Raw genomic sequence first — 107,639 nt, forward strand, 5'->3', positions numbered from 1 at the left:
AACGTTTGTACAGCTTCATGCACAGGAATTTGATCGCTGTTTTGTGTCATTTTTGCGGGCGTTTTCACAGCTTCGGCTTCTGGAAGCGGGAATGGCTGTCTTTCTTCAAAAAAGCGCTGCTCCTTTTCAATTTCCTCTGTGAAAAGCGTCACGCGCTGTTCTTTTTGTTTATTGCTTGTTTTGTTTTTCTGCAAATCATTTGGCTTGACCCTTTTTTGTTCGTGGAAGCCGTAAACTGGCGAAGGAATGACAGACGGTTTAAACGGCCTTTTTGCCGGTTTTTCGGTTTCCTTTCTTGAAAAATCGGAAGGACGCTGCCGTACTGAAGGATTGCTGTAGGATTGGCGGTTCCTTTGCTGGCGTTCCCTGCTGTTTTCCCTTTGCTGCACCTTTTGATCAGGAATCACCGGAAAGCGGAATTTTCCCTTTGGATATTCATAAACGACTTTTGCGTCTGATATTTGCGGCATTTCTTCATTTTCTTCAAAAGACGACCCATATTGCGGCTCTTCTGACATGTTTTTCGTTTTCTTTTCGTTATGTTCATCATCGCCTAAAAACAGGCCGAACATTTTATTAATCCAGCTCATGAATCATCACTCTCTAACTCCCTTAAATTTTTCGGGGACGGTTTTTAGTATACCACTGCTTCATCCGCCAGAAAAGGACAAGGTCCATCCCGTCCGCCGAATAAAAGAGCCGCCAAGTTTTTGACCCAGCGGCTTCTTTCACATGTATTCGAAAGTTTGGTTCATTTTATGCCGTTCTAAAATGTAAAGGCTTCTCCTGCTTCACGGCTGTCGTCAAGGACGAGGATCCCTTTTTCTTTAGGGGCGTCCGGCAGGTTCAATTCTTTTGCCGAGCAGATCATGCCGCTTGACGCCACTCCGCGAAGCTCGGCGTCTTTGATGATCATGCCGCTTGGCATCACGGCTCCGACCTTGGCAACGACGACTTTTTGCCCTGCATCAACATTAGGGGCTCCGCAGACGATTTGCAATGTTTCGTCACCGACATTGACTTTGCAGACGCTCAATTTGTCGGCATTCGGGTGCTTTTCTTTTTCTTCGATATAACCGACGACAAATTTCGGAGAAAGATCAACGGTCAGCTGATCTTTCAATCCGTTGCGGACGAGAATTTCATTAACATCCTGGACAAAGCTTTCAGAAAGCGCGATCGGTCCGTTTTCCGTCACGTTCAAATAAGATGAAGCATGAAAAATATTATAGCCTGATGTTTCCTTTGTTTCTTTATCGAAAATTTTCACGACATCGCCGAAACGTTCAAAATCAATATTCTCGCGCGGGACATCGTTGAGAGAGATGAGAAGCGTATCGCCTACTCCTTCTAAATTATAAAATGCGTTCATCAAAAAATTCCTTTCTGTCATTTCTTTTTTGGGCGGTTTTGAGCCAGAATAAAAATCGGCTCAAGCTTTCCTTCCTCATACAAAAAAGAAAGCGCCGTGATCGGTACCGTTCCGTTTGCAAAAAAGCTCATCGACATTTGCCCAAGAATATCATATCCTGCCTGGTTGCGAATGTCAGCAATGATCAGCACATCCTGATGGGGGATAGAAACCGCGAGGGCTCCTTGGGCTTTTTTTTCATACTCCGTAAGGATCGATTCGTTTAACACACGGCTGGCATCATAACCGTCGTTTGCCCGGAAAAAATAAAACCGGTTATCAGCCACAACGTCTTCCTTGACAACGGTCCGGAGCGAACGGAGATTGAAGGAGGACGTTTCCCTGATCCGTTCCTTCGTCCACCCTTCTTTCTCAAGCATGTTCTCGTCGATCAGCCGGTAGGATTTGCCGAGATCCAGAGCATAATAAATTCTCGTCTCGGCTGTATGCTCGTCGAAAATCAGGGGAATTCCCGCACTGGACTTTTCAGGAAATGACGTCGAACGGATAACGGGATAAATCATGCTTTCCCGCCCTTCCATTTCTTGAGACTGCCCCTTCATTGCCTTTAGCGCTTCTTCAGTATAATAGACGACCTCGTCAATAGCCTCGTCTTTTTTTTGCTCCCATTTGGCGATGATTCCGGGAAGCTCGAGGGTAATGCCTTTTTCAGTGGCCTTGTCTTCAATCCTCAAGGTATCTTTTTCTCTGTCAAAATAAAAGGTCCAGCTTTCATTTTGCAAACGTTTTTTCAGGATATCGGAAAGTTTCCTTGACGTCATTTTCATTGAGGGAACTTCCTTTCTGCTACTTTTTCAAAGAATCGGTCAAAAATTGTTCAATTTCCTCTTTCGTTTTCCGGTCTTTGCTGACAAAACGGCTGATTTCTTTTCCGCTTTTAAATACGAGAAAACTTGGAATCCCGAAAATATCCCACTCAGCACATGTATCGATAAATTTGTCGCGGTCTACATAGTAGAATGTAAACTCGGGATAATTCGCTTCCAGCTCTGGCAAAAACGGTTCGACAAAGCGGCAGTCCGGGCACCAGTCGGCGGAAAACATCAGCAGGGATAAATCATCATTTACAGCTTTTGCAAGTTCTTCATTTGATTCGATTTTTTTCATGATCAACGCCTCCAGTTTATATGTTCTTATCATCCATTCGGATCATACCAGACAACGGGCCGCATAGCCAGATTTTTGCCGCCGGGCTGACCAAGGATGACTTTTCTTTTATGTATCATACCCCTTTTCAGCGGGGAAAATCTGATATGACGCCTGCTTGAAACCTTCTTCCTATCATTAGCATAATTTTTTTGCTTTATCAACCCATTGTCGTTTAACATGGAAGCTGAACGGGTAAAAATATCCGATGAGGTACACAAATCTCAAAACAAGGAAGGAGGAATCCGCATGGAATTTACCGTTTATCTTGCCGGAGAAATACATAGTAACTGGCGAGAAGAAGTGAAAGAAAAAGCAAAATCCCTTAAACTGCCTGTCACATTTGTCGGACCGATGGAAAACCATGAACGATCTGACAACATCGGAGAAGAAATTTTGGGCAAACAGGCGGATCCGGTCGCAACAGATGATGCAGCCTCAGATGTAAACAACTTCAGAACCCAGGTTTTGATGAACAAAGCAGATATCGTCATCGCCCTTTTCGGAGAAAAATACAAGCAGTGGAACACGGCCATGGATGCTTCTTACGCCATTGCAAAGGGAAAACCGCTGATCATTATCCGCCCGAAATCGCTGCATCATCCGCTGAAAGAGCTGTCAAACAAGGCCAATATCACTGTCGAAACCGTGAACCAGGCGATTAAATCGCTGTCATACGTCTTTGAAAGCGAATAACCCGCTAAGAAAAAAACCTGTGCATGTGCACAGGTTTCAGCGTGTCGACAAACCCCCGCATTCGTTGTCAGGCCTGCACGTCGGTGCTCACGAATTCCAACATTCGCTCCGCTCCGATGCCCGGCCTTCCTAGACTGCAAGGGTTTTCAATCACGCTGATTTGTTCAGTCATTTGCTATAATCGATTTCACCAAGGAACTGTCGCACGCTTTTACCAATTTAATGATCAATTCTTTGGCGGCCAGGTAATCGTCAACATGAATGATGGAGGCCGATGTGTGGATATACCGTGAACAGATTCCGATCACAGCTGAAGGGATTCCTTCGTTTGAAATATGAACGCGGCCCGCATCGGTTCCGCCCGGCGAGACAAAATATTGATACGGAATGTCATTCGATTCAGCTGTATCCAGCACAAAGTTTCTCATTTCGCTGTGCATCACCATGGTGCGGTCAAAAATTCTCAAGAGGACGCCTTTTCCGAGCTGACCGAATTGGCTTTTGTCTCCGCCTGCATCATTTGCCGGACTGGCATCAAGCGCAAAAAACAAATCGGGCTGAATCATGTTTGCCGCCGTCTGGGCGCCTCTTGTGCCGACTTCTTCCTGAACGGTCGCCCCGGAATACAGCGTATTCGGAAGCTCTGTGCCGTGCAGCTCTTTCAGCAATTCAATGCTCAGCCCGCAGCCATAGCGATTATCCCACGCTTTCGCCATAATTTTCTTTTCATTCGCCATCGGTGTAAACGGACAGATCGGTACGACCTGCTGTCCCGGCCTGACGCCGATTTTTTCGGCATCTTCGCGGTCATCCGCACCGATGTCGATCATCATGTTTTTGATGTCCATCGGACGCTTCCGCTGTTCATCTGTCAAAAGATGCGGCGGCGTGCTGGCGATAACGCCCGGAATCGGTCCGTTCTCCGTATGAATTTCAACACGCTGGGCCAGAAGAACCTGGCTCCACCATCCACCAAGCGTTTGAAATCGGAGCATTCCATTGTCGGTGATGGAAGTAACCATAAATCCCACTTCATCCATATGGCCGGCCACCATGATTTTCGGGCTGCCTTCACGTCCCTTTCTCACGCCAAACACGCTTCCAAGCCTGTCTTGTATGACCTCGTCGGCATATTTTGCAAGTTCTTTTTTCATAAAAGCTCTGACAAGATGTTGATTGCCGGGGGCGCCTGGAAGTTCGGTCAGCGTTTGAAAAAGCGTTCTCGTTTCCTGATTCATCTGTTTCCCTCTTTTCATATGTATCTCAATCACATTTTACATAAGTGCGCAATAGGTTTCCACAGCAGACCGAATCCTTAACAGAAAAGGACATGTTCTGTATAATGGAAAAAAGAAGCCTTGGAGGTGCCAAAGATTATGAAATTGCGCCATTTACTGCTCGGAGCCGGAATCGGCATCGCCGCAGCCGTCGCTGTCAAACGGTATGTCATGACGCCTTATATTTCATCAGAGAAAGCGCTGCGGATCGTCAAATCGGCTTTTAAGCAGAGAGGACCAATCGACGGGTCCTGGATCTATACCGTCCCAGAGCCTTATACGGTGAATGGCGAAACCGTCACTGTCTATAAAACGGGGATCACCCGGTCGGTTTTCGGAGAGCTTGAACAATATGAAGTCATGGTTGACGCAAAAACCGGAATGATCGTTGATGTCATTGACACAGCGGCATAATGAAAAAAGATGCGGCTTATGTCTGCCGCATCTTTTTTTATATAGCGCGGATCGGCCGATAAACCGGGTGCCACATGGCATCCTGGACCGCCTGGATGATGTCTTCGGGCTCTGATTCGGCAACCCCGTCCTTGACGGCTGCTTGAATGACAGCGGTCGCAACGGTCGCCGACACTGTCCGCAAATCTTCAACTTGAGGAAGCAGGGCTGCCCCCGGCTTGCCGACGTCAACCATATTGGCAATCGCTTCAGCACTTGCGAAAAACATATTATCGGTGATCAGTCTCGCTTTTGAGACGAGTGTTCCAAGTCCGAGGCCCGGGAAGACAAACGCATTGTTCGCCTGGCCGATCACATATTCCGTGCCATTATAGGAAACCGGCTCAAAAGGACTCCCTGTGGCAACGAGCGCTCTTCCTTCCGTCCATTTGATTAAATCCTCCGGCTTTGCCTCTGATAATGTCGTAGGGTTCGACATTGGGAATATCGCCGGACGTTCGACATGAGCCGCCATGTCTTTGACAATTTTTTCGGTAAATGCGCCTGCAACGGTCGAGGTACCGATTAAAATCGTAGGCTGAACTTGCTTGACAACCTCTGCCAAATCAATCGACTCTCCCGGCCCGTTCCGTGCAAAATCTTTCACTTCATCAGCCGGCCTTGCATACGGCTTTTGAATGTCCTGCAAATCGGCCATATCGTCCGTCAGCAGACCGTTACGGTCGACGCACCAGAAACGGCGGTACGCTTCTTCCTCCGATATCCCTTGTTTGATCAGCGCGGCGCGGATTTGTTCAGCGTTGCCGATGCCGGCAGTACCCGCTCCAAATATGACGACTTTATGCTCTTTCAGCGGCATTTTTGAAATTTTCACAGCCGCCAGCACCGCGGCAAGCGTTACGGCTCCGGTGCCTTGTATATCATCATTAAAGGTGCATACCTTGTCTTTATATTTTTTCAAAATCCGGCGGGCATTCTGCGTTCCGAAATCCTCCCAGTGCAGCAATACACCCGGGAAGGTTTTTGTCGCGATGTCCACGTACTGATCGATAAATGAATCATAGCGTTCGCCCCTGATTCTCGAATGCTGGTTTCCGACATAAAGCGGATCATTCAGAAGCCGCTCCTGATTCGTGCCCGCATCAATGACGACAGGAAGCACTCTGTTTGGATCGATTCCGGCTGCTGCCGTGTACACGGCAAGCTTCCCGATAGAGATGGCGATCCCTCCGACTCCCCAGTCTCCGATACCGAGAATCCCCTCGGCATCAGTAGCAACGATCAAATCAATCTGGTCTTTTTCCGCAGCCAAATTTTCAAAAGCCGTTTTCATCCCTTCAGGATCATCGACAGACAAAAACAAGCCGCGCGGTTTTCTATATTCATGGCTGTACCGCTGGATCGCCGTACCAACGGTCGGCGTATAGACAATCGGCAGCATCTCTGTCATATGATCATTCAGCAGCCTGTAAAAAAGTACTTCATTTCGGTCATGAAGAGCGGTCAAATATACATTTTTGCTTAAGTCATCAGGCTGTGAGAGAAACTGCTTGTAAGCCCGCTTTGCCTGCTCCTCCAGAGTCAGTACTTTTGGCGGGAGAAGCCCGGTTAAACCGAGGGCTTTTCTTTCTTCCAAAGGAAACGCCACTCCTTTGTTCAGCAAAGGGGTTGATAGGACCTCAAATCCTCTTAAATGGGTTTCAATCACTTGTTCATTGAGATGTTCGTAGCTCACCCGTCGTCTTCCTTTCACGTGTTGATACCTATAGCATGGATAAGATTCGGGTAAACCATTCACGAAAAAGCCCGGCCGCTTGCGCAAGCTACCTCCTTTCCCTTTTCACTGAAAGCGTAATATCGCCGTTTTCATCCCATTTTAATGCCCTGTAGCATGCATCATGATAAAAAATGTACCATGCATTTGTTTCGGCCGCTTTTGCCTGCCATTGCTGTTTGGCGGAAATCGATGTCATCGGATAATCGTCATAAGCGAGCACCCATAATGGATTCCGGTGGGCATGCGTCGGCATGATATCAGCCATATGAAGAGCCGTTTCACCCGAATCTTCCAGCATGATCACAGAGTGACCGTCGCTGTGGCCGCCTGTGTGGTGCATTGTAATACCGGGCAACACCTCAAGCTTTTGTTCAAATGTTTTCACTTGCTGCTGAACAGGTTCCCAATTCTCCTTCCAGTATGTATTTTTTGAGCGGATATTCGGGTTCTTCATTTCCTCCCATTCTATGGAAGACGTATAGATGACGGCATTGGGAAATACGGATGCGAGTTTATCCCCGTCATCATGCGTCAAACCGCACGCATGGTCGAAATGAAGATGGGTCATGAGGACGCCGTCAATATCGCCGGTCGTCAGCCCAAGCGTTTTTAAAGACTCATCAAGCGCGGATTCTTCCGTAACACCGTAGTTTCTTTTTTGTTTGTCCGTCAGTTTGCCGCGCCCGATTCCTGAATCGATCAGCAGATTGACTCCGTCTTTTTGCACAAGAATAGGGTCTGTTCTAAGTTCAATCTGATTTTTTTCATTCACATGATATTTTTTTGACCACAGCGGCTTTGGGACAACGCCAAACATGGCGCCTCCGTCCATATGCGTCACACCGCCGTTTAACCACGTCAGCTTTATGCTTCCGATGTGTAAAGTTTCCATTATGATCCCTCCCACCTTATCGTAGCAAAAAAATGAAGCGGCATCAGCTTCATAAAAACGAAAAAAAAACAGACCTTTTGATTGTCTGTTTTTTTAATTCCTCCATTCGGCTTCAACCCTGTAGATCGGCTGGCCTTTGGCGGCGAATTTTTCTTCATATTCAGTCATGACGTTTCCTTCAAAATCGCTCTGATGCAAATCAAGGCTGACGAACGTCAAAACGAGTCCGTATTCAGAAAAGCTTGTCAGGGAATATTCAAATAAACCGCGATTATCTGTCTTAAAGTGAATCGCCCCCTTGCCTCCCAAAACCTGCTCATATTTTTGCAAAAACGCATGATTGGTCAGGCGGCGTTTTTCATGGCGCTTTTTGGGCCAAGGGTCGGAAAAATTCAAATACACCCGCTCGATTTCCCCTTCCGCAAATACATCGGAAAGCATGTCTGCATTGATGTTCAGCAGCTTTACATTCGGCGCCTCCGACTGCTTTACCTTATCAACCGCCGTGACGATGACGCTTTTGAACAATTCAATGCCGATATAGTTTACATCCGGATGCTGCAGGGCCATTCCTGAAATAAACTGGCCTTTTCCGGTTCCTACTTCGATATGAATCGGGTTGTCATTTCCAAAAACGGAATGCCATTTCCCTTTATATTGGGACGGATCGCTGATCACAATATGAGAGTTTTCAGCCAAGTAATCATCCGCCCAAGGCTTGTGACGCATACGCATGTACCTTACACCTCTATCTGTTGTATCGTTTAACAACATACCATGAAATTTGCCGCCCCGCAAGGCCTCTTAGAAAGACGAAAAAGGACCGGGGCGCCGTCCCCTGGTCCTTCATGTATAAAAACCAGCTTTCTGAACAATTTAATCCATATATGCGAATGAAGGGAAGTGCTACTACCATGGGATTAAATCAAGAAAATCAGATTGATCTATTAAAAGACATTCTCTCTGACCATCAAACAGACTGCTCAGGCACCGTCGCAGAATGCGAACAGGTGGAACGGATCATCAAGTCTCTGATGGCCAACACAAATCTCGATGTAAATCTGAAAGGCGTCCTTGAAGACATTTACCTCTACAGTCAAAGAGGGAGAGCTTCTTCTTCAATAAACGACCACATATTGGCGCATCAGGACCGTCTCACACAATGGGTGGAAGAAATTGATTCCTTTTCATAAAGGGCGGGCAAGGCGCTCCATCAGCGTGTGCAGCTGTTCAAGCCCCTGCTTAAAGCCCTCATCATTTCGTTTCGCCTTTTGCCTAAGTATTGTCATTGCCGTCTCGGCCAATACGTACCATGCCATTCGCTGCTTGAGGTTGTCCGTTAAGGGGGCGCCGTATCGTTCAAACCAGCTTTCCCACTCCTGCTCCTCTACGTAATGGTAAAGAAGAGGCCCGAGATCGATGGCAGGATCTGCAATCATCGGACCATCCCAATCGATTAAATAAAGCTGATTCTGATCTGTAAGAAGCCAATTATTATGATTGACATCGCAGTGGCAGACGACTTTTTCCCCTGATTGAACCTCGCCAAGATGATGTTCAAGGTAAAAGAGCGCTTGATCCAGCTGCGGAATCGGATATTGTCGGGCTTGGATAAATTGCTTTAATTGAGTGATGACAGAGCTTGGCTGAAAAGGCTGTTTTCCTAATCGTTTCAGCATATCTAAAAGCTCTTTGGAGGTGTGGATTTTCCGGAGCATTTCAGCCACTGCCTGACTGTTCATGTCCTTCGGCTTCAGCTCTCTGCCGCTCAGCCAGTGCTGCGCCGTAATCACATCTCCATTTTCCATTCGTTTTGTCCAAACGAGCTTAGGAACAATTCCTTCCGCGGACAGGACAGCCAAAAAAGGAGAGCTGTTCCGCTTCAAAAAAAGCTGCTGCCCATTATGTTTTGCATAATATGCGTCTCCTGTAGCTCCTCCTGCGGGGGAAATCTCCCATTCGCTACCTAGTAATTGTCCCAACCAGTTCATCGATTTTCAACCCATCATTTCATTAAAAGATTTTAAAAGCATTTTGCCTCCCGTATCTAAGAAAACAAGATGCCTGTATTGATCGTCTCTCTATATTAAAATAAAAAGACGGCTATTGAGAGTCATTTGTGCTAAACAATAGCCGTCTTTTTAAATTTTAGCGCTAGACGCCAAACTTCGTCAAGCAAAACTAGAAAATCCCTTCGGCTCGTACAGATGATACGCACTTATGGCATTTTAGCCGATAACGCTCATGTCTCAAATCTGCTGTAAAAAAACCTTTCGAAAGGAAAATGAACAGGGCAACCCATTTTGTCTGAACCGTTTAGTCATCCGTTCATTTTACTCTAAAACGGGATTGCCCGGGAATCAAAGGCTATAGGAGCCGGCCGGTGAACAACCGTTTTTTCTCGTCCCAGCTGTTCTTCAGGACCGGATCACCGTCTCTCCTTTATGCTTTTAAACGGAGATGTTCCTCTCCCGTCTTGACAAAAACAGGCGTTGAACCAATGACTTCCCCGTCGGTCTGGAAAAGAACGCGTTCATTTGTATGAAGGTAAATATCTTTCGTTTTAAACGAAGTGACCCCGTCTGCTCCGAGATGTTTGCCGAAAGACATCGCAAATAAAAGCGCCGCCTTTTTCAGCATCGGGCGGTCTTCAATGATCGTCACGTCTAACAGCTCCTCGCGGGGATTTGCGTGTGGCGCGATTTTCATGCCTCCGCCATAGTATGGGTGATTTGAAACGGACGCAAACCAAATTTTTTTAAACGTATGCTTTTCTCCTTCGGTTTCATATGAAAGGACAAACGGTTTGAATGTAAAAGCGACGGCCAAAAACAAAAACGGCTGGATGAGATGATTCAGCTTAAGAATGCCCGTCCATTTCGGCAGCTCTGATATTTTTTTCGCGATGCAGGCGTCAAACCCGATGCTGAGATGGTTGGCAAAATAAAGCTCACTTCCACTGTCTTTTGGTTGAAAGCTGCCGAGCGCGTACGTCCGGGTCAGAGATTTCCCGGCTTTTTTGAGCCCCTTAACGACATCTGATTTTTTAATGGAGAAGCCCCTTTTAAAATCATTTGCAGAACCTGCCGGAATGACGCTGAGCTGAATGTCCTGGAGGCTGATCAACCCGTTTAGGACTTCATGGATTGTGCCGTCTCCGCCAATGATCAGCAGGCGCTTCAGCCTGTCATCCTGGATCGTCGATATCTGCCTTGCCAACACTTCGGCATGCCCCGGGTGCTGAGTCATGAACGACCGGTACGAAATATTTGTTTTTTGCAGTTCTTTTTGCAATGACTTCCATACTCTGAGAGCCGACGATCTTCCTGCTTTCGGATTAATGATGATATACCATTCACTCATGATTCATTTCTCCATTTTATAGTATGAAAAAGCCGGGATAACGATCTGACGGTTAATCAAGCCATTCTTTTCTGCGTTTTGCGTTCGATACACCGTAAGATAACAAAAGGCTGGCCGCTTTCAGCTGTCTGCTTTTAATCGGGGCGGTGTTTTTTTGCTGTCTCGCCAGCCATTCGCTCCATTGTCTGCGGTCATATATTTCGATTCCATACGGAGGTTCTGGATAATCGATATACGACGTCCTGCTGATGATGGCTTTGCGCACGGGCAGTTCAACACCTGACCCCTTTAATAGTCCGGAAAGGACCGAACCGGTTCTGAATAGCTCTGTCAACGGATTTAAAACAGATGTTTCCCTTCCTCTTACGGTTTTTTCCTTCCAAAAACGGTGCTTGGAACCGAGATAGGTGCTTTCCTTGTCTCCTTCGAGAAAAGCCGCGCAATAAATTTCAAGCGGCGTGAAAATGATGATGCTTAATTCGACATCCGCCTGATTCACTTGTAAGACAGGCCTGTACATCAGAAAATAGGAATCTGGAAGCTGCTGCGCCAAAATTTGCAGAATTTTATCATTATTTATTTCCCGGGAAAGGCTGGAGATGTCCGAAATCGTCGAGCTTGCCCATTTTAATTGGAATTGATAGAGATATTCTTTAAAAAATGAAGCAAGCTCTTTTTTATCTGCGGGTATTCTCGCCATAAAATGTCTGTCCGTTACAGCTTCCAAACCGTTAAACCATTGATCATCGGCTTCTTTTCCACTATTAATATCGGATACTTCTTTTTTTCTTTTTAATGAAAATTTTTTCTTTCTCCCGCCGCCAGGCTCCTCTATAGCGGCTTCTTCGACTGCCGGAAAACGGCCCGCTTGTTTTGCTTTCGAAATATCCTCCAGCGTCTGCCAGCGCTGTTTTTTTAAACGGATGAATTGATTGGTGTAGTGATAAGGGTCTTGCTCATATCTTGAGATGCAATCCTGTATTTTAATAATTTGTGCCATCGTTTTTCATCTCCGAATCTTACATTTCTGCTGCTTCATGCTATCCGCCGAAAGGAAAGACAGCTTTATGTTCGTATTTTGGAATCTGGTCTACATGCGCCTGAAAAATGGTAAGCCGGCTCGCTGTGAAGGAAACATCGTCCTCAAGCGGGTCTAAGCGTCCATGAAAAGAAACGGCTCCGCTCCATTTTCTGGCGACTGTCATATGGGGGTGAAACGGCCGTTTTTCAATCTTAAAGCCCGCCCCGGCCGCAGCCTGTTTCACCTGCTCCCGTACTTGAAAAAGAGCTGCGGAATGCTCCGGTTCAACATAGAGGATTCTCGGCTCAGACGGTTTGCCGAACGTCCCTGTTTGTCTCAGGTGAAGTTCAAAACAAGATGTGTCAGAAGCGATCAGACCGAGCTTGTCCTCAAGAAACGACAGCTGATCCTGATCAGCTGATCCGAGAAAGACAAGCGTGAAGTGGTAATCCAAAGGATGGACCCATTTATGAAAAGAAAAATCCGGACGGCTGCTGATTGAATGATAAAGCGGCTCTGCAAGCTCAGCCGGAAAAGGAATTCCAATGAAATAATGCGGTTTTACAGACATATGTATGACTTCCTTCCATTTATCTTCTTTACATTTTAACAAAAATCAAGGGCTTATAACCTCTCTATTTTTCACTTTTCCGGGGCTTATGATACGATATTGAAAGAACATGTTTTGTCAGAAAGGGTGCACAAATGTGAGAGCGGTTCAAAATATAGCCGAATTAATCGGGGATACACCCCTTGTCAAATTGAACCGGGTTCAGCCGGAGAATGCGGCGCAAGTCTACGTTAAGCTTGAATTTTTCAATCCGAGCGGCAGTGTCAAAGACCGGGCGGCATACCAAATGATTATAGACGCGGAAGAAAAAGGCCTCCTTATACCAGGGGCGACAATCATCGAACCGACAAGCGGTAATACCGGAATCGGACTCGCCATGAATGCGGCCGCAAGAGGCTACAGGGCGATTCTTGTTATGCCTGATACGATGACGAAAGAACGGATCAACCTTTTAAAGGCATACGGAGCAGAAGTCGTTCTTACACCCGGAGACGAAAGAATGCCGGGAAGCATCAAAAAAGCGCGGGAACTCGCAGAACAAATTCCCGGAAGCTTCATTCCGATGCAGTTTGACAATGAAGCCAATCCGGATGCCCATCGAAAAACAACCGCCTTGGAAATTGCCCGAGCAATAGAAGAAATCGGAAAACCGCTTGCCGCGTTTGTCGCAACGGCAGGAACAGGCGGAACGATTACCGGCACGGGTGAAAAGCTGAAGGAGCTGTTTCCGGGAATAACCGTCCATGTGGCAGAACCGGCCGGATCGCCCGTCTTGTCAGGCGGGAAGCCTGGAAAACATAAACTCGTCGGGACAAGCCCGGGCTTCATTCCGAATATTTTAAATGAAGATGTCTATGATGAAATCTTGAAAATTAAAGATGAGGAAGCGTACGAGATGGCCCGCAGATTGGCGCGGGAGGAAGGCATTCTCGTCGGCCCTTCTTCCGGAGCGGCCTGCTTCGCCGCCATTGAAACCGCAAAAAAACTGCCGGCAGATCAAATCGTCGTCTGTATGACCGCGGATACTGGAGAACGCTATTTATCCAGCGACTTATTTCAATTTTAAAGAAAAACCACTTGATTTCCATGATTGAAATCAAGTGGTTTTTTTAGGCCATCTACGGTGTACCGCTTATAACAAGACGTGAGCGCTTCACATGTCAACTGTTCATTTGAATAATACAGCATTCATCTGCATCCAGCAGCCAACTGTAAAGGGAAACTTCAAATTTCTCCCTTATCCCATCACCTGTTATTACTTCGCCAGTTCATAAATAGCTTGCGCGTAAAGGGATGCCGCCCGCAAAAGGTCGTCAATCTCCATATATTCATCTTTTTGATGAGCGATGTCTGGACGTCCCGGAAAGAGCGGACCAAACGCCACTCCCGCTTGCAGAGATCTCGCATAGGTCGCTCCGCCGATTGAAATCAGCTCTGCTTTTTCCCCAGTCTGTTCCTCATATACACGCTGAAGCGTCTGAATCAGCTCATGGTCTTTTGGCACATGATGGGGCTTGCTGTCTTTAAAGCTTACAAGCTTTACGCCGTGCGCGCGTTCAAGCGCATCTTTGATCCGGCCGCTCTTTTCTGTTACGGGATAGCGGATATTGATGCCGACAGCACTTTCTTTATCTCTCACATAAGCGATGCGGCCGACATTTAAGGTCAGATCGCCGCTGATCTCGTCGCTGCAGGCGATTCCAAGCTTTTTCCCTCTTGTATCACCGCTAAACGCATCTGTTACCGCTTTGACAAAGTGAAGGCCAGCTGCATCAAGCGCTTGTGTATGTAAAAACTGTGTCAGGACAAGACCGGCATTGATGCCGTTGTCAGGCTCCATCGCATGGGCCGATTTCCCGAATACTTTGACGCTCCACTTATCTCCGTTCTTGGTGATCCTGCCCTCCGCCCGTTTGCCTTTCACAAAGTCGGCAAAGGATGATTCAAAATCGGCTGTGACTGCTCCGGAAAGAACCGCTTCTGCATCATCGGGAACCATATTGAGGCGCCGCCCCGCGTGAAGGGTTTCCAAAACCATTTCCGCATCCTTTCCATCATGCGGGCATTCAATTTGTAAAGCGGCGTCAATCAGTCCCTTTTCTGCATAAATGATCGGAAAATCGGCATCAGGCGCAAATCCAGCCGAAGGCATTTCTTCATGTTTAAAATAATGCTCCACACACCGCCAATCGCTTTCTTCATCAGTTCCAATGATCAGCCTGATCCGTTTTGACAATGGCAGATTCAGCTCTTTCACAATTTTCAGAGCGTGAAATGCGGCCATCGTCGGTCCTTTATCATCGAGCGCGCCCCGGGCATATATCCGGCCGTCTCTAATGTCGGCAGCAAACGGGTCGCTGGTCCAGCCGTCTCCGGGCGGGACGACGTCAATATGGCAGAGAACACCGATGATCTCGTCGCCTTTCCCCCATTCAATATGGCCTGCATAGCCGTCGAGATTTTTGACAGTGAAACCGTTGGCCTCTCCTTTTTTCAGCAAAGCCGTCAAACATTTGTGAATCCCTTCGCCAAACGGCTTATCAGGCCCGGCGGTCTCCTCATCGAGAACGCTGTTGATTGTTAAGAAGTCTTGTATATCCCGAACAATTTCGTCCTTTCTCTTCGCTACCTCTTGTTCCCAGTTCATATTTCCACCCTTTCTTTTGTTAGATTTGCTAAAAACACTTGCAAAACCGACTGATAACGAATATTATAGATATTGTTTCGCTACAATGTTCGTTATTGGAGGAATTATGTTTAACATAAAAGAAAACCAAACAACAGTTAAAAAAGAAATTCTTGCGGGAATGACGACTTTCTTTACGATGGTTTACATCGTCGTCGTCAATCCGAGCATTCTTTCAGGCACCGGCGTTCCTTTTGATCAAGTGTTCACGGCCACGATCATCGCCGCCGTCATCGGAACGCTCTGGATGGCGCTGTCAGCCAATTTCCCGATCGCGATTGCACCGGGGATGGGGCTTAATGCATATTTTGCGGTTTCCGTCGTCGGTTCGTCAAATGGCGCGGTATCTTATCATACGGCTTTCAGCGCTGTCTTTACGGCTGGAATTCTCTTTATTATCTTATCCTTAACACCGCTTAGAAAACAACTGATCGAAGCCATTCCGGCCAATTTGAAGTACGGCATTACCGCCGGAATCGGATTGTTTATCGCATTTGTCGGTTTAAGGGGAGCCGGAATCATTACGGCTAATGAAGCCAATTTGGTCGGCCTCGGCAACCTCCGTTCGCCGGAAGTGATCTTAACATTAATCGGGCTGGCTTTTTCCGTCGTTCTCATGGTCATGAACGTGAACGGCGCCCTCTTTTTCGGGATGCTTTTCACTGGTCTGATCGCATTTTTCACCGGTCAGCTCAGCTTTGAGCATGGCGTGATGTCAATGCCTCACCTGCCTGAAAAGCTGATCATCACCAATCCTTTGACAGCCTTTGGGGATGTCATCCATTACGGGCTTTACTCGGTCGTCTTTTCTTTCCTGCTGGTTACGATTTTTGATACAACCGGTACGATGATCGGAGTTGCCGAACAAGCGGGGCTTATGAAAAACAACAAGCTCCCAAATGCGAGAAAGGCGCTTCTTGCCGATTCAACGGCGACTACGATCGGCGCAATGTTCGGGACAAGCCCGACAACCGCCTATATCGAGTCCTCCGCCGGAGTTGCCGCCGGAGGAAGAACCGGACTGACTTCTTTGACAGTCGCCGTGCTCTTTGGAGCCGCATTGTTTTTCAGTCCGCTTGTGGGGGCGGTTTCGGGCATTTCAGCGATTACATCTCCCGCCTTGATCATAGTAGGGAGCATGATGATCGGATCTGTCTCAAACATCCGCTGGAAAGAGCTTGATGAGGCGTTTCCGGCTTTTCTCGTCATCCTTGCAATGCCTTTAACATCCAGCATTGCAACAGGAATCTCGCTCGGATTTATTGCATATCCGATCGTGAAAGCCGCGAAAGGAAAATGGCGGGAAATCCATCCGCTTGTCCTGATATTCGCGATCCTGTTTTTCATCCATATGTTTTTTTTAGAGGGGCATTAAGTAGAAAAAGAGGCTTAGATGACAGCCTGAGCCTCTTTTTTAAAACGGTTCATCAAAGGGGTTTCATTTTTTCATAAATTTGGTCCGGGTTTTTTTCTGGATATTTCTCGAACACATCGTGTATAATATTTATTGATCATTTTAAGAATTGTTTGTTCATCGTCCATGCTGCATTTTGGAGACGTAAGTTGTGGTAGTCAAGTCCATTCGATCATATGATAGGGAGTGGTTGTTTGAAACCTTCAACAAACCGAATGCTAACCAGGATCAAATCAGTCTACATGTTTATTCAAGAAAAGGGACTCGTTACAACCCAGGAACTGGTTGATGAATTTGGCACTACACCTAGAACAATCCAGCGTGATCTGAATGTGTTGGCATACAACGATTTAGTTCGCAGCCCAAGCAGAGGTAAATGGGAAACAACAAGAAAAAAAGTGAGAATTTCTTCATAGAAAATGTTCCGAAAAATAGAATATTAACAAACGATCATATATATCACATAACCGGCAACTTTGCGGTCTTTGAAACTGCTGAATAAAGAACCGGCAGCCGCCGGTTCTTCCCCAGACACTCAGATCAATCTGAGTGTTTTTTATTTTTTAATGCCGCAAGCTCAGATTCGGTCAGTTCTCTGTACCCCCCTGCCGCAAGTTCTGCATCAAGCGCCACATCCCCCATTTTCAGCCGTTTTAAATAGACCACTTCATTGCCGACGGCCTTCAGCATCCGTTTGACCTGATGGAATTTTCCTTCCGTAATCGTCAAAAGCAGCTTGTGCCTGCCGCTTTCATTTTCGAGGATCACCGCTTTTGCGGGTTTTGTCACATACCCCTCTCCAATATCGACGCCGCTTTCGAGCTGATCGGCGGCAGCCTTTGTGACCGGCTTTTCAACATGCACCTCATACGTTTTAGGAACATGCTTTTTGGGCGATAAAAGCTGGTGGGCAAGCTGACCGTCATTTGTTAAAAGAAGCAGGCCTTCCGTATCTTTATCAAGCCGTCCGACAGGAAACGGCTCAAAGCGCAAATATTCCGGATCAAGCAAATCGATGATCGTCTCCTGGCGGCTGTCCTCTGTAGCCGACAGCACCCCCTGCGGCTTGTTCATCATCAAATAAATGAATTCCCGATAGATGACAGGCTCGCCGAATACGGTTACCTCATCAGCCGCCGGATCAATCTGTTCCTTCGCGTCCTTGGCAATCCTGCCCCCCACGCGAACCGCACCGTTTTTCAGCATTTTTTTGACGTCTTTTCTCGACCCATAGCCGCTATGGGCAAGCAGCTTATCCAATCTCATCGTGCAATCCTCCTTTTTCTAAATAAAAAGAAAAGCCCGCTTATGAGGCCTTTCTTTTGAAGAAGCGGCTCAACCGCTGTCCGAATATTTTTTCAAGCAGTTTCAAGCGGCAAGCCATATACAGGTAGACAAAGCCGCTGATCGCTGATGTCATGACGATAATCAAGGCGGACAGAATTTGTCTTCCCTCATATGAAATAAAGATGCCGAAAATGGCTTTGACAATCAATGTGACGATTCCCATTACCGCTGTCAAAATCACCATCAGCAAAAACCTTTTCAACAGTTTTTTATAAGAATAGCCGGCATGGCGTCTGATCATAATGAAGCCATACAATATAGATGCAGAATATCCGAGAGCCGTGGCCAAAATCGACCCTTCTCCCTGAAGCAGCTTGATCAGCGGCACGTTCAGCACGATTTTGATGATAATCCCAAGTAAAAGGCTGACAACCGCAAATTTTTGCTTGTTAATCCCTTGCAAAATTGCGGCGTTGACCGTGAACAATGAAAATAAAAGCGCTACTGGAGAATACCAGAATAAAATGTCTTGTCCCATTTCAGGGCGCAGGCTTTCCGAGCCGTAAAAGAACGTGTAGAACGGCCCTGCAAGAAGCGACATCCCGACTGAAACGGGAAGCACGATAAACAGGATAATCTGCATCGCCTGATCAATCTGTTTATTTAAAGCGGCAAAATTCCGGCTGGTGAAGTTTTCCGTAATCACCGGAATCAATGTCAGACCAAAAGCCGTCGCAAGAGAAACAGGTATCATGACAAGCTTGGGAACATACAGCGTCACGATCGCCAGCAAGTCCTGGCTGATGTCTTGAAAGCCGGCTTCAATCATCGCTTTATTGAACGTATTCGTATCAATATACTGAAAAAGCGGAATCGCCAGCCCGACAAACACATATGGAGCCGCATAGCTGAACAGTTCCTTAAACATTTGCTTATACGTAATATTTGACGGCGGGACAAGGTTCGGCTTCAGCGCCAGCAGATCACCTTTCCTTTTCTGCCAGGAAAAATAGAGAGTGAAAAGCCCTGCAAACGCGCCGATCAATGCCGCAAAAGTCGCATAGCCGACGGCGACCACAAGTCCGCCGTTCAATACCTTCATGACCAAATATGTCGCCGTGAGGAGAAAAACGATTCTGGCAAGTTGTTCAACAACCTGGGAAACGGCTGTCGGCCCCATCATTTGGTGGCCTTGGAAAAATCCCCTCACAAGGGCTAATACCGGCACAACCAACAGGGCCAGGCTGACCATGCGGATGACGTATACGACATGCTCAATCGTCAGTCCATTGTTTTCTGCACCGCCGAGGGCCGTCTTCGCAAAAAACGGTGCAGTGCAATATAGAAGTGAGAACGCAATGATTCCCGTAACAAGCATCATCGACATTCCGGCGCGCAGCATCTTTCTCGTTGTCTCATAATCACCGATGGAATTATACTTTGAAACAAACTTGGACACGGCCGCCGGAAAACCCATCGTGGCAATGCTCAAAAAAATCGTATATTGATTATAACCGTACTGGAACAGGGCACCTCCGGTGGCACCGACCATGGCTCCGAACGGAATTAAATAAATCATTCCGAGGATCCTTGAAATGTAGGTACCAAGCGTTAATATAAACGTGCCTCTTAACAGTTTGCTTGACATGTTCCTAATCACCATTTTTCTTCAATAGATTCAACTTTTCCATTTTACCACACAGGTGCTTCACCTAGGTAATAATAACTTGGCTAAATTAGATCTTTTGAAAGTTTTTCTAAAGATGCCGTTCTTTCGTTATAATATAAAATAAAGCGCAGATGATCCAAAGCCACATTCTGTGACAGCATCTGCGAACATCTTACGCACAGGCTTTAGACTGCAGGAAAGTTGAGGATTTTTAAATGAAGCATTTTGATGTAATCGTCATCGGCGGAGGACCGTCCGGGCTGATGGCCGCCATTGCGGCCGGTGAACGGGGCGCAAATGTTTTGCTGATCGACAAAGGAAACAAGCTTGGCCGGAAGCTGGCCATCTCAGGAGGGGGGCGCTGCAATGTCACCAACCGCCTTCCAATTGAGGAAATCATCAGGCATATTCCCGGAAACGGCCGTTTTTTATACAGCGCGTTTTCCGAGTTTAACAATGAAGATATCATTGAGTTTTTTGAACGCCTCGGCGTCAAGCTGAAAGAAGAGGACCACGGGCGGATGTTTCCCGTTTCCGATAAAGCGCAAAGCGTCGTGGACGCACTTTTGGGAAGACTTGAACAGCTGCATGTCGCCATCAGCACGAACGAAAAAGTGATATCTGTTTTATACGATGACCAAAAGGCGTACGGCATTGTAACAAACAACGGCGAAAAGATATTGTGCGGAGCGGTCGTTGTGGCGGTCGGCGGAAAAAGCGTCCCGCACACTGGATCAACGGGAGACGGCTATGAATGGGCGGAAAAAGCGGGACATACCATCACCGAGCTTTTCCCGACAGAGGTTCCCGTCACCTCGGCCGAGCCGTTTATCAAGCAAAAAACTTTGCAGGGCTTATCATTGAGAAATGTGGCGCTCAGCGTCCTGAACAAAAGAGGAAAACCCGTCATCACTCATCAGATGGATATGATTTTTACACATTTCGGCCTTTCCGGCCCGGCAGTGCTCAGATGCAGCCAATTTGTCGTGAAAGAATTGAAAAAGCAGGAAGATGTAAGGCTGAAGATTGATTTATTTCCCGACATTCACGAAGAACAGCTTTTTCAGCGGATGCAAAGAGAGCTGAAAGAAGCTCCGAAAAAATCGGTCAAAAATGTGCTCAAACCATGGATGCAGGAAAGGTATTTGCTGTTTCTGTTCGAGCGAAGCATGATTGATCCCGCTGAGACCTTTTCCACCCTTTCCAAAGACCGCTTAAGAGCTTTTGTAAAAGACTGCAAAGAGTTTACGGTCAGAGTGAATGGAACGCTTTCGCTTGAAAAAGCCTTTGTGACCGGAGGCGGCGTTTCCGTAAAAGAAATCGATCCGAAAAAAATGGCGTCCAAAAAGAAGGAAGGTTTATATTTTTGCGGGGAAATCCTTGATATCCACGGGTACACCGGCGGATACAACATCACCTCCGCCCTTGTCACCGGGCGGCTTGCCGGCCTCAATGCAGGGGAATTTTCGGTTTCCGTCAGAAAAAATTAAAAACGTGTCGACCCCTTAACCATCAAGCATAGCAGCAACTTTGGACAAGTTTTGTGACTTGTCTCTTTTTTTAAAAATATGTTACGGTAGAATCGTTTTGTTTCACCTGATTGTGGGTAATGCGACAACCGGACTAAACGTTATCTGCGAGAATGAATTTTCACAGTGTAACTCATACTAAATTGTAGGACAGGAGCAAGATGAAAAATGAATAGAGGGTGAGGATGATTTTGAAGAATATTTCAAGTGTTTTTTGGATTGTAATCGTCATCACAGCCGCAGCAGTCTTATGGGGAATCATAGCTCCCGACAATCTTCAGGCGCTGTCAAGTTCGATACAGGAGTATTTAACCAACACGTTTGGCTGGTATTATTTATTAGTGGTGTCCCTTTTTGTCGCTTTTGGAATTTTCCTGATGTTTAGTCCGATCGGAAAAATTAAATTAGGAAAGCCGGATGAAAAACCGGAATTTTCTCTTTTATCATGGTTTGCCATGCTGTTCAGCGCTGGAATGGGGATCGGCCTCGTATTCTACGGTGCAGCTGAACCCATCAGCCATTTCGCGATTAGCTCTCCATCAGGTGAAACAGAAACCGCTCAGGCCTTTAGAGACTCTCTCCGGTTTACCTTTTTTCACTGGGGTTTGCATGCCTGGGCAATATATGCGATCGTTGCGCTTTGCATCGCCTATTTTAAGTTTAGAAAGGATGCGCCAGGCCTTATCAGCGCTACGTTGTACCCTGTCTTTGGGGACAGGGTCAAAGGACCTCTCGGCAAGTTGATTGACTGCATCGCAGTATTTGCGACTGTAGTGGGTGTTGCGACAAGCCTTGGAATCGGTGCAACGCAAATCAACGGCGGGCTGAACTATTTATTCAACATTCCAAATAATTTTCAGGTTCAGCTGATCATCATCGCCATTGTGACGGTTCTCTTCCTGGCATCGGCCTGGAGCGGCATCAGCAAGGGAATTAAATATTTGAGCAACATTAACATGGGGCTTGCCGGTATTCTCATGCTCTTTATGCTGTTTGCCGGCCCGACGGTGCTGATCATGAATTCGTTCACAGATACTATCGGAACCTATTTTTCAAATTTGGTGCAGATGAGCTTCAGGCTATCGCCAATTAATGAAGAAGGCCGGCAGTGGATCAACTCATGGACGATTTTTTACTGGGCATGGTGGATTTCCTGGTCTCCGTTTGTCGGAATTTTCATCGCCCGCGTGTCAAGGGGCCGGACAATCCGGGAATTCCTCGGCGCCGTATTGTTTGCGCCGTCCCTCCTAGCGTTTCTGTGGTTCTCCATCTTTGGCGTTTCAGCCATGAATCTGCAGCAAAATGATATTTTCAATGTGGCCAAACTGTCTACTGAAACCATGCTGTTTGGAACGCTGAATCATTATCCTTTGCAGATGATTACATCGATTGTTGCCTTGATTCTGATCGCGGTGTTCTTTATCACATCTGCCGATTCGGCGACATTTGTGCTCGGAATGCAGACGACATACGGTTCTCTGAATCCGGCCAATTCGGTGAAAGTCTCTTGGGGGATCATTCAGTCGGCGATGGCCGCGGCTCTCTTGTATTCAGGCGGATTGACCGCTTTGCAAAACACCGCCATCCTTGCCGCGCTGCCATTTTCGATCGTCATAATTTTCATGATCGTCTCTCTGTACAAATCGCTCTCAAAAGAGCGGCGTGAGCTTAAAAAAACCGATGCATATCAAAAGCCTAGAAGCCCCCGGGTGAAAAAGGCATAAACAGCAAATCAGCAGTATCCTTTCATGTAGCCGGCAGCAGCCGGCTTTTTTATGCTTTCCTATATGAATAGCGGCGCACCTCCCCCCTGCTTCGAGATCATTAAGCGTGTAAGACGCCCCACTGTGAATAAGCTATGGCATTGTTTTGAGCACCGTTTATAATGGCCGGTTGATATACGGACGGCATTCCTGTACTTCAGTGCGCATTAATCCCCATTGGACTTTTCCCCTTTATGTGATGAATGAACATGAAATAGTCAAACAGGAAAAGAAAGCGGAGAATCAACGATATTCTGTTCATTTTCAACATTAATCACCAGGAATATGATATTTTTTCACAATAAATTGTTGACTTTTCACAAAATAATGACTATGCTAACCATATAAGATGTTCATAATTAACAAAAGGTGATAAAAATGCAACCTAACGAACGCAGAGATGTGATTTTGGAACAATTGAAAAAGCACAAAAAAATAGACATCGAAGCATTGGCGGCCGAATTGAATGTTTCCGCTATGACAATTCGGCGAGATTTGACCTACCTGGAGGAGAAGGAGCAGATCATCCGCACGCTTGGCGGTGCAGTTCTCAACAAGCCGCTTGTGATGGAATCTTCCTTTCAGACAAAGGAAGGAAAATATGCAGCTGAGAAAAAGCGCATCGCCGAAAAAGCGGCAGAACTCGTAAAAGAGAATTATACTATTCTCCTTGATTCTGGAACGACTACACTCGAGATTGCAAAGCTGCTGAAGTCCAAAAGCAATTTGACGGTCGTAACCAATGACATCAAGATCGCAGCGGAGCTGATGGACAGCGAGGTCAAGCTGATTCTCACAGGCGGGGAGGTGCAGAACAATATTGGCGCACTTTTTGGCCCGCTGACAGAACAGACATTGCGCAATCTGCATGTCGACTTGTGCTTTCTCGGAGCGCACGCCGTGCATCTGCATGTCGGGGTCACTGTTCCGACATTCGAAAAAGCATCTATTAAAAAACTGATGATCCAGTCCGCTCAGGCAACCTGGCTTGTCGCCGATTCCAGCAAGCTGGATCAAAAATCGCTCGTAAAGGTGTGCGACTTGAAGGAATTATCCGGTATCATCTCAGATTCCGGCATCGTCGATTATCATCCTTATGAATTGCAGGAGCTTTTAGATGTCATGACAGCAGAGGAGGAATCTCCATGAAAATTGGCGTCGTCGCAGATGATCTTACTGGAGGCAATGGTACAGGCGTCAAACTGACGAAGCTTGGTTATAACGTGGCAACAATGGTTTTTTACGACCACTTGCCATCATCGGAAGAGATCAATGGGGTGATCATTGATACCGATAGCCGCTATGCGAAAGCAGAAGTCGCACACCGCAGGGTGAAGACAGCGGCGGCGAACCTGAAAAAGTGGGGAACGGATATTGTCTGTAAACGCATTGACAGTACGGTACGGGGCAATATCGGGATAGAACTGGATGCTTTTCTTAATGAATGGGGTGATCGGTCCATCGCAGTCGTGGTTCCGGCTTATCCAGACTCCGGCCGTATCGTGTCAGGCGGCTATCTCCTTGTCCACGGAATACCGGTACAGCTTTCCGATGTCGGAAAGGATCCGGTTAAGCCTGTGACAGAATCACATATCCCAAAGCTTGTACAGAAGCAGAGCGATCATCAGGTTGAAAGCATCGGATTACAGACCATCCTCGCCGGCAAGGAAGCGATCAAGGCAGAAATGCGGAAGAAGATACAGGAAGGTGCACGAATCATTGTTCCTGATGCCATCTCAAATGAGGACATTGATGCTGTTGCCGGTGCAATGGCAGAGCTGGACATGTATCAAATGATTCCGGCTGATCCCGGTCCGCTCACTGCCGCTTTCGCTCAGGCATTCAGCAGAAAGCGGATGAAGGATAAAAAAATCATCGTCACAGTCGGCAGCGTCACATCGAACAGCTCCAAGCAGCTGCAATATTTGATCGATAAGACGAATCTCCACCCCATCTATGTCGATTGCAAAAAGCTTGTGACTATGGACGGAGCCTGGGATACAGAAGTAGAACGCGTCATCAAAAAAGCGATCGAAGAGTTAGAGAAGCAGGATATTCTCCTGATCACGACTGATGCTCTGGGATCGGAAATCCTGGATTTGAAAACACTGGCGGCAAAGCAGCATGTAAGCCAGGATGCATTGGCAAAGCGCATCGCGGACGGTCTTGGCAAGATTGCCAGAGTTGTGATACAGAACAGCCGCTTTGAAATTGGAGGCTGCTTTACCAGCGGCGGGGATGTAACCGCTTCCCTCAGCTCGGTCTGCAGAGTAGAAGGCATCCGGCTGATTGATGAAATCCTGCCGTTGGTCGCCTATGGGAAGTTTATCGGGGGGTACCTGGACGGTATTCCGATTGTCACCAAAGGCGGTACAGCAGGTGATGTGAAAGCGATCTACACAAGCGTGAAATATCTGGAAGCGACATTTTAAGGAGGAATATATCATGGCAGAAAGATCAATTATTGCAATTCCAATGGGAGACCCGGCTGGTATCGGGCCTGAAATCACGATGAAATCTTTAGCGAAGAAAGAAATCTATGATGTGTGTAAGCCGCTGGTGATCGGTGATACCGGAGTCATCAAAAAAGCGATCAAGATCGTGGAAGCGGATCTGCAAGTGAACGAAATTACAGCGCCAGCAGAAGGAAAATATAAATTCGGTACCGTCGATGTGATCAATCTGGCGAATATCGATATCGATAAGCTTGAATACGGACAAGTTTCGGCACAAGGCGGCCAGGGCGCATTCGAATACATTAAAAAATCCGTGGAGCTTGCCATGGCCGGAGAAGTCAAAGCCCTGGCGACGACGCCAATCAATAAGGAATCCTTGAAAGCAGCTGAAGTCCCATATATCGGTCATACCGAAATGCTGGAGGATCTGGCCGGTTCAGACGATCCGCTTACGATGTTCGAGGTGAACGGCATGCGGATCTTCTTCCTCACCCGCCACCTGTCTTTGCGGGATGCCATCGGCCAGATCACAAAAGAAAGAGTCCATGATTACTTGATTCGTTGTCACCGGGCATTGCAGCGGCTCGGGGTTCAAAACGGCAGATTCGCGGTGGCAGGCTTGAACCCGCATAGCGGAGAAGGCGGCTTGTTTGGCCGGGAGGAAATTGATCAAATTAAGCCTGGCATTGCACTCGCCGTGAAGGATGGAATAAATGCTGCAGGCCCAGTGCCGGCCGATTCGGTCTTCTTTCAGGCGCTAAATGGCAAGTATGATGCAGTGCTATCCTTGTACCATGACCAAGGACATATCGCTGCGAAAATGACAGACTTCCACCGTACCATTTCGATCACGAACGGTCTCCCGTTCTTGCGCACGTCAGTCGATCACGGCACCGCCTTCGATATTGCAGGCAAGAACATCGCAGAAAGCACCAGTATGGAAGAATGCATCAAGGTTGCCGCACAGTATGCACCGAACTTCTCGCCAAATAGCCTGTAAATAATACATCTAAAAGGAAGGGTCCAGCATCCTTCCTTTCTAGAAAACAATAATGAAACCGCTTACAAGAAAATAGACTTCGGGAGGAGAAACTTATGCCATTACTCATCATCGCTTTTGGTGTGCTTTTATTACTTCTTTTTATTATGAGATTCAAGCTCAATACATTCGTTTCCTTGATCATTGTCTCTTTTATCGTGGCATTGCTGCTTGGCATGCCGCTATCAAAAGTGGTAGGTTCCATTGAAAGCGGTTTAGGCGGAACGCTGGGCCATATCGCGCTCATCTTCGGAATGGGTGCGATGCTGGGCCGTCTCATTGCTGACGCCGGCGGTGCAAACCGCATTGCGACCACGCTGATTGACCGTTTCGGAGAAAAGCGCATCCAATGGGCCGTCTTATTCGCAACGTTCATTGTAGGAATTGCGCTATTCCTTGAAGTAACCATTGTCTTATTGATTCCCATCATCTTCTCGATCGCAAAGGAGCTGAGGGTCTCCATCGTCCATCTTGGACTGCCGATGGTTGCGGCGGCACTCGCGACGCATGCCTTCCTTCCGCCCCACCCAGGTCCGACAGCAGTGGCTGCGGAGTACGGAGCGAACATTGGTCTTGTCCTTGTTTATGGTATCATCGTAGCCATTCCGACGGTTATCCTGTCAGGGATTCTGTATCCGAAGCTCGCAAAACGAATCGTGCCTTCTGCCTGGACGCGGGAAGGCAGCGAATCTTTCGGCGCCAGGAAAACATTCAAGGAAGAAGAAATGCCCGGCTTCGGTGTCAGCGTCTTTACCGCATTATTCCCGGTTATCCTTATGGCGGCCGGTGCCGCCGTAGATATTTTGCAGGCAGAACTGCACTTTAAAGACAGTCTGTTGATTGCAATCATTCGCTTTATAGGCAACTCATCAACCGCAATGGTCATCTCGCTTTTAGTCGCGATGTACACGATGGGAATCAGAAGAAACGTGCCTATTCAAAAGCTGATGGATTCCTGCGGTTCCGCGATCAATGCACTTGGAATGCTGCTTCTGATTATTGGCGGCGGCGGTGCCTTGAAACAGGTGCTCATCGATGGCGGAGTGGGAGACTATGTGGCATCCATCTTTTCCGGAACATCCATGTCACCGGTATTCTTCGCCTGGATGGTCGCAGCAATCCTGCGTATCTGCCTGGGTTCTGGAACTGTCGCCACCCTGACGACAGCGGGCCTTGTCATCCCATCACTTGCCTCCATGCCCGATGTGAATCTCGAGCTTGTCGCACTGGCCACAGGAGCAGGAAGCGCCATCGCTTCCCATGTCAATGACGCAGGCTTCTGGATGGTAAAAGAATCACTCGGCCTGACACTGAAGGAAGCGTTCGGAACGTATACGGTGCTTTCCACCATTGTAGCTGTATCAGGGCTTGTCTTTACGATGATGCTGGATCTATTCATCTGAATCAACAACAACCGGTAAAGCGCGGCTTGTGGAATAAAACGATGTTTTTTCTGCGAGTCGGCTCTTTGTTTATTAAGAAGAGTTGTTTGCTTATTTTCTGTATAATATCAACGCTGAAAAACAGTAAAGCTGTTCGCCCTGGGGATCGCATGCGGCGGAGACGTTGTATTTTATGTCGACCAGCTGGTCTTCGGACAGCTTTTTTAAAAACTCGTTGATTTCGTGCTGCAGATCTTTTTCGTGTTCTTCATCAAATACGGCAACCTTCAGCATACGCTCTCTCCTTTCTATTTGAAAGGTATTCGCGAACATCCGAAGTTATGAACAAAAAAGAAATCTCCCTGCAAGCTGATCGAAAGGAGATTTCATATATTCGCTTTACGGATTCAGCTCTTGTTTCAGCAAAGCTTCGAGTGAATCCCACCAGCCGTCATATTTTTCTTTTGCCAGTCTTGCAATGCCATTTTCTACTTTGATCCACGCATTTGAATCATCATCTCTAAAATAGCCGCTAATATGAACGGCATTTGGATGAAAGCTTTCAAACGGCGAATACATCCTGCCGTAATATATATAGCTTTCTTCATAATGATCGTGTATCCAGTCATCGCAAAAATTAATCAAACACAGCTTGTCGCCGCCCTTTAAACCGACAAGCTTTGCTTTTTTCTCATATATGCCATCAAATTCTTCCATCCCCATTCCTTCTTATGCGAGCTGCTCCTGCAAAATCGGAAGCGCATCAATGATATGCCGGTTAATCGCCAATTCTTCCGGGCTGAAGCCCAATGCCAAGCCGATGACTTGCGGCAGATGAAGGATAGGCGTTTCAATCTTGCGGGCGGCGCGTTTTTGGGCGTCAGGCTGATACATATCAAGCTGCATATGACACAGCGGACACGGCGTCACCATTACATGCGCTCCGGCATCTTTAGAAGACAGACAGTTGTTTTCCGTCATTTTCAAGACTTCGCGTTCAGCGGGGAATACCGCATGAAAGCCGCAGCATGACAAACGCCTGTCAAAATCGACGCTTTCCGCTCCTAAGGCCTCCATGACCATCTCCATTGACCTTGGATTGGCCGGATTTTCAAACCCCATGATTTTAGGAGGGCGAATGATGTGGCATCCGTAAAAATTCGCCACCTTCAAGCCTGTTAGCGGACGCTTGACTTTTTTCTTCAAATTTTCCAATCCGTAATCCTGGATCAGCGTCCACAGCAGGTGCGTCACCTCCGCGCTCCCGCTATATTCAAGGTTTGCCTCTCTAAGTCCTTTTTGCACGTTTTCTTTCATTTCTTCATCTTCATCAATCCGCTGCTTGGCTGTCCGAAGCATTAATGTACATGTGTTGCATACCGTTAAAATTTTATCGGCGACTTTTTCGCCTAACGCGATATTGCGCGCGTTGATCGATGTCGATAACAATTCATCGATGTCTTGGATGTGGCTTGCCCCGCAGCACGTCCAGCCGCTGATTTCAACCAGTTCGATTTCGAGGGCAGCGGCTACTTTTTTGGTCGCAATCATCAGCTCCTCTGCAGCAGACTCCAGCGTACAGCCCGGAAAAAAAGCATATCTCATGATTTGTCACCCGCCTTGACATATTCATAGATTTTCCTGACGTCCTCGATCCCTTCGACTTCTTTTGGCATATGAAGGGGATTCATCTTTCCTTTCAGAACCATGCGCATCGCAAATGGCACACGTTTTTTCACCGTATTCAGCACGCCTTCCGTTTTGACGGGAAGCATCGTTTCGTTTAAGCGGCCTTTGCGCTTGACGTCATCATGAAAAGCATACGCATGGCGGGCGCCGAGGTTTTTCGTTTCGCCCATTTTCATCGTCATTTGCCGCAGCTCGGCGATTTCACCGGCAAGGTTGATGTCTTTTGGACATTTCGTGACGCATTCGTGGCAGTGCACGCATTTCCACAAACTGTGGTCCAGTGCTGCGCGAATCCGTCCTTTTGAGTCGGCGTCACGCGTATCTTTTGCAAAACGGTACGCCCGATTTAAAATAAACGGGTCAAGATAGCCATCTTCATGAATATCCAGCTGTGAGCATTCAGATGCGCAGACACCGCATAAAATGCAGTCGGCTGAAGACGAGATCCGGTGGAAATCCTGTTCTGACTGGACAAATCCTTCTTCCTTTGAGCCTTCTTCTTTCGGAATGAGCCAGGGCTTCACACGTTTCATTTTTTCAAATTTAGGCTCCCAGTCGACAACGAGATCGCGGACAACTTCGAAATGTCCAAGCGGTTCAAACAGAAGCTCATCCGTCTTAAACATATCGAGTATGTCATCTAACGGCGTTTTACAAACGAGGAAGGCCTGGCCGTTGATGCGGATTGCACAGCTTCCGCAAATCGCGGACCGGCAGGCTGATGTAAAATTTAACGTTGGATCATATTCCTCGCGGATCTTGATCAGCACAGATAAAATGGTGCTGCCTTTTTCATAAGGGAGTGTATACGTTTGATGCCACATATGCTCTCCGTCAAACCGTTTAATCCGATACGTAATATTCCTCATCAGTATTTCCTCTCCTCCGGCTGATACTTGGTAATCGACACTGGAGCATACTCAAGCCTGTATTCATCTCCGTTTTTATACACCAGCGTATGCTTTAGGAAGCGGCGGTCGTCCCGGTCAGGATAATCCTCGCGCGTATGGGCGCCCCTGCTTTCTTTCCGGTTCAGCGCTCCGATTGTTACCGCTTTGGTCAGCTTGAGTAAATTTCCGACTTCCACATAATGAATGAATGCGGTGTTATAGCGTGCAGATGGATCGTGAAAACAGGCATCCTCGTATTCAAGAAGAAGCTGATCAATATCCTTTAAGGCCTGGAGCATATCTTGTTCATTACGGAAAATTCCGACATTGTTCCACATCGTTTCCGCCATCCGCTGGCGAATGTTGATTAAGTCGGTGCCTGTTTCTTTTTTTCGCATCGTTTCAAAAGTTTCTCTCCACCGCCCGGCATCTTCGCTCAGACATTTGCCAGAGCCGAAAGTTCGTGTTTTTGCCAGTTCTCTTGCCCCTTCACCGGCTACTTTTCCATAAAACACGGCATCGGCGACTGAATTGGCGCCTAGACGATTTGCCCCGTGTATCGATACACATGCACACTCGCCGGCCGCAAATATGCCGTTTACAGGCGTCATCGCCGTTTTATAATCTTTGACATGGATGCCCCCCATGACATAATGGCAGCTTGGACGAATCGGAACCGGCTCTTCGATGATATCGACGCCTTCAAATTCGATGGCCAATTGGCGGACTTGAGGAAGCCGCTCCAATATCTTCTCCTTGCCCAAATGGCGAAGATCAAGGCATACATATGCGTTGATTCCCTCCCCCCAGCCGCGGCCCTCTTTAATTTCCTGTTCGATTGAACGAGCCACAAGATCCCGCGGCCCGAGCTCCATTTTTTCCGGTGCATAGCGGGCCATAAAGCGTTCACCGTTTTTGTTGATCAGATAGCCGCCTTCACCTCGGCATGCTTCAGACAATAATACACCCGTTTTAGACATGCCTGTCGGATGGTATTGGATAAACTCGGGGTCTTTCAAAGGAATGCCTGCTTCCAGACAAGCGGCCGCTCCGTCGCCCGTCATATTGAATGCGTTCGTCGTCCGGTTCCAGTAGACGCGCCCGAATCCGCCCGTTGCGATCACGACGCATTTCGCCTGAACAGGATGAATCTCGCCTGTCCGAATATTCATCGCCGTGACTCCTTCGCATTCGTTTCCATCTGTGACAACAGATAACAAAAACCATTCATATAAAAATTCGACCTGATGTTTTAAGCATTGTTCAAATAAAGCATGCAAAATCACATGGCCGGTTTTATCAGCCGAATAGCAGGCGCGCGGATGAGAAGCTCCGCCAAACGGACGCTGGGCGACTTTCCCGTTTTCATCCCGGGAAAACGGAACTCCCATATAGTCAAGCTCCTTAATCATGCCGGGCATCCCTTCAGTAAAATAATGAACCGCATCCTGATCCGCTAAAAAATCACTGCCTTTTATCGTGTCATATGCATGCGAATCGGTCGTATCATTAGCATCCCGGTTTTTAAGCACCGCATTGATGCCGCCTTGGGCCGCTCCGGTATGCGAGCGTGTCGGATATGTTTTGCTGATGACGGCGACTCTCAGCCCGCTTCCTTCCCCGGCTGCGAGTGCGGCCCTCATTCCCGCACCGCCGGAGCCGACAACAACGATATCATATGTCAGCATGGCGCATTCACTTATTCCATTCATCATGTTGTCCCCCAATCCTTGCTTATCTTAATAGAAACCGAGTAGCTTCCACCAGATCATGCCTGCCCCGAACCAGATGATCATATGCAAAATGGAAATGCAAAAGCCGATGGACCACCATTTTCCTTGGGAGACATAGCCGGAACCGAACAGCACCGGCGCCGGACCTGCTCCATAATGCGTTGTTGAACCAAATAAATTGCCGAAAAAGCCGAAAAGAAGTGCCGCCAGCATGCCTGGTGCACCCGCATGAATCGCTACAGCCAAAAATGCCGGGTACATCGCGCTGACATGCGCCGTTGAACTGGCGAATAAATAATGAACATAGTAATAGCCGGCGCCCAGCACGATCAAAGCCGTCAACCAGGACATACCGCTGACAGACTGGCTGATCTGCTGAGAGACCCAGGGAATCAGCCCTAATGTATTGAGCTGCGTCGCCATCATCACAAGCGCAGCAAACCAAATCAATGTGTCCCATGCCGCCTTTTCATTTTTAATATCTTCCCAGTTCAATACGTTGGTGGCCAGCAGTAGAGAAAGGCCGATCAACGCCGTTGCGGTTGCATCAATTCCGATCTTCTCACCGAAAATCCACAATAACAAAATGATAAAAAATACGAAAATCATATTTTTTTCAGAGCGTTTTACAGGACCCAGTTCCTTTAATTTGTCAATAGCCATCTGTCTGGCTCCGGGTGTTTCCTTGATCTCCGGTCCATACACTTTATAGATAAACAGCGGAATGACAATTAAGCTGATTATCCCCGGAAGCAAAGCAGCCAAAAGCCAGCCGCCCCACGTAATCTCGATCCCCGCCGCTTTTGCGAAAGAAACGGCCAGAGGGTTCGCTGCCATCGCCGTCATAAACATGGCGGATGTAATCATGTTTCCCTGGAAACAGGTCAGCGTTAAAAAAGAACCCACTTTTCTTTCCGTTCCGTCGCCGGGGCGGGAACCGAAAGCTTCAGCCAATGAGCGGACGATCGGAAAAATGATTCCGCCTGCCCGGGCCGTGTTGCTCGGTGTAGCTGGAGCTAAAATGAAATCACATAATATTAATGAATACGAAAGGCCGAGTGTTTTCTTTCCGAACAGCCTGACAAATAAATAGGCAATCCGCGTTCCAAGGCCTGTTTTAATAAATCCCCGGGAAATAAAAAATGCGGCGACAATCAGCCAAATCGTCGTATTGCTGAATCCGGCAAGCGTCTCCTGTGTCGTCAGCGTCCCTGTTATGATCAGAAGCGTCATGCTGATGACCGACAGCGATCCCATCGGAAGCGGTTTGCAGATAAATCCCACAATTGTCGCAACGAATATCGCCAATAAATTCCATGCCTTTGGCTCGATACCCGCCGGCGGCCCAATCAACCAAATGACAACACCGACGATCAGCGTCAACAAAAGCGGAGTCCATCTGATGTCGGACGGTGCAGATGAATCATGTGTTTGTGAATCGTGTGCCTGCTCATTTACTGCCATTATTTATCACTCCGTTTTGTAAGTTTGCTCACTATTTCACATGATTGCTTGCGAACATCTGAATTTTTGGATACCCACCCCCTTTTTCATTAGAATATCACTGGTTTCAATGATCGGTTTTCCAATCCTTACAAAAGCTACTTTACAATAAATTTTTTTATAAATACATATCAAAATATGTAAAATTTAAGCTATTTACGGCTTATTTTTGACTAAATTCTATCAATTGTTTGAATAAAAAAGAAAAAAACTTCTTACCTTTTAAGATAAGAAGTTTTTGCAGCTTATTTTGTTTTCGGTTTCGTATCGCCGGTCCATTTGAGCATGCCGCCCACCATATTTGTCACATCAAATCCTTTATCCTGCAAATAGAGACAAACATTTTCACTGCGCTTCCCGGACCGGCAGACAAAAATATAAGGCTCGTCTTCTTGAAAGTAGCCGAGCTGATCCGGGATATCGCCCATCTTAATATGAACGGCTTCCGGTATCATGCCTTCGGCCACTTCATCGTCCTCTCTGACGTCAACGATGTTAAGTGTTTCGCCTTTTGAAAGCTTTTCTTTTAACTCATCCGGTGTGATCTCTTTTACTGTCATACTTCCAGCTCCCTTTATTGTTTAAGGTGAGAATATTATAGCAAAAGTCGGGGAGCGATGGGTATTTAAGACTTCGGTTGCGTCAGCCCGTTATCTGGGAATACGGATTTTCCCGCTGTTTGCAGCGGCTCATTCTGCTCGGAAGCCCATGCAAAGGAGCTCCCAGCAATCAGGCAGGCGAACATGACTGCTGAAAAACGAGCGGCTTTTTTCATATTAATTCCTCCTTTACCTTGCATATTTGATTCTCGGCATATCGTGATTTTTCAAGATAATGAGCGCTTTTTTTCTCATCGCCCTGCCCCATGTAGTAGTCGGCAATGTCTTTCGCCAATTCGGCAACATGCGCCCAGAGCTTTTTATTCGTCAAATACTCCAGGGAAAAATCGATATCAAGCGGATGCCCCCCGTCATATAAGGCAAAGATCAGCCTGAATTTCGCCGTATATTCTTCCTCTCCCTGTTCAGCCGCCCGGGAGAAGCCTTCCTTGCAAAGCTGTCGCGCTTCTTCGGCATAACCGTGCTTATACAGGATGTGAGCCAGTTCGAAGATGGTATTGATCCCAAAAATGGACTGCTCATGTATCTTGATGGAGAGGGCTTTTCTAAAATGTTCCTCGGCCAAAAGCGGCATGTTTCGGTTGGCATAGTTCACCCCCATATTATGATAGATAAGCCCGACTACCCTCAGATTATGAAAAGAAGCGGCCCGATCCAACGCCCGGCTGTAATGCTCTTCTGCTTCTTTGATGCGGAACAGGTCAAACTGGATGGAGCCGAGAATCATGTCGCATCCTATCGCTTTATCTATGTATTCATCATGTCGATTGAAAACGGCGAGGGCTTTCTCGGCATGGTTCATTGAACGAAAATGATCGTCTACCTGATAGTATGCGATCGCGATTTTATAGTGAAACTCCCCTTTTTCTACTTCATCGGTTATTTTGTATAATTTATGTTCGGCTTTTTTGTAGCAGTTGATCGCTTCAAAATAATTTTTTTCATAGAATTCGTACATGCCCGAAAAAAAGAAAAAGTAGTACTGGATGATGTCATCGGCATTCCTGACCGCTTCTTTTTGCTTTTGTATCTCCCTGAAAACTTCCGCGGATTCAGCGAACTGCTCTGTCATCAGTTTGTGGCGGTAATCCAGAAGATGAAAATAAAGCTGCAGATCTCCGTTTTTTTCCATGTTTGCAAGCAGCTCCTTAATTTCTTGTTTTAACGAAGCTGCTTGCAGCGCTTCATGGCGTTTGATCATGGTATACCATTGATTCATGAGCCCGGCCGCCTTTTCGTATGCCGTTTTCGTCTCCACTTCTTTTTTCATCCTTTCTCATTTTCAAAAACAGTAGATATGTTTCTTTTATTTTACAGAAAATGATTAATATTGGCAATTACTTTATAAATATTCAATTTACGTTATAAGTGATTGAAATCAGCTCCAAACGTTCAGCTGGCTTTCGAGGTTTTGTTCTGTTACAAGACCTTTCTGGAATTGGCTTGGACAGGAGAGGTTGTATGTTTTGATTTTTCGGTTGATCATGTCGATCCGCTCTTCGGGGTGCTTGGATGCAATCGCTTTCTCGATCTCTTCTTTGATTTCTTTTTGCAGCTCGAGCCAGCGGGGAAGATAGCGGGCGTTTTTCAGGGTGCTGGAAAGGGCGTCTCCTTGAAGCGCATCTTTTTTAAGCGGTTTTCCGAACCCCGGCAAAGACCGTATTCCCTCCTTTCCCAAGCTGTCTTTCACGGCTTGATCAATCCAATGAAGATACTGCCCATCGTTTTCTTTGCCCAAACAGCATCATCTCCTTTCATGATAAAAAACACACCAGAGGCGGGACCAGCGTGCATTATATGTCCGCGGGATGTGGCCGTTTTTCGGCTCTGCTGCTCCCGCTCTCTTGAAAACCTGGTACGCAAGCCACATTATCAAATAGCTTACAAGGCTGACGCTGAAAAAAGGAATGATTCCCGGCAGATAGGCAAAAGCGGCCAAAAGCAGAATCACAAGCGCTATCATTGTCAGCGTATACTGCAAATACGACACCCCGAGAATCAGCGAAAACTTAAGATACATCCGCTTTTTCCAATCAAAATGGGCGAGCAGCGGAAACATATAAAAAAACATAATGAGGAACAAAAAGCCGAACACCATGATGACAAAGCGGAGGATATACAGAAAAACATTCTCCGGATAAATAAAGGCCAGATCAATATATAGGATGATGCCGGCCGCAGCCATGATACATCCAAGCGCATTTGAGCGGAAAAACTCTTCCCGGTACGCCATCCAAAACGTTTTGAAAACCGGAATGTCCGAACGGCCCATAATCCACTTTCTCATCACGGCAAATAAAGCGGTTGTCGCCGGCATAAAACCGAACACACCGAGGCCGAGAATCGTAAACAGGAACCATAGCAAATTGGTATAAGCAAATCTCATCACCCATTCACAAAAGCTGAGCACCCTTCCCATGGAGACATCTTGTTCCACGATTTCCGTCCTCCTTACGAGTATTGCCGGGAATGAAGCAGCTCTTCGATCCCGATCGGCCTTTTTTCCTTGATCGAACGCCACATTCCTTCGCCTGCCGCGATCGAATAGGCGCCGGCTTCGGCACCGGCCAGAATATCATACTCCCTTAAAGGGTCTTTCCCTGAAAACAGCTCCCGCAACAGCAGCGGGTCCCCTCCGCCGTGTCCGCCAGGCTGGCGGACGACGCGGATCGTCTCCTTCGACTCAAACAGAGGAAAATACTCGATCGTCTGCTCGGGTATCTCAAAAGGAATTCTTCCGGGGGCATGGTATTCTTTCGTTTCCAGTCTCCCCTTCGTGCCGTTTATCGCAAGCCGGTATCCTTCATAAGGTGCGGAAAAGTGGACGGAATAGTTCAGCAATGCGCCGCCGTCGTATTTCAAAACGGCCGCATAGGTGTCTTCAATATCAATTTCCTCATCAAAAATACAAGCATCAGGCCTGTAATTGGTGTAGAGCAGATGCTGATGTTCGTTCGCCTGAATGTGATCATCCTCCGGATCGCCCGCTTGCCATCTCACAAAGTAGCGGCATTTCTGTTTGACATGGCACGTGCCGCAATAGCGTTTTTCCCCTTTTTCAGGATTCATTTCGCCGTCCGGCCCGTAATAGTATAATCCGCCGTAAGCAAAGACCTCTTGCGGCATTTGGTCAAGCCACCAATTGACAAGATCGAAGTGGTGTGTCGACTTATGGACGGAAAGCCCTCCGGAATACTTTCTCATTCTGTTCCAGCGTTTAAAATAGCTTGCCCCGTGGTACGTATCGATGTACCAGTTGAGATCAACTGAGGTGATTCTGCCAAGCTTCCCTTCCAATATCATCTCTTTAATTTTGCGATGGTACGGATTGTAGCGGTAATTAAAGGTCACCGTCACAGAGCCCCGGCTCTCCGCTTCGGCTGCCAGAACGGCTTTAGCGTCTCTCACCGTAGTCACCATCGGCTTTTCAGTCACCACATCTTTATTCAATTCCAAAGCGCCCAAAATGTAGCGGACATGCGTGTCATCGCGGCCTGCCACAATAACGGTGTCGGGATTGACCTTTTCGATCATCTCATGAAACGCATCCGCTTTGAAAAACGGAACCGAACGAAGCTCGGGGAATCGCTTTTTGCAGACGGCTTCCCTGAGCGGATCGTCATCAAGGAGCGCCGCGATCCGGTGTCCGCGGCGGTGTTCCCCTGTCAGCGGCTCGATGAACATGTTGAGCGCGCGCCCGCTCAACCCGCATACGACATACTTTTTCATCGGCATTGCACACCTCTGTTCATTGACCTCGAAGCGCCTCTATCAGATCCATCGCTTCATCGGTTTTCTTCGCATAAATCGGGATAAACGCGGCCATGTCTGTATTCAGCTGAAACGTATAGCCGTTCAGCCGTTTTTCTCCTTTGTTAAGAACAGCCGCATACACCCGTTTTTCTCCATCCGACCCGGCCGCCGTATACGGCTCTCCGTCCCCGGGATGAGAGCCCAGCGGCCGCAGCCCTTCCGGATCAAAAAACGGCTTAAACATTTCTTCTGGAACGATATATAAATCTCCTTCCTTCGCCGCGATTTCAACAAGCAGTTTTTCGGGAGATGCCGGGAAAAACTTGGCGCTGAGATGCTGTTTCCCGGCTGCCTTTTCAATGTTCCCGCTGATTTCTGCAGATGCATCTGAAAAAATAAAAACGTCTGTACGCGCAGAATCAGCTTTGCCGCATGAGGTAAGGAGCATCATCACAGCGGTGAGAAAAACCGTCTTTTTCACCTGTCTCCCCCATCTTTACAGCCTCCGGTTTTTCCAAGCTCACAAAGCGCCATAATAAGAGCGCCGACTCCGTGCAGATCATTGACGCTTCTTTCACGGCCGACGTAATACGCGTACTCGCCGGCGGATGTCCCGACGCAAATATCTTTCAAAAACAAACCTTCTCCCGGCTTCACCTCGATCTTCTCCTTCAAGAGCCCGCTGTATGCTTTCAAGGCTTTTTCTGTATACGATGGATCGATGTAGCCCATGCGGACGCCTTTCGCCAGCGCGTATAGATACAAGCATGAGCAAGAGCTTTCCAGCCAGTTATCCGGCCGGTCCCCTTTATCAACGACCTGATACCATAATCCGGTTTCCTCATCCTGAAAATCGGTGAGGCTTTTTACCATATCCCGGAGCGTTTTGATCCATTCCTCTCTCATGCCGTGTCCCTCCGGAAGCAGCTCGATCATGTCGCTCAGCGCCAGCGCATACCAGCCGATCGACCTTCCCCAAAACTCTGGAGAGCAGCCTGATTCAGGATCGGCCCAAGGCATTTTCCGCTGTTCGTCCCAGGCATGGTAATACAAGCCTGTATGCTGGTCTTTTGTATGTTTTCGCATTAAGGTTTCTTCAAGGACGACCAAATCGTACAGTTCAGGGTCATTGAAAGCCCTCGCATATTTGAGCGCGAAGGGTCCTCCCATATACAGCCCGTCGAGCCACATTTGATAAGGATATTTATCTTTATGCCAAAAGCCGCCTTCAGATGTCCGGTTCAGCGTTTTGAAAAGACCCCTCAGCTTTCCCGCCGCTTTCCTGTAGCGTTCATCTCCAGTCTCTTCATACAAAGGATACAGAAGAAGCCCCGCTTGGATGGCGTCCAGCTCATCCCTGCTGAAATAAAAATTTCCGTGTTCATCAATGAGATAATCGACATAGTCCTTCACATAAGCAAAATACGACTCTTTCCCTGTTTCTTTCCAGAGATGAATCAGTCCGGATAAAAACACTCCCTGGTGATAGTGCCAGCGGCCGGACGGAGGCAGCTTATCCTTTGTATACGCTTTCATTACCGTGTTGGCTGCTTCTTCGGCAACATGAAGAGGCGATTTTGTGATGAGAGATTGATTCATGACATTCAAATCCTTTCATCAAAAAAGTTAATATATACCTTCTTCTCCAAATTTCTTTGCCATCCTGTTTGCAAATATGACCAAAATGAGGCCGACAGCGGCTTTGAACAAACCGACGGCCGTGCTGTAGCTGAACTGCCCCTGCTTTAAACCTGCCGTATACACGTACGTATCGAAAATTTCAGCGACTTCGCGGTTTGTTGCATTTAGAAGCAGGTACACATGCTCAAATCCGAGTTCAAGCGTATCACCGATTTTAAGGATGAGCAGAACGACAATGACGCTTCTGATCGCGGGCAGCGTCACATGCCACATTCTCCGCAGACGGTTGGCCCCGTCCATTTTCGCCGCCTCATAAAGCTGCGGGTCAACCGCGGTGATGGCCGCCAGGTAAATGATCGTTGACCAGCCGGCTTCCCTCCAGATCACCTGAAGGATGTAGAGCGGCCAGAACCAGTTTTCATTCAGCAGAAAATTGATTTTTTCCCCGCCGAAATATGCGATGATTTCATTGATCAAACCGCCGTCTACCGTTAAAAGAACAAATGAAAGCGACACGACGATCACCCATGACATAAAATGCGGAATATAGATCATCGTCTGGACAAACTTTTTAAACAGCGCGATTCTGACTTCGTTTAATAAAATGGCCAAAATAATCGGAATTGGAAAAAATACGACCAGATTCAAGAAAAACAAGATCAGCGTATTTTTGAGCAGCATAAAGAAAGTCGGCTCGGTAAACAGCCTTTCAAAGTGCTTGAACCCGACCCATTCGCTTCCCGTGATCCCGAGAAAAGGCTGGTAGTCCTGAAACGCAATGATGATCCCCCACATCGGCACATACTTAAAAAGGAGAAAATAAACAAGCCCCGGCAGAATCATCAAATACAAATATTTTTGCTGAAGCAATTTCGCGAAAAAACGCGTCCTTCGTTCTTTTCCGGCAATCACGCCCGGATCCCGCCCCGTCTGAACCTCGACAGCTTTCATAAACGGCCTCCCTTCATGATGTTTGCTTTTACTGTATATCAATATGGAAAAATCCGTCTACAATCATATCATCATATAGCCCGCCCGCAGTACGCCGGCCTTTAACACCTGATGAAATGAACCGTATATTAGAAAATGATTATTGACAAATTCACACAAAAGTCGGATTAATTATATATAAGCATCTCATTTTCAGACTCGGCTGGGGGGGAATTTATGAAAAGGAAACAATACAGGTTTTACTATAAGCTGGTGACATTCTTTTTTATTCTCAGCACGATCCCTGTCATCATCGTCGGTTTTTTTTCCTACCAAAGATCGGCTGAAACCATTGAACAAAACGTCACAAATGAAAAACTCCAAACCGTTGGACAGATGCAGCTGAATATTGAACATATTTTAAAAACGGTTGATCACTCCTTCACCAATTATGTTCGTTCCTATCCCTTAATCCAGACGCTCAGCCGCAGCATCACACCCGAACGCTTCCAGCTCTACAACCAAATCAATCGAGAATTAAATGAACTGCAAACATTTGACACCGATCTATCCGATATTACAGTCATCAGCCAGGAAAAAAAGTGGTATATCAACAATTCCGGCCTGTACCCTTTGGATGAAGGCAAACAGGCTCTGATGGTCTCGCTCTACAACTCGCTAAAAAGCCGATCGAGCTGGGTGCTTGAACAAAACAACGCCCTTGTCGCCACAAAAGAAGGAACGGCGGAAAACTGCCGGTACAACGTCAATCTCGTCAAACAGCTTCCCTTAAACAGCATGAGACATAAAGGCCTTGCTATCGCGAGCATTCCATCTTGCTCGCTTGTCAAACGCATGCCCCTGAAATCGAAAACAAACAGCATGATGGCGCTTGATGACAACGGCCGCATCATCCTTCATCAAAGACAATCGCTGATCGGCCAATCGATCCGGAATGAAGGATACTTCAAAAACATCCGGAGGCTTGCCGCGAAAAACGGTCAGTTTGATGCCTCGATCGGTGATACCGATTATAAGATTACATACCAGAAGTCGGACTATAACAACTGGATATACGTTTCATTAACGACAATGCCCGATCTTTACCGGCAGACGACGTCAATCGGCTGGTTTACGTTTACGATTTGCGGCATTTTGTTAGCGCTTTCATTGTTGTTTTCCTGGTTTGGATCACGCCATTTTTACAAGCCGATCAAGGTATTATACGAGTCCGTCTCCGGCTTCGCGGCTGGATCAGACCCGGCGAAAGGGCATCTCAAAAGTGAATTTGAGCTGATTGAACGGAATATTAAAGAAATGAAAAACAAAAACCACGACCTCGAAAAACGGGTTGAACAGCAGGTCACCCAGTTGAAGCAATATTTTTTAACAAGGCTTTTGCTCGGCAAATTAAGCGAAGAAGAGACGAAAGAGCGCTTTGCTGGGCTCGGCTTTGCGGACAATTGGAGCCACCTTTCCGTTTTTACATTGCAAATTGACACCTTGCGAAACACGCCATATGAAAAAAAGGACCTTGATGTCCTGCTGTTTGCCGTCAACAGCCTGGTCGACCGGACGGTCCCAAGAGAAAGCCGCCTGTCTCCCATTGTCATTGATAAAACGCAGACAACCGTGATGCTAAACAGGGGCAAGTCCCTTGAGAGATTCCATCAGCATCTTGAGACAACCGCCTCATCGATTCAGCAGAAGATCAAAGAGGAGCTCGGACTGTTTGTCAGCATCGGAATCAGCCAGCCCTTTACAAATCTCGCCATGTCCAAGCACGCTTATCTGGAAGGGCTTGAAGCCTTGACATACCGGCTGAAGTCCGGCAAACACGCGATCATTTTCTTCGAACAGCTTGACCGGAACAAAGCATTTTTGACACAGTTTCCGAAGCAAATCCAAAATGAACTGTTCGAAGCGATTAAAACATGCGACCGGGAAAAAGCCGGGGAACGGCTTCATCTTTTGCTCGAAACCGTTTGTTCTGAAAACTCGAATCCTCATCACTGCCAAATCGCAATCGCAAGACTGCTCAATAACTTAATCGAATTCATGCACCTTCTCGGAATCGAGCTGTTTGAACCGAATGGCAGTAAAATGCTGTATGACGATATTTTTGAACTGACGACCTTGGATGAAATCGAAAGCTGGATGAAATCGCAAATCATCAGTAAAATGATCGAAACCCTCAGCATAAGGGAAGGATCGCAGTATAAAAACATCTCAGAAAAAATCGTGCATATTATCCAGCAGGAATTTGACACCGATTTGACCCTGGAATCGATTGCCGGAAGACTGCATTACAATCCCAATTATTTAAGCAGCATTTTTCGAAAAGAAATGAAGATATCATTCAGTGAATATTTGACCTCTTACCGCCATCATATCGCCAAAAGCTGGCTGACGGAAACGACTTTATCAGTAAAAGAAATCTCTGAAAAACTAAAATACAAAAATCCGCAAAATTTTATTCGTTCATTCAAAAAGCTCGAAGGGATCACCCCCGGGAAATACCGCGAACTGAAAAATCATTCGGCATAAAAAACGACAACCCCGGCAGCACCCGGGATTGTCGTTTTTATTTCTCCGCCTTCTTAAAAGCTTCTTCATATTCTTCTATCACTTGATTTCCGCCATTTGTCCGCCATTTTTCAACAGCTTGTTCAAACTGGCTTTCATTTATTTTTCCGAGAATAAATTGATATGTCGCATCATCGATGATCTTTTGCAGCTCATCTCCCCTTTCAGAAGCTGCCGGAGAGTACAGGCTCTCAGCAGGGTTGGAGACGATGATGTGTTCGTTATCCTCTGTCAGCTCTTCATATTTGGTCCGCAATGTATCTCCGGTATTTTTCAAATAGGTTTTATCAATCCCGACAAGTGAGACGAGCGGCTGAATTTCCGCCTGCCAATCTTTCAGATTGTCATCAATCCGTTTGAAATGGTTCTTCCCTTCTTTTTTATAATGAACCCCTTCGATTCCGTAAGTCATCAGGCTGTAGACATCCTCTTCCGCAATCCGGTCAAAAAAGGCCAAAATCCGTTTCAGCTCTTTTTCGGTCTTTACACTCGTTTTCGGAATGGCAAAAATTCCGTTATGCCCGCCTGATGCCCAGACGCGTTCTTTTCCATCCGGTCCTTTGATGCGGTTGATGATATCAAGCTCCATCTTGTCGTCGACCGACTGGTCTCTTAAATTGACGGCATCAACCATATTCCCGACGTAAATGCCTGCTTTCCCCTGTGAAAACATCTCCTGCTGCTGGGTTTTGCTTGTCACAGGAAAATCTTTATTAATCAGTCCTTCATCATATAGTTTTTTCATATATTTCATCGTGTCCATATATTCTGTTGTCATGAAATCGGGTGTGAATGTGCCGTTTTCCTCTTTCCAATCCGTCGGCATCCCCATGTACGAGCCCAATGTTTTAAATGCTCCGTAGATTAAATCGTTTCTGTCGGCAAACCCGATCGTATCCCGTTTTCCGTTTTGATCAGGATCTTTTTCTGTAAATGCCTTTGCCGTTTCATATAATTCATCAAGCGTTTGCGGCGTTTTCAAGCCGAGGTTGTCAAGCCAGTCTTTGCGGATGACGATCCCTTGCCTTGATAGCGGGCGCTCCCTGTAAATGCCGTACAGTTTGCCGTCAATGGAAGCATTTTTGTTGATCAGCTTATTCATTTTGCTCAGATTTGGATAATCCTTCAAATAGGGCCCCACTTCCCAAAACATCCCCGATCTGAAAGCATTCATGACAGATGAATTTTTGATGTCCTGGATGGTGACGACTTTAGGCAGATTTCCGGCGGCAAGCGCCGAATTCAGACGGTCTTCTTTTACCGCATCAGGCACCCACATTAAATCAAGCTTTGTATTTGTGAGTTCTTCGATTTTTTTGATCGCCGTATCCTTCGGCGGCTGCTGATGGTAGAGAATCACCATCCAGCTTAAGTCCAAAGGCGAGTCTGGATCAGCCTGCTCCTCTTTCGAAGAAGCCTGCTCCGCTCCATTGTTCGAACATCCCAGCAATCCGCCCGCCAAAAGCGCGAACGCAAACATCGGGATCAGCCATTTTTTCCCCATACTTTGTCCCCCTCCGTTTTTTATCCTTTAATAGACCCTAACAACGCACCTTTTGCAAAATGTTTTTGAATAAACGGATAGACGAGCAGCACCGGTATGGTGGCAACGACAATGACCGCCATTTTAATCGTTTGTTCCGGCGGAGCCGAGGCTGCTCCCATTTCCGTCATATCTCCCTGCATGCCGCTTGACACAATGACAATCTGCCGAAGCAGAACCTGTATCGGCCATTTCGTCGCATCGTTTAAATACAGGATCGCCTGCATGTACGTGTTCCAATAGGTGACGGCGTAAAACAGCGAAATCGTCGCAATCGCCGGCAGGGATAAAGGCAGAATAATGCGGAAAAAGATCCCTAAATCATTGCACCCGTCAATTTTCGCGGATTCCTCCAAACTGGCCGGAATGTTTTGAAAAAAATTTTTTAAAATGATCAGATTAAATGCGTTGATGGCGGTCGGAAGAATCAAAGACCAATAGGAATCAAGCAATCCGAGAGATTTAACAACGAGAAACGTCGGGATCATCCCGCCGCTGAAGAGCATCGTAAAGACGACCAAAAACATCAGCACCCGTCTGCCCATCAGTTCCCTCCTCGACAATCCGTAGGCCATCAGTGAGGAAAGGAACATGCTGACGGCCGTTCCCACGGCTGTCACAAGAACTGAGATGATCAAGCTTCTATAGACGATGTCGGTTGAAAAAATGTATCTGTAAGCATCTAATGAAAACGTGGTCGGAAACAAAATAAACTTCTTTGAAATGACCTCTTCCACCGTTGCAAAAGAGGCGGCGATTACATGGATAAACGGCAGCACGCAAACCAGGCCGAATCCGGCTAAAAAAGCATAATTGAACACATCAAACATGCGGCTTCCCGCGGAATGTCTGATTGCCATTTCCCCCCTCCTTTTTTGTAAGCGCTATCAAAAAATTACGATATCGTGTCTAAAATGTAGCAAAGGGAAAGGAGAAGCGTCTATAATCATTTTGTAAGCAGGGGCCGGGAAACAAAGGAAAAGACCATCATCTTAGAAGATGATATGTCAAATGTCTTTCAAAAGGTCTGCTGAATTCACTTTCGGCATGTAGCCCAATTCCTTGATGGCTGACGCAATCGACCAAGGCCTGCCGGGATTGTCGCTTACGGCATAATATGTCCCATATGTGTTGTCAGTTTCAATCGCCGCTTTAAAAATGCCGGTGAGATCTTCGCCGGATAAAAGCGTCTTTTTCGTTCTCGGCTTTGTCAAAAGCGCTTCCCTTTCATTTTCGACTGCCGTGCCGATGCGTAAATTGATGACGGAAATCGGCGCACCCGAATGATGTGAAAATAAATATCCCAAGTTTTCAGAGGCCAATTTCAGCAAGCCGTACAAGCTTTTTGATTGCGGATAGTCATCCGTATGAATCCGCCTCATCAGTAAAGAAACCCCGTCTTTTTCATAAATATCTGTGACATGATTGCTGCTGGCAAAGATGACCTTGGGCACGCCGAGCTCTGCTGCGGCGCGCAAAATTGTATAGGTCGCTTTAAAAAAGATGTCTGTCATCTTTTCAAATTCACGCTGGTCAAGCAGGTTGCCGCTCGGCTTTACGGCAAGAAGGTTAATCAGCACATCGGTATGTTCATCAATGCCCTTGACGGTTTCCTCATAGTTTGTTGCGTCCGCCTGCACAAACCTGACAGGCAGCTCTTGATCCGGCTGTTTTACATCCATCACCGACAGATCGTATCCTTCATCAGAAAGCCCCCGGACTAAAATGCGCCCGACCGTTCCGTTTCCCCCGATGATCATGACCTTTTTCACCGCTTTTTTCGACCTCCTGTTCATAGCCATGCCTGCAAAAATTCAATGGCTTTATGTCTCATGACTGCCGTTTCAATATGCCCGGAATGAGAGCGAAACATTTCATAGCGTTCGCCTGCATTTTTTTCTTTATACACGCAAGCCAGCTTTTTCTCAATGATATCAATCCCCATAACGGGGGTCAGCTTATCCGCCGTTCCGACAAGACTTAGATGGGGCCTTGGCGCAATCAGGCTTTGAATCTCGGCGGTTGAAAAATGCTTGACGAGTCCCGGTACATACGAATACAGATTGTGCCGGTCCAAATTCTGCGTTTTGATGAGTGTTTCGCTGTCAACCTGGCTGCATATATCGACACATACGCTGATCCGCATGTCCAATGCCGCGGTCCACCATGCCATTAAACCTCCCATTGACATCCCGAGTGCGGCCAGGCGGCTTGTATCCGCGTCTTGCCGGGTTTCAAGATAATCAAGGGCCCGAATGCTGTCATACACCATCATCCCCCACATCACCCGTCCGGTCCAAAGCATCTCTTTAAAGATTTCGCTTTCCGTTTTTCCCCGCCTGTCGCCGAAAGCCCAATGATCAATGGCAAGGGAAGCAAAGCCGAGAGAGGCCAGCTCAGCGGCAAATGGGGGCGCTTCTAAATATTCCGCTCCTTCGATCAGCTCTTTTTTTCCTCTTTCATATCGCCCGCCATGGGAATGGCAATAAAGCACGGCCGGGATTTTGCCTTTTGTCTGTTTCGGCTTCGCAAAATAAGCCGGCACAGGTTCAATCCCGTTTAATTCGAGCAGAAGTGTTTCAAGAATGAATGAGTCTTTCTCTTCAATTTTAAGAGTTGTCGCCTGAATGTCTGTTTTTTCCGGCAAATCGCCAAACAGCTTGAAAAGTTGTTTACGCATTTTATGCTCCTTTCTTTTACGCTACACTCATGAATACGATCTGAAAGGAGCGATTACCTTTTTTTGTATGAAATTAAAGCTGTCCATGGCCCTGTTTGACAGCATGGCCGTTTCGACATATAAAACATGCCGTCATGAGCACCATAAAACATAATATCCATGGCGATGAAAACAATAGAAGCAGCGCAAAACAGCAAATTAATAACACACAAACCACTCGATAAACAAGGCCGGGCAACAGCCTGTAAGCAGCGGCAAGACCGCACAGCGAATTGCAGATGAAAAAGGCGTTGGCGATGGCAACGAGCGTCTCAACATTAATCAATTGATAAAATAAACACCCGAACACAATAGCATGTATGATAAAAATCAGGCATAAAGCCGCTAATGGTTTATTGTCCTTAGTTCTGCATGCAAGAATTCCCCTGGCTTGCGACGATATCAGCCTGGATGCGCCCCCGACAACAAGCAAATAAGTGCTGAGGCACAATACAGAGGTCAGGGCGGCAATCACAGGTAATGCAAACGGCCCGAACAGCGGCGTCAACATCATCGCCAGCTTTAATCGGCCGCTTTCAAAGCGCCCCGGATCAATCCATTGGGCTGCGCCCGCTGTGGCAAGGTAAATCACCGTTACCATCAGGCTGCTGAGTATGACGGCGCGGGTAATGGTTTTCTTTCTGTCTTTCACCTCCATGCTGTAATTGCCGATCATTTCCCAGCCGACCAGCGCCCAGAATAGCAAAAGCATGCCCCGGCCAAAATCTCCAATCTGAAATGAACCATCCACAAGCGGCCCCTCCCGGAAATAAGGAATGGATGTCAGGCTGCCCCCGAGCAGAACGACGGCCGCTGCACTTGAACAGACGAATGAAACCTTCCCTACAAAAGAAATGTCAAAACATAACACAATCAGGCAAATGATGAAAAGCGCCAGTCCATAGGCTTCGGCTGAAAATGGAGCATCCGGTGCAAGCGACTGAATATACTCACCGGCCGTCATTAACACCGCTGCCGGGCCGAAGCTTGCAGCCATAATAAAATAGAAGACTGCAAGATTTCTGATGTAAGGGCCGAACGCTTTTTCAGCTGCATAGGCCACACCCGCATCATTCGGATATTCAATGCTTAATTTTGCGAAGATCCAGGCAAACAAAAATCCGGTCCCCATCATCAGCAGCCACGCAAAAATCGCATAATCCCCTGCTATGTCATGGACCATGGGAGGCAGCAGGATGATGCCCGATCCTAAAATAGGCCCTGTCATTAAACCGGATAACAATAAAGGTCCAAGCTTTTTTTCTCTCATTACAGTACAATCCTTTCAGGAAACCATTTAAAATGATTGTAAACTTGTTTGTTTCATCAGTAAAATAGATATTATCGAACTGAAACTTCGCATTTTTCGATATAGAGAAAAAAAGGAGATGATTGAGATGGAGATCCGGCACCTGAAAACATTCAAAACCATTGTGGAAATAGGGGGCTTTACGAGGGCCGCCGATTATTTGGGATATGCGCAATCGACGGTGACTTCACACATCCAGGCGATTGAACAAGAAATAAGAAAACCATTATTCTATCGTTTAGGAAAAAAGATGATGCTGACTGAAGCCGGAAAGCACCTGCTTCCTTATGCAACAGAGATGATAGAGCTGTATGACAAAGCTAGGCACATTCCCGAAAATGATCAGGAACCTTCCGGAAATCTGATGATCGGTGCTTCCGAATCATTAACCGTCTACAGATTGCCTTCGATTCTTCATGAATATAAGAACAAGTATCCTCAGGTGACAGTGACGTTAAAATCTTCGACATGCTGGCAGCTGAGGGATGAATTGCGGCAGGGCAAAATTGATATCGCCTTTCTGTTGGATGAGGAACGAAAAGAAGAGGATCTTCATATTGAAAAACTGGTTGATGAGCCGATCGTTTTCATCTTTCCAAATGGTCATCCGGCAGGGAACACCGACTTTGACCACCTTACATTCAGTGCAAATGAAACGTTTTTATACACAGAACATGGCTGCAGCTACAGAGATTTTTTCGAAGAATATTTACATAAACAAGGTGTGCTCGCAGACCACACGATGGAGTTTTGGAGCGTGGAAGCGATTAAACAATGCGTGATGTGCGGTCTTGGCGTTTCGCTTCTCCCGATGATCACGACCCGCTCTGAAATCAATGAACAAAAGCTTGAGGGCATCATGGTTAAGGACGCCCTCTTTTCCACGCAGATGGTTTATCATAAAAACAAATGGCTGTCTCCGGCGATGACGGCTTTTACAGAAATCGTCCGCAGCCAGGCTGAAAAATGGGAGGCGTCCGTAAAAGAGGCCAGGCTTGCCTTTTAAATTCCTTCAGTATTCATCAGCACGATCCGCCAGCCGTCGGGATCTTCGATCGTTACGCCTTTTTCTTCCCAATACGGGTTTTCCGGAGGCACCTCTTGATAGCCCATATCAGTCAGCCTGTTTGCAATCGTTTTGATTTGATGAAGATCTGGGATGTAAAAAACGAGAAGGTTGTCTTTCGTCGGGGCGGGACACGGGCTCCCGTCTTCGTGTGACGTGAATTCAAGATGATACAGGGCATTCGGCAGGCCGAGCATCACGCCTTTGTAGCCAGCATGTCCGGAGAACTCACCAAGCTTTTTTAAGCCCAGGCCTTTTTCATAAAAGGCTGTAACCTCTTCAAACCGGTCTGTTGGTCTGGCGATTCTGACCTGAACAGCGGAAAAATCGGCAAAGTTCATTTTCATCAGCTCCTTCAACCATATTTTAACACTTGTTAAAGCGGCCCGAAATCTCACCAATGTTTGAAAAGATCCGGGGCTTATGATGGAAATAAAACAGCAAAAACCCCTTCAACAAGGAAGGGGTTTGTTTTTAGTTGGCAACAATATTGACAAGCTTGCCTGGAACGGCGATTACTTTTCTGATCGTCTTTCCTTCAATTTGTTCTTTTACTTTTTCATTGTTTTTAGCCAGCTCTTCAAGCTGCTCCTTGCCCGCGTCAGCCGGAACGTTTAATTTGGCTTTCACTTTCCCGTTTACCTGAACGACGATTTCAACTTCATCATCGACAAGCTTTTCTTCGTCATAGACAGGCCATGCTTCATACGCGATTGTGCCCTCATGGCCGAGACGGTTCCAAAGCTCTTCAGCCAGATGCGGAGCGACAGGCGAAAGCAATTTCACAAAGCCTTCCATATATTCTTTCGGAAGCTGTTCTGCTTTATAGGCTTCGTTGATGAAGACCATCAGCTGGGAAATCCCCGTATTGAAACGCAGCCCCTCGAAATGATCTGTCACTTTCATGACCGTTTCATGGTAGACGCGCTCAAGCGTTTCGCCTGCTCCTTCTGTTATCTTGCTGTTCAACTCGCCATTGTCATCGATAAACAGGCGCCATACGCGGTCAAGGAAACGGCGGGCTCCGTCAAGCCCTTTCGTAGACCAGGCGATCGAAGCATCAAGCGGCCCCATGAACATTTCATACAAACGAAGCGTGTCAGCGCCATGCGTTTCGACGATTTCATCCGGGTTGACGACATTGCCTTTTGATTTACTCATTTTTTCGTTGTTTTCGCCAAGAATCATTCCTTGGTTATAAAGCTGTTTAAATGGCTCTTTTGTCGGCACCACTCCGATATCATAAAGGAATTTATGCCAGAAGCGCGCATACAATAAGTGAAGAACGGCGTGTTCAGCGCCTCCGATATACATATCGACAGGGAGCCATTCTTTTAATTTTTCAGGTGAAGCCAGTTCATTCGGGTTTTTCGGGTCGATGTAGCGCAGGAAGTACCAGCAGCTGCCGGCCCACTGCGGCATTGTATTCGTTTCCCGTCTTCCTTTTTTGCCTGTTACAGGATCGGTGACTTCCACCCATTCTTTAATGTTGGCAAGCGGTGACTCACCAGTGCCGCTCGGTTTGATTTCAGACGTTTTCGGCAAAATAAGCGGCAGCTCCTCTTCAGGAACCGGAGTGGATGTGCCGTCTTCCCAATGGATGATCGGAATCGGTTCGCCCCAATAGCGCTGGCGGCTGAACAGCCAATCGCGGAGACGGTATGTCACTTTTTTCTCGCCTTTTCCGTTCTCTTCAAGCCACTCGATCATTTTTGCGATCGCAGCCGCTTTGTCAAGGCCGTTCAGAAAATCGGAATTCATATGCTCGCCGTCGCCTGCATACGCTTCTTTCTCAACATGTCCGCCTTTGACGACTTCTTTGATCGGGAGACCGAAAACCTTTGCGAATTCGTGGTCGCGCTCATCATGGGCGGGAACCGCCATCACCGCTCCTGTTCCATATGTAGCGAGGACATAATCCGCGATCCAGACCGGAATCTTTTCTCCGCTTGCCGGATTGATGGCATAAGCGCCGGTGAATACGCCAGTCTTTGTTTTCGCTAAATCAGTGCGCTCCAAGTCGCTCTTTGATTGCACTTCTGCAATATAGGCATTGACCGCATCCTGCTGTTCAGGAGTCGTGATTTTTTGAACCAGCTCATGCTCAGGGGCGAGTACGGCGTATGTCGCGCCAAACAGCGTATCAGGGCGCGTCGTGAAAACAGTGAATGTTTCTTCGCTGCCGTCGATTGCAAAATGAACGTGCGCACCTTCGGAACGGCCGATCCAATTGCGCTGCATTTCTTTAATGCTTTCCGGCCAGTCGAGCTCTTCAAGATCTTCCAACAAACGGTCGGCATATGCCGTAATTTTCAGCATCCATTGCTTCATCGGACGCCTTTCTACAGGATGGCCGCCGCGTTCGCTTTTTCCGTCGATGACTTCTTCATTGGCAAGAACGGTTCCGAGCGCCGGGCACCAGTTCACAGGCACTTCATCTACATAAGCGAGGCCTTTTTCATAAAGCTTTAAGAAAATCCACTGCGTCCATTTGTAGTAGTCAGGATCTGTCGTATTGACTTCCCTGTCCCAGTCGTACGAAAAGCCGAGCGCCCTGATCTGGCGGCGGAAATTCTCGATATTCTGCTTTGTAAAGACGGCAGGATCATTCCCGGTATCAAGCGCGTATTGCTCTGCCGGAAGCCCGAATGCATCCCAGCCCATCGGATGGAGGACGTCATACCCTTGCATGCGCTTCATGCGTGAGAGAATGTCTGTCGCCGTGTAGCCTTCGGGATGGCCGACATGCAGCCCCGCGCCGGAAGGATACGGAAACATATCCAAAGCATAAAATTTCGGTTTGGATTTATCTTCAAGCGTGGCAAATGTTTTGTTTTCAAGCCAATAGTCCTGCCACTTTTTTTCGATTTTTTGATGATCAAAACTCAATTGTAAAAACCTCCTTTAATATGTACGGCTGCTTGCATTCAAGTATGGACGGGACTGGCATCCTTATATTCAGATTATTCTAAAATCAAAAAAACTCTCCCATCCCAGAAAAGGGACGAGAGATTCCCGCGGTACCACCCTTGTTAGTGTACATTCATACACTCACTTGATATCTTTAACGCAGATATGCGGCAGCAGCTCGTCACTGCTGCAACTCTGAGGCGAGTTCAGAAGCGCATTTGATTGACTTACACCAGCCGTCAACTCTCTGAGACAAATTGGGCTTCCTACTGCTCCTCTTCACTGTTCTTGCCGTAACCGTAATCTTATCTGTATTTTATAGAATTCTGTTCATAAGTGCAAGCAGGTTTGTATACAATGGGAATGTGCTGAAAAAAAGGGTAAGAGTGAGGATCTTTAATCGTGTGGAGAATCATTTTGCCGTCCGGAGTTCTGTACATTTGCCTGCTGTTCTCTGACAAAGTCAAAGCTTCTTAATACAGCTTCACCGCCATAGCCTGCGATAATGGATAAAATCACGAGCTGAATTCCGGAGTCAGGTTCCGCAGATAAAACAAGCAAAATAGAGGCGACCATGCCGACAAGGATATCTTCAAAAAAGCCAAGATAGATAAATCGTTTCGTTGTTCTCGGTTTCTCAAGGCGGCCTCTTTTTTTAATGTGCCCGAGAACCCCCATAATCCCTCCAATCAAACAAGCAACCAACACTTGATGCAGCATCTTCATCACCTTCCTAAAGCCCTTAGTTTAGTCAAGCGACTTCAGGCCATCAAGCAGCCCCCCCTAGACCCTTTGCGATGATTTTCGATACTACCACAGAAAATGTGTTCTGTCTCTGAAGAAAAAAAGCTTGTTTCTTCCATTATATGTGAAGAACGCAATGATAATCTTGATTCCTTCGATTCATTTTCACATAATTACATTTACCTATTTTTTCTATATCAGTCCTGGTGAACGGAGAGCTGCTTTTCTTTTCGTTCATATAAAAACGCTGTTCCAATGCTGACCAGCAATAAAACGATCAGCACGGCCAACAATACCTGCATGCTGAAGGCATCAACAAGCATTCCGCCAAACAGAGGCCCGATCATCCTGCCGCCTGTTGCCATACTGTTGACAAATCCTTGGTAAAATCCCTCTTTCCCCCGCGGAGCGAGGCGGTTGGCAATGGTCGGAACAGCCGGCCAGACAAGCATTTCCCCGAGCGTCAGCACAATCATCGCTCCAAGGAACGCCTGGAACGATTCGGCGGCGAAGAGAATGCCGTAAGCGAATATAAAGATGACAAAACCGATAACGATTTGTTTTTTTAGAGATTTGGCGAACCGTTTCACAAATAAGCCGATGACAGGCTGTCCCAACACGATGAGGGCGCCGTTTACAGTCCACAGCAGGCTGTACTTGCCGAGGGATATGCCAAGCTCCTGGGTATGTGAAGCAATTGTTGAAGACCATTGGGAATAAGCGACCCATCCGAGAAGATAGCCCGTACATACAAGCATAAGAGCTGAAAATCTTGATTTTCCGCTTCCTGCGGCAGCATGGTCTAAAACAGTTGACTGCACTGCGGGTTCTGTGCGGATGTGTCTGAAACCGAAAAACGCGATTGCGAAAAAAACGGCGTAAAGCATCGCATTGGCGAAAAAGACGTAGGCAAAGGAAAAGGATGCGACGATTCCTCCCAGCGCAGAGCCGACCGCAACTCCGGCATTTTGCGCTACATATACGGCATTAAAAGCCTTTCTTCCGCCCTCAGGCCAAACCGATCCGGCCATTGCATAACACGCCGGAAACACAACCCCTGATCCGAAGCCGGCGATTGCCAGCAGGACAATATAAGCGAACCAGTCATGAAAAAACACAAGGCCCGAAAGACTGGCAAACGTAACGACAATTCCGAGAATAACCGATTTAAACCCGCCGATTTTATCGAACAGAAAACCGCCGCACAAATTTCCGATGACATTTGCGCCGGAGTTCAGCATCAGCACAAACCCGGCTGCAGTTAAGGATTTGCCCAAATGCTGATGAATATAGATGGTGTTCAGCGGCCACAAAAAAGAAGCCCCCGTTACATTGATAAACATCCCGATGACCAGCAGCCATAGAGTACGCGGCATTGTTTGTTCCTTCTTTCTCATTTTCATTCCTTCTAGATTCTATTCGTTTTGGCCGTTTTTTTCAATTGATTGATTTTCGGTTTTGGCATAAAAAATCCCCTTTTTAGAAAAGGGGATTTCGCATTCGGTTATTCAGTCATCCATTTCGGCTTTCCAAACCCGGCAAATTCTTTGTCGATCGTTTCTTCGAAAGCCTTGGATTCGACCGCTTCTTTTAAATCTTTGGCGAATTGTTTATCCTTGTTTTTTCCGTCCACAACGACTTGGTTGCGATAGCGGTCAGGCATGTTTTCCAGCGCCAGGGCATCCTGCAATTTCATATTGGCGGAAAGTGCGAAATTGCCCGGCACGGCTGCGATGTCAAGATCCTCCACCGCCCTTGGCAAATTGGCGGATTCAAGCTGTTTAAATGTCAGCTTTTTCGGATTGTCCGTGATATCGCGTTCAGACGCCTTTAATGTATCGATGCCGTCTTTCAGTTGAATCAGCCCTTGATCCTTTAAGGTTAAAAACGCTCTGGCCGCATTGGCCGGATCATTTGGAATCGCCACTTCCGCACCCGGCTTGATGTCTTGCAGATGTTTGTACTTGGAAGAATAGAGTCCCATCGGCGCGGTCGGCACTGAAATCAGCGCCGCCAGATTTTTGTTGTTTTCTTTATTGTAAGCTTTCATAAAAACTTCATGCTGAAACAGATTGGCGTCAAGGTCGCCTTCGCTTAACGCCGTGTTCGGCTGTACATAGTCCGTAAACTCAATCGCTTCCACTTGATAGCCTTTTTTCTCGAGCTCAGGCTTGATCGCCTTTGTGACCATATCGTAGTACGGCCCTGCGGTGGCGCCGATTTTGATCGTCTTGCCTCCATTTGCCGCGCTGTTTCCGCATGCGGCCAGAAGTCCGATCATTCCCGCCAATACAAGTGAAGACCATAGCTTTGTCCATTTCTTCATTCCGTTCTCCCCCTTAACATAAAAAAACTCTTTCAGCCCATCTGAAAGAGTTCCTCACTTATCTTTCAGAATGCGTCTGACATTCTGCTGGATTTAGCACCTTGCATATATGCAGGTTGCTGAGATTTCACAGGGCCAGTCCCTCCATCTCTCTTCATAAGCTACCTATTTGATTTTTGAATTCCTTTTATTTTACGTATGAATATTAAGATTTGCAAGAAGTTTTTTGCTTTTTCTCTTCAGCTTTTGCTTGTTGCTTTTCAACGTCACAGCGCTGTAAGGATTAAAAGCATACTCCGAAAAGTGATTGAATAGCTTATCTCTTTTAAAAAACCGCTCAAATTCCGGCATCTTATGTAAGGTTTTTTTCGTTTTTTTAATTCTCTTCCTTAATATGGGGCAGTAACATATTCCGCAATGATTTCCCATATAAATTTAGAGGCATAAGATCTTGATTTATATAATAGAATATCGCCATGCCATTTTCTAACGAAAGAATGGTCCATGCTATTTCGTCCGTTGATAGATCAGATTCGTAATTCTCACTTAACATCAATTCATTAATAGCTTTTGATATTTGTTTTACAGATTCAGTTATCATGCCGGACCATTTATGACGCACAGATTCTTCACGCATCGCATAAAGAAGAAATTCCATATTAAGCATGCTCAATGTTCGATTTTTCTGAGCGACTGAAAGGAAATATTTATCTATTGTTTCGATAAAATGTGAAAGCGATTGATGTTGCTTAATTACGTTGCGAATATTGTCCACATGCGCTTCCATTTGTTGTTCCAAAATGGTAAGAAATAGCTCTTCTTTGGAATGAAAATGAGCATAGAACGCACCCTTGCTAAATCCAGCATGTTCTGCAATTTTGTCAACAGTGGCTCCGTAAAAGCCCATTTGGGCAAAGATTTCTACCGCTGCTTCTAAAAGCAGCTTCCGTGTTTCTTTTTTTCGCTCCTCTTGGGTTAATCTTCTTCTGACCATTTGTCTTCCTCCTTTTTCACTTGACAAGCATACCACGCAGAATTAATATACCATATAGTATTTAAATTCCAACCAGTATAAAAACTGCAATTGAATGTCGATCAAAAAGGGGAAGAGGGGGCGCAATGCAGACAGAAAAAAACCTTACACAGAAAAGGGCTTTATCAACCATTTTGGCTCAAACTATTAAATCAGGGATTATTAAGTCAAATTTGATCCCGATGTTTGCCGGACTAACTTTGTCATTATATACATACAAAATCGGCCCTGTTGAGAAACTTTCGGAAATAACCTTTGCTCTAATTGGCTCAATATTAGTAATGGGAGCGGCAGGCGCTTTTAATAACTTATATGACCGGGATATCGACTGTATCATGGAGAGAACCAAAAAAAGACCTACTGTAACAGGAGAAATAAAACCTAAAACAGTATTATGGCTCGGGATCTCCATGGCAGCAACCGGAATGTCATGTCTTTTATTAACAACTCCTCTTGCAGCATTTCTAGGGTTTTTAGGTTTATTTTTTTATATTGTCCCATATACGATGTGGAGCAAGAGAAGAACAATCTATAATACAGAAGTGGGAAGCATCTCTGGAGCAATGCCGCTTTTAATTGGTTGGTCGGCTATTCATCCATACATTACACATCCTGCTGTTCTCGGTTTATTTATGATTGCGGTTATTTGGCAAATGCCGCATTTTTATTCAATCGCCATTCGTAAACACGATGAATATAAAGCTGCTAAGGTTCCAATGCTTCCCGTTGTCAAAGGCGTTAAAAGGACATATATACAAACCAATATTTATTTAATTGTTTTAACCGCAACAAGTTTTCTTCTCGGGCCATTAAGCCATGGTCTTATGTTATCAGCACTTCTTTTAAATGTTCTGTGGATTATTTTAAGCATTTTTGGTTACAAAAAGATGGAATCGGAGAAATGGGCAAAATTAATGTTTATTTATTCCCTGTTTCATATGACTGTCTTCTTTTCAACGGTAATTGCCTATTCTCTAACGGGCATTTTTTTGGAAGAAATTGATTTATAATGGTAAAAGGCTGCAACAATTTCTTCCCCATTCATCAAAACGCCAATACCCGTGTTTACAAAAAATGAATTTATATAGTCAGTTTTTAAAAAAATAAAAAGCCGGCAATCCGCCGGCTTTCAAACTACAGCTCTCTTCTTAATGCTGTCAGCACGTTCGTTCTCGTCGCTTTGACGGCCGGATTCAAGCCTGACAGAATCGCTACTCCCATACTGATAACGCTCGCGATGATGACAAGGCTCACCGGAATATAGGAGAACGTGATGCTGAACTCCTGTGCAGTTCCTTCCCCTTGGGAAACGGATGACAAAATAACCGGGAGAATCTTGTTCACCAAAAAGCTGACGCCGTATGAAATGATGATGCCGACTACAGATCCGATAAAGCCGATATAGGCGCTTTCCATTAAAAACATTTTGCGGATGACGTTCGGGCTTGCGCCGATCGCTTTCATGATTCCGATCTCCTGGGTCCGCTCCGTGACGGCCATTGTCATCGTGTTGAAAATGCCGATCGCAGAAATCAATATGGCAATCACCCCGACGAAAATCAGTCCGATTTTAAAAGCCGTAAAAAACAGATTGATGCTGTCAAGTCTTTTGGTCACTGAATCGACGTAGAAGCCTTTGTCTTCCAAATCTTTCGTAAGCTGATCGACATGTTCAAAGTTGTCCGCATAGACTGTCAGTTTTTTTTCTATATCACCGCTGTCTTTATCCGCTTTCAGAAAATCGGTAATCCCTTTTTGCATGTCATTGCTGACATAGACGCTGGAATCCCTCACCCAATCATAAGAAGGTTTTTCCATTACCCCGACAATCTTAAAGTCATACGTTTTTTCCTTACCTTTTTCTCCTGTCTTTTCATCTAACTTTGCAATCTTTAATTCTATCGTCTTACCGAGAATGTCTTTTTCATATCCTTTAGGTTGTTTTACATCATCTGGATTGTTTTCTTGCTGCTTCTCAAAGTCTTTCGCTTCTTTTTTCGTCCACAGCTGATTGCCAAAATGATAGCCGACGACGATTTCATTCGGCGATTTCGCCACGCGGCCGCGGTCCAATTTAATGTTTGCTTTCTGCTCTGCAGCCATATCAGTAAGTGTAATATAACCAATTTGCCCATTGGTCCGATTGCCAAACTTGGCTTCTACAGGCACCATCACTTTTGTACGTTCGATAACGGCTGCTACATCGCCGCGTTTCTCAAATTCTTGTAAGTCTTTCTTCTGAACAGGCTTGTCGCCTTGCCCATCCTTGCCCATGACATCGATTTTCGTGACAATCTGCTCTCTCATCAGCTGATCGGTCATCGACTTTTGCAGCCCGAAGCCGACGGAGGCGAGCACGATTAAAAACGCGCAGGCTACTGTAGTGGCAAGTATCGTCATAAACACCCGAAGGCGGTTTTTCTTCATATTTCTTCTAATAAATTTCAACTGGTCCTTAAACTTCAACAGTCTCTTCCCCTTTCTCCAAAACGCCGTCAAATAAATGGAATTTCGTATCTGCGATGGACGCCACCTCATCATCGTGGGTGATGATGATAAACGTGATGCCTCTTTCTCTGTTGAGCTGCTTGATGAATTCAAGGATTTCCTGCTCTGTTTCAGAGTCAAGACTTCCTGTCGGCTCGTCCGCCAAAATGATCGACGGGTTTAAAATCAGCGCCCGCGCGATGCTGACCCGCTGCTGCTGTCCGCCGGAAAGCTCGTTCGGAAAATGGCCGGCGTGGTTTTCAAGACCGACCCTGTGCAGCATTTCTGTGACTTTTTGTTTCCGCTCTGACGGATGGACGCCTTTTAATGTCAGGGGCAGCTCAATATTTTCAAATGTCGTCAAGCTCGGAATCAGCTGAAAGCTTTGAAAGATAAAGCCGAAATTCTCAAGCCGGAATTTCGCCCACTCCTTTTCGCTGAATCCCGTCACATCCGTACCGCCGATAACGATCTTTCCTTTCGTCGGCGCGATATAGCCGGAAATCAAATTTAACAGCGTCGATTTCCCCGAGCCGCTCCGCCCGACGATGCAGGCGATTTCCCCTTTCTCGACGGTAAGTGAGACATCCTTCAATACCTTGATTTCATTTTCCCTACCCTTTTTTCCGATTTTGAATGAATGGTGAATATGTTGAATGTCGATCATGTTCTCTCTCCTTTACTAATGCTTCATTTTTTTATAAATGGCAAAATAGCTGATGAAAAAGCCGATTACCGCGCCCAGAATCATGCCGAGCACATATCCTATCATTGACTCGCTGGCGCCGTATCCAAAATATCCAAATGAGAGAATACTGGCGATAATGACAAATATGTGAATCGGCCGATCAAGCTGTTTCCATAAGAAAAAGCTGCCGCTTCGCTCGCTCGGATGTTTCACAAAGCTGATATATCCGATAACATAAAACAAAATGCCCATAGCAGCCGGAATCAGCAAAATATATTTTGAATCCGTGACCCACACCGGATTGACATAAATAATCGGAATCATATACTGAAAAATTTGAGAATCAATAATTGGCAATTGATCCCAAAACAGCTCCCTTCCTATAATGGCTCTGAGATTTAGAGCAGGTATAACCACAATTAAAAAAGGCAAAATCGTAACCGTAAAAGATGTTAAAAGCTGCGCAAACAGATTGCCTGTCAGCGCTCCTGCGGCCATGACAAGAGAATACGCCATCAAACTGATGATCATTGAACCAATCATAAAGTGGTCGAAAAACTCGACGCTGCCGGGCTTGAGAAGGATGATCAACAGTTTTGACAACAGGTAGCCAAGCAGCTGGGCGCCTACTAAAACCGTTCCGCCCATCCAAAATTTCGTATGAAACACCTGGCCTCTGGAATACGGCAAGCTTAATGTAAAATCCAGCAGCCCTCTGCTTCGCTCAAGCCCCAGCTGGGCTACGGCCAAAAAAACGCCGGGCGCCCAGAAAAACTGAAGCGAGCCGCCAGATTGATAATTCAGATAAAATTGGCAATCTCTAGGATTCCAATTGTCATTATTCAAACATCCCTGATAGGAAAAGTATTCACTTATAATTGAAAGAGGAGTGCTTAAAAACAAAAGAAAAAAAATCGCCAGTAACAAAGCTTGATGCTGTTTCCATTCTTTATAAATCAGCCCGCGGTCTACCATCTTCGCTTCCCTCCAAACTTCGCGATGAATACTTCCTCAAGGCTGACAGGAAGCTCGTTCCATACCTTGGGAGACAAACTTTTAAGAAACTGCCTGCTGACATCGTCTTGTTTCGGAATCAGCACGGTGTAAAACACGCCTGAATGATCTAAAACAGGTATTTCTCTCTCCCTGATTTTCAAATTGACATCTTCTTCAAACACCATTTGAATTTTCATAAAGTCTTCTTTCAGATCGTCAAGATCCATGACATTCGACAATGTATTGTCTTCGAGAAAACCGATCCGGTTGCACATCCGCTCAATATCTTCGAGCCTGTGGGATGTGATTAGAATGGTCGTATTGTGTTCAGCCACTTCATCGACCATCAGCTGCAAAACGTCATGCCTTGTGACCGCATCGATGCCGTCTGTCGGTTCATCAAGCAATATGACGGCCGGACGGATGGCGAACGAAAGAATGAGTGACAGTTGCTTTTTTAATCCTGTCGACAGCTCGCGGTATTTTTTTGTTTCTGAAATCCCGTAGCGGTTCATTAGTTCGTCCGCATATGTCACATCAAAGTCTGGATATATGTTGTGCAAAATGGAAACGAGCTGCTTATAATTGTATTTTTCAAAATAAGGATTTTGGACCGGCATATACACAATATTGCGCTTCACCAGCGGATGGTCCTTAATATTGACATTGTCAAATAAAATCTCTCCATGATCAGGCAGAAGAATCTGCTGGATGAGGCGCAGGAGCGTCGTTTTCCCGGAACCGTTTCTGCCGAGCAGTCCGAAAATTTCTCCTTCTTCCAGTTTTAACGAAACATCCTTGAGCACTTCTTTTCCATCAATCGTTTTGGACACATGCTTCAGCTCAATCATCCGCATCTCCTCCTTTCACCTCGTCGCTGATTTCCGCCATCCATTCCTGCAGCTTTTTGATGTCAATTCCGGCGTAATGCGCATCGATGATCAGCTGCTTCAACTGCTCTTTAATCATCGTGATCTTCCCTTCATCAAGCGTGACTTTTGCATTTTCTGAAATGTAGGTTCCTCTTCCCCGCAAAGTTTCGATAATCCCTTCGCGTTCAAGCTCCTTATAGGCTTTGCTGACTGTATTCGGGTTTGCAATGATAATGGTTGCAAGCTCTCGGACAGAAGGAAGCTTATCACCGGGTTTCATTATTCCTTTTAAGCAAAGCTCTTTCATCTGCTGAATGATCTGCTCATAGATCGGTGTCGAGCTTCTCGGATCGATTTGGATCATCTATCTCCCTTCTTTCTCATTCAATCTCTTCAATTAATGGGGCATCTTTAAATCTTCAGAAAAAACGCGCTCCCCATATTTTCCTGAAGCATAAAACCAAGCGTTGCAAGAGCAAACAAGAAAGAGCAGGCGATGACAAACGCCAGTACAACCATTGGCTTCTTTGCTTTTTTATATTTATCACTCATGAAAGAAAGCTCCTTTCAACTTGTGTATGAATTGTATTACTTGATGTAGTACACTTAATACAATAATTACACACAAGCGATTTGTCAACAATTTTTTCAAAAAAAAGACCCTTTAAAAGGGCCTTTCATACGATCTCTGCAGAATCATATTATTTTGAAGGGCTTGCAGCTGAAGTCTTTTGCGGTAAATTTCCTCTCTTTGCTGCGGATTGGCAAACAATGAGAGCTTATTCAAATCATTGACCGCATTTTCAAGCATCAGCTGCGCGTTGCTGAACTCTGTCTCATTGTAATGTTCCTGCCTGCTTGCAGTTTCAAATTGAGATAAAGCAAATTCATAAGCATCTTCGCTTCTTTGGATGTGTTCTCCGACGGATTGTCTTGTAGCCAAAGAAAACCCCTCCTTAATGGAAATATTCCATCGTGTTTAGTTTTGCCCTATCCGCCCATGATCAATAAAGAAAATAATGGAGAAATGGATTTGTTCTCATCCGCATTATTTGCTACAATTTTAGGATGCCACCTACTACAAGGAGGAGCCTGATTTGCATCAGAACAACCCTTTTCCATATACGAACAGTGAAAAACGTTATCATACATGGAATTATCATTTAAGACAACATTTCGGACACAAAGTCTTCAAGGTTGCCCTTGACGGCGGCTTTGACTGCCCGAACCGCGACGGAACAGTCGCGCACGGGGGATGCACATTTTGCAGCGCGGCCGGAAGCGGCGATTTTGCCGGAAACCGCGCCGATGATCTGATTACCCAATTTCATGAAGTGCGCGACCGGATGCATGAAAAATGGAAAGACGGCAAATATATGGCCTATTTCCAGGCTTTCACGAATACACACGCACCTGTAGACGTTCTCCGCGAAAAATATGAAACCGTCCTCGGCCTTGACGGGGTTGTCGGACTCTCGATCGCGACACGGCCTGATTGTCTGCCCGATGATGTCGTCGAATACCTTGCCGAGCTGAATGAGCGGACATACCTTTGGGTGGAGCTCGGCCTGCAAACGGTTCATGAACGGACGGCCGCCCTAATCAACCGTGCGCATGATTATGACTGCTATGTCGAAGGTGTAAACAAGCTGAGAAAGCATGGCATCCGGGTCTGCTCCCATATCATTAACGGTCTGCCGCTGGAAGACTACGACATGATGATGGAAACGGCTAAAGCCGTTGCCGATTTAGATGTACAGGGAATCAAAATCCACTTGCTGCACCTTTTAAAGGGAACGCCGATGGTCAAGCAGTATGAAAAAGGCAAGCTGGCGTTTCTTTCCCAGGATGAGTATGTCAAGCTCGTCTGCGACCAGCTTGAAATTTTGCCGCCTGAGATGATCATCCATAGAATCACCGGCGACGGACCCATCGAGTTAATGGTCGGACCGATGTGGAGCGTCAATAAATGGGAAGTGTTAAACGCCATTAACGGCGAGCTTGAAATGCGCGGCAGCTATCAGGGAAAATGGTTTAAAAACACGAAAGAGGAAGCCCTGTCATGAAGCTGAAAAAAATCCTTCCATATGCAAAAGAACTGCTGAAAACGGCTGCTGGGGAAGGCGACATCGTCATCGATGCGACAATGGGAAACGGGCATGACACATTCTTTTTGACCGAGCTGGTCGGAGAGAGCGGCCACGTCTATGCTTTTGACATTCAGGAAGCGGCTCTTTTAAATACGGCCGAAAGGCTTGGAAACGAGTATAAAGACCGGGTGACATTGATTCAAAAAAGCCATGGTGAGCTCATCGCTTCGCTTCCTAAAGGCGTCTCAGGCAAGGTGGCGGCAGCCGTGTTTAACCTCGGGTATCTTCCGGGAGGAGACAAATCGGTGACGACAAAAAGCGAGTCCACCATCGCCAGCATCAAGCAGCTGCTCAACATCCTGAAAGATGAGGGATTGATCGTGCTGGTCGTCTACCACGGCCATCCCGAAGGAAAACGGGAAAAGGACGCCCTTCTCGAATTTTGCGCATCGCTCGACCAGGAGACGGCCCGGGTCCTCTGTTACCAATATTTGAACCAGCGAAACGATCCGCCGTTTATCATTGCGATCGAAAAGAAAGAAGCGGCCCAAAAGTGACAGCCTGAAAATCCTCCGTTTGGAGGATTTTTTTCATTCAAACATAATGTAAGCGATATCAAAATAAAATATGAAACACTTTTTATTTCGGAATTTTCCAAAAAAACCTCAAAAAAATGGAGGTGGTTTTGCTCTTTGTCACGAAATTGTTGAAATCACATGTAAAAATACGGAGGGATTCGCTTGAAAAAATTTATCGCCTATCAAATTTTGATCGCACTCGCCATTGGAGCAGTTATCGGACACTTTTTCCCTGATTTCGGAATGGCGCTGCGCCCCGTCGGAGACGGATTTATCCGTTTGATCAAAATGATCGTCGTTCCGATCGTTTTTTCTACAATCGTCATCGGAGCGGCCGGAAGCGGAAGCATGAAAAAAATGGGCAGCCTCGGCATCAAGACGATTATTTGGTTTGAAGTGATTACGACCATCGTGCTCGGACTCGGGCTGCTGTTGGCCAATGTGTTAAAGCCAGGCATCGGCCTTGACCTCTCCCATTTGGCCAAAAAAGATATCGACGAGCTCTCGGGCTACACGGAAAAAGTAGTCGACCTTAAACAAATGATCCTCGATATTATACCTACCAACATCGTTGACGTCATGGCCAGAAACGATTTGCTTGCCGTGATCTTCTTTGCGATATTGTTCGGCGTCGCAGCTGCCGGGATCGGCAAAGCCTCAGAACCTGTCATGAAATTTTTTGAATCTGTTGCCAATATCATGTTCAAGCTGACGCAGATGGTAATGGTCACAGCCCCTATCGGCGTGCTTGCCCTTATGGCCGCATCTGTCGGCCAATACGGCATCGAGCTTCTGCTTCCTATGTTAAAATTGGTCGGCACCGTCTTTCTCGGACTGTTTATCGTTCTTTTTGTGTTGTTTCCGCTCGTCGGTCTTATTTTTAAAATTAAATATTTCGAAGTTCTGAAAATGATTTGGGATTTGTTCCTGATCGCGTTTTCCACGACGAGCACGGAAACGGTGCTGCCGCAGCTGATGGACCGCATGGAGAAATACGGCTGTCCGAAACGGGTCGTTTCCTTCGTTGTTCCATCAGGCTTATCGCTGAATTGCGACGGCTCCAGCCTGTATTTGTCGGTCGCCTGTATCTTTTTGGCGCAGGCTTTCAATATAGACATGAGCATTTCGCAGCAATTGCTCATGATGCTCGTGCTTGTGATGACAAGCAAAGGGATCGCCGCCGTGCCATCGGGATCGCTCGTCGTCCTTCTGGCTACCGCCAACGCAGTCGGCCTTCCCGCCGAAGGAGTCGCGATTATCGCAGGTGTGGACCGCGTCATGGACATGGCGCGAACCGGCGTTAACGTCCCGGGTCATGCTGTCGCCTGCATCGTTGTTTCAAAATGGGAAAAAAGCTTCCGGTATAATGAGCGCTTTGTGCTTGAAAAACAATACCGGACGGAAAGCTTATAAACGACAAAGGCTCAAACCGATCATCGGTTTGAGCTTTTCTTTACGAGCTTTTCATCCATGGCATTTTTTGAATTTTGCGGTATGCCCTGCCGTTAATATAGAAAAAGAAAGACGTTTTGCCGCTCGCTTTGATCAGTTTTTTCGCAAGCCGGCCGATTTCCTTCTGGCCTGCTACTTTATCATCAGACAAATAAACGCCCAACAGGCCCCTGTTGATCAGGCGGTGAAAATTTTCATGCGGAATGCCGCGCAAATGCTTATCCGCCATTTCAATAAAATATTCAAGCCTTTCCATCATTTCTGAATGTGATGAATAATAGGTGCAAAAATTCAAATCGCCTCCGATTAAATCTTCCTCTTGATCAATCAGATAATCAAGCAGGATGTGCAGTCCCTGTATGTACGGAAAATAGCTGTCACGGATTTTTCCGGCCATCGATTCGGTAAAATCCGGCCGAACCGAATAAGATACCAAACAAAAAATACCGAGCGTCGAACCTGCACACGCTGAAAATTCATACCATTCCATTTCAGGCAAAGCGGATTTATATTTGTTAAACCAGGCTTCAAGGCGCGGCACCCGTTCGTGCTCAATGACATGTTTATGAACTTGGAGATCGCAGTAGTAGCTGCAAAGCTCAAGCAGATGTTCCTTGATCAAGCCGTAGTTTTCAATATCAGCCAGAACATTCTGGCAGGTTTTGACTAATTCGTGCAAGTAGCCGCCATCTTCTTGATCCTCTCTGAACTGGTAATAGTTTTTCAGGTCCGCTCCCACAGTTAGAGCGTCTTTCATTGACTGGTGAAGCATGGCGAAATCGTCCGGGTCAAGTGAGGTGCTGCGGTCGCATAAATTATCAAGATAGTCGCTTATCGTCTGATATGCGGTAATAAACCGGATCGACTGCTCTATCTGATCTCCGGACAATAGCGCCAATATGCCGCCTCCTTCACAGTGGAAGGTCTTCTGTCTGATGCTTGCCGTCGCCTGCAGCTTCAGCTCGGAATTTTTAATGTTTTCTGCCTTGGTCCGCCATTTGTCTAATTCCTGATGGACCAGTGGAAAAACCTCTCTGTATACTTTTGCCATTAATCCCAACGGATGCTCCGGTACTGACAAAGAATGCACCTCCATTAAGTGATGTATTGATCTGCAAACGCTTTTGCCGCTTTAAACACGTCCTCCCGTTCCGGCTCGTTGAAGATTTCGTGATACAAGCCCTCCCACTCTCTGTACGTCTTATTATAAGATGCCAGCTGATCAAACCATTTGACCACCATTTTTTTGTCTACAAGAAAGTCTGTTCCAGCCTGCATGACAAGCAAAGGGATGTCGAGAAACGCGTCCGTCGGCTCCATCGCGCTTTTCACAGCTTTTAAAATCTCTTGGTACCATCTGACGGAAACTTTTGTGATGTATAATGAATCATTGATGTCCATTTCGATGACTTCTTTATTTCTCGTTGCTTTATCCGGGGTAATTCCGGATTCAAACATTATGGACGGAGCTACGACATTGAGCCCTTTGGCGATTACGTCCATGAATTTATTCGGCTTTAATTGCAGCCCAAGACAAGGGGATGATAAAATGATACCGGCAACGGCTTTCCCATGCTGCTTGAACCACTCAATCGCAACGAGTCCGCCCATGCTGTGTCCGAGAAGCAACACCGGCAGCTGAAACGCTTTTGCCTTGTCAACCCACTTGTCTACTTCATCAATATATTCTTGAAACGAGCGTATATGTCCTCTTGCTCTTGTCGATGTGCCCTGTCCAGGCAGATCGCCCATTACGACATGATATCCGGCTGAACGCCACATTTCGGATAACCATTTATACCGTCCATGATGTTCACAGGCCCCATGGACGATCACAATTGAAGCGACAGGTCTTTCCGCTTCCATGCACCACATGCTTTGACCACCTCACGCTATTTTTTAAAAAACAGGGAATGAAAGGATGGAACTTATGATCTACCCTTATAAACATACTGAACCAATGATACATGAAACAGCATTTGTTGCCGACAACGCGTGCATCACCGGAGATGTCACGATCGGGGAGTACTCATCCATCTGGTTCTCCTCCGTTATCCGCGGGGATGTCGCGCCTGTCCGGATCGGAAAAGGCGTCAATATACAAGACCTTTCTTGTCTGCATCAAAGTCCGAACCGCCCCCTCTTGATCGAGGATGGCGTAACGGTCGGCCATCAGGTCACACTGCATAGCGCTGTGATTCGAAAGCATGCCCTTATCGGAATGGGGTCGATTATCCTCGACGAAGCCGAAATCGGCGAAGGCGCCTTTATCGGTGCTGGCAGCCTTGTCCCGCCCGGCAAAAAAATACCGCCGTTTCATCTCGCTTTCGGGAGACCCGCCAAAGTCATTCGTCCGTTAACCGACAATGACAAACAGGATATGGAAAGAATTCGCAAAGAATATATTGAAAAAGGACAATACTATAAGTCCCTTCAAAAGAAAGACTAGCTTTGCTACAACTTTACCATTTTTTTCGCCATAAATTAAGCGAAAACCTTTTTTGGCCGTCTTAAGCCCAGTGCTTACGGCTTTTTTTCATTTCCGAATTCTTTACAAATACTTATCATTTTCTAAACATTGATTTTTTACAATAAAAGTGAGCTACCATTCGTCTAAGGAGGTTTTAACGCTGAATAAACTGACACGCATGTACAACTTTGAATGCAAAATGTTCCTCGGTATGAACAGCTTATTTGAGCAAAAAGCATTAAATCGATACTTCCGCTCTTCGACCCATTTAGGGGGAGCTTTTTGCACGATTTTCACTTCACTGGCGCTGATCGTTTTCGGCGAAGGAAACATTCGTCTCGCCGGAGCCGCTGGAGCCCTGGCCCTCCTTGTCAGCCATCTGCAGGTTGTGCTTATGAAAAAGCTCTTCCCGAGAAAACGTCCGTATATGACGCTGAAACAAACCAAGGTATTACACAATCCTTTAAAGGATCATTCGTTTCCATCCGGGCATACGACTGCTGTATTTTCCGTGATTACACCGCTAATCGTATTCTTTCCGTTACTTGCACTTTTATTAATCCCTGTCGGAATCACAGTCGGACTCTCCAGAATCTATCTCGGTCTGCATTATCCGTCAGATGTGCTGGCCGGCATGGTGCTCGGCATTTCAGTCGGACTGCTGTCATGTATGGTCATATAAAACGTTTCTTCCAGATTGACAAAAAAACAACCACCAGGAGGGGAAACGATGAAAATCGCGATTTTCACCGACACATTTACGCCCGATGTCAACGGCTGCGCCGGGACTTTAAAAAAGTACACGGACTACCTGGAGGCGAGAGGTATCCCATTTAAAGTGTTTGCACCCGAAAGCACGCATGAAACACAATTTTCAAGCAGTATCCGCCGTTTCACCAGTTTGCCGTTCTTCTTATACCCCGAGTGCAGACTCGCTCTCCCCAACCTCTTGAAAATGAAATCAGAGCTTCATACCTTCCATCCTGATCTTATTCATATCGCGACACCTTTCAATATCGGCCTTGCGGGGCTGAAATATGCAAAAAAACAGAACATCCCCATCGTAGGCTCGTATCATACCGATTTTGACCAGTATCTTGCCTATTATGACCTGCACATGTTTTCCAAACTTTTATGGAAGTATATGCATTGGTTTTATAAACCTTTTCAAAAAATCTTTGTTCCTTCAAATGAAACATTGCGGCAGTTAAAGGCAAAACAGTTCAAAAATCTATCCATTTGGAAACGCGGAGTGGACTGCTCTTTATTCCATCCGGATTTTCGCTCCGGAAAAGTGCGGGAGCAATATGGAATAAAAGAAAAATATCTTTTGAGCTATGTCGGCAGGCTCGCGCCTGAAAAAGACCTGGAAACGCTGTTAAAGATCGCGGACCACCCAGCATTGCAAAAAGATGTTCACTGGCTCATCGCAGGAGACGGACCATTAAAAAAAGAACTTGAGAAACGCGCTCCCGTCAATATGACATTTGCCGGCTATGTAAAAGGCAAAGAGCTATCAAGCATTTATGCGAGCTCGGATTTGTTTGTATTTCCTTCTCCGACAGAAACCTTCGGGAACGCCGGCCTTGAAGCGCTCGCCTGCGGAACGCCTGTAATCGGAGCGGACGCCGGCGGCCTGAAAGACTTTATTCAAAACGGAAGGACCGGTTTCCTTGCGGAGCCAAAAAATCCGGAAGCATTTGCCTCACATGTTTTGCATGTCCTCTCCAATGCTTCTTTGAAGCAGCGGATGGAACACGAAGCGCGAAGCTATGCCCTCACCCAATCGTGGGATGCCATTTTTGACAATCTTCTCGCCGGGTGTGAAGAGGTGCTGGCCGACTATCCAAGAGAAAAGCCTGCTTAAAAATAGAAAAAAGGTTTTCGATTGCTCGAAAACCTTTTTCATCTGCTTACACGATAATGACTTCCTTAGGCTGGTGATTTAATTCTTCCGGTACGTAGCGTTTTTCAACGAAAATGCTGTGCCAGATCATAAAGATGAGAACCGTCCAGATTTTTCTGCTGTTATCCGCTTTGTTGGCGCAATGGTCTTCAAGAAGCTGAAGCACATAATCTTTATGAATATATGCATCTGTTTGGCTTTCTTTAATAATGCCCACAGCCCAATCATGCATTTCATTTTTCAGCCAGTGGCGGATCGGCACAGGGAAGCCCAGCTTTTTGCGGTTTAGTACATGATCAGGAACGATGCCTTCGGCCGCTTTTCTAAGCAGATACTTTGTTGTGCCGTTTTTTGTTTTCAGTTCTTCCGGAATTTTTGAAGCCGCTTCAAACACGACTTTGTCCAAAAATGGAACGCGAAGCTCAAGCGAATTAGCCATCGTCATTTTATCTGCTTTCAACAGGATGTCGCCGCGGAGCCATGTGTGAATGTCAACATACTGCATTTTGTTGATCTCGCTATATGACTTGCTTTCTTCAAAATACGGCTTTGTCACATCACAATATGTGAGGTTTTTGTCATATTGACGAAGAAGCTTCGATTTCATGCCTTCTTCAAAGATCTTCGCATTGCCGATATATCTCTCTTCAAGAGGCGTGCAGCCCCTCATTAAAAAGCTTTTTCCTTTCATGCCCTCAGGCATCGCGGAAGCGACACGCAGAAGCATCTTTTTCAAAGGAGACGGAATCCGTTCGAACGGTTTCAATGACAGCGGCTCGCGGTAAATATTATAGCCGCCGAAAAGCTCATCCGCCCCTTCTCCGGATAAGACGACCGTCACTTGTTTTTTCGCTTCCTTCGCGACAAAATACAAAGGAATCGCGGCAGGATCTGCTAGGGGATCATCCAAGTGCCAGACGATCTTCGGAAGCTCTTTCATGTATTCTTCAGGTGAAATGATCGCGCTGTAGTTTTCTACGCCGACCTTTTCGGCAGTTTCTTTCGCCACGTCAACTTCACTGAAGCCCTCGTGCTCAAAACCGACGGAGAATGTTTTTAAATTCGGATGAAATTGTTTGGCAACGGACACGATAAAGGAAGAATCAATACCGCCTGAAAGGAATGAGCCGACAGGCACGTCGCTTCTCATGTGAACCTTGACGGAATCAAAGATGGCATCTCTTACTTCCTGGACAAGCTTGTCCTCTTCCGACTGCACAGGCTTAAATTGAACTTTCCAATATGTTTTAAATTGAATATCTTCATTTGGGCGAAGCGTAAACTGCTGGCCCGGTCCCACTTTTTGCACCTTTTTATCAAGCGTTTCAGGCTCAGGTACAAATTGGAATGATGTATACTGCTGAAGCGCCTTTTCATTGAACTCCAAATCAGCGCCGACAGGCATCAGGCTTTTTCTTTCTGATGCGAAGTAAACGTGTCCGTCCGTTTTTGTAAAATAAAGCGGTTTGATCCCAAACGGATCGCGCGCGCCGTATAAAAGCTGCTCTTTTTTATCCCAGATCAAAAATGCAAACATTCCCCGCAGCTTTGATGCCGCCTCTTGTTTATAGTGACGGTATGTCGCAAGGAGAACTTCCGTATCTGAATCGGTATTAAATTCGTAACCTTTTGAGAGAAGCTCGTCTTTTAATTCTATATAATTATAAATTTCTCCATTAAAAATAATCCAGTATGAATCATCTTCATATGACAGAGGCTGTCCTCCGTTTTCAACGTCAATGATGCTCAGCCTTCTAAATCCGAAGCCTACATGTTCATCATGATAGTACCCATCATCGTCGGGACCGCGGTGTACAATCATTTCATTCATTTGCTTAATTAATTCTTCCTGGCCTGCTGTCTCGGATGATGGGCGATGATTGAATACCCCTACAAATCCACACATTGTATTGCCTCCGATTTTTTAAGATTTCATGCAGATCGTTCTGCTGCATTATTAGACATGTATTTAAAGAAAACGTTTCAAAAAACTTGAAAAATGTTCACATTAGAATACTTGCTTTCTACAATCAAACAACAATATTAAATCTGGATATTTTTCAAGTTTCAAAAAATCCGCGTGTTTATGCCATCGAAAAATAAAGCCGCTTATAAGTAAGCGGCTATGCGATTATTCCCCTAATGCCTCTTTGCGCAGCTGGTCTGCTTTGTCTGTACGCTCCCAAGGCAGATCAAGATCAAGGCGTCCGAAATGACCGTAAGCTGCCGTCTGTTTGTAGATCGGACGGCGCAAATCAAGCATTTTGATGATGCCGGCAGGTCTTAAATCAAAGTTTTTACGGACAACTTCGATCAATGTCTCTTCGCTCGCTTTTCCAGTGCCGAACGTATCGATTGAAATGGACACCGGCTGTGCGACGCCGATCGCATAGGCAAGCTGCACTTCACATTTATCGGCAAGGCCTGCTGCCACGATGTTTTTCGCTACATATCTCGCTGCATAAGCGGCTGATCTGTCAACTTTTGTCGCGTCTTTACCGGAAAACGCTCCGCCTCCGTGGCGAGCATATCCGCCGTAAGTGTCGACAATGATTTTTCGTCCTGTCAAGCCTGCATCGCCTTGCGGTCCTCCGATGACAAAACGGCCTGTCGGGTTAATAAAATATTTTGTATTTTCATCGATCAGGTCTTTCGGAACAACCGGATTAATCACATATTCTTTTAAATTGCGCTGAATCTGCTCAAGTGAAATTTCCGGATGGTGCTGTGTTGAAATGACGATTGTGTCGATGCGCACCGGTTTATTATTCTCATCATACTCGACTGTCACCTGTGTTTTTCCGTCCGGACGCAAGTATGGAAGAATTTCCTCTTTGCGCACTTCAGTCAAACGGCGGGATAATTTATGAGCAAGGGAAATCGGAAGAGGCATGAGCTCATTTGTTTCATTACAAGCAAAACCGAACATCAAGCCTTGGTCTCCGGCTCCGATCGCTTCGATTTCAGCGTCGCTCATCGCTCCCTCGCGAGCTTCAAGCGCCTGGTCAACCCCCATCGCAATATCGGGAGACTGCTCATCTATCGACGTTAACACCGCGCATGTTTCAGCATCAAAGCCGTACTTTGCGCGCGTGTAGCCAATTTCTTTAATCGTTTCACGAACCGTTTTCGGGATATCCACATATGTGGATGTTGTAATTTCACCGCTTACCAGCACCAATCCGGTTGTCACAGATGTTTCGCATGCAACGCGGGCATTCGGATCTTTCTTTAAAATTTCGTCTAATATACTATCCGAAATCTGATCGCAAATTTTGTCCGGATGTCCCTCCGTAACTGACTCTGATGTAAATAACCGACGATTTTTGCTCATGTATGTTTCCTCCTGTATATGAAGATCAGCCGTGATCTTAAAGTATGATACGGAACTCGTCTCTCTTAATTATATGACGATACTCGGGCTTCATACTCTCTCATCCTGAAAGAATTTTTCATTGTCGTTGCGGGACCCTAAGCCGGACCTCCCGTTTCGCGGGAGCGGCTGTAGCATCTCCTTTCGCCCAGATACTCGGCTAAAACCCTTCACTTATATGTGAAAAACGCCCAGTACCTTCCTCTTAAAGGCATGATTTTTTTAGCAATTTTTGTATGCTGATTTATGCAATAAAAAAACCTTTTCCTGTTCACTGAGGAAAGGGTCTGGTAGTGCGTACCTTTCACTCTTATCGCTCAAGGTATTTTAAAACCTTGCATCAGGTTAGCACCGTAGTTGTCTCAATACTGTGTTACATCTTTTTGATGAAGAGAAACCGGTTGCTGGGCTTCATTGGGCCTGTCCCTCCGCCAGCTCGGGATAAGAGTATCCGTTCAATGAAATATCTTATCTTAAAATGACTTGTCATGTCAATATTAGTTGAAATAAATTTGCACACTGAATGTAAAGAAAAAACCCGAACGAATTTTGATAAACGGTATAGACTATAAGATGAAATGTGTTATACTATTTCTACATTAATGTTATACACATTAAAAAACACGCAAAGGAAGGTTTTTTATGAACTCTGTAGATGCAACTGCCGATTTACAATCGTTATTGTCAGGCAAAAACGTTCAAATTAATTTATCCGTTCCCCATTTGGTTGAAAAAGTTCTCGAGCGCAAAGAGGGGATTTTAACATCTTCAGGAGCCGTGCGGGCGACGACCGGTACATATACCGGCCGCTCACCGAAAGACAAATTCATCGTAGAAGAAGAAAGCGTAAAAGGGAAAATCGACTGGGGCGCTGTCAACCAGCCGATTTCGGCAGAAGCGTTCGACCGGCTCTACACAAAAGTCGTCAACTATTTAAAGGAACGCGATGAATTATTTGTATTTGAGGGTTTTGCAGGCGCAGACGAAAAGTATCGGCTTCCGATTACAGTGGTCAATGAATTCGCCTGGCACAACCTGTTCGCAAGACAGCTGTTCATCAGACCCGACGGAGCCCGCCAAATGACGGCTGAGCAGCCTTTTACGATTCTTTCCGCGCCAAACTTCAAAGCCGATCCCCTGCTTGACGGCACAAGATCGGAAACATTCATCATCGTATCGTTTGAAAAACGGACCATTTTAATCGGGGGGACAGAATACGCCGGAGAAATGAAAAAATCGATTTTTTCGATTATGAACTATCTTCTTCCCGAACGAAACATATTGCCGATGCACTGTTCTGCCAACATTGGCGAAGAAGGCGGCACAGCTCTCTTCTTCGGCTTGTCGGGCACGGGGAAAACGACGCTTTCCGCAGATCCGAACAGAAGGCTGATCGGAGATGATGAGCACGGCTGGTCAAGTACGGGGATTTTTAATATTGAGGGCGGCTGCTATGCAAAATGCATTCATTTAAGCGAAGAAAAAGAGCCCCAAATTTACCGGGCGATCCGCTTCGGCTCCGTTCTGGAAAATGTCGTGGTGGACAGCGATACAGGGGAGCCGGACTATGATGACGCATTTTACACAGAAAACACGAGAGCCGCTTATCCGATCGATGCGATCGATAACATCGTCAAACCGAGCATTGCCGGACATCCGACAACGATTGTATTTTTAACGGCAGATGCCTTCGGAGTCCTGCCTCCGATCAGCAAGCTGACGAAAGAACAGGCGATGTACCACTTCTTAAGCGGGTATACGAGCAAGCTTGCCGGGACGGAGCGCGGAATCACCTCTCCTGAAGCAACCTTCTCAACCTGCTTCGGTTCACCGTTCCTTCCGCTTCCGGCTCATGTATATGCGGAAATGCTCGGAAAGAAAATTGACGAACACGGCGTCAGCGTGTTCCTTGTCAATACAGGATGGACCGGCGGTGGCTACGGCGTCGGGGAAAGAATGAGCCTGGCCTATACGAGGGCTATGGTGCGGGCCGCGATCGAGGGGGATTTGGACAATGCGGAGATGAGAACAGACCGGATTTTCGGCCTGCATACCCCAGTACACGTACCAGGCGTCCCTGACCAGGTGCTTGAGCCTGCCAAAACGTGGGCGAATGAAAAAGAATACGCAGAAAAAGCGATACACCTGGCAAACGAGTTTAAAAAGAACTTCAAAAAGTTTTCCAATACAGGAGACCTCGAAAGAACAGGAGGCCCGTTTGTTTAATGGAACACCCGCAGCAGCGTAATCATACGCTGCTGTTATTTCAAACTGGTTTTTTGAATTTTCAATAAAATAACGCTTTAATATTTTAAAAAACATTTGTATATTTCAGGAGGACATTTCTATGGAATTTGGATTGCTGCCGAGGATTATCACGGCAATTGTTCTTGGTGTTATCATTGGAAGCTTTGCACCGCTCTGGTTTGTCAAAACCGCCGCCACGTTTAATGACATGTTTGGGAACTTTATTCAATTTGTCATTCCTTTTATCATTCCAGGAATTGGGCAGATCGGCCGCGGCGCGGGGAAAATTCTCGGGATTACCGCGGGCATCGCCTATGCCTCAACCATTATTGCAGGCCTCTTGGCGTATCTGGCTGGATCAAACCTGCTTCCCGCCATTATTTCCGGTCAGCAGCTGCAAGAGTTTAAAAATCCGGAAGAAGTCCTGCAAAGCGGATTTTTTACAATTGAAATGACGCCCTTTATGAGCGTCATGAGCGCGCTCATTTTCGCTTTCATTATGGGGATTGGAATTGCCTATCTGCCAGGCAAAACGCTTAAAAATGCATTTAATGAATTTCAGACAATTGTTATATCTGGCACAGGACAGCCTGGGAACGGCCACGAATGTCACCGAGGACGGCGCTCTCACGATGCTCATTCACAGACTGACTTCAAAAAATGGGGTTGGAAAAGAAGAGGATGCACCTGCATAATCATACAGAAAAGCCAAGGACGTCCTATACGACCTTGGCTTTTTTGCTTAGTTCGTGGAATTTAAAGAAACGAGTCTATATGTTAAATGAGTGCGTCCTTCCGACCATTCCAGACGCTCCGCACGGGCTGTCCCTGTCACATCACCGCTCTTCGTCTTTCTCACTTCTATCGGCACATGAAGAGGGTAAACCCGATAGCCTTCTTTTTCAAGCGTAAACAAATTTTCCTCGACCCGCGTTTCTTGTCCTTTTGTTACGATCATCGTATTAAATTCTACTGGCATTCCCACCTGAAATCCCCCTCCTTTTTACTCTGTTCACTTTAGTTTACCATAGCTTGTCCATTACCTGCTTTTCATCCACTGCGCAAGCTCCCTCACAATCCGTCTGTTTTCTTTTGGAGGAAAGTAGTGTGTGAATGAATGAAAATACCACGTTTCAACCGGTTTGTTTCTTTTGATCAATTCCCGTTCAAAGCGTCTGGCGTGCTCGATCGATACATTTTGGTCCTTTGCACCATGGATCAGCAATACCGGCGCTTCTATCCTTGCGATTTTGTCAAACGGCGTCCTTCGCGCATATGCTTGCGGAACTTTTTCAGGCGTGCCGCCTATGACCCGTTTCATCATCCGCCGCAAATCTTTACGCTCCCGATAGGTCAGAACCATATCGCTGACTCCTCCCCATGACACAAATGAAGCGGCCGCCGATTTCATTTGGATGGCCGTCAAAATGCCCATGATTCCGCCTCTTGAGAATCCGAATATATGAACCCGCCGATCCTTCACAAGCTCGTGATTCTGAAGGAATCGGAAAGCGGCAAATGCGTCTTCCCGGTCATCCCCGGCAAAGTCTTCATTGCCTTCACCGCCCTGGTTGCCCCTGTAATACGGAGCAAAGACGACAAATCCTTGTACGGCGAATTGAACGATTCTGCCGGGTCTGACCATCCCGACGCTTTTGATCCCGCCCCGCAAATACAGAAATCCGTCATAGCGGCCGGGCGCGGCCGGTTCAGCCAACAGGCCCTTGACTTTAAGCCCCTGTGACAAATATGTGACGGTAAACAGGCGAATCTGTTTATTCGGTGACGGGAACCTGGTTTTTTCTAACAACATTGTTTGTTCACCTCTTAATCCGCAGTCGTCCCTCACACCTGTTTTGTATTTAACATAAACTATTTTATGCCGAAAGCAACCGAAATCAAAGGAGGGAAATCGGTTTGAAGCGTTTCTTTTTTATGATAGTATCCTTCACCCTGATGCTGTTTATCCTCGTTGCATGCGGCGGACAAAAAGCAGAGAAGGTCCGGCTGGCAGAAGTGACCCGTTCTGTTTTCTATACGCCATTATATATCGCCATATCTGAAGATTTCTTTAAGAAAGAAGGCTTGGATGTCGAGCTGAAAACAACGTGGGGCGGCGATAAAACCATGACGGCCCTGCTATCGAACGGCGCGGATATCGCGCTTGTCGGTTCTGAAACTTCGATCTACGTCAATGCCCAAGGCGCAAGCGACCCAATCATCAATTTCGCGCAGCTCACCCAAACGGATGGAACGTTCCTCGTCGCCCGCGAAAAAACGGATCACTTCAGCTGGGAACAGCTGAAGGGCAAAACCTTCCTCGGACAGCGGAAAGGCGGAATGCCTCAGATGGCCGGAGAGTTTGTCTTAAAACAGAAAGGCATTGATCCGAAAAAAGACATCGATTTGATTCAAACGATCGATTTTGCAAATATCCCAAACAGCTTTGCTTCCGGAACCGGCGATTATGTTCAGCTTTTCGAACCGCAGGCCTCAATTTTTGAAAAAGAAGGCATCGGCCGCATTGTCGCCTCCTTCGGCAAAGAATCCGGACGGATTCCCTATACGACATTTATGGCAAAAGCAAGCTATTTAAAGAAAAACGAGGCTACCGCTGAAAAATTCACCCGTGCGATCTATAAAGCGCAGCAATGGATCGAGTCGCACTCCTCAAAAGAAGCCGCTCTCAGCATCCAGGACCAGTTTAAAGATACGGAGCCTTCGATTCTTGAATCCTCAATCGAACGGTATAAACAGCAAAAATCCTTTGCGCAAAATCCGATTTTGGATGAAAAGGAATGGAATCAGCTTCAAACCATTATGGATGAAGCCGGTGAGCTGCCGAAATACACCTCCCATCAGAAACTGGTCAATACAAAGATTGCCGAAAAGGTCACAAAAAATCACTAGGAGGTGGCCGCATTGTCTTTTTTGCAAGTTCAGGATATCACGCATACTTATTTCTCTCTGAAAGAAAAAACAGCAGCGCTTGAGAATATCAGCTTTGAAGCGGAAAAAGGCGAATTTGTGTCATTTCTCGGTCCGAGCGGATGCGGCAAAACGACGCTGCTTTCGATCATCGCCGGGATCATTTCCCCCACAGCGGGACGCGTCTTGATCGACAGCCGCACGCCTGATGAAAAAGATCTGCATATTGGCTATATGCTGCAGCAGGACTATTTATTTCCCTGGAAAACGATTGAAGAAAACGTCTTGATTGGTTTGCAGATTTCGAAAAAACTGACGCCCGAATCGAAAAAATCCGCTTTGGATCTATTGGCAAAGCTCGGACTGTATCAAGTTGAAACAAAGTATCCGAAGGAGCTTTCCGGCGGGATGAGGCAGAGAGCTTCTCTCGCCCGCACACTTGCCGTCGACCCCGACATTCTGCTGCTGGATGAACCCTTTTCAGCCCTTGACTATCAGACAAAACTGAACCTTGAAGATTTGGTTTTCAACACATTAAAAACGTATCAAAAAACAGCCGTTCTCGTCACCCATGATATCGGCGAGGCGATTGCGATGAGCGACCGGATTTTACTGTTTTCAAAACAGCCCGGAACGATCCATAAAACCTTTACAGTCCCTGAATCTCTTAAAGGGATGACACCTTTTGATGCCAGGCAGGAACCGGAATTCCAGGTCCTGTTTCAGACCATATGGAAGGAGCTCAATCACCTTGAACAACATCAGACAAAAAGTTGATTTCCTTCATCAGGAATTTTTAAAGCAGCAGCAGGCGGAAAAAAGGCGGGTCCGTTTTTATCAGGCTGCGATTTTCATCGTTTTTTTCGCCCTGTGGGAAACGGCCAGCCGCATGGCATGGATCGATCCGCTTATTTTCAGCTCCCCTTCAGCCGTCTGGGCGCTTTTCCTGGAGAAAATGGGCGACGGTTCATTGCCCGGGCACATCGGTGTAACCGTATTTGAAACGATACTCGGCTTCCTCTTTGGAACCTTGCTCGGAACTTTTCTGGCTGCTCTTTTATGGTGGTTTCCGCGGCTTTCCAACATATTGGATCCCTATCTCGTCGTCCTTAATGCGATGCCAAAGGTCGCACTGGGCCCCATCCTGATCGTCGCCATCGGTCCGAGTCTAACAAGCATCATTGCCATGGGCGCCATTATCAGCGTCATTATTACCACAATCGTCGTCTATACGTCCTTTCAGGAAATTGATGAAAATTACATCAAGGTTATGAAAACATTCGGTGCGAAAAAAAGCGAGATTTTTAAAGAAGTGATTCTTCCCGCTTCAATTCCGACGATCATTTCCGCGTTGAAAGTGAATGTCGGGCTGAGCTGGGTCGGCGTGATCGTGGGGGAATTTTTAGTATCCGCCCAGGGCCTCGGCTATATGATCATATACGGATTTCAAGTCTTTAACTTCACCCTTGTGATGCTGAGTCTCCTGATCATCGCCGTATTTGCAACGATCATGTACCAATGTGTCGAGCTTTTGGAAAGAAAATGGATGAAAGGGAGAACGTAATTAGAAAAGGCCCTGCTGATTGGCAGGGCCTTCTATTCGATCATACCGTCTTTTTTCAGCTTCTCAAGGCTGATTTGGAGAACGGAGTCTTTCATGATAAAACTGTATTTTCTGTTCTTTGCAATATCCCCGGGCAGGCTGTTCAGCAAAACAGGACCTTTCGTCTCATAATACGTCTCCTGTTTTTCAATCTTATCAATCTCAGCAAAATATATATTCTTAATAATTACTTTTTCCCTGCCAAGGACTTTATATTGGCCGATATATGTCAGCTTCTTTACAGCAGCCCCCGTCTCTTCCTTCACTTCCCGCAAAGCGGCTTCCTCGGCGTTTTCAAAGGGCTCTACTTTACCTCCGGGAAATTCGTATCCCCTATCCTGGTGATTTGTTAAAAGCCACTGGTTTTGATATCGGCAGATCACCCATACATGCTTTGGAGCCTGTGAAAAGGGATGGTCATCAAAGGAGAGCTGAACTGTATTACGGTAAAAGTCTTTAAATTCGTACATCTTAATCCCTCTAATCCGTTTCCTCGCTTCTTCCACTCATCATATCACATATCCGTTTTTTCGGTAGTCTTTTTGTACATTTGCCAAACGAAATCACTGTAAATTTTCATTTTATTGTTTCACAAAATGGCGCGGCTTAAAACACTTTCGCAAACATCCGTCTTTTTTAAACATCAAAAAGTCGGATAGAAAAGAAACCTTTCGCGCACCTCCCGCGTAATTATATTGATCCCATCGTTTGATAACTTGAATATACGATCAAATCGTCTGATGAAAGGACAAGCCGGACATTTACCGGCAGACCGGCCGAACGAAACATTTACCCACTATCATGTTTGAAGGAGATGTCACCATTGGGTTTCTACTTGGATACAGTACAAGAACTAACATTAAAAGCTGAAGGGAGCGGGCGTTTTTTTGCAAAGAAAGGGGCCATGATCGCAGATCAGGGTCAATTGAAATACAGCAAACGGCTGCTCGGGACTAACCAGGGAAGCATAGTCAAACAAGTATTCAACCACATAAGCAGAAAAATAACGGGAGAAAATCTCGAAATGATGGAAGTAACCGGCCACGGAGTCTGTTATCTAGCTGACCAAAGCGATCACGTCACAGTCATTAACCTTGAGCCTAACGGGATTTGGCAGAGCGTCTGTGTCGAAAGCGAAGACCTGCTCGCTTTTACAGAAAGCTGCCATTACGGTGTCACGCCTGTCGGTGTCGGCGTTTTATCCCAAAAAGGGCTTTTTACTTCAAAGCTTTCATTTAACGGGGCGGGTGCCCAAGTCGCCGTTAAAACGGCCGGCAACCCGCTCATCCTGGAAAGCCCGTGCCGGGTCGACCCCGATGCAATCGTAGCCTGGACGGGTCCGGCTCCAAAAGTAAAATTAGATGTGAACTGGAAAACAATCATCGGACAAACTTCCGGTGAATCATATATGTTTGAATTTCAAGAACCAGGACAGATCGTCATTGTCCAGCCGTTTGAAAGACAGGCGGGCTTAAGAGTAGGGCTTGACGATCAGCGCTACCAGGCGCAAACCCAGGGCAGCGCCTGGCAGAACACGCGCCAAGGCATGACGAATCAGCCGGTGCACCAGCACGACCAGAGGCCGCACCGCCAAGAGCAGGGCGGCGGAATCGGCGATATCATCGGAAACCTTTTAAACAATAGAAGATAGCATGTTTAAAACCTCTCAGCGTGATTGAAAACCCTTGCAGTCTAGGAAGGCCTGCGCATCGGAGCGGAGCGAATGTTGGAATTCGTGAGCACCGACGCGCAGGCCTGACAACGAATGCGAGGGTTTGTCGGCGCGCTAAAACCTCTTCATAAAAGAAGAGGTTTTTTGCGCCATATCTCAATCAGCGGATTTGATATCACAAAGACCGTTCTCGCTGATAAACGATCTTGTTTCTTCATTGCCGAGACGGTAGAGCATCCCGTAAATATTCCTGCGAAGCTCATCCATTTTATCATTTGAGCTGTCATAATGGTATTCGACAGCCGGCACATGCGCACGGAAAAAGTTGATCCAATCCTGGGAATGCAGCTGGTCAAAATATTCTCTTAATTTGATGATATCGTCATCGTCCGCCGAAATCTCGAATTCCCAGGGAGAAGCGCCGGAGTGCTGCGAAATCATTCCATCTTGAACTGAAATATAGTATGTCCTCTTTTCCAAAGTGATCATCCCTTTTTCCCGTTAGTATTGCCTGTTGTTTTAAAATGTTACGGTCCTCTTTGCAGTTTATTTTTAACGAATTCCTGAATATCCAAAAAGATTTGCGGGACAGGTATGCCCAGTGCGTGGGCAGTGCTCACAATCAAAAATGTTTCATACAAAATATAAAACACGATCGAAAAATCGCGGATCGAATTATCCGTCTGCAACAGTTGATCAAAAAAGTGCGCGACTGATATGAGAAAAAGCGTCACAAATTTTTTCGCCAATCTTGTAAACAAGCTCTTGATCGTAAATTGATCTTTCACACATTCGCTCAAACTTTTGCTGACAAACTCAATCCCCATTAACGTAATTAAAATTAAAAACAAATATTCAATTGCACCAAACAAAAATCCGAAAGCCGAAAAACCGATTGAAAATAGCGAAAAGATGCCTAAGTCTTTGTTCATGCGCTTCAACATCCTTTCAAACAAAACGTTTCATAGCTTATCCTATGAAAAGATGCTTTGAAAGGCTTGGATGAATTGTTTGACAATTCATAAAAAAGGCTTTAAAAAGAACGAAACTTCATGGAGAAAACAAAAAAGACCCGGCATCACCCGGGTCTTTCCTTCATCCCAAATATGATTTCAGCATCCAGTTGTGCTTTTCAATCGTTTGATGAATGGCGAGAAGCATGTCTCCCGTCGTTTCATCATTCACTTCATCAGCAAGCTCCATCCCGCTTTTCAGCTCTTCGGCCACCTTTAAAAAGTCGTTGTAAATCGCCTCTACCATCTGTTCCGCCGTCTCGCTGCCGTCCGCTTCTTTAATCGTCGAGATTTCGAGGCACTCTTTCATCGTTCCCACCGGAGAACCTTGCATGGCCAGCAGACGTTCAGCCAAATCGTCAATGTATTGAGCGGCTTCTGTATAAAGCTCTTCAAATTTTTCATGCAGTGTAAAAAAGTCTTTGCCTTTCACATACCAATGATAATTATGTAGCTTTACGTAAAGTACAGTCCAGTTTGCGACTTGTTGATTCACCGTTGTTTTCAATTTTTCCGACATACTCGATCGTCCTCCTTTTGGTTTACTTTTGGTTTACCCGTTTAGCTTGTACAGGAAACATTTCTTTTACTCCTAATTCATCCCCTTATATGGTAAACTATAGAAAAAGGACTTGGAGGTTTCTTTATGGTCTTCTGGATTGTCGCAGGCATTCTGATTACAGGCGCGGTTCTCGTATTATCACTGGTAACGACAGCCAAAGCATATGATTATCGGCACAAAATCGATCCCCTTCCACAGGGCCGCAGGATGGAGGAAGAAGAGACCGGTCAATGATGGTGGGCTTCTTCCTTATCATCTGTTTCCGGATCATTCTTCGGTGATCCTACTTTCATTTCCGTAACAGGCATTGTATGCTGCTTCTTTGCCGTGACATGGACCTGAATTTTATAAACCCCATCTTCAGGGAATGCTTTTTCCATACTGTAGATCCCTTTTCCATCATGCTTTGCTTTTTGAAGTTCGCTTTTCTCTTTGCTTCCCGACTTCCAAACTTCAAACTCGACTTCATCTGCATCTGTTACAGGCTCGTCCCCGTAAAGCACGGACGCTTTAATGACAGCCCTTTCATTTTTCGCCGCCTGCTTAGGCGCCGAAAGCTTTGCGGTCAGCACCTTGGGCTCCTCTGCCGACGTTGCCGGCTTGTCCGCCTGGCTGCAGGCGGATAGGCCGCCCAGTAACACCAAGAATATAAGCCATTTTCCCAAACGCATCCTATCACCCTTTTTCATATGATATACACATACTTAGTGTAGCAAAGTTCCGGCATTTATGGCATTATTTTCTTTGTGAACAAATCAAAAACCGGCTCCCATCTTCAAAAGATGGAGCCGGCTGTTTGAAAACCTTTATCCAAATACTTTTAATAAATCTTCCTTGCTTTGTGAAAGCCAAAAACGCATCATGCGTTTTGCACCTTCAAGATCATGAAGCTTAGCCTGGCCGCATTGCTTTTCATTGGCGGCAGGAATTTCCGTCACTTCAACGGCTTCCTTAAACGTGTCTTCTAGCAAATCAACGATTTCCTCCGCTGTCGGCTCACCGCTCACCACAAGATAATAGCCTGTCTGGCAGCCCATCGGTGAAACGTCGATAATGTCAAAATGGTCGTATTTTTCAGCGTGAGTGCGGATCGTAAAGGCAAGCAGGTGCTCCAATGTATGAATCGTATCGGGTTTCATCGCCTGTTTATTCGGCTGGCAAAAACGGATATCGAACTTGTTAACAACGCCGTCCGTTCCCACTTTATGAACCCCGCAATGTCTAACATAAGGCGCTTTTACTGCATTATGATCTAGTTCAAAACTTTCAACTGAAGGCATTTCCATCTCTCCCCTCTTTCTACTCTTTTTGTATTATATCATACTTTGCCGGTATGTTTTTAGGTAAATGCTTTTTCATTTTGTATGATTTTCTCTTATATTATAATATGAAGAAAAAAAGGTGCTGAACACATGAAAACTCTTTTCCTTCTGATCATCCGTACGTATCAAAAATGGATATCGCCCGTTTTGCCGCCGTCCTGCCGCTTTTATCCGACGTGCTCGAATTACGGCCTTGAAGCGATCGAAAAACACGGCGCTCTCAAAGGAGGCTGGCTGACCATCAAACGGATTCTGAAATGTCATCCGTTTCACCCCGGCGGCGTCGATCCCGTGCCTGAAAAAAAGCAAAAGGATTAATGCTCTTCCGGATAGCCGTTGACGACAAGATCAAGTCGGCCTGTTTCAGGATCAATGACAAGTCCGTGAACAGGGACGTCCTGGGGCAGCAGCGGATGGTTTTTGATGACACTGACGCTGTCTCTGACACTATCCTCGACAGAGTCAAAGCTTTTCAGCCATTGTTCAAAATCGACGCCCGAATACTCCAGCGTTTCAATCCGCTCCTTAGGAATTCCGCGTTTGACCGCTTTTTCCAAAAAGCTTTTGCTTTTCAGCTTGCTCATTCCGCAGTCATAATGGCCGATAACGCATACTTCATCGGCGTTCAGCTCATAAACAGCGACAAGAATGCTTCTCATGATGCTCCCAAAAGGATGGGCAACAAGAGCGCCTGCGCTTTTGACGATTTTAACGTCGCCGTTCCGCATATTCATGGCGTGCGGCAGTAGCTCAACAAGCCTCGTATCCATACAGGATAGAATAACCACTTTTTTATCCGGGTATTTGCTCGTCTCATACTTTTTATAATCCTGCCGTTCAACAAACTGCTGGTTGAATTGTAGAATATTATCCAAAAGTTTCATGCTCGAATTCCTTTCTATACAATTTTTTATATCTAAATATAACATATAACTTCATTTTTTTTTTACTCGCCAACAAAAATCCCGCCATTAAATCGTAATATTTACGTTTTAACGGCGCTCTCTATAGCGTCAAGCTCTGATGTAAGGCGTTTCTATGAATGCATCAAAAAATTTCCCTCTTTTCAAATCGTAATTATTACGATACAATGATACAGGATTATTAAATCGGAACGATTTCAGTTTTTATGTTGAGAGGAGAAATACAATGAAAAAGACATTCGGATTAGCATCTGCATTCATTCTTGCTGCCGGATTAGCCGCGGGCTGCTCAAGCACGGGAGCTTCCAGCGATCAAAAAGACAACGGAAAATTGGACATTTACACGACTATTTATCCGCTTGAGGATTTCACTAAAAAAATCGGCGGGGAATATGTAAACGTCAAAAGCGTTTACCCTCCCAACGTTGAAGCTCACACTTATGAGCCAAGCTCCAAAACGATGGCAGAGATTTCAGAGGCAGATGCCTTCATTTATTCCGGCGTAGGCGTTGAGGGGTTCGCAGATAAAGCCGTGAACACGTTAAAAGGCAGCGACGTCAAAATCGTTAAAGCGGGCGAAGGCATTGATCTTCTGTCACAGGAAGAAGAGCATGAAGAGCACGGGCACGAAGAGGAGTCCGCTCACGAAGAACATGATCATGCCCATGACCATGGTGAAGCCGAAGAACATGATCACGACCATGGAGATAAAGACCCGCACGTTTGGCTTGACCCTGTTCTTGCAGAAAAACTGGCGGAAAACATCAAAGATGAACTGGTCAAACTGGAACCCGAGCATAAAAAAACATTTACGAAAAACTATGAATCTCTAAAAAAGGATTTGAAACAGCTGGACCAAGACTTCAAACAAACTGTCGACCGCGCTGATAAAAAAGAGATCCTTGTCTCGCACGCAGCGTACGGCTACTGGGAAAAGCGCTATGGAATCAAACAAATGAGCGTGCTCGGCCTCTCACCGACAGAGGAGCCTTCCCAAAAAGAACTTGAAAATATCGTAAAAACCGCGAAAGAACACAATATCAAATATGTCATTTTTGAAAGCAACGTCAGCAGCAAAATCTCAGAGATCATTAAAAATGAAATCGGAGCGGAGAGCCTGACCATGAAAAACCTTGAATCCATCTCTAAAGAGGATAAAGAAAGCGGCAAAGACTATCTCACCATTATGAAAGAAAACCTGTCTGTATTGAAAAAAGCATTGTCAAATTAATCAAACGTAAAACACGCGCATTGCAGCGCGTGTTTTTTTGATTAATCCATATTAAATCTTTTCTTAAACTGTTCGACCCGTCCGCCTTTTTCATTGAATTTCTGTCTGCCGGTATAAAACGGATGGGTGTCGGAACTCACTTCGACTTTAATCACGGGATATGTTTTGCCGTCTTCCCATTCCGCCGTTTCAGAAGATGTTCTTGTTGAACGGCTTAGAAAACGGTATCCGCTGTTTACATCCTGAAAAATCACTTGATATGTTTTCGGGTGAATATTCGGCTTCATTCCTATTCCTCCTTTTTCAAAACGTAACAATTACGTTTTATTATAAACCATCAATTTCCTCTTGTCAAAAATTCGCGTTTACATTTTTTAAGCATAATAACAATTTTCCCATCAAAGAGGAAGAATAATCTAAATAAGGAGGTGAACAATAAAAGCAAAATGGTGTGAATGAAAGGTGGTTTTCCGGATGAATGATTTGATGTTCGCAAGGAGCCTATTCGGAACAACAATGGGATTCCATATTATTTTTGCTTCGCTCGGTGTCGGAATTCCTTTAATGATTTTGCTGGCTGAGCTGATCTATCAAAAAACAAAAGACCCCCACTACTCCATTATGGCGAAGAGATGGACAAAGGCCCAAGCGGTTTTGCTTGGAGTCGCCATTCCGACCGGAACGATTGCCGGAACCCAGCTCGCCCTGCTTTGGCCGGGATTCATGGAAGTCATCGGAAAAGTGATGTCCCTTCCATTTCAAATCGAAATATACGCCTTTTTTGTCGAGGCTTTATTTATGTCGATTTATGTTTATGCGGCGGACCGCCTGACTCCTCTGATGAGAATCATCGCCGTCGTCTCCATTGTCATCGGTGCGGCGTCTTCCGCCATTTTAATTACAAATGTCCACGCTTTTCAAGGAACACCTGAGGGCTTCAAGATTGTAAACGGTGAAATTACGGATGTTCAGCCATGGAAAGCCTTTTTCAACAAAAGCTTTTTCATCACGGCCAGCCATGTCGTCGTCTCGGCGTTTATGACAGGCGCCTTCATTATTGCGACAATCGCGGCATATAAAATGCTTCGCAATCGGGGTGATGAAAAAGTGTATGTCCTCCACAGAAAGGCGCTTTTGCTCGGCCTGCTCGTCGGCGGTGTGTTTTCTCTCGTGACTGCGCTCTCCGGGCATGAATCAGCTCAGTTTCTTCACCGCTATCAGCCGGAAAAACTGGCCGGAGCGGAAGGTTTATTTAAAACCCAGTCCTATGCCCCGCTTGCGATCGGAGGATTTCCCGATGAAGAGACGCAATCGATTAAAGGGGCGATTGAAATTCCATGGGCATTAAGCTTTTTGGCTGACAACCGGTTTGACACTGTTGTAAAAGGCTTGAATGAGTTTCCGAGAGATGAATGGCCGCCTTTGTACATTCATACGTTATTTAACGGGATGGTATTAATCGGCGGGCTCTTGATCGTTTATGCCGCCGCCGGCTTTATATGGAGAAAGGTTTTGAAAAAAGACCGCTTTCCCCGCTGGCTGCTGATCTTATTTACGACGGCGGGGCCGCTCAGCCTGCTTGCGATTGAATTCGGCTGGGTTTTTGCATGTACCGGGAGGCAGCCTTGGGTCATTTACCACATGCAAAAGACATCTGAAGTGGTGACAGCTTCGGGATCAATCGGATTATTATTCGTATTGTTTTTTATCGTCTACATTATTTTGGGGGCGGCTGTGGTCTTTGTTTTGCAGTACTACTTCAAGCGCCACCCAGTCGAAGAGGATCTCAAAACATCTGATGCTTAAGAAGGGAGTCGTATGATGCAAATGGATGGAACAACAGATGCCCTGCTGGCTATTTCGATCGTGTGGGGATTTATATTTATCTACGCCGTCATGGCGAGCATGGATTTTGGTGCCGGCTTTTGGTCGATGGTCTATATGAATAAGCAGCAGCTGAAAGCGACGAATATCGCAAACCGCTACCTTTCTCCGACATGGGAAGTCACGAATGTCTTTATTGTCGGAATTGTTGTGGCCCTTTTCAGCTTTTTCCCCGGCGGAACGTTTGTATTGGGAACCGTGCTTTTGATTCCGGGCAGCATCATTCTATTGCTGCTGGCCATTCGCAGCGGATTCTTGGTCTTTTCCCACGCTGCCAAAGGCTATGAAAGAGCGCTGACATATGTTTCAGGGATCAGCGGATTCATTATTCCCGCCGTGTTAATTCTTGTTTTGCCCGTTACTCACGGACCTTTCGTCTCCCAGCGGAACGGCAGCTATCAGCTGAATTTCACCGATTTATTTTTAAGCCCGCATGCCTACTCATTTATGGGTTTTGCCATTTTCAGCACCTTGTTTTTATCATCCCTGCTGCTTGCCGATTTTTCAAATGTGGCAGACGAGAAAGACGCCTACCAGGTCTATCGACGGAACGCTTTAATCACCGGGCCTCTTGCCTTGATCATGTCCTTTAGCATAATGATGACGATGAGAGCCGAAGCAAGCTGGCTTTACACCAAAATGATGAACGGGCTCCCATGGCTGATTTTATCGTTCCTGCTGTTTCTTGTCGCCTTCGGCGCTTTGTTTCTGCCAAATACTTATAATCAAGACCGTCTAGGAAAGCCGCGTCTCGCCGTCATCGCGATTACCCTCCAATATTTCACGGCAAGCTATGTGTATGGAAGAGCTCATCTTCCTTTCATGATCTACCCCGATGTGACGATTCAATCCGGCTTTACCGCCCCGGAAACGTTTCGGGCGCTGTTCATCTCGTACATCGTCGGTTTTATTATTTTATTTCCCGGGTTCTATTACTTCTGGAAATTATTCATGAAGGACAAGCGGTACATTAAACAGCCTGAATAAGTATGAATCGGGCCGGATCGGTTAAGCTAAAGTCGTACAATATTTTTAAGGGGGGCCAATCATAAATGGAACAAAAAATACTGTGTGAAGTCAGCAACTGCACGTACTGGGATAAAGGAAACAAATGTACGGCTGATGCCATTTATGTCGTAAGCCATGCCGAAGGTGAAAAAGCTTCAAAAAGCGAAGAAACAGACTGTAAAACATTCAAACCTGAACACCACTAGACAAAAGTTTTGAAGGAGGAACAGGTCATGAACAGAGAGTCGCTGCTAAAGGCTTTTTATCAGGAAATACAAGGAGCCGATGAAACCTCTTTTCAAAAGGCCGCCCGCTCCTTCATGAACTTATGGGATTATGAATACGGGTGTCTCGACGATTTGCCTGATCAGGCCGACCGGCTGATCGGACAGACTGTGCACGAGAACCTGCTTTTGCGGGACTGAAGGTCAAGCTGTCATAAAGACGGCCTGAAAGCTTGTCGATCAAGCCGGGGAAAACCGGCTTGCCGGCAAGCTTTTTTTAAGAAAAAAACACGAAACAAACAGCGTTCTTGCTGCCAGTTTAGTGCCTATGACTTCAGGAACGGCGTATGCCAGAGGGTAAAACTTCATAGCTGCGATAAAAATTGCTGAATGCCGATTTGTTCAATCGCAAAAAGCAAGTGGTCCGCTTTTCGTTCATCAGCATAAAGCGCAAGTTTCAGCTTTTCTCTAATTTCTTTTTCCGATAATTCATTGCCCGGGGCTCCCCTCGGGCAATCGACACGGGCTTCACATACACGCCCGTCTGTAAGAAATGCGCGGACAATGGTGAACCGGCCTTTCGGCACAGCTTCCGGAGCCGGGCGAATCCCAGCGTCATATACACGATGAATCCGCGGCAGAACATCGCGGATGCTGCTTGGGATCGGCTTATGGGTGAAGCGGTCTGCCGTCAGTTCCTGTCCATTCAAGGCAAGGGCGATCACGTATTCCACGCTGAAGCGCCCTTCTTCTCCTGTTGCCGGCCGCCTTTCCGTTAAAGCTGCGTCTCCCTCCGGAGGAAAGACGACTTCAATTCGTTCCGTATTGCCGGCTCGAACGCCATGCTCGTCGATAAGCTTGAGAATCGCATCTGCCGCATGGTGTGCGGCAGAGCAGAATGGATACACTTTAAACCACAGTCCCGGATGAACGATTCTCCATGATGTGCCCCACTCTCTTAACAGTACTTTTTCCGCCTTTTCCAAATCGCCGTAAAGACTGAAGAAACCAAGTTCGCCATCAAGAGCGGCGTTAGAGCCGCCGAAGCCGGCCTGAGCCAGTTTGACGGCGAATAATCCGGATTGAGCGGCTAAGCCGGCGTGCAGCGGTTTCATCTCTGTACCAAACTGCACCCGCATTCCCGCCGATTGAGAGGCGGCAAAACCGATCGCCTTTTCAAGCTCTTCCTCAGACAGGTTCTCTGCATAGCCTGCCGCGCAGGCCGCGGCAATGGCCCCCAGCGTCCCCGTGTTGTGCCATCCTTTTTCATAGTGACGGCTGCCAATCGACTCACCCAGCCTTGCCATGACTTCTACACCCAAAATATATGCGCCGAAAAAACGATCATCCTCCCGGCGGGCCGCCGCAGAAGAAATAAGCGCGGGCAAAATGACCGCGCTTGGGTGCCCTCTTACATCGGAATGGACATCGTCAAAATCAAGCGCATGTGCCATAAACCCATTGAGCAGCGCAGCTTGTAAGGGAGATGCTTTTTTTCCCTGGCCGATAAGGGGAACGATCGGCTCTCCGCCTTCTGTCTCGATCAGCTGCAGCAGTTTTTGAATACCGCCGTCATGTCTTCCCGCAAATGATGCGGCTGTAAAATCGAGAAGTCCTTTTTTCGCTTCATGCATCGCTTCGGCTGAATCCTCGGGACGCGACGATACGATGGCGCGGGCGAGACCTTTTGTCAGCTCCAGTCCAATCATTTGACCGTCTCCAGCGCAATAACAGCCAGCTCGGCAAAATAGCGGGCGGCCACTATCAAAGCCTCTTCATCCAATGTGAATGCCGGATGGTGCCATTCCTCCGTCCCGCTGGTTCCCATCCATACAAAAAAGCCCGGAATGTTTTCCTGGTAAAGAGCGAAGTCTTCTCCCCCGGGAGACTGTTCAGCCGGAACCGTTTGATAGCCGAGGCGGGTCGCAGCTTCTGAAGCCGCACGCAAAAATCGTCCGTCATTTTGAACGGAAGGCAAATAGGGAAACCAGCGGAATTCAGCCTGCGCTCCGAAGCCCGCAGCTATTCCTTCTGCCATTCGTTCCATATGCTTCGGAACGGCCTCTCTTGCTTCTTTTTGAAACGTGCGGACGGTGCCTTCCATTCCCACCTGATCGGGGATCACGTTCCACGAGCTTCCTCCCTGTATTCTTGTAATGCTGACAACCGCGTTTTGCAGCGAGCTGATATTGCGGCTGACGACTGATTGCAAGCCGCTGACGATTTGCCCTGCGGCAGCGATCGGGTCGATGCTGTTGTTCGGAATGCCGGCGTGTCCGCCTTTTCCTCTAACAAGGATCTCAAAACGGTCGACGCTCGCCATTAAGGCGCCCTCCTTCAGGCCGATTGTGCCGACCGGCAAATCAGGTTTATTGTGCATGCCAAAAATAGCAGAAACGCCGTCCAATCCACCCGCTTCAATAACCATCCGCGCTCCTGCGGCAATTTCCTCCGCAGGCTGAAAAATGAAGCGGACCGTACCTTTTAATTCTTTTTTTCTTCTGTTCAGCAAAATGGCTGTGCCAATGATTGATGCTGTATGAAAATCGTGCCCGCACGCATGCATCGTTCCCTCGGTTTTAGAAGCAAACGGAAGACCCGTCTGCTCCTGAATCGGAAGAGCGTCTATATCGGCCCTCAACGCAATAACCGGGCCTTCCTCCCGCCCTTTGATTTCTGCAACTACACCTGTTTCAAGCTTCGGAGTGTCCAGTATTGCAATGTTTTCTTCTTCCAGCCAGCGGCGGATTTTTTTCGTCGTTTCAAATTCCTGGAACGACAGCTCAGGATGTTCATGAAGTTCACGTCGCATGCTCACTAAACGTGTATGCAGCGCTTTATTATACTCCTCGGACATTCCTCTTCATCCCTTCTATATCAGTTCAGCAGGTTCTCCCACCTGCTTGATAAACTTTTTCGTCCGTTCGTTTTGCGGATGATCAAACAGTTCTTCCGGCGTTCCCTGCTCGATGATATGGCCGTCTGCCATAAATATCACCTTATCTGCGACTTCTTTGGCAAACGCCATTTCATGAGTGACGATGATCATTGTCGTTTGTTTTTCCGCAATGGATTTGATGACTTGAAGCACACCCGTAACAAGCTCCGGGTCCAGCGCCGAAGTCGGCTCATCAAGCAAAATCGCGTGCGGATCGACAGCAAGCGCCCGGGCAATGCCGATTCTCTGCTGCTGCCCGCCGGACATCGTAACCGGATAGCTGTCTGCCTTATGTTCCAAGCCGACTTGCTTCAAAATCTCCATACCGATCCGGTTCGCTTCTTCACGCGGCTTTTTTTGTGCGACGATCAAAGCTTCTGTAATGTTTTGTATAGCGGTTTTATTTTTAAACAAGTTGTAATTTTGGAACACCATGGCGGTTTGCTGGCGAAGCCGGTAAGCTTCTTTACGCGTATAATTTTCGGCGTTCAATTTGGTTTCTCCAATTTCGATAATGCCTTGATCCGGACGTTCCAAAAGATTCAGACAGCGGAGCAGCGTCGATTTTCCGGATCCGGACGGGCCGATGATCGCCACTACTTCTCCTCGCTTGACTTCAAGGTCTATCCCATCCAGTACGACGAGATCTTTAAACGCTTTGCGGATATTTTTCACTTTTATCAACTGATTTCACCTCTAAGTCCGGTATGGCTTGCTGATGGCGCGTTCAAACAGATCCTGCAAGATGCTGTAGATAATCGTCAGAGCCCAGTAAACAATCGCAACCGCCATATAGGTTTCAAAGTATTTCAAATTGCCTGATGCATACATCTTCCCCTGGGCAAACATCTCCATCACTCCTAAAGTAAATGCTAATGAGGTTTCTTTTAGGAGCCCGATAAACGTGTTGCCGGTTGCCGGTATCGCGTTTCTGGCCGCTTGCGGAAGGATGATCCGTCTGTACGCCTGCAGCTTTGTCATCCCGACTGACAAGCACGCCTCAAGCTGCCCTTCATCAACCGAGTTTAGGGCGGCGCGGAAAATTTCCGCTAAATAGGCGGCGTTTTTTAGGCTTAAACCGATGATGGCGGCTGTTAAAGCCGTCATTTTGCTCATCTCCGGAAACAGCTGCGGCAAGCCGTAGTAAATTAAGAAAAGCTGCACAAGCGTCGGCACGCCGCGAAAGAATGAAATATAGACCTTCGACAGCTGATGAAGCACAGGAATATGGTTTTTTGTAATAAGTGCAAGAACAAGTCCCCCGATGATCGCAAAGATCATAGCGGCCACAGCCATGAACAAGGTGATCGGCAGGGCTTGAATCAAGGCCGGGAATGCAGAAATCATAAATCCCCAATCAATCGTATTCATTTTTGTGTTTCACCGCCGTTCTCAATACTTCTTCTCCACTGTTATATCTTCTTTAAAATATTTTTCTGAAAGCTTTTTCAGCGTTCCGTCCTTACGCAGTTCATCCAGTGCTTTATCCACCTTTTGGCGGAGTTTGTCGTGCGCATCATCCTTTGGAAACGGGAATGCGACTTGCTCATAAACAATTGGATCTCCGGCAAGCTTCAGCGGCAGACCCGTTTTCTTAATTTGTGCGATCAGCACGCTTCTGCTGTTGACATAGGCGTCCACGCGTCCGTAAGCCACGTCCTTCAGCGTACCTTCCTGCGTTTCGTATGTTTTGATGTTGATTTTTTTATCAGGGTCTTTGCTTTCAAGGTTTTTCGCATGATTTGAACCGAGAACAGCCGCCACAGTCTTACCTTTAAGATCGTCTACTGATTGGATGTCATCGTTGTCTTTTTTTACAACAATCTGTGTTCCGGCATAAGAGTACGGCTTTGTGAAATTGTACATTTGCTTGCGCTCGTCAGTGACCGCTACCTGATTCGAAATGGTATCAAGCTTTCCGGTTTGAAGCTCTCCCATCAGTCCGCTGAATTCAAGGAGCTTCCATTCCAGTTTCATATCAAGCTTTTTCGCTACGGCCGTCATCACTTCAACATCAAAACCTGTCAGCTTTCCGTTTTCTTTATATGCGAACGGATAGCTCTGTCCGGTCGCGCCGACATGAAGTACCTTATCATCTTGATCAGCGCTGCTGTTGCCATTTCCGCAAGCCGATAGTATTGCGATTAATGCGGCAACCAGCAGAACAGTCCATTTTTTCATTTTCATCATGATTTCCCCGCCTTTTTATGTGATAGATCAGTCCGTATTTCTTTTTTCATATAAACCGTCATGTGTCCTTTGCCAAGGTCTTGTTCCCCTGTGCGGACATATCCTTTTCTTTCATACATGTCGATCAGCCACGGATGCTTATCCGCCGTACCAAGCGATACGAACGGAACTTTTAGCGTGTCTCGGAGGACCGTTTGTTCGAGCCATTGAAGCAGCTCTGAACCTACACCTTTTTTTCCGGAAGCAGGATCAACAGCAAACCACCAGATATGTGGAACTCCGTATGGCCCCGGCTGCTGTCCCCACGGCATTCTTAATGAAATGGTCGCGATAATCCGCCCATCTTCTTCCATGACATAGCACGCATTTTTCCGGATATTGTTCAATACCAAATCCAGATCGGCATGTGCTGCTGCAAAATGAATGCCAAGCTTTCGAATCGGCTCATAGGCCCGCCTCGTCAACGCCAAAAGCTCTTTGGCATCATGTTCATTTGCCAGCCGGTACTGTCGTTTCATCGTACGTACCTCCTCCTTTTATTTTTTTGAATAGCGGTTTGCCGGTTGTTCCAAACCGAAATGACCCCTTAATGTTGCGCCTTCATATTCTGTTCTGAATACTCCGCGTTCCTGCAAGATCGGAACGACCTTGTCAACGAACAGCTCAAGTCCCTCCGGAAGAAGCGGCGGCATGATATTAAACCCGTCACATGCTTTATGATCCACCCATTCCTGCATCTTGCCGGCCAGCTGCTCCGGGGTGCCGACAAAGATGTGGTGGCCTCTGGAGCCAGCAACGTATTGATAAAGCTCGCGTATTGTCATGTTATCTCGCTTGGCCATTTCTTGAACAAGCTTAAAGCGGCTTTTTACCGCATTTGAAGCCTCCGGATCCAATTCGGGCAGAGGACCGTCGAGCGGATATGCAGACAAGTCGATTCCGCCCAGATAATTTTGGAGAATTTGCAGGCCGACAGCTGGAATGATTAAATCCTGAAGTTCTTGATATTTAGCCTTCGCTTCTTCTTCGGTATCGGCGATCACTGGGAAAATGCCCGGCATAATCGCGATCTTCTCAGGGTCCCGGCCGAACCCGGCAGCCTGTTGTTTGATTGATTGATAAAATTCCTGAGCCGACTCTAAATGGTTTTGCGCCGTAAATATCACTTCAGCTGTTTTAGCGGCGAGCGCTTTTCCGTCCCCTGATGAGCCCGCTTGAATGATAACCGGCCGGCCTTGCGGGGTTCTTGCGACATTTAGAGGTCCGCGGACTGAAAAGTACTCCCCTTTATGGTTGAGCTCGTGCATTTTTTCTTGATCAAAAAACTCGCCTGTTTCCTTATCCCGGATAAAGGCATCTTCTTCCCAGGAATCCCATAGGCCTTTTACAACCTCTACAAATTCCTCGGCCCGCTGATAGCGCAGATGGTGTTCAAGGTGCTTCTCCCCGCTGAAATTCAGCGCAGTGGATTCAATGGAGGAGGTCACTACATTCCAGCCGGCGCGTCCGCCCGAAATGTGATCCAGTGAAGCAAACTGTCTGGCAATATGAAACGGTTCACTGTAAGTTGTCGAAGCAGTCGCTGCCAGTCCGATGCTAGATGTCACCTGCGCCAATGCGGCAAGCAAAGTGAACGGCTCGAATCTTGTTAACACATTGGGATGCGATTTGCTGTCTATCGACAGGCTGTCAGCTAGAAACAGCATATCCAGTTTGCCCCGCTCTGCTGTTTTGGCCAGCTCTTTGAAATAATCCAGATTCATGCTTGCATCTGCGGGAGCATCCGGATGCCGCCAAGATGCCACATGATGTCCTGTTCCCGCAAGGAACACGCCTAATTTGATTTGTTTTTTTTCGTTTGTCATGACGTTTTCTCCTTTTATCATCATTTTGGGCTGCAAATATCCGAAAAAATTAATCTCTTTATTCCTAGATATTTAATATGAATAAATCAAAATTTACATTTGTGTCGAAAGTTTGTCAATAAATTTAGACTATTTTTTTATTTTAAAATGAAAAAATGATGTGGATTGAAGAATGGTCTGATGGATGAAACAGCGGTATCTATCGATGTAAATTAATAAAAAAGATGGCGCCAATAGCCCGTCTTTATCGTTGTCTGGTTGATAAAAAACGGGCTATTTTTCAAAGGGGGCCCTGAGGGACATCCTCTGCATATAAAAAACCGGCTTTGTCAGAGCCGGTCCAAACGAGAAGGGATAATGTACAGCTTCAATATACAGGAAGGGGGCGGGGAAAACAAATCTCGAAAATACAAAAATCCCCCTTATTTATTTCAATTTTTAAAAACATCCATTTTGACTGAATGTTTTCTTAAAATATTCCCATCAACTTCAAACCCCATGCCGGGCCTGTCCGGCACTTTGATAAACCCGTTGTTAATCCGGATTTCCGGTTTCACGATATCCTCTTCCCAGTAGCGGGAAGACGACGAAATGTCCCCTGGGATCAAAAATTGGGGCAGAGAGCTGAGCGCGATATTATGCGCTCTGGAAATGCCTGTTTCAAACATGCCGCCGCACCAGACAGGCATGTTATGCTTTTTGCAAAGATCATGAATTTTCAGCGCTTCTGTCAAACCGCCGACCCTTGACGGTTTGATATTGATGATTTTGCAGCTGCCGAGCTCAATTGCTTTTCTCGCATCATCAGCGGAGCGTATGCTTTCATCAAGGCAAATTGAGGTTTTAATATGCTTTTGCAAATGGCGGTGATCAACAATATCATCATCATCAAGCGGCTGTTCAATCATCATGAGCTTGAATTCGTCAAGTTCCTTGATCCGGCTGATATCTTTTAGTTCATAGGAAGAATTTGCATCAGCCATCAGCGGCACCCTCGGAAAATGCCTGCGGATTTCTTTTAACAGTTCGATATCCTGTCCAGGCTGAATTTTAAGTTTTATTCTTTGATATCCTTCTTTTACATATTGATCTATTTCCTGGAGCATGTCATCTAACGGCGCAAGCCCGACGACAACCCCGGCGGGAACCTCCTGTTTGACTCCCCCGAGGGCTTTGCTTAAAGAAATGCCGTTGATCTGAGCGTAAATGTCCCAAAACGCGGCTTCAAGCCCTGCTTTGGCCATCCTGTTGCCCTTATAACCGCGAAGTGTTTCAGGAATTTGCGATGGATGTGCGAATGATTCGCGAAGCACAGCCGGGATAAAAAAATCTTTGAGCATGTGGTAGCATGTCTCAGTTGTCTCTTCCGTGTACCAGGGAGATGAAAAAGCTGAAACTTCCCCCCAGCCTGTCACACCGTTTTTGTCTTCGGCTTCTATAATGATAAATTTTCGTTCCTGAAAGGTTTCCAAACTTGATGTAAAGGGCTTTTTCAACCACATGCTGAGGTGGTACAATGTCAGCTGTCTGATTTGAATCATGGCGATCTCCTTCTACAGTTTGTGTCTCATCAATTTATTCGAGGCATTGCGCGGCAACTGCCCGACAAAATGAAAAGCTTTCGGAACTTTATATGCAGCGAGCCGTTCTCTGCAGTAGCGGATCAATTCCTGTTCATCAACAGGCTCATGGACGACAAGATAGGCGTGGGGAACCTTTCCCCATGTCTCGTCATCAGCTCCCTTCACACCCGCTTCATCTATGGACGGGTGCGCCATGAGCACCGCTTCAACTTCGGCCGGATAGATATTTTCCCCGCCTGAGATAATTAAGTCAGACCGTCTGTCCAGCACATATAAAAACCCGTCATCGTCAAAATACCCGATATCGCCGGTTCTAAACCAGCCATCATTGAACGACTTTTTGTTTGCCGCTTTATTCTTTAAATAGCCTTTCATGACAGTCGGCCCTTTCACGGTGATTTCACCATGCTCGCCTGCTTTAGCAGCCGCTCCGTTTTTTTCAATTCTGATGCTTGAAGCGAAAAGCGGCTTTCCGGCTGATCCAAGCTTTTGGATGCTGTGTTCAGGTGCTAGCGTCGCAATTTGCGAGCATGTTTCAGTCATCCCGTACGACTGGACGACAGGCAGCCGCTTCCGTTTGCACTCTTCAAGCAACGCGTAAGGGGCGGGCCCACCCCCAAGCAAAAGGCATCTCAACGATTCTGGGCAGCTTTTCACACGTGCGGCCAGCCGGGAAAGCGTCGTCTGGACGACAGATATAATCGTGACCTGATGATCATCGATCGAACGAAGAACATCGTCTGCGTCAAATTTTTGGTGAAGCACAACGGTCATTCCATAAATGACGGATTTAAATAAGGCTGACAGCCCGCTGATATGAAAGAGCGGCAGAGCGATCAGCCACCGTTCATTCTCCGCAAGCCCCAAATTCAAAGCTGAGGAAACCGCGCTGAAATAATGGTTGGCAAATGTTTGCATAACCCCTTTCGGCCGCCCGGTCGTACCCGATGTATACATGATGGTGGCTGTATCATCCAAATGGATGTCCGCCGGTTTTAAAAGCGGATCGGCCTTTATGTTCAGGACTTCTTCTATTTCAATCGTCCGGACAGAAGGGCTTTCCTTATGCTCTTCGGCAAAGGGCTGTTCCGTAATCAACAGCTTGGCCTCCGAATGTTCAATTTGATACATTCTTTCCGCAGTTGACAGCTTCGTATTCAGTAAAACGATCCTGACACCGAGAAATATGCAAGCGTGGACCGCAATGACCATCTCCATCCGGTTTGTTAACAGTAATGCAGCAGTATCCCCTTTTCCGATGGAACAGCTGTTCAGCTGTGCGGCCATTTTTTTCGTTTTTTTATACAAATCCAGAAAGGTCAGCTGCTGTTTTTCCTGAATCACAGCCAGCCTGTCGGGTGTGAGTTCTGCACGCTGTGCAAGCCAGTTCGGCTGGTCCATTAACATGTCATCATCTCCACAGAAAATGTCTCGGGTGATAAAAGAAAACAGCTCAGTAGCACCAAGCTGTTTCTTTTATCTTTCTTAAGGAAAACGAGGGAACTGTCCAAAGTCAGGACGGCGTTTTTCTTTAAACGCGTCACGGCCCTCTTTCGCCTCATCTGTCGTGTAGTAAAGGAGCGTCGCATCTCCGGCAAATTGCTGGATGCCCGCAAGTCCGTCCGTATCGGCGTTGAATGCCGCTTTAAGGAACCTAAGCGCAGTCGGACTTTTCTCAAGCATTTCCTCACACCACTTAATCGTTTCTTCTTCAAGCTTCTCAAGCGGAACAACCGTGTTGACAAGGCCCATTTCCAGCGCATCCTGAGCGTTGTATTGACGGCACAGATACCAGATTTCGCGGGCTTTTTTATGTCCGACGATCCGCGCTAAATAGCCTGAACCGTATCCTGCATCAAAGCTGCCCACTTTCGGCCCGGTTTGTCCGAAAATCGCATTGTCCGCGGCAATTGTCAAGTCGCATACGATATGCAGCACATGGCCTCCGCCGATCGCATATCCTGAAACCATCGCAACGACAGGCTTCGGAATCACGCGAATTAAACGCTGCAAATCAAGAACGTTCAAACGCGGAATTTGGTCTTCTCCCACATATCCGCCGTGTCCTCTAACCTTTTGGTCCCCGCCTGAACAAAACGCCTTGTCTCCGGCGCCGGCCAGGATAATCACGCCGATATCCGCATCATCCCTTGCATAGGCAAATGCATCGATAAGCTCAGTAACGGTTTTCGGTCGAAACGCGTTATGTACTTCGGGACGATTGATCGTAATTTTTGCAATACCGTTGTATGTTTCATATAAAATGTCTTCATATTGACGTTCGCTTTTCCATTCTACAGTCATGTACGTGACCTCCTACATTAAAATAAATTCACTTACTATTTTACCAAAAAAATCGGGTGCTTCCACATGAACCGCATGTCCCGTTTGTTCAGCGATGACAAGGCGGCTGCCCGGAATTTTCCGGTACATGCTCTGATTGATCGCGACAAATTTCTGGTCAAGGCCGCCGGCGATGAGAAGGACGGGATATGTGATCTCATCCAGCTTGTCCCACCATGACGGCTGTGAACCGGTCCCCATCCCGGCCAGACTGCCCGCAAGGCCGAGCGGATTATTGCTCAGACGCTCTTCACGGATTTTCTTTCTTACCGGTTCGTCAAGCGACAGCTGGGAAGCAAACAGCGGTATAGCCTCCCAATAATCGACGAACGATTCGACCCCTTCATTTATAATCCTCTCGCCGAGCCGGCAATCATGAATGATGCGGCTTTTTCTTTCTTCCTGCGTCTGAAGCCCCGGGGAGCTGCTTTCCAGCACAAGACCCGCCACGCGGCCCGGATGTGTCATCCCAAATGAGAGAGCAAGCCTTCCTCCCATTGAATATCCGACCAAGTAAACGGTTTTCAGCTTCAATTGCTCAAAAATCTCCACAAGATCGGCGATTTGTTCTTCTGTCGTATAACGACGTTTATCAGGGGGCGAATCGGTTTGACCGTGTCCCAGCAAATTCAATTTGATGACACGGACGCCTTGCAAATGTTCGTCAATGCCGTCCCATGTGTTGGCGCTCCCAGTAAATCCGTGCAGAAAAACAGCCGTTTTTTCAGCAGCTGTTCCGCTGTCTTCCACCTCATATTGAACACCGTCACGCAATGTCAGTCGCAAAACGGCCACTCCCTTTTCAAGTCATCGAGCACCTTGTCAAGCAGCCGGCGATGGAGCTGAACACGGCTCTTGCGTTTTGTTTTCACTTCGATGATATCAAGCCCGCTGCGGTTGACAGCAGACAGGTAGGCATCTGCGAAATGTGCGGAAGACTCTGGACAGATGTAGCGTCCTCCATACAATTTTGCAGCATGTTCAAATTCCAGCCCGGTCGGCGTCCCAAACAATTGTTCAAAATACCGTTCTTCAGCAGACTGGGGAAGAAATGAGAAAATCCCTCCCCCGTCATTATTGACGAGGATGACCGTCAACGGAATGTCCAGCGTCTTAGTAACCAATAAGCCGTTTAAATCATGATAAAATGATAAATCCCCAATCACGAGCGTCACCGGCTTCTTTGTGGCTGCATATATGCCAAGCGCTGTGGAAACGACCCCGTCAATTCCGTTTGCCCCCCTGTTGGCCAAGATCCGGAAAGACCGGTCCTGATTTTCAAAAAAAGTGTCAACATCGCGAATCGGCATGCTGTTTCCGACGAAAAGGGAGCTGTTGTCCGGAATGAAATGCTGCAGGTTGCGGTACACATTTCCTTCAAATGTAAGATCCTCAACTTCAAGATTTCTTAAATGATGACGAAATCGGCTGCCTGCAAACCTCCATTTTTCAAGCCATTGTTCCGATCTTTTTTCAGAAATTGAAACAGCCGCGGCTTCTGCGAATTCCTGCTCTGTACAGTGGAGCATATAGCTGCCGCGATGTGTCGGGTCGCGCCAGCTGCCATCGGGATCGACGATGATTTGTTCGATTGCCGGATGTTGTTTTAATAGCTGGAACAGCGGTTTTGAAACCGGCATCGGGCCAAACCGGATAACAAGCTTTGGCATGAGCAAACCTTTCAGCTCTTCATCTTTTAACAACGAATCATAAGAATCAATCACCGATTCCTTTGAATGCCCGCCATTTCTCAGATTTGACAGCGGATCAGCCAAAATCGGATATCCCGTTGTTTCTGAAAGCGATAAAATATGGCGCTTCACATCTTCATTCAGAAGCTCTCCGCAAACAATCACGCCTTCTTCCGTGTTCCTGATCAGAGCCATCAATGATTCAAGAGCTTGTTGATCAGCTGCGGCACGGCCGTTTGCCACCGACACATGGCGGCTTGTTTCCGTTCTTTGAAAAGGCTCATCATCAAGGTTAGGCATGAGCGGCTCTCTTAACGGAAAATTAATGTGCACCGGCCCGTTCGGCGCTTTTGACGCTTCTCCGACGGCACGGCTGGCCACCGTGCGGATGTATGCCAGCATATCAGGATGCGCATCAGGCAGAGCCGAGTCTGTGAAATACTTAACAAAGTTGCCGAATAAGAATTGCTGATCAATCGCCTGAGGTGCTCCTACTTCCCGAAGCTCATGCGGCCGATCAGCCGTTAAGACAATCAGCGGTATTCTGGAATAATGAGCTTCAACAACCGCCGGGTAAAAATTCGCGGCTGCCGTTCCCGACGTACAGATCAATGCAACGGGATTTCGTTTCGCTTTTGCCATCCCCAATGCAAAATATCCTGCCGATCTTTCATCAACATGGACATGAATGTTCATATCCGGATGGGCTGCCGCCAGAATCGCAAGGGGCGTCGATCTTGACCCCGGGCAGATGACAGCTTCGGTCACGCCTGCAAGTGAAAGCTCATCAATAAAGTTGCCTATATATTTTGTAATCGGATTTTCTGTCAAAGGGTATCGCCTCCAAGTGCGGACAGCATAGGCTTCAGTTTTATTTGCGTTTCCTCGTATTCCAGCATTGGATCAGAATCAGCGACAATTCCGCAGCCTGCAAAAAGTCTCGCCTCATTTGAATCGATCAACCCGGAGCGTATCGCAACGGCAAATTCCCCGTTGCCGCCGAAGTCGACCCATCCAGCCGGAGCCGCATACCATCCTCTAGACATCGGTTCAATGTTTCTGATAACCTCGACCGCTTTTTGCTGCGGAGCACCTCCGAGAGCCGGAGTTGGATGCAGTTCCTCAATTAAATCAAAGAGCGACGCATCATCATTCATTTGGCCGACGACAGGGGTATATAGATGCTGGACATTTTTTGTTTTGTACAGGCTCGGCTTCGCCGGCTTTTTGACGTGGCTGCAATTTGCCAGAAACGCCTGGTTTATCATGTTGACCACGATGTCGTGCTCAATGAGGTTTTTCTCATCATTTAACAGTTCAAGCCCAAGCATTCTGTCTTCCTGCTCGGTCCGGCCTCTTTTGATCGAACCCGCCAGGCATGTGGACAGCACCTTGTTCCCGTCTTTTTTAATCAGCCGTTCTGGGGAAGCGCCGACAAAGCTTGTACCGTTTTCTTCGATGGCGAAAATATAGCTCGTCTTTTGCTCAGACATGAGCTTGGATAATACGTTATGAAGCCGGACAGGCTCATGAAACCTCAGGAGGATTTCTCTGGCCAGGACGATTTTATCATATTTTCCTTTTTTGATTTCGCCAGTCGCATGGCGAATCGCATCAAGCCACTCCGAAACATGCAATTCTTCTTTCGCTTCTATCTGTACGTGCTGCTTTTCATCTTCCCTGAAAGCGTTGACGTTTGCCAGCTCTGGAACAGAAGCCTTTAGATCTTCCAGGACCTTTCGTCCATCCTCATCAGAAGATGTCCATTTGTTCACCGTGATAAATGCTTCATCTTCGGCTTTCGTCAGCATAACGGAAGGAACAAAAAAAGCGCCTTCCGGATAATAGCTCCAATGCTGTTCTCTTTCTTCCAATGGATCAAAAGAAAAGCCGCCGAACAGCAAAGGCCCCACTGCCGTTTGATGAAGGCTGTCGCCTTCATGGAAGTGATAGGCTCTTTCTTTTAAACGCTCCCATTGTTCATATATGTCCCGATAACGGCCGGCATCCTTTTGGCTTGTCGAAATCGATAATTCCTTTCCCAGACCGACAAGCGTCAGTTCGCCGTCGGGATCAGACCAAAAAAACCGTTTCCCGGCAAACGTTTTGTCACCGCTTTTAAAAAAGGAAAGGGCATCTATGTTTTTTATTTTTATGGAATAACTTATTAAAACAGCATGGTTGACTTTTTTGATGATATTTAATGCTTCAGGCGCTTCCCGCAGGAAAGTGCGCTGCACTGTTGCCACCATGATTACACTCCTCCAAAGTCCGTAAAATGCTTTTATAACCATACACCTGTGAACGATATGTGTCAACAAAACGACACTTTGTAAACAGACTCCTTTCTATTATAAACGTAATCAGCCGATTGAAAAAGACAAGGTGGTTTATTATTTTTCACTTGTTGTGTCACCGCTTTTTTTATAACAATATCACCCATTATATTGACACCTTTTTTAACTTTTTCTAAACTTAGTATGGACGTGTACGTATTAAAACTAAAGGAGTCAAACTTATGCAGCATCAATCACTTTCAGGGAGTGTTTCTGGAATAAAGCCGGATAAAAGCTGGCGCGTATGGTGGATGTTAACAAGACCGCATACACTGACAGCCGCATTTGTCCCTGTTACACTCGGGACGGTTCTGGCACTTGAAACAGGCCGGATCGACATTTGGCTGTTTTTAGCCATGCTTGTCGCCTCCATACTGATTCAAATCGGAACGAATTTGTTCAATGAATATTTCGATTTCGTCCGCGGGCTTGATAATGAGAACTCGGTCGGCATCGGAGGCGCCATTGTCCGCTACGGAATGAAGCCGAAAACGGTATTGTACCTGGCATACGGATTGTTCGCGGCCGCCGTGCTGCTCGGAATTTATATTTGCATATCTTCTAGCTGGTGGCTGGCGCTCATCGGGTTAATTTGCATGGCCGTCGGCTACCTTTACACTGGAGGTCCGCTTCCGATCTCATATACACCGTTTGGCGAAATCATGTCAGGCGTTTTTATGGGAATGATCATTATCCTCATCTCCTATTTTCTCCAGACCGGAGAACTGACGTGGAGCGTCTTTCTGGTCTCCCTTCCGATTACAATTTTGGTCGGGGGAATCAACCTGTCCAATAACATTCGCGATCTGGTCGGAGATAAAGAAAACGGGAGAAAAACGCTTCCTATTTTGGCGGGAAGAAAAAACGCCGTCCAGATTTTAAGCTGGGTGTTTATTGTTTCCTATGTGCTAATCGGGCTCTATGTCGCGTTAGGGATCCTCACGGTATGGAGCTTCCTTGTTCTGTTAAGCCTCCCGAAGCCGATAAAAGCGATTAAAGAATTCAAGGCAAAAGAAAAGCCGGCTGATCTGATGGTCGCCATGAAATCAACGGCCCAGACGAACACATTTTTCGGCCTGCTTTTGGCGCTTGCCCTCGTGATTCATTATTTTGTTTAAAAAGAGCCTTTAAGGCTCTTTTTTTTTGCTTTTTTTACAATGAAAGTTCTGTTTAAAATCGTTCATACTAAAAAGGCAGCACTTTTTAGAAACGAGGCGATGCATGTGCTAACAAGAGAACAGTTGTCAAAACTCGAAAAAGAGCTTAAAGCAGGCAAAGAACAAATTGTCAGCCGTTTTAAAGACAGCGGCCATTTTGGCATGGATGTCACATATCCTTTCAACTCAACGGGAGAGCTGTCCTCTTATGACAATCACCCCGGAGATGAAGGAACAGAGCTTTATGAACGTGAAAAGGATCTCGCCCTTTATGAGCATGAAAGGGAGCATTTGCACGATATCGAACATGCCCTTTCCCTCATTGAAAAAGGGACATACGGGCGCTGTGAGGTATGCGGAAAAGAGATTCCTTATGAAAGGCTGTCTGTGCTTCCTACGGCGACGACGTGCAGTGAACATTCTTCAACAGTATCCGTATCAAAGGATCGTCCAATTGAAGAAGAGGTATTAACCCCTCCGTTCGGGCGCTTTGAACTCGATGAAAATGATGAAAATGTTGCATATGATTCAGAAGACGCCTATCAGGATGTCGAACGCTACGGCAACTCTGAAACACCGCAGGATTTAGCAGTCCCGCCGCTGTCATACAGCCAGATGTACATGGAATATGAAGAACCTTTGGGGTATGTCGAAGATTACGAAAACTACGCTGCAACAGATATCACAGGCAAAGAGGTCACCGTCTATCCGACGATCGAGCATGAAAAATATGAGGAGCTTCTTGATGAAGAAGGCATTATGACCTCATTTGGAGATCTTCCGCCGGCTGAAAAAGAACCTTATACAGAGGATGACTAAGCCCCGGATTTGCGGGGCTTATCCTGATTTAGAGGCTGGTTCAATGCTGTGCCGCCGGTGTTTTTCGGACTTTAACAAACACGTAAGTCGGCTTCTTTTGGTTTTATTGTTCGTACGCTATTCCGGTGCCAGAAGCAAAACTTGGCTGCTTACTTGATCGTCAGTGACGAAAGCTGTTTTGACAAACGACATTATTTTTTTGTTGAGAAAAATTGACCGGAGTCTTGATGCGAAAAGAAGCGAAACAATACAAAAAACCCCTGTGCCTTTAAACACAGGGAAACTAAAAAAGATGACCCGTACGGGATTCGAACCCGTGTTACCGCCGTGAAAGGGCGGTGTCTTAACCACTTGACCAACGGGCCGTTTATGATGATCA

At 46.5% G+C, this 107,639-nt stretch carries 110 protein-coding genes, 1 tRNA gene, 1 pseudogene, 2 riboswitches and 1 other annotated feature; of the genes and pseudogenes, 36 read left to right on the plus strand and 76 right to left on the minus strand.

Translation table 11 applies throughout. The features are described from left to right. From BTR1S_RS15210 to BTR1S_RS15225, 4 genes and pseudogenes are all read right to left on the minus strand, one after another. Positions 1–590, minus strand: a pseudogene (locus BTR1S_RS15210) (hypothetical protein); the annotation flags it as partial. A 176-nt stretch (positions 591–766) separates the two neighbouring features. Then, positions 767–1,372, minus strand: coding sequence for a YtpR family tRNA-binding protein (gene ytpR / locus BTR1S_RS15215; RefSeq protein WP_029419177.1), 606 nt, complete (start codon positions 1,370–1,372; stop codon positions 767–769). Between the two features lie 17 nt (positions 1,373–1,389). Continuing rightward, positions 1,390–2,199, minus strand: a complete 810-nt coding sequence (locus BTR1S_RS15220; RefSeq protein WP_029419178.1) for a DUF1444 domain-containing protein — start codon at positions 2,197–2,199, stop codon at positions 1,390–1,392. 19 nt (positions 2,200–2,218) lie between these two features. After that, complete coding sequence (locus BTR1S_RS15225; RefSeq protein WP_006636160.1) at positions 2,219–2,539, minus strand: thioredoxin family protein; 321 nt, start codon at positions 2,537–2,539, stop codon at positions 2,219–2,221. 288 nt (positions 2,540–2,827) lie between these two features. Here BTR1S_RS15225 and BTR1S_RS15230 point away from each other — a divergent pair, with 288 nt between their 5' ends. Beyond that, positions 2,828–3,274: a YtoQ family protein gene (locus BTR1S_RS15230; RefSeq protein WP_006636159.1), complete on the plus strand. Its 447-nt coding sequence runs from the start codon at positions 2,828–2,830 to the stop codon at positions 3,272–3,274. Positions 3,275–3,438: 164 nt separating this feature from the next. On the opposite strand, the gene BTR1S_RS15235 is transcribed toward BTR1S_RS15230, so the two are convergent. Then, entirely contained in the window at positions 3,439–4,512 is a 1,074-nt protein-coding gene (locus BTR1S_RS15235; protein WP_029419179.1) for a M42 family metallopeptidase, read from the minus strand. 138 nt (positions 4,513–4,650) lie between these two features. Between BTR1S_RS15235 and BTR1S_RS15240 the strand changes: the two genes are divergently transcribed. Further along, positions 4,651–4,965, plus strand: coding sequence for a PepSY domain-containing protein (locus BTR1S_RS15240; RefSeq protein WP_029419180.1), 315 nt, complete (start codon positions 4,651–4,653; stop codon positions 4,963–4,965). A 37-nt stretch (positions 4,966–5,002) separates the two neighbouring features. Here the strand turns inward: BTR1S_RS15240 and BTR1S_RS15245 are convergent, their stop codons facing one another. The 3 genes from BTR1S_RS15245 to trmB all read right to left on the minus strand — a co-directional run bounded on the left by BTR1S_RS15245 (position 5,003) and on the right by trmB (position 8,369). Continuing rightward, complete coding sequence (locus tag BTR1S_RS15245) at positions 5,003–6,700, minus strand: NAD-dependent malic enzyme (protein WP_029419181.1); 1,698 nt, start codon at positions 6,698–6,700, stop codon at positions 5,003–5,005. Between the two features lie 88 nt (positions 6,701–6,788). Then, entirely contained in the window at positions 6,789–7,634 is an 846-nt protein-coding gene (locus BTR1S_RS15250) for a YtnP family quorum-quenching lactonase (protein WP_029419182.1), read from the minus strand. A 93-nt stretch (positions 7,635–7,727) separates the two neighbouring features. Beyond that, on the minus strand, positions 7,728–8,369 hold the full coding sequence (gene trmB / locus BTR1S_RS15255) for a tRNA (guanosine(46)-N7)-methyltransferase TrmB (protein ID WP_006636153.1): 642 nt from the start codon (positions 8,367–8,369) through the stop codon (positions 7,728–7,730). Between the two features lie 179 nt (positions 8,370–8,548). Between trmB and BTR1S_RS15260 the strand changes: the two genes are divergently transcribed. Further along, the gene (locus BTR1S_RS15260; RefSeq protein WP_006636152.1) at positions 8,549–8,827 is read left to right on the plus strand and encodes a YtzH-like family protein; all 279 of its coding nucleotides are present in this window, start codon (positions 8,549–8,551) and stop codon (positions 8,825–8,827) included. On the opposite strand, the gene BTR1S_RS15265 is transcribed toward BTR1S_RS15260, so the two are convergent. From BTR1S_RS15265 to thpR, 4 genes are all read right to left on the minus strand, one after another. Further along, positions 8,822–9,625: a phosphotransferase family protein gene (locus BTR1S_RS15265; RefSeq protein ID WP_006636151.1), complete on the minus strand. Its 804-nt coding sequence runs from the start codon at positions 9,623–9,625 to the stop codon at positions 8,822–8,824. The genes BTR1S_RS15260 and BTR1S_RS15265 overlap by 6 nt on opposite strands. Positions 9,626–10,076: 451 nt before the next feature. Beyond that, the gene (locus tag BTR1S_RS15270; protein WP_029419183.1) at positions 10,077–10,997 is read right to left on the minus strand and encodes a YegS/Rv2252/BmrU family lipid kinase; all 921 of its coding nucleotides are present in this window, start codon (positions 10,995–10,997) and stop codon (positions 10,077–10,079) included. Between the two features lie 52 nt (positions 10,998–11,049). Beyond that, on the minus strand, positions 11,050–11,997 hold the full coding sequence (locus BTR1S_RS15275; protein ID WP_029419184.1) for a hypothetical protein: 948 nt from the start codon (positions 11,995–11,997) through the stop codon (positions 11,050–11,052). A 40-nt stretch (positions 11,998–12,037) separates the two neighbouring features. Next, positions 12,038–12,589 (minus strand): RNA 2',3'-cyclic phosphodiesterase, encoded by a 552-nt coding sequence (thpR, locus tag BTR1S_RS15280; protein WP_034326300.1) that lies wholly within the window; start codon positions 12,587–12,589, stop codon positions 12,038–12,040. A gap of 109 nt (positions 12,590–12,698) precedes the next feature. On the opposite strand from thpR, the gene cysK reads away from it, so the two are divergent. Then, on the plus strand, positions 12,699–13,655 hold the full coding sequence (gene cysK / locus BTR1S_RS15285) for a cysteine synthase A (protein WP_087962482.1): 957 nt from the start codon (positions 12,699–12,701) through the stop codon (positions 13,653–13,655). 189 nt (positions 13,656–13,844) lie between these two features. On the opposite strand, the gene pepV is transcribed toward cysK, so the two are convergent. After that, a complete protein-coding gene (gene pepV / locus BTR1S_RS15290; protein WP_029419185.1) occupies positions 13,845–15,236 on the minus strand; it encodes a dipeptidase PepV in 1,392 nt (463 codons plus the stop codon). Between the two features lie 106 nt (positions 15,237–15,342). Here pepV and BTR1S_RS15295 point away from each other — a divergent pair, with 106 nt between their 5' ends. Both BTR1S_RS15295 and BTR1S_RS22105 read left to right on the plus strand, forming a co-directional pair. Then, positions 15,343–16,650: an NCS2 family permease gene (locus tag BTR1S_RS15295; RefSeq protein WP_029419186.1), complete on the plus strand. Its 1,308-nt coding sequence runs from the start codon at positions 15,343–15,345 to the stop codon at positions 16,648–16,650. A 233-nt stretch (positions 16,651–16,883) separates the two neighbouring features. After that, entirely contained in the window at positions 16,884–17,105 is a 222-nt protein-coding gene (locus BTR1S_RS22105; RefSeq protein ID WP_006636141.1) for a DeoR family transcriptional regulator, read from the plus strand. Between the two features lie 124 nt (positions 17,106–17,229). On the opposite strand, the gene BTR1S_RS15300 is transcribed toward BTR1S_RS22105, so the two are convergent. Together BTR1S_RS15300 and murJ are read right to left on the minus strand one after the other, a co-directional pair. Further along, complete coding sequence (locus tag BTR1S_RS15300; RefSeq protein ID WP_006636140.1) at positions 17,230–17,955, minus strand: pseudouridine synthase; 726 nt, start codon at positions 17,953–17,955, stop codon at positions 17,230–17,232. A 40-nt stretch (positions 17,956–17,995) separates the two neighbouring features. Beyond that, positions 17,996–19,624 (minus strand): lipid II flippase MurJ, encoded by a 1,629-nt coding sequence (gene murJ / locus BTR1S_RS15305; protein ID WP_029419187.1) that lies wholly within the window; start codon positions 19,622–19,624, stop codon positions 17,996–17,998. A gap of 236 nt (positions 19,625–19,860) precedes the next feature. On the opposite strand from murJ, the gene BTR1S_RS15310 reads away from it, so the two are divergent. The 6 genes from BTR1S_RS15310 (at position 19,861) to BTR1S_RS15335 (ending at position 27,835) form a co-directional block, all read left to right on the plus strand. After that, positions 19,861–21,135 carry a BaiN/RdsA family NAD(P)/FAD-dependent oxidoreductase gene (locus BTR1S_RS15310; RefSeq protein ID WP_006636138.1) on the plus strand — a complete coding sequence of 425 codons (1,275 nt, stop codon included), beginning with the start codon at positions 19,861–19,863 and terminating at the stop codon, positions 21,133–21,135. A 227-nt stretch (positions 21,136–21,362) separates the two neighbouring features. Further along, a complete protein-coding gene (gene opuD / locus BTR1S_RS15315) occupies positions 21,363–22,898 on the plus strand; it encodes a glycine betaine transporter OpuD (protein ID WP_029419188.1) in 1,536 nt (511 codons plus the stop codon). A gap of 417 nt (positions 22,899–23,315) precedes the next feature. Beyond that, entirely contained in the window at positions 23,316–24,086 is a 771-nt protein-coding gene (locus BTR1S_RS15320; RefSeq protein ID WP_006636136.1) for a DeoR/GlpR family DNA-binding transcription regulator, read from the plus strand. Then, positions 24,083–25,369, plus strand: coding sequence for a four-carbon acid sugar kinase family protein (locus tag BTR1S_RS15325; RefSeq protein ID WP_029419189.1), 1,287 nt, complete (start codon positions 24,083–24,085; stop codon positions 25,367–25,369). Before BTR1S_RS15320 ends, BTR1S_RS15325 begins: the two co-directional genes overlap by 4 nt. Positions 25,370–25,382: 13 nt before the next feature. Beyond that, positions 25,383–26,393 carry a 4-hydroxythreonine-4-phosphate dehydrogenase PdxA gene (gene pdxA / locus BTR1S_RS15330; protein WP_006636134.1) on the plus strand — a complete coding sequence of 337 codons (1,011 nt, stop codon included), beginning with the start codon at positions 25,383–25,385 and terminating at the stop codon, positions 26,391–26,393. A gap of 95 nt (positions 26,394–26,488) precedes the next feature. Further along, on the plus strand, positions 26,489–27,835 hold the full coding sequence (locus tag BTR1S_RS15335; RefSeq protein ID WP_006636133.1) for a gluconate:H+ symporter: 1,347 nt from the start codon (positions 26,489–26,491) through the stop codon (positions 27,833–27,835). Positions 27,836–27,925: 90 nt separating this feature from the next. Here the strand turns inward: BTR1S_RS15335 and BTR1S_RS15340 are convergent, their stop codons facing one another. From BTR1S_RS15340 to BTR1S_RS15405, 15 genes are all read right to left on the minus strand, one after another. Then, positions 27,926–28,108: a sporulation protein Cse60 gene (locus tag BTR1S_RS15340; protein ID WP_006636132.1), complete on the minus strand. Its 183-nt coding sequence runs from the start codon at positions 28,106–28,108 to the stop codon at positions 27,926–27,928. Between the two features lie 105 nt (positions 28,109–28,213). Next, positions 28,214–28,531: a hypothetical protein gene (locus tag BTR1S_RS15345; RefSeq protein WP_006636131.1), complete on the minus strand. Its 318-nt coding sequence runs from the start codon at positions 28,529–28,531 to the stop codon at positions 28,214–28,216. 12 nt (positions 28,532–28,543) lie between these two features. After that, positions 28,544–29,419 carry a CoB--CoM heterodisulfide reductase iron-sulfur subunit B family protein gene (locus BTR1S_RS15350; RefSeq protein ID WP_006636130.1) on the minus strand — a complete coding sequence of 292 codons (876 nt, stop codon included), beginning with the start codon at positions 29,417–29,419 and terminating at the stop codon, positions 28,544–28,546. Then, positions 29,416–30,372 (minus strand): succinate dehydrogenase/fumarate reductase iron-sulfur subunit, encoded by a 957-nt coding sequence (locus BTR1S_RS15355; RefSeq protein WP_006636129.1) that lies wholly within the window; start codon positions 30,370–30,372, stop codon positions 29,416–29,418. The genes BTR1S_RS15350 and BTR1S_RS15355 overlap by 4 nt, the downstream gene beginning before the upstream one ends. Beyond that, positions 30,372–32,105 (minus strand): FAD-binding protein, encoded by a 1,734-nt coding sequence (locus BTR1S_RS15360; protein ID WP_006636128.1) that lies wholly within the window; start codon positions 32,103–32,105, stop codon positions 30,372–30,374. Before BTR1S_RS15360 ends, BTR1S_RS15355 begins: the two co-directional genes overlap by 1 nt. 27 nt (positions 32,106–32,132) lie before the next feature. Further along, entirely contained in the window at positions 32,133–33,590 is a 1,458-nt protein-coding gene (locus tag BTR1S_RS15365; RefSeq protein ID WP_029419191.1) for an anion permease, read from the minus strand. 284 nt (positions 33,591–33,874) lie between these two features. Next, positions 33,875–34,189, minus strand: a complete 315-nt coding sequence (locus tag BTR1S_RS15370; protein WP_006636126.1) for a rhodanese-like domain-containing protein — start codon at positions 34,187–34,189, stop codon at positions 33,875–33,877. 65 nt (positions 34,190–34,254) lie between these two features. Then, on the minus strand, positions 34,255–34,404 hold the full coding sequence (locus BTR1S_RS22870; protein WP_167373789.1) for a hypothetical protein: 150 nt from the start codon (positions 34,402–34,404) through the stop codon (positions 34,255–34,257). Beyond that, positions 34,401–35,507: a response regulator aspartate phosphatase gene (locus BTR1S_RS15375; RefSeq protein ID WP_029419192.1), complete on the minus strand. Its 1,107-nt coding sequence runs from the start codon at positions 35,505–35,507 to the stop codon at positions 34,401–34,403. The genes BTR1S_RS22870 and BTR1S_RS15375 overlap by 4 nt, the downstream gene beginning before the upstream one ends. A gap of 120 nt (positions 35,508–35,627) precedes the next feature. Further along, positions 35,628–35,987: a DnaJ family domain-containing protein gene (locus tag BTR1S_RS15380; RefSeq protein WP_006636124.1), complete on the minus strand. Its 360-nt coding sequence runs from the start codon at positions 35,985–35,987 to the stop codon at positions 35,628–35,630. A 6-nt stretch (positions 35,988–35,993) separates the two neighbouring features. Next, positions 35,994–36,686, minus strand: coding sequence for a YesL family protein (locus tag BTR1S_RS15385; RefSeq protein ID WP_029419193.1), 693 nt, complete (start codon positions 36,684–36,686; stop codon positions 35,994–35,996). Positions 36,687–36,700: 14 nt separating this feature from the next. Beyond that, positions 36,701–37,978 carry a Gfo/Idh/MocA family protein gene (locus BTR1S_RS15390; protein ID WP_006636122.1) on the minus strand — a complete coding sequence of 426 codons (1,278 nt, stop codon included), beginning with the start codon at positions 37,976–37,978 and terminating at the stop codon, positions 36,701–36,703. 19 nt (positions 37,979–37,997) lie between these two features. Then, the gene (locus BTR1S_RS15395; RefSeq protein ID WP_051056650.1) at positions 37,998–38,453 is read right to left on the minus strand and encodes a hypothetical protein; all 456 of its coding nucleotides are present in this window, start codon (positions 38,451–38,453) and stop codon (positions 37,998–38,000) included. A gap of 26 nt (positions 38,454–38,479) precedes the next feature. Beyond that, positions 38,480–39,601 carry a glycoside hydrolase family 88/105 protein gene (locus tag BTR1S_RS15400; RefSeq protein WP_006636120.1) on the minus strand — a complete coding sequence of 374 codons (1,122 nt, stop codon included), beginning with the start codon at positions 39,599–39,601 and terminating at the stop codon, positions 38,480–38,482. Between the two features lie 27 nt (positions 39,602–39,628). Then, positions 39,629–40,594 carry an ABC transporter permease gene (locus BTR1S_RS15405; protein ID WP_029419194.1) on the minus strand — a complete coding sequence of 322 codons (966 nt, stop codon included), beginning with the start codon at positions 40,592–40,594 and terminating at the stop codon, positions 39,629–39,631. Between the two features lie 216 nt (positions 40,595–40,810). On the opposite strand from BTR1S_RS15405, the gene BTR1S_RS15410 reads away from it, so the two are divergent. Continuing rightward, on the plus strand, positions 40,811–43,120 hold the full coding sequence (locus BTR1S_RS15410) for a helix-turn-helix domain-containing protein (protein WP_006636118.1): 2,310 nt from the start codon (positions 40,811–40,813) through the stop codon (positions 43,118–43,120). A gap of 37 nt (positions 43,121–43,157) precedes the next feature. Here BTR1S_RS15410 and BTR1S_RS15415 read toward each other — a convergent pair whose 3' ends face one another. The 5 genes from BTR1S_RS15415 to BTR1S_RS15435 form a co-directional block, all read right to left on the minus strand. Continuing rightward, entirely contained in the window at positions 43,158–44,663 is a 1,506-nt protein-coding gene (locus tag BTR1S_RS15415) for an extracellular solute-binding protein (protein WP_006636117.1), read from the minus strand. Positions 44,664–44,683: 20 nt separating this feature from the next. Further along, positions 44,684–45,562 carry a carbohydrate ABC transporter permease gene (locus BTR1S_RS15420; RefSeq protein ID WP_006636116.1) on the minus strand — a complete coding sequence of 293 codons (879 nt, stop codon included), beginning with the start codon at positions 45,560–45,562 and terminating at the stop codon, positions 44,684–44,686. A 147-nt stretch (positions 45,563–45,709) separates the two neighbouring features. After that, the gene (locus BTR1S_RS15425; protein ID WP_006636115.1) at positions 45,710–46,474 is read right to left on the minus strand and encodes an NAD-dependent epimerase/dehydratase family protein; all 765 of its coding nucleotides are present in this window, start codon (positions 46,472–46,474) and stop codon (positions 45,710–45,712) included. A gap of 20 nt (positions 46,475–46,494) precedes the next feature. After that, on the minus strand, positions 46,495–47,382 hold the full coding sequence (locus BTR1S_RS15430) for a dienelactone hydrolase family protein (protein ID WP_006636114.1): 888 nt from the start codon (positions 47,380–47,382) through the stop codon (positions 46,495–46,497). Between the two features lie 73 nt (positions 47,383–47,455). After that, the gene (locus BTR1S_RS15435; protein ID WP_006636113.1) at positions 47,456–48,691 is read right to left on the minus strand and encodes an APC family permease; all 1,236 of its coding nucleotides are present in this window, start codon (positions 48,689–48,691) and stop codon (positions 47,456–47,458) included. Positions 48,692–48,818: 127 nt separating this feature from the next. On the opposite strand from BTR1S_RS15435, the gene BTR1S_RS15440 reads away from it, so the two are divergent. Continuing rightward, a complete protein-coding gene (locus BTR1S_RS15440) occupies positions 48,819–49,736 on the plus strand; it encodes a LysR family transcriptional regulator (protein ID WP_029419195.1) in 918 nt (305 codons plus the stop codon). On the opposite strand, the gene BTR1S_RS15445 is transcribed toward BTR1S_RS15440, so the two are convergent. The 6 genes from BTR1S_RS15445 to BTR1S_RS15470 all read right to left on the minus strand — a co-directional run bounded on the left by BTR1S_RS15445 (position 49,733) and on the right by BTR1S_RS15470 (position 56,770). Next, positions 49,733–50,137 (minus strand): VOC family protein, encoded by a 405-nt coding sequence (locus tag BTR1S_RS15445; protein WP_006636111.1) that lies wholly within the window; start codon positions 50,135–50,137, stop codon positions 49,733–49,735. The genes BTR1S_RS15440 and BTR1S_RS15445 overlap by 4 nt on opposite strands. A 133-nt stretch (positions 50,138–50,270) precedes the next feature. Continuing rightward, positions 50,271–52,685: a leucine--tRNA ligase gene (leuS, locus tag BTR1S_RS15450; protein ID WP_006636110.1), complete on the minus strand. Its 2,415-nt coding sequence runs from the start codon at positions 52,683–52,685 to the stop codon at positions 50,271–50,273. A 108-nt stretch (positions 52,686–52,793) separates the two neighbouring features. After that, positions 52,794–52,998 (minus strand) — a binding site (T-box leader). Between the two features lie 104 nt (positions 52,999–53,102). Then, the gene (locus BTR1S_RS15455) at positions 53,103–53,432 is read right to left on the minus strand and encodes a DUF4257 domain-containing protein (RefSeq protein WP_141231093.1); all 330 of its coding nucleotides are present in this window, start codon (positions 53,430–53,432) and stop codon (positions 53,103–53,105) included. A gap of 215 nt (positions 53,433–53,647) precedes the next feature. Continuing rightward, positions 53,648–54,826, minus strand: coding sequence for an MDR family MFS transporter (locus tag BTR1S_RS15460; RefSeq protein ID WP_029419196.1), 1,179 nt, complete (start codon positions 54,824–54,826; stop codon positions 53,648–53,650). Between the two features lie 128 nt (positions 54,827–54,954). Beyond that, positions 54,955–55,776, minus strand: a complete 822-nt coding sequence (locus BTR1S_RS15465; RefSeq protein WP_006636107.1) for a MetQ/NlpA family ABC transporter substrate-binding protein — start codon at positions 55,774–55,776, stop codon at positions 54,955–54,957. Positions 55,777–55,831: 55 nt separating this feature from the next. Beyond that, positions 55,832–55,939: riboswitch (SAM riboswitch) on the minus strand. A 213-nt stretch (positions 55,940–56,152) separates the two neighbouring features. Further along, a complete protein-coding gene (locus tag BTR1S_RS15470; protein ID WP_006636106.1) occupies positions 56,153–56,770 on the minus strand; it encodes a TetR/AcrR family transcriptional regulator in 618 nt (205 codons plus the stop codon). Positions 56,771–56,895: 125 nt separating this feature from the next. On the opposite strand from BTR1S_RS15470, the gene cyoE reads away from it, so the two are divergent. Next, on the plus strand, positions 56,896–57,819 hold the full coding sequence (gene cyoE, locus BTR1S_RS15475) for a heme o synthase (protein WP_029419197.1): 924 nt from the start codon (positions 56,896–56,898) through the stop codon (positions 57,817–57,819). Between the two features lie 124 nt (positions 57,820–57,943). Here the strand turns inward: cyoE and BTR1S_RS15480 are convergent, their stop codons facing one another. From BTR1S_RS15480 to BTR1S_RS15505, 7 genes are all read right to left on the minus strand, one after another. After that, entirely contained in the window at positions 57,944–59,275 is a 1,332-nt protein-coding gene (locus tag BTR1S_RS15480; protein ID WP_029419198.1) for an ABC transporter permease, read from the minus strand. Further along, entirely contained in the window at positions 59,265–59,963 is a 699-nt protein-coding gene (locus BTR1S_RS15485; protein ID WP_006636103.1) for an ABC transporter ATP-binding protein, read from the minus strand. The genes BTR1S_RS15480 and BTR1S_RS15485 overlap by 11 nt, the downstream gene beginning before the upstream one ends. Positions 59,964–59,978: 15 nt before the next feature. Further along, positions 59,979–60,959, minus strand: a complete 981-nt coding sequence (locus BTR1S_RS15490; protein ID WP_029419199.1) for an ABC transporter permease — start codon at positions 60,957–60,959, stop codon at positions 59,979–59,981. Further along, positions 60,953–61,831: an ATP-binding cassette domain-containing protein gene (locus BTR1S_RS15495; RefSeq protein WP_029419200.1), complete on the minus strand. Its 879-nt coding sequence runs from the start codon at positions 61,829–61,831 to the stop codon at positions 60,953–60,955. The genes BTR1S_RS15490 and BTR1S_RS15495 overlap by 7 nt, the downstream gene beginning before the upstream one ends. Then, positions 61,824–62,216: a GntR family transcriptional regulator gene (locus BTR1S_RS15500; protein ID WP_006636100.1), complete on the minus strand. Its 393-nt coding sequence runs from the start codon at positions 62,214–62,216 to the stop codon at positions 61,824–61,826. Before BTR1S_RS15500 ends, BTR1S_RS15495 begins: the two co-directional genes overlap by 8 nt. 47 nt (positions 62,217–62,263) lie before the next feature. Continuing rightward, entirely contained in the window at positions 62,264–62,404 is a 141-nt protein-coding gene (locus BTR1S_RS22875) for a hypothetical protein (RefSeq protein ID WP_167373788.1), read from the minus strand. Between the two features lie 112 nt (positions 62,405–62,516). Beyond that, positions 62,517–62,795: a YtzC family protein gene (locus BTR1S_RS15505; RefSeq protein ID WP_006636099.1), complete on the minus strand. Its 279-nt coding sequence runs from the start codon at positions 62,793–62,795 to the stop codon at positions 62,517–62,519. 154 nt (positions 62,796–62,949) lie between these two features. Between BTR1S_RS15505 and mnmL the strand changes: the two genes are divergently transcribed. The 3 genes from mnmL (at position 62,950) to gltP (ending at position 65,933) form a co-directional block, all read left to right on the plus strand. Next, on the plus strand, positions 62,950–63,918 hold the full coding sequence (mnmL, locus tag BTR1S_RS15510) for a tRNA modification radical SAM protein MnmL/YtqA (protein WP_006636098.1): 969 nt from the start codon (positions 62,950–62,952) through the stop codon (positions 63,916–63,918). Then, positions 63,915–64,499 carry a tRNA 5-(aminomethyl)-2-thiouridylate-methyltransferase MnmM gene (mnmM, locus tag BTR1S_RS15515; RefSeq protein ID WP_029419201.1) on the plus strand — a complete coding sequence of 195 codons (585 nt, stop codon included), beginning with the start codon at positions 63,915–63,917 and terminating at the stop codon, positions 64,497–64,499. The genes mnmL and mnmM overlap by 4 nt, the downstream gene beginning before the upstream one ends. A 183-nt stretch (positions 64,500–64,682) precedes the next feature. Further along, entirely contained in the window at positions 64,683–65,933 is a 1,251-nt protein-coding gene (gltP, locus tag BTR1S_RS15520) for a glutamate-aspartate/proton symporter GltP (protein WP_029419202.1), read from the plus strand. Positions 65,934–65,973: 40 nt separating this feature from the next. On the opposite strand, the gene tbcS is transcribed toward gltP, so the two are convergent. Together tbcS and BTR1S_RS15530 are read right to left on the minus strand one after the other, a co-directional pair. Next, on the minus strand, positions 65,974–67,053 hold the full coding sequence (tbcS, locus tag BTR1S_RS15525) for a tetraprenyl-beta-curcumene synthase (RefSeq protein ID WP_029419203.1): 1,080 nt from the start codon (positions 67,051–67,053) through the stop codon (positions 65,974–65,976). A 14-nt stretch (positions 67,054–67,067) separates the two neighbouring features. Beyond that, positions 67,068–67,847, minus strand: a complete 780-nt coding sequence (locus BTR1S_RS15530) for an alpha/beta hydrolase (protein WP_006636094.1) — start codon at positions 67,845–67,847, stop codon at positions 67,068–67,070. Positions 67,848–67,902: 55 nt separating this feature from the next. Here BTR1S_RS15530 and BTR1S_RS15535 point away from each other — a divergent pair, with 55 nt between their 5' ends. From BTR1S_RS15535 to BTR1S_RS15545, 3 genes are all read left to right on the plus strand, one after another. Further along, on the plus strand, positions 67,903–68,421 hold the full coding sequence (locus BTR1S_RS15535; RefSeq protein ID WP_006636093.1) for a gamma carbonic anhydrase: 519 nt from the start codon (positions 67,903–67,905) through the stop codon (positions 68,419–68,421). A gap of 232 nt (positions 68,422–68,653) precedes the next feature. Next, complete coding sequence (locus BTR1S_RS15540; RefSeq protein WP_236835101.1) at positions 68,654–69,124, plus strand: phosphatase PAP2 family protein; 471 nt, start codon at positions 68,654–68,656, stop codon at positions 69,122–69,124. A 48-nt stretch (positions 69,125–69,172) separates the two neighbouring features. Then, positions 69,173–70,309 (plus strand): glycosyltransferase family 4 protein, encoded by a 1,137-nt coding sequence (locus BTR1S_RS15545; RefSeq protein WP_029419205.1) that lies wholly within the window; start codon positions 69,173–69,175, stop codon positions 70,307–70,309. A 46-nt stretch (positions 70,310–70,355) separates the two neighbouring features. Here BTR1S_RS15545 and asnB read toward each other — a convergent pair whose 3' ends face one another. Both asnB and metK read right to left on the minus strand, forming a co-directional pair. Continuing rightward, on the minus strand, positions 70,356–72,254 hold the full coding sequence (gene asnB, locus BTR1S_RS15550; protein WP_006636090.1) for an asparagine synthase (glutamine-hydrolyzing): 1,899 nt from the start codon (positions 72,252–72,254) through the stop codon (positions 70,356–70,358). A gap of 225 nt (positions 72,255–72,479) precedes the next feature. After that, positions 72,480–73,682, minus strand: coding sequence for a methionine adenosyltransferase (gene metK / locus BTR1S_RS15555; protein ID WP_006636089.1), 1,203 nt, complete (start codon positions 73,680–73,682; stop codon positions 72,480–72,482). A 346-nt stretch (positions 73,683–74,028) separates the two neighbouring features. Further along, a riboswitch (SAM riboswitch) is annotated at positions 74,029–74,169 on the minus strand. A gap of 194 nt (positions 74,170–74,363) precedes the next feature. Here metK and pckA point away from each other — a divergent pair. Together pckA and BTR1S_RS15565 are read left to right on the plus strand one after the other, a co-directional pair. Further along, entirely contained in the window at positions 74,364–75,947 is a 1,584-nt protein-coding gene (gene pckA / locus BTR1S_RS15560; RefSeq protein WP_006636088.1) for a phosphoenolpyruvate carboxykinase (ATP), read from the plus strand. 121 nt (positions 75,948–76,068) lie between these two features. Further along, the gene (locus BTR1S_RS15565) at positions 76,069–76,728 is read left to right on the plus strand and encodes a cation:dicarboxylate symporter family transporter (protein ID WP_051397536.1); all 660 of its coding nucleotides are present in this window, start codon (positions 76,069–76,071) and stop codon (positions 76,726–76,728) included. Here BTR1S_RS15565 and BTR1S_RS15570 read toward each other — a convergent pair. Both BTR1S_RS15570 and BTR1S_RS15575 read right to left on the minus strand, forming a co-directional pair. Further along, positions 76,711–76,953, minus strand: a complete 243-nt coding sequence (locus tag BTR1S_RS15570) for a DUF2584 domain-containing protein (RefSeq protein ID WP_006636086.1) — start codon at positions 76,951–76,953, stop codon at positions 76,711–76,713. The two genes, BTR1S_RS15565 and BTR1S_RS15570, sit on opposite strands and share 18 nt — an antisense overlap. 54 nt (positions 76,954–77,007) lie before the next feature. Beyond that, the gene (locus tag BTR1S_RS15575) at positions 77,008–77,781 is read right to left on the minus strand and encodes an alpha/beta hydrolase family protein (protein ID WP_029419206.1); all 774 of its coding nucleotides are present in this window, start codon (positions 77,779–77,781) and stop codon (positions 77,008–77,010) included. Positions 77,782–77,903: 122 nt separating this feature from the next. Between BTR1S_RS15575 and BTR1S_RS15580 the strand changes: the two genes are divergently transcribed. Genes BTR1S_RS15580 through BTR1S_RS15590 form a run of 3 tightly spaced genes read left to right on the plus strand, consistent with a single transcriptional unit; the run spans position 77,904 to position 80,460 of the window. Continuing rightward, positions 77,904–78,878, plus strand: a complete 975-nt coding sequence (locus tag BTR1S_RS15580) for an ABC transporter substrate-binding protein (protein WP_173400968.1) — start codon at positions 77,904–77,906, stop codon at positions 78,876–78,878. A gap of 12 nt (positions 78,879–78,890) precedes the next feature. Then, positions 78,891–79,673, plus strand: coding sequence for an ABC transporter ATP-binding protein (locus BTR1S_RS15585; protein WP_006636083.1), 783 nt, complete (start codon positions 78,891–78,893; stop codon positions 79,671–79,673). Further along, complete coding sequence (locus tag BTR1S_RS15590) at positions 79,648–80,460, plus strand: ABC transporter permease (protein ID WP_006636082.1); 813 nt, start codon at positions 79,648–79,650, stop codon at positions 80,458–80,460. The genes BTR1S_RS15585 and BTR1S_RS15590 overlap by 26 nt, the downstream gene beginning before the upstream one ends. A gap of 32 nt (positions 80,461–80,492) precedes the next feature. Here BTR1S_RS15590 and ytkD read toward each other — a convergent pair whose 3' ends face one another. After that, the gene (ytkD, locus tag BTR1S_RS15595; RefSeq protein ID WP_006636081.1) at positions 80,493–80,969 is read right to left on the minus strand and encodes an RNA deprotection pyrophosphohydrolase; all 477 of its coding nucleotides are present in this window, start codon (positions 80,967–80,969) and stop codon (positions 80,493–80,495) included. A 344-nt stretch (positions 80,970–81,313) separates the two neighbouring features. Between ytkD and BTR1S_RS15600 the strand changes: the two genes are divergently transcribed. After that, on the plus strand, positions 81,314–82,150 hold the full coding sequence (locus BTR1S_RS15600; RefSeq protein ID WP_034326313.1) for an AIM24 family protein: 837 nt from the start codon (positions 81,314–81,316) through the stop codon (positions 82,148–82,150). 177 nt (positions 82,151–82,327) lie between these two features. Here the strand turns inward: BTR1S_RS15600 and BTR1S_RS15605 are convergent, their stop codons facing one another. From BTR1S_RS15605 to BTR1S_RS15615, 3 genes are all read right to left on the minus strand, one after another. After that, positions 82,328–82,651 (minus strand): hypothetical protein, encoded by a 324-nt coding sequence (locus BTR1S_RS15605; RefSeq protein ID WP_029419208.1) that lies wholly within the window; start codon positions 82,649–82,651, stop codon positions 82,328–82,330. A gap of 47 nt (positions 82,652–82,698) precedes the next feature. Further along, complete coding sequence (locus BTR1S_RS15610) at positions 82,699–83,103, minus strand: phage holin family protein (protein ID WP_006636078.1); 405 nt, start codon at positions 83,101–83,103, stop codon at positions 82,699–82,701. A gap of 163 nt (positions 83,104–83,266) precedes the next feature. Then, positions 83,267–83,704, minus strand: coding sequence for a Dps family protein (locus BTR1S_RS15615; protein WP_006636077.1), 438 nt, complete (start codon positions 83,702–83,704; stop codon positions 83,267–83,269). Between the two features lie 126 nt (positions 83,705–83,830). On the opposite strand from BTR1S_RS15615, the gene ytzI reads away from it, so the two are divergent. After that, a complete protein-coding gene (gene ytzI / locus BTR1S_RS22590) occupies positions 83,831–83,980 on the plus strand; it encodes a YtzI protein (protein WP_006636076.1) in 150 nt (49 codons plus the stop codon). Here the strand turns inward: ytzI and BTR1S_RS15620 are convergent. Further along, complete coding sequence (locus BTR1S_RS15620) at positions 83,974–84,417, minus strand: FixH family protein (RefSeq protein ID WP_006636075.1); 444 nt, start codon at positions 84,415–84,417, stop codon at positions 83,974–83,976. The genes ytzI and BTR1S_RS15620 overlap by 7 nt on opposite strands. Positions 84,418–84,552: 135 nt before the next feature. Beyond that, on the minus strand, positions 84,553–85,026 hold the full coding sequence (locus tag BTR1S_RS15625; protein WP_006636074.1) for an S-ribosylhomocysteine lyase: 474 nt from the start codon (positions 85,024–85,026) through the stop codon (positions 84,553–84,555). 132 nt (positions 85,027–85,158) lie between these two features. On the opposite strand from BTR1S_RS15625, the gene yidD reads away from it, so the two are divergent. After that, positions 85,159–85,386 (plus strand): membrane protein insertion efficiency factor YidD, encoded by a 228-nt coding sequence (gene yidD, locus BTR1S_RS15630; protein ID WP_006636073.1) that lies wholly within the window; start codon positions 85,159–85,161, stop codon positions 85,384–85,386. Here yidD and BTR1S_RS15635 read toward each other — a convergent pair. Then, complete coding sequence (locus BTR1S_RS15635) at positions 85,383–85,952, minus strand: beta-class carbonic anhydrase (protein WP_029419209.1); 570 nt, start codon at positions 85,950–85,952, stop codon at positions 85,383–85,385. The two genes, yidD and BTR1S_RS15635, sit on opposite strands and share 4 nt — an antisense overlap. Positions 85,953–86,217: 265 nt before the next feature. Between BTR1S_RS15635 and BTR1S_RS15640 the strand changes: the two genes are divergently transcribed. Then, on the plus strand, positions 86,218–87,222 hold the full coding sequence (locus BTR1S_RS15640) for a metal ABC transporter substrate-binding protein (protein WP_029419210.1): 1,005 nt from the start codon (positions 86,218–86,220) through the stop codon (positions 87,220–87,222). A gap of 41 nt (positions 87,223–87,263) precedes the next feature. On the opposite strand, the gene BTR1S_RS15645 is transcribed toward BTR1S_RS15640, so the two are convergent. Beyond that, positions 87,264–87,509: a type B 50S ribosomal protein L31 gene (locus BTR1S_RS15645; RefSeq protein WP_006636070.1), complete on the minus strand. Its 246-nt coding sequence runs from the start codon at positions 87,507–87,509 to the stop codon at positions 87,264–87,266. A gap of 187 nt (positions 87,510–87,696) precedes the next feature. Here BTR1S_RS15645 and BTR1S_RS15650 point away from each other — a divergent pair, with 187 nt between their 5' ends. The 4 genes from BTR1S_RS15650 to BTR1S_RS15660 all read left to right on the plus strand — a co-directional run bounded on the left by BTR1S_RS15650 (position 87,697) and on the right by BTR1S_RS15660 (position 90,539). Beyond that, positions 87,697–89,028: a cytochrome ubiquinol oxidase subunit I gene (locus BTR1S_RS15650; RefSeq protein WP_006636069.1), complete on the plus strand. Its 1,332-nt coding sequence runs from the start codon at positions 87,697–87,699 to the stop codon at positions 89,026–89,028. Between the two features lie 21 nt (positions 89,029–89,049). Then, on the plus strand, positions 89,050–90,093 hold the full coding sequence (locus BTR1S_RS15655) for a cytochrome d ubiquinol oxidase subunit II (protein WP_006636068.1): 1,044 nt from the start codon (positions 89,050–89,052) through the stop codon (positions 90,091–90,093). A 65-nt stretch (positions 90,094–90,158) separates the two neighbouring features. Continuing rightward, the gene (locus tag BTR1S_RS22115; RefSeq protein WP_006636067.1) at positions 90,159–90,320 is read left to right on the plus strand and encodes a DUF1540 domain-containing protein; all 162 of its coding nucleotides are present in this window, start codon (positions 90,159–90,161) and stop codon (positions 90,318–90,320) included. Positions 90,321–90,347: 27 nt separating this feature from the next. Beyond that, entirely contained in the window at positions 90,348–90,539 is a 192-nt protein-coding gene (locus BTR1S_RS15660) for a hypothetical protein (RefSeq protein ID WP_029419211.1), read from the plus strand. Positions 90,540–90,703: 164 nt separating this feature from the next. Here BTR1S_RS15660 and BTR1S_RS15665 read toward each other — a convergent pair whose 3' ends face one another. The 13 genes from BTR1S_RS15665 to BTR1S_RS15725 form a co-directional block, all read right to left on the minus strand. Next, positions 90,704–92,047 carry an MmgE/PrpD family protein gene (locus BTR1S_RS15665; RefSeq protein ID WP_006636065.1) on the minus strand — a complete coding sequence of 448 codons (1,344 nt, stop codon included), beginning with the start codon at positions 92,045–92,047 and terminating at the stop codon, positions 90,704–90,706. Next, on the minus strand, positions 92,044–93,195 hold the full coding sequence (locus BTR1S_RS15670) for a M20 peptidase aminoacylase family protein (protein WP_006636064.1): 1,152 nt from the start codon (positions 93,193–93,195) through the stop codon (positions 92,044–92,046). The genes BTR1S_RS15665 and BTR1S_RS15670 overlap by 4 nt, the downstream gene beginning before the upstream one ends. A 15-nt stretch (positions 93,196–93,210) precedes the next feature. Further along, on the minus strand, positions 93,211–93,960 hold the full coding sequence (locus tag BTR1S_RS15675) for an amino acid ABC transporter ATP-binding protein (RefSeq protein WP_029419212.1): 750 nt from the start codon (positions 93,958–93,960) through the stop codon (positions 93,211–93,213). 12 nt (positions 93,961–93,972) lie between these two features. Then, positions 93,973–94,647: an amino acid ABC transporter permease gene (locus BTR1S_RS15680; RefSeq protein WP_006636062.1), complete on the minus strand. Its 675-nt coding sequence runs from the start codon at positions 94,645–94,647 to the stop codon at positions 93,973–93,975. A gap of 21 nt (positions 94,648–94,668) precedes the next feature. Further along, positions 94,669–95,463 (minus strand): amino acid ABC transporter substrate-binding protein, encoded by a 795-nt coding sequence (locus tag BTR1S_RS15685; protein WP_006636061.1) that lies wholly within the window; start codon positions 95,461–95,463, stop codon positions 94,669–94,671. Further along, positions 95,463–95,984 carry a GNAT family N-acetyltransferase gene (locus BTR1S_RS15690; protein WP_006636060.1) on the minus strand — a complete coding sequence of 174 codons (522 nt, stop codon included), beginning with the start codon at positions 95,982–95,984 and terminating at the stop codon, positions 95,463–95,465. The genes BTR1S_RS15685 and BTR1S_RS15690 overlap by 1 nt, the downstream gene beginning before the upstream one ends. Before the next feature lie 18 nt (positions 95,985–96,002). After that, positions 96,003–97,331: an LLM class flavin-dependent oxidoreductase gene (locus tag BTR1S_RS15695; protein ID WP_029419213.1), complete on the minus strand. Its 1,329-nt coding sequence runs from the start codon at positions 97,329–97,331 to the stop codon at positions 96,003–96,005. Positions 97,332–97,762: 431 nt separating this feature from the next. Continuing rightward, positions 97,763–98,872, minus strand: coding sequence for an o-succinylbenzoate synthase (gene menC / locus BTR1S_RS15700; RefSeq protein WP_006636058.1), 1,110 nt, complete (start codon positions 98,870–98,872; stop codon positions 97,763–97,765). 12 nt (positions 98,873–98,884) lie between these two features. Continuing rightward, positions 98,885–100,321, minus strand: a complete 1,437-nt coding sequence (locus tag BTR1S_RS15705) for an o-succinylbenzoate--CoA ligase (RefSeq protein ID WP_029419214.1) — start codon at positions 100,319–100,321, stop codon at positions 98,885–98,887. 78 nt (positions 100,322–100,399) lie between these two features. Then, entirely contained in the window at positions 100,400–101,218 is an 819-nt protein-coding gene (menB, locus tag BTR1S_RS15710) for a 1,4-dihydroxy-2-naphthoyl-CoA synthase (RefSeq protein WP_006636056.1), read from the minus strand. 12 nt (positions 101,219–101,230) lie between these two features. Further along, entirely contained in the window at positions 101,231–102,052 is an 822-nt protein-coding gene (gene menH, locus BTR1S_RS15715; RefSeq protein ID WP_029419215.1) for a 2-succinyl-6-hydroxy-2,4-cyclohexadiene-1-carboxylate synthase, read from the minus strand. Beyond that, positions 102,034–103,779, minus strand: a complete 1,746-nt coding sequence (menD, locus tag BTR1S_RS15720) for a 2-succinyl-5-enolpyruvyl-6-hydroxy-3-cyclohexene-1-carboxylic-acid synthase (RefSeq protein WP_029419216.1) — start codon at positions 103,777–103,779, stop codon at positions 102,034–102,036. Before menD ends, menH begins: the two co-directional genes overlap by 19 nt. After that, positions 103,776–105,200 carry an isochorismate synthase gene (locus BTR1S_RS15725; RefSeq protein ID WP_006636053.1) on the minus strand — a complete coding sequence of 475 codons (1,425 nt, stop codon included), beginning with the start codon at positions 105,198–105,200 and terminating at the stop codon, positions 103,776–103,778. The genes menD and BTR1S_RS15725 overlap by 4 nt, the downstream gene beginning before the upstream one ends. 266 nt (positions 105,201–105,466) lie before the next feature. Between BTR1S_RS15725 and BTR1S_RS15730 the strand changes: the two genes are divergently transcribed. Further along, positions 105,467–106,402: a 1,4-dihydroxy-2-naphthoate polyprenyltransferase gene (locus BTR1S_RS15730; protein ID WP_006636052.1), complete on the plus strand. Its 936-nt coding sequence runs from the start codon at positions 105,467–105,469 to the stop codon at positions 106,400–106,402. Between the two features lie 105 nt (positions 106,403–106,507). Further along, positions 106,508–107,260: a TraR/DksA C4-type zinc finger protein gene (locus tag BTR1S_RS15735; protein ID WP_006636051.1), complete on the plus strand. Its 753-nt coding sequence runs from the start codon at positions 106,508–106,510 to the stop codon at positions 107,258–107,260. A 293-nt stretch (positions 107,261–107,553) separates the two neighbouring features. Here the strand turns inward: BTR1S_RS15735 and BTR1S_RS15740 are convergent. Beyond that, a tRNA-Glu gene (locus tag BTR1S_RS15740) sits at positions 107,554–107,625 on the minus strand. Positions 107,626–107,639 lie beyond the last annotated feature (14 nt).

Origin of the sequence: Bacillus sonorensis NBRC 101234 = KCTC 13918, from assembly GCF_001592005.1 — a bacterium.
GTDB classification, from domain to species: domain Bacteria; phylum Bacillota; class Bacilli; order Bacillales; family Bacillaceae; genus Bacillus; species Bacillus sonorensis.

Bases quoted from the DNA above. Each gene is read 5' to 3' on its own strand.
- ytpR (WP_029419177.1), bottom strand. From the start codon at position 1,372: ATGAACGCATTTTATAATTTAGAAGGAGTAGGCGATACGCTTCTCATC.
- BTR1S_RS15220 (WP_029419178.1), bottom strand. From the start codon at position 2,199: ATGAAAATGACGTCAAGGAAACTTTCCGATATCCTGAAAAAACGTTTG.
- BTR1S_RS15225 (WP_006636160.1), bottom strand. From the start codon at position 2,539: ATGAAAAAAATCGAATCAAATGAAGAACTTGCAAAAGCTGTAAATGAT.
- BTR1S_RS15230 (WP_006636159.1), top strand. From the start codon at position 2,828: ATGGAATTTACCGTTTATCTTGCCGGAGAAATACATAGTAACTGGCGA.
- BTR1S_RS15235 (WP_029419179.1), bottom strand. From the start codon at position 4,512: ATGAATCAGGAAACGAGAACGCTTTTTCAAACGCTGACCGAACTTCCA.
- BTR1S_RS15240 (WP_029419180.1), top strand. From the start codon at position 4,651: ATGAAATTGCGCCATTTACTGCTCGGAGCCGGAATCGGCATCGCCGCA.
- BTR1S_RS15250 (WP_029419182.1), bottom strand. From the start codon at position 7,634: ATGGAAACTTTACACATCGGAAGCATAAAGCTGACGTGGTTAAACGGC.
- trmB (WP_006636153.1), bottom strand. From the start codon at position 8,369: ATGCGTATGCGTCACAAGCCTTGGGCGGATGATTACTTGGCTGAAAAC.
- BTR1S_RS15260 (WP_006636152.1), top strand. From the start codon at position 8,549: ATGGGATTAAATCAAGAAAATCAGATTGATCTATTAAAAGACATTCTC.
- BTR1S_RS15265 (WP_006636151.1), bottom strand. From the start codon at position 9,625: ATGAACTGGTTGGGACAATTACTAGGTAGCGAATGGGAGATTTCCCCC.
- BTR1S_RS15270 (WP_029419183.1), bottom strand. From the start codon at position 10,997: ATGAGTGAATGGTATATCATCATTAATCCGAAAGCAGGAAGATCGTCG.
- BTR1S_RS15275 (WP_029419184.1), bottom strand. From the start codon at position 11,997: ATGGCACAAATTATTAAAATACAGGATTGCATCTCAAGATATGAGCAA.
- thpR (WP_034326300.1), bottom strand. From the start codon at position 12,589: ATGTCTGTAAAACCGCATTATTTCATTGGAATTCCTTTTCCGGCTGAG.
- cysK (WP_087962482.1), top strand. From the start codon at position 12,699: ATGTTTTGTCAGAAAGGGTGCACAAATGTGAGAGCGGTTCAAAATATA.
- pepV (WP_029419185.1), bottom strand. From the start codon at position 15,236: ATGAACTGGGAACAAGAGGTAGCGAAGAGAAAGGACGAAATTGTTCGG.
- BTR1S_RS15295 (WP_029419186.1), top strand. From the start codon at position 15,343: ATGTTTAACATAAAAGAAAACCAAACAACAGTTAAAAAAGAAATTCTT.
- BTR1S_RS15300 (WP_006636140.1), bottom strand. From the start codon at position 17,955: ATGAGATTGGATAAGCTGCTTGCCCATAGCGGCTATGGGTCGAGAAAA.
- murJ (WP_029419187.1), bottom strand. From the start codon at position 19,624: ATGTCAAGCAAACTGTTAAGAGGCACGTTTATATTAACGCTTGGTACC.
- BTR1S_RS15310 (WP_006636138.1), top strand. From the start codon at position 19,861: ATGAAGCATTTTGATGTAATCGTCATCGGCGGAGGACCGTCCGGGCTG.
- BTR1S_RS15320 (WP_006636136.1), top strand. From the start codon at position 23,316: ATGCAACCTAACGAACGCAGAGATGTGATTTTGGAACAATTGAAAAAG.
- BTR1S_RS15325 (WP_029419189.1), top strand. From the start codon at position 24,083: ATGAAAATTGGCGTCGTCGCAGATGATCTTACTGGAGGCAATGGTACA.
- pdxA (WP_006636134.1), top strand. From the start codon at position 25,383: ATGGCAGAAAGATCAATTATTGCAATTCCAATGGGAGACCCGGCTGGT.
- BTR1S_RS15335 (WP_006636133.1), top strand. From the start codon at position 26,489: ATGCCATTACTCATCATCGCTTTTGGTGTGCTTTTATTACTTCTTTTT.
- BTR1S_RS15340 (WP_006636132.1), bottom strand. From the start codon at position 28,108: ATGCTGAAGGTTGCCGTATTTGATGAAGAACACGAAAAAGATCTGCAG.
- BTR1S_RS15345 (WP_006636131.1), bottom strand. From the start codon at position 28,531: ATGGAAGAATTTGATGGCATATATGAGAAAAAAGCAAAGCTTGTCGGT.
- BTR1S_RS15350 (WP_006636130.1), bottom strand. From the start codon at position 29,419: ATGAGATATGCTTTTTTTCCGGGCTGTACGCTGGAGTCTGCTGCAGAG.
- BTR1S_RS15355 (WP_006636129.1), bottom strand. From the start codon at position 30,372: ATGAGGAATATTACGTATCGGATTAAACGGTTTGACGGAGAGCATATG.
- BTR1S_RS15360 (WP_006636128.1), bottom strand. From the start codon at position 32,105: ATGAATGGAATAAGTGAATGCGCCATGCTGACATATGATATCGTTGTT.
- BTR1S_RS15365 (WP_029419191.1), bottom strand. From the start codon at position 33,590: ATGGCAGTAAATGAGCAGGCACACGATTCACAAACACATGATTCATCT.
- BTR1S_RS15370 (WP_006636126.1), bottom strand. From the start codon at position 34,189: ATGACAGTAAAAGAGATCACACCGGATGAGTTAAAAGAAAAGCTTTCA.
- BTR1S_RS22870 (WP_167373789.1), bottom strand. From the start codon at position 34,404: ATGAAAAAAGCCGCTCGTTTTTCAGCAGTCATGTTCGCCTGCCTGATT.
- BTR1S_RS15390 (WP_006636122.1), bottom strand. From the start codon at position 37,978: ATGAAAAAGTATGTCGTATGCGGGTTGAGCGGGCGCGCGCTCAACATG.
- BTR1S_RS15395 (WP_051056650.1), bottom strand. From the start codon at position 38,453: ATGATGCTCCTTACCTCATGCGGCAAAGCTGATTCTGCGCGTACAGAC.
- BTR1S_RS15400 (WP_006636120.1), bottom strand. From the start codon at position 39,601: ATGAATCAATCTCTCATCACAAAATCGCCTCTTCATGTTGCCGAAGAA.
- BTR1S_RS15405 (WP_029419194.1), bottom strand. From the start codon at position 40,594: ATGAAAGCTGTCGAGGTTCAGACGGGGCGGGATCCGGGCGTGATTGCC.
- BTR1S_RS15410 (WP_006636118.1), top strand. From the start codon at position 40,811: ATGAAAAGGAAACAATACAGGTTTTACTATAAGCTGGTGACATTCTTT.
- BTR1S_RS15415 (WP_006636117.1), bottom strand. From the start codon at position 44,663: ATGGGGAAAAAATGGCTGATCCCGATGTTTGCGTTCGCGCTTTTGGCG.
- BTR1S_RS15420 (WP_006636116.1), bottom strand. From the start codon at position 45,562: ATGGCAATCAGACATTCCGCGGGAAGCCGCATGTTTGATGTGTTCAAT.
- BTR1S_RS15430 (WP_006636114.1), bottom strand. From the start codon at position 47,382: ATGCGTAAACAACTTTTCAAGCTGTTTGGCGATTTGCCGGAAAAAACA.
- BTR1S_RS15435 (WP_006636113.1), bottom strand. From the start codon at position 48,691: ATGAGAGAAAAAAAGCTTGGACCTTTATTGTTATCCGGTTTAATGACA.
- BTR1S_RS15440 (WP_029419195.1), top strand. From the start codon at position 48,819: ATGGAGATCCGGCACCTGAAAACATTCAAAACCATTGTGGAAATAGGG.
- BTR1S_RS15445 (WP_006636111.1), bottom strand. From the start codon at position 50,137: ATGAACTTTGCCGATTTTTCCGCTGTTCAGGTCAGAATCGCCAGACCA.
- BTR1S_RS15455 (WP_141231093.1), bottom strand. From the start codon at position 53,432: ATGAAGATGCTGCATCAAGTGTTGGTTGCTTGTTTGATTGGAGGGATT.
- BTR1S_RS15460 (WP_029419196.1), bottom strand. From the start codon at position 54,826: ATGCCGCGTACTCTATGGCTGCTGGTCATCGGGATGTTTATCAATGTA.
- BTR1S_RS15465 (WP_006636107.1), bottom strand. From the start codon at position 55,776: ATGAAGAAATGGACAAAGCTATGGTCTTCACTTGTATTGGCGGGAATG.
- BTR1S_RS15470 (WP_006636106.1), bottom strand. From the start codon at position 56,770: ATGGTCAGAAGAAGATTAACCCAAGAGGAGCGAAAAAAAGAAACACGG.
- cyoE (WP_029419197.1), top strand. From the start codon at position 56,896: ATGCAGACAGAAAAAAACCTTACACAGAAAAGGGCTTTATCAACCATT.
- BTR1S_RS15485 (WP_006636103.1), bottom strand. From the start codon at position 59,963: ATGATCGACATTCAACATATTCACCATTCATTCAAAATCGGAAAAAAG.
- BTR1S_RS15490 (WP_029419199.1), bottom strand. From the start codon at position 60,959: ATGGTAGACCGCGGGCTGATTTATAAAGAATGGAAACAGCATCAAGCT.
- BTR1S_RS15495 (WP_029419200.1), bottom strand. From the start codon at position 61,831: ATGATTGAGCTGAAGCATGTGTCCAAAACGATTGATGGAAAAGAAGTG.
- BTR1S_RS15500 (WP_006636100.1), bottom strand. From the start codon at position 62,216: ATGATCCAAATCGATCCGAGAAGCTCGACACCGATCTATGAGCAGATC.
- BTR1S_RS22875 (WP_167373788.1), bottom strand. From the start codon at position 62,404: ATGAGTGATAAATATAAAAAAGCAAAGAAGCCAATGGTTGTACTGGCG.
- mnmM (WP_029419201.1), top strand. From the start codon at position 63,915: ATGAAGCTGAAAAAAATCCTTCCATATGCAAAAGAACTGCTGAAAACG.
- BTR1S_RS15530 (WP_006636094.1), bottom strand. From the start codon at position 67,847: ATGTGGTGCATGGAAGCGGAAAGACCTGTCGCTTCAATTGTGATCGTC.
- BTR1S_RS15535 (WP_006636093.1), top strand. From the start codon at position 67,903: ATGATCTACCCTTATAAACATACTGAACCAATGATACATGAAACAGCA.
- BTR1S_RS15540 (WP_236835101.1), top strand. From the start codon at position 68,654: ATGAACAGCTTATTTGAGCAAAAAGCATTAAATCGATACTTCCGCTCT.
- BTR1S_RS15545 (WP_029419205.1), top strand. From the start codon at position 69,173: ATGAAAATCGCGATTTTCACCGACACATTTACGCCCGATGTCAACGGC.
- asnB (WP_006636090.1), bottom strand. From the start codon at position 72,254: ATGTGTGGATTTGTAGGGGTATTCAATCATCGCCCATCATCCGAGACA.
- metK (WP_006636089.1), bottom strand. From the start codon at position 73,682: ATGAGCAAAAATCGTCGGTTATTTACATCAGAGTCAGTTACGGAGGGA.
- pckA (WP_006636088.1), top strand. From the start codon at position 74,364: ATGAACTCTGTAGATGCAACTGCCGATTTACAATCGTTATTGTCAGGC.
- BTR1S_RS15565 (WP_051397536.1), top strand. From the start codon at position 76,069: ATGGAATTTGGATTGCTGCCGAGGATTATCACGGCAATTGTTCTTGGT.
- BTR1S_RS15575 (WP_029419206.1), bottom strand. From the start codon at position 77,781: ATGTTGTTAGAAAAAACCAGGTTCCCGTCACCGAATAAACAGATTCGC.
- BTR1S_RS15580 (WP_173400968.1), top strand. From the start codon at position 77,904: ATGATAGTATCCTTCACCCTGATGCTGTTTATCCTCGTTGCATGCGGC.
- ytkD (WP_006636081.1), bottom strand. From the start codon at position 80,969: ATGTACGAATTTAAAGACTTTTACCGTAATACAGTTCAGCTCTCCTTT.
- BTR1S_RS15600 (WP_034326313.1), top strand. From the start codon at position 81,314: ATGTCACCATTGGGTTTCTACTTGGATACAGTACAAGAACTAACATTA.
- BTR1S_RS15610 (WP_006636078.1), bottom strand. From the start codon at position 83,103: ATGAACAAAGACTTAGGCATCTTTTCGCTATTTTCAATCGGTTTTTCG.
- BTR1S_RS15615 (WP_006636077.1), bottom strand. From the start codon at position 83,704: ATGTCGGAAAAATTGAAAACAACGGTGAATCAACAAGTCGCAAACTGG.
- ytzI (WP_006636076.1), top strand. From the start codon at position 83,831: ATGGTCTTCTGGATTGTCGCAGGCATTCTGATTACAGGCGCGGTTCTC.
- BTR1S_RS15620 (WP_006636075.1), bottom strand. From the start codon at position 84,417: ATGCGTTTGGGAAAATGGCTTATATTCTTGGTGTTACTGGGCGGCCTA.
- BTR1S_RS15625 (WP_006636074.1), bottom strand. From the start codon at position 85,026: ATGCCTTCAGTTGAAAGTTTTGAACTAGATCATAATGCAGTAAAAGCG.
- yidD (WP_006636073.1), top strand. From the start codon at position 85,159: ATGAAAACTCTTTTCCTTCTGATCATCCGTACGTATCAAAAATGGATA.
- BTR1S_RS15635 (WP_029419209.1), bottom strand. From the start codon at position 85,952: ATGAAACTTTTGGATAATATTCTACAATTCAACCAGCAGTTTGTTGAA.
- BTR1S_RS15640 (WP_029419210.1), top strand. From the start codon at position 86,218: ATGAAAAAGACATTCGGATTAGCATCTGCATTCATTCTTGCTGCCGGA.
- BTR1S_RS15645 (WP_006636070.1), bottom strand. From the start codon at position 87,509: ATGAAGCCGAATATTCACCCGAAAACATATCAAGTGATTTTTCAGGAT.
- BTR1S_RS15650 (WP_006636069.1), top strand. From the start codon at position 87,697: ATGAATGATTTGATGTTCGCAAGGAGCCTATTCGGAACAACAATGGGA.
- BTR1S_RS15655 (WP_006636068.1), top strand. From the start codon at position 89,050: ATGGATGGAACAACAGATGCCCTGCTGGCTATTTCGATCGTGTGGGGA.
- BTR1S_RS22115 (WP_006636067.1), top strand. From the start codon at position 90,159: ATGGAACAAAAAATACTGTGTGAAGTCAGCAACTGCACGTACTGGGAT.
- BTR1S_RS15660 (WP_029419211.1), top strand. From the start codon at position 90,348: ATGAACAGAGAGTCGCTGCTAAAGGCTTTTTATCAGGAAATACAAGGA.
- BTR1S_RS15665 (WP_006636065.1), bottom strand. From the start codon at position 92,047: ATGATTGGACTGGAGCTGACAAAAGGTCTCGCCCGCGCCATCGTATCG.
- BTR1S_RS15670 (WP_006636064.1), bottom strand. From the start codon at position 93,195: ATGTCCGAGGAGTATAATAAAGCGCTGCATACACGTTTAGTGAGCATG.
- BTR1S_RS15680 (WP_006636062.1), bottom strand. From the start codon at position 94,647: ATGAATACGATTGATTGGGGATTTATGATTTCTGCATTCCCGGCCTTG.
- BTR1S_RS15685 (WP_006636061.1), bottom strand. From the start codon at position 95,463: ATGAAAATGAAAAAATGGACTGTTCTGCTGGTTGCCGCATTAATCGCA.
- BTR1S_RS15690 (WP_006636060.1), bottom strand. From the start codon at position 95,984: ATGAAACGACAGTACCGGCTGGCAAATGAACATGATGCCAAAGAGCTT.
- BTR1S_RS15695 (WP_029419213.1), bottom strand. From the start codon at position 97,331: ATGACAAACGAAAAAAAACAAATCAAATTAGGCGTGTTCCTTGCGGGA.
- menC (WP_006636058.1), bottom strand. From the start codon at position 98,872: ATGATTCAAATCAGACAGCTGACATTGTACCACCTCAGCATGTGGTTG.
- BTR1S_RS15705 (WP_029419214.1), bottom strand. From the start codon at position 100,321: ATGTTAATGGACCAGCCGAACTGGCTTGCACAGCGTGCAGAACTCACA.
- menB (WP_006636056.1), bottom strand. From the start codon at position 101,218: ATGACTGTAGAATGGAAAAGCGAACGTCAATATGAAGACATTTTATAT.
- BTR1S_RS15725 (WP_006636053.1), bottom strand. From the start codon at position 105,200: ATGGTGGCAACAGTGCAGCGCACTTTCCTGCGGGAAGCGCCTGAAGCA.
- BTR1S_RS15730 (WP_006636052.1), top strand. From the start codon at position 105,467: ATGCAGCATCAATCACTTTCAGGGAGTGTTTCTGGAATAAAGCCGGAT.